General features: G+C 37.9%; 98 protein-coding genes, 3 tRNA genes and 3 rRNA genes (2 of these 104 cut by a window edge). 48 read left to right on the top strand and 56 right to left on the bottom strand.

All coding sequences use genetic code 11. From position 1 onward, the window contains the following. Window positions 1–223: the 3' portion of a F0F1 ATP synthase subunit B gene (gene atpF, locus ACSBFT_RS14145; RefSeq protein ID WP_463047789.1), read on the top strand. 272 nt of this gene lie to the left of the window's left edge; only the last 223 of its 495 coding nucleotides appear in the window; its start codon lies off the left edge, out of view; its stop codon occupies window positions 221–223. Between the two features lie 118 nt (window positions 224–341). Further along, the gene (gene atpH / locus ACSBFT_RS14140; RefSeq protein ID WP_489601112.1) at window positions 342–875 is read left to right on the top strand and encodes an ATP synthase F1 subunit delta; all 534 of its coding nucleotides are present in this window, start codon (window positions 342–344) and stop codon (window positions 873–875) included. 749 nt (window positions 876–1,624) lie between these two features. On the opposite strand, the gene ACSBFT_RS14135 is transcribed toward atpH, so the two are convergent. Continuing rightward, window positions 1,625–1,698, bottom strand: a tRNA-Asn gene (locus tag ACSBFT_RS14135). Between the two features lie 474 nt (window positions 1,699–2,172). Between ACSBFT_RS14135 and ACSBFT_RS14130 the strand changes: the two genes are divergently transcribed. Both ACSBFT_RS14130 and ACSBFT_RS14125 read left to right on the top strand, forming a co-directional pair. Continuing rightward, window positions 2,173–2,985, top strand: coding sequence for a crotonase/enoyl-CoA hydratase family protein (locus tag ACSBFT_RS14130; RefSeq protein WP_463044621.1), 813 nt, complete (start codon window positions 2,173–2,175; stop codon window positions 2,983–2,985). Between the two features lie 20 nt (window positions 2,986–3,005). Further along, window positions 3,006–3,785: an enoyl-CoA hydratase/isomerase family protein gene (locus tag ACSBFT_RS14125; RefSeq protein WP_463044622.1), complete on the top strand. Its 780-nt coding sequence runs from the start codon at window positions 3,006–3,008 to the stop codon at window positions 3,783–3,785. A 4-nt stretch (window positions 3,786–3,789) separates the two neighbouring features. On the opposite strand, the gene ACSBFT_RS14120 is transcribed toward ACSBFT_RS14125, so the two are convergent. After that, the gene (locus tag ACSBFT_RS14120) at window positions 3,790–4,233 is read right to left on the bottom strand and encodes an acyl-CoA thioesterase (protein WP_489601111.1); all 444 of its coding nucleotides are present in this window, start codon (window positions 4,231–4,233) and stop codon (window positions 3,790–3,792) included. Between the two features lie 131 nt (window positions 4,234–4,364). Next, window positions 4,365–4,751: a DUF1573 domain-containing protein gene (locus ACSBFT_RS14115; protein WP_463044624.1), complete on the bottom strand. Its 387-nt coding sequence runs from the start codon at window positions 4,749–4,751 to the stop codon at window positions 4,365–4,367. A gap of 225 nt (window positions 4,752–4,976) precedes the next feature. On the opposite strand from ACSBFT_RS14115, the gene ACSBFT_RS14110 reads away from it, so the two are divergent. Next, a complete protein-coding gene (locus tag ACSBFT_RS14110; protein WP_489601110.1) occupies window positions 4,977–7,385 on the top strand; it encodes an alpha-ketoacid dehydrogenase subunit alpha/beta in 2,409 nt (802 codons plus the stop codon). A gap of 97 nt (window positions 7,386–7,482) precedes the next feature. Here the strand turns inward: ACSBFT_RS14110 and ACSBFT_RS14105 are convergent, their stop codons facing one another. Then, window positions 7,483–8,046 (bottom strand): hypothetical protein, encoded by a 564-nt coding sequence (locus ACSBFT_RS14105; protein ID WP_489601109.1) that lies wholly within the window; start codon window positions 8,044–8,046, stop codon window positions 7,483–7,485. Between the two features lie 391 nt (window positions 8,047–8,437). On the opposite strand from ACSBFT_RS14105, the gene ACSBFT_RS14100 reads away from it, so the two are divergent. The 3 genes from ACSBFT_RS14100 to ACSBFT_RS14090 are packed head-to-tail and all read left to right on the top strand — an operon-like array spanning window position 8,438 to window position 13,100. Then, the gene (locus ACSBFT_RS14100; RefSeq protein ID WP_489601108.1) at window positions 8,438–10,018 is read left to right on the top strand and encodes a sulfatase family protein; all 1,581 of its coding nucleotides are present in this window, start codon (window positions 8,438–8,440) and stop codon (window positions 10,016–10,018) included. 27 nt (window positions 10,019–10,045) lie between these two features. Next, a complete protein-coding gene (locus ACSBFT_RS14095) occupies window positions 10,046–11,530 on the top strand; it encodes a sulfatase family protein (protein WP_489601107.1) in 1,485 nt (494 codons plus the stop codon). Between the two features lie 16 nt (window positions 11,531–11,546). Further along, window positions 11,547–13,100, top strand: a complete 1,554-nt coding sequence (locus ACSBFT_RS14090) for a sulfatase family protein (protein WP_489601106.1) — start codon at window positions 11,547–11,549, stop codon at window positions 13,098–13,100. Window positions 13,101–13,132: 32 nt separating this feature from the next. Here ACSBFT_RS14090 and tgt read toward each other — a convergent pair whose 3' ends face one another. Further along, on the bottom strand, window positions 13,133–14,263 hold the full coding sequence (tgt, locus tag ACSBFT_RS14085; RefSeq protein ID WP_489601105.1) for a tRNA guanosine(34) transglycosylase Tgt: 1,131 nt from the start codon (window positions 14,261–14,263) through the stop codon (window positions 13,133–13,135). Window positions 14,264–14,496: 233 nt separating this feature from the next. Between tgt and ACSBFT_RS14080 the strand changes: the two genes are divergently transcribed. The 3 genes from ACSBFT_RS14080 (at window position 14,497) to ACSBFT_RS14070 (ending at window position 17,128) form a co-directional block, all read left to right on the top strand. Beyond that, window positions 14,497–15,711 (top strand): glycosyltransferase, encoded by a 1,215-nt coding sequence (locus ACSBFT_RS14080; RefSeq protein ID WP_489601104.1) that lies wholly within the window; start codon window positions 14,497–14,499, stop codon window positions 15,709–15,711. Window positions 15,712–15,755: 44 nt separating this feature from the next. Then, window positions 15,756–16,379, top strand: coding sequence for a 16S rRNA (guanine(527)-N(7))-methyltransferase RsmG (gene rsmG / locus ACSBFT_RS14075; RefSeq protein ID WP_489601103.1), 624 nt, complete (start codon window positions 15,756–15,758; stop codon window positions 16,377–16,379). 179 nt (window positions 16,380–16,558) lie between these two features. Then, window positions 16,559–17,128, top strand: coding sequence for a hypothetical protein (locus tag ACSBFT_RS14070; RefSeq protein WP_489601102.1), 570 nt, complete (start codon window positions 16,559–16,561; stop codon window positions 17,126–17,128). Here ACSBFT_RS14070 and ACSBFT_RS14065 read toward each other — a convergent pair. The 3 genes from ACSBFT_RS14065 to ACSBFT_RS14055 form a co-directional block, all read right to left on the bottom strand. Then, on the bottom strand, window positions 17,125–20,124 hold the full coding sequence (locus tag ACSBFT_RS14065; protein WP_489601101.1) for a DNA polymerase III subunit alpha: 3,000 nt from the start codon (window positions 20,122–20,124) through the stop codon (window positions 17,125–17,127). The two genes, ACSBFT_RS14070 and ACSBFT_RS14065, sit on opposite strands and share 4 nt — an antisense overlap. 162 nt (window positions 20,125–20,286) lie before the next feature. After that, complete coding sequence (locus ACSBFT_RS14060; RefSeq protein ID WP_463046600.1) at window positions 20,287–20,727, bottom strand: peptidylprolyl isomerase; 441 nt, start codon at window positions 20,725–20,727, stop codon at window positions 20,287–20,289. 44 nt (window positions 20,728–20,771) lie between these two features. After that, entirely contained in the window at window positions 20,772–22,415 is a 1,644-nt protein-coding gene (locus ACSBFT_RS14055) for an OmpA family protein (RefSeq protein WP_463046599.1), read from the bottom strand. A gap of 620 nt (window positions 22,416–23,035) precedes the next feature. Here ACSBFT_RS14055 and ACSBFT_RS14050 point away from each other — a divergent pair. The 5 genes from ACSBFT_RS14050 (at window position 23,036) to rrf (ending at window position 28,236) form a co-directional block, all read left to right on the top strand. After that, window positions 23,036–24,553 (top strand): 16S ribosomal RNA (locus tag ACSBFT_RS14050). Window positions 24,554–24,766: 213 nt separating this feature from the next. Next, a tRNA-Ile gene (locus tag ACSBFT_RS14045) sits at window positions 24,767–24,840 on the top strand. A 38-nt stretch (window positions 24,841–24,878) separates the two neighbouring features. Next, window positions 24,879–24,952: transfer RNA gene (locus ACSBFT_RS14040), tRNA-Ala, on the top strand. Between the two features lie 162 nt (window positions 24,953–25,114). Beyond that, window positions 25,115–27,940 (top strand): 23S ribosomal RNA (locus ACSBFT_RS14035). 184 nt (window positions 27,941–28,124) lie between these two features. Beyond that, window positions 28,125–28,236 (top strand): 5S ribosomal RNA (rrf, locus tag ACSBFT_RS14030). The 16S, 23S and 5S rRNA genes sit together here with 2 tRNA genes alongside, the layout of an rRNA operon. Window positions 28,237–29,278: 1,042 nt before the next feature. Here the strand turns inward: rrf and ccsA are convergent. Further along, window positions 29,279–31,804: a cytochrome c biogenesis protein CcsA gene (gene ccsA / locus ACSBFT_RS14025; protein WP_489601100.1), complete on the bottom strand. Its 2,526-nt coding sequence runs from the start codon at window positions 31,802–31,804 to the stop codon at window positions 29,279–29,281. A 143-nt stretch (window positions 31,805–31,947) separates the two neighbouring features. Between ccsA and ACSBFT_RS14020 the strand changes: the two genes are divergently transcribed. Both ACSBFT_RS14020 and ACSBFT_RS14015 read left to right on the top strand, forming a co-directional pair. After that, on the top strand, window positions 31,948–33,300 hold the full coding sequence (locus ACSBFT_RS14020) for a thioredoxin family protein (protein WP_489601099.1): 1,353 nt from the start codon (window positions 31,948–31,950) through the stop codon (window positions 33,298–33,300). Beyond that, entirely contained in the window at window positions 33,297–33,713 is a 417-nt protein-coding gene (locus ACSBFT_RS14015) for a thioredoxin family protein (RefSeq protein WP_489601098.1), read from the top strand. Before ACSBFT_RS14020 ends, ACSBFT_RS14015 begins: the two co-directional genes overlap by 4 nt. Here ACSBFT_RS14015 and ACSBFT_RS14010 read toward each other — a convergent pair. Then, entirely contained in the window at window positions 33,705–34,079 is a 375-nt protein-coding gene (locus ACSBFT_RS14010) for a co-chaperone GroES (RefSeq protein ID WP_463047698.1), read from the bottom strand. The genes ACSBFT_RS14015 and ACSBFT_RS14010 overlap by 9 nt on opposite strands. A 2-nt stretch (window positions 34,080–34,081) precedes the next feature. Further along, window positions 34,082–35,188: a D-TA family PLP-dependent enzyme gene (locus tag ACSBFT_RS14005; protein WP_489601097.1), complete on the bottom strand. Its 1,107-nt coding sequence runs from the start codon at window positions 35,186–35,188 to the stop codon at window positions 34,082–34,084. Between the two features lie 121 nt (window positions 35,189–35,309). On the opposite strand from ACSBFT_RS14005, the gene ACSBFT_RS14000 reads away from it, so the two are divergent. The 11 genes from ACSBFT_RS14000 (at window position 35,310) to ACSBFT_RS13950 (ending at window position 43,225) form a co-directional block, all read left to right on the top strand. Continuing rightward, a complete protein-coding gene (locus ACSBFT_RS14000; RefSeq protein WP_489601096.1) occupies window positions 35,310–36,347 on the top strand; it encodes a VOC family protein in 1,038 nt (345 codons plus the stop codon). Between the two features lie 184 nt (window positions 36,348–36,531). Next, window positions 36,532–36,858, top strand: coding sequence for a nucleotide pyrophosphohydrolase (locus ACSBFT_RS13995; RefSeq protein WP_111374082.1), 327 nt, complete (start codon window positions 36,532–36,534; stop codon window positions 36,856–36,858). Continuing rightward, window positions 36,855–37,814, top strand: coding sequence for a hypothetical protein (locus ACSBFT_RS13990; protein ID WP_489601095.1), 960 nt, complete (start codon window positions 36,855–36,857; stop codon window positions 37,812–37,814). The genes ACSBFT_RS13995 and ACSBFT_RS13990 overlap by 4 nt, the downstream gene beginning before the upstream one ends. A gap of 3 nt (window positions 37,815–37,817) precedes the next feature. After that, window positions 37,818–38,327 (top strand): DUF2480 family protein, encoded by a 510-nt coding sequence (locus ACSBFT_RS13985; protein ID WP_463047694.1) that lies wholly within the window; start codon window positions 37,818–37,820, stop codon window positions 38,325–38,327. A 63-nt stretch (window positions 38,328–38,390) separates the two neighbouring features. Then, window positions 38,391–38,786 (top strand): hypothetical protein, encoded by a 396-nt coding sequence (locus ACSBFT_RS13980; protein ID WP_489601094.1) that lies wholly within the window; start codon window positions 38,391–38,393, stop codon window positions 38,784–38,786. Between the two features lie 95 nt (window positions 38,787–38,881). Beyond that, a complete protein-coding gene (locus tag ACSBFT_RS13975) occupies window positions 38,882–39,673 on the top strand; it encodes an MbnP family protein (RefSeq protein ID WP_489601093.1) in 792 nt (263 codons plus the stop codon). Between the two features lie 3 nt (window positions 39,674–39,676). Then, window positions 39,677–40,726, top strand: a complete 1,050-nt coding sequence (locus tag ACSBFT_RS13970) for a cytochrome-c peroxidase (protein ID WP_489601092.1) — start codon at window positions 39,677–39,679, stop codon at window positions 40,724–40,726. After that, a complete protein-coding gene (locus ACSBFT_RS13965; protein ID WP_489601091.1) occupies window positions 40,723–41,634 on the top strand; it encodes a transporter family protein in 912 nt (303 codons plus the stop codon). Before ACSBFT_RS13970 ends, ACSBFT_RS13965 begins: the two co-directional genes overlap by 4 nt. A gap of 33 nt (window positions 41,635–41,667) precedes the next feature. Then, on the top strand, window positions 41,668–42,183 hold the full coding sequence (locus ACSBFT_RS13960) for a dihydrofolate reductase (protein ID WP_489601090.1): 516 nt from the start codon (window positions 41,668–41,670) through the stop codon (window positions 42,181–42,183). A 24-nt stretch (window positions 42,184–42,207) separates the two neighbouring features. Then, window positions 42,208–42,735 carry a hypothetical protein gene (locus ACSBFT_RS13955; protein WP_489601089.1) on the top strand — a complete coding sequence of 176 codons (528 nt, stop codon included), beginning with the start codon at window positions 42,208–42,210 and terminating at the stop codon, window positions 42,733–42,735. Window positions 42,736–42,847: 112 nt separating this feature from the next. Beyond that, window positions 42,848–43,225, top strand: coding sequence for a nuclear transport factor 2 family protein (locus ACSBFT_RS13950; RefSeq protein WP_489601088.1), 378 nt, complete (start codon window positions 42,848–42,850; stop codon window positions 43,223–43,225). A 59-nt stretch (window positions 43,226–43,284) separates the two neighbouring features. Here ACSBFT_RS13950 and ACSBFT_RS13945 read toward each other — a convergent pair whose 3' ends face one another. Next, window positions 43,285–43,740, bottom strand: coding sequence for a hypothetical protein (locus ACSBFT_RS13945; RefSeq protein ID WP_489601087.1), 456 nt, complete (start codon window positions 43,738–43,740; stop codon window positions 43,285–43,287). A 643-nt stretch (window positions 43,741–44,383) separates the two neighbouring features. On the opposite strand from ACSBFT_RS13945, the gene ACSBFT_RS13940 reads away from it, so the two are divergent. From ACSBFT_RS13940 to ACSBFT_RS13930, 3 genes are all read left to right on the top strand, one after another. Beyond that, window positions 44,384–47,392, top strand: a complete 3,009-nt coding sequence (locus tag ACSBFT_RS13940; protein ID WP_489601086.1) for a SusC/RagA family TonB-linked outer membrane protein — start codon at window positions 44,384–44,386, stop codon at window positions 47,390–47,392. Between the two features lie 10 nt (window positions 47,393–47,402). After that, entirely contained in the window at window positions 47,403–48,980 is a 1,578-nt protein-coding gene (locus tag ACSBFT_RS13935) for a SusD/RagB family nutrient-binding outer membrane lipoprotein (protein WP_489601085.1), read from the top strand. Window positions 48,981–49,217: 237 nt separating this feature from the next. Further along, on the top strand, window positions 49,218–52,445 hold the full coding sequence (locus tag ACSBFT_RS13930) for a VCBS repeat-containing protein (RefSeq protein ID WP_489601084.1): 3,228 nt from the start codon (window positions 49,218–49,220) through the stop codon (window positions 52,443–52,445). Here the strand turns inward: ACSBFT_RS13930 and ACSBFT_RS13925 are convergent. Together ACSBFT_RS13925 and ACSBFT_RS13920 are read right to left on the bottom strand one after the other, a co-directional pair. Beyond that, window positions 52,442–53,704, bottom strand: a complete 1,263-nt coding sequence (locus ACSBFT_RS13925) for an RNA polymerase sigma factor (protein ID WP_489604842.1) — start codon at window positions 53,702–53,704, stop codon at window positions 52,442–52,444. The two genes, ACSBFT_RS13930 and ACSBFT_RS13925, sit on opposite strands and share 4 nt — an antisense overlap. A gap of 33 nt (window positions 53,705–53,737) precedes the next feature. Beyond that, on the bottom strand, window positions 53,738–54,088 hold the full coding sequence (locus ACSBFT_RS13920; protein WP_463047680.1) for a YciI family protein: 351 nt from the start codon (window positions 54,086–54,088) through the stop codon (window positions 53,738–53,740). 266 nt (window positions 54,089–54,354) lie between these two features. On the opposite strand from ACSBFT_RS13920, the gene ACSBFT_RS13915 reads away from it, so the two are divergent. Continuing rightward, window positions 54,355–55,092 carry a glycosyltransferase family 2 protein gene (locus ACSBFT_RS13915; protein ID WP_463047679.1) on the top strand — a complete coding sequence of 246 codons (738 nt, stop codon included), beginning with the start codon at window positions 54,355–54,357 and terminating at the stop codon, window positions 55,090–55,092. A 14-nt stretch (window positions 55,093–55,106) separates the two neighbouring features. Continuing rightward, complete coding sequence (locus ACSBFT_RS13910; protein ID WP_489601083.1) at window positions 55,107–57,185, top strand: BatA domain-containing protein; 2,079 nt, start codon at window positions 55,107–55,109, stop codon at window positions 57,183–57,185. Window positions 57,186–57,187: 2 nt separating this feature from the next. Here the strand turns inward: ACSBFT_RS13910 and ACSBFT_RS13905 are convergent, their stop codons facing one another. The 4 genes from ACSBFT_RS13905 to ACSBFT_RS13890 all read right to left on the bottom strand — a co-directional run bounded on the left by ACSBFT_RS13905 (window position 57,188) and on the right by ACSBFT_RS13890 (window position 61,338). Then, window positions 57,188–57,811 (bottom strand): methyltransferase family protein, encoded by a 624-nt coding sequence (locus ACSBFT_RS13905; protein WP_489601082.1) that lies wholly within the window; start codon window positions 57,809–57,811, stop codon window positions 57,188–57,190. Window positions 57,812–57,834: 23 nt separating this feature from the next. Beyond that, window positions 57,835–58,479 carry a head GIN domain-containing protein gene (locus tag ACSBFT_RS13900; protein ID WP_463047675.1) on the bottom strand — a complete coding sequence of 215 codons (645 nt, stop codon included), beginning with the start codon at window positions 58,477–58,479 and terminating at the stop codon, window positions 57,835–57,837. A gap of 61 nt (window positions 58,480–58,540) precedes the next feature. Next, entirely contained in the window at window positions 58,541–60,973 is a 2,433-nt protein-coding gene (locus tag ACSBFT_RS13895; protein WP_489601081.1) for a PspC domain-containing protein, read from the bottom strand. A 32-nt stretch (window positions 60,974–61,005) separates the two neighbouring features. Then, the gene (locus tag ACSBFT_RS13890) at window positions 61,006–61,338 is read right to left on the bottom strand and encodes a PadR family transcriptional regulator (RefSeq protein WP_463047673.1); all 333 of its coding nucleotides are present in this window, start codon (window positions 61,336–61,338) and stop codon (window positions 61,006–61,008) included. Between the two features lie 240 nt (window positions 61,339–61,578). Here ACSBFT_RS13890 and ACSBFT_RS13885 point away from each other — a divergent pair, with 240 nt between their 5' ends. Both ACSBFT_RS13885 and ACSBFT_RS13880 read left to right on the top strand, forming a co-directional pair. Further along, window positions 61,579–62,277 carry a 3-keto-disaccharide hydrolase gene (locus ACSBFT_RS13885; RefSeq protein WP_489601080.1) on the top strand — a complete coding sequence of 233 codons (699 nt, stop codon included), beginning with the start codon at window positions 61,579–61,581 and terminating at the stop codon, window positions 62,275–62,277. Between the two features lie 202 nt (window positions 62,278–62,479). Continuing rightward, window positions 62,480–63,241, top strand: a complete 762-nt coding sequence (locus ACSBFT_RS13880; RefSeq protein WP_489601079.1) for a hypothetical protein — start codon at window positions 62,480–62,482, stop codon at window positions 63,239–63,241. A gap of 394 nt (window positions 63,242–63,635) precedes the next feature. Here ACSBFT_RS13880 and ACSBFT_RS13875 read toward each other — a convergent pair whose 3' ends face one another. The 7 genes from ACSBFT_RS13875 to ACSBFT_RS13845 form a co-directional block, all read right to left on the bottom strand. After that, complete coding sequence (locus ACSBFT_RS13875; RefSeq protein ID WP_489601078.1) at window positions 63,636–64,214, bottom strand: Crp/Fnr family transcriptional regulator; 579 nt, start codon at window positions 64,212–64,214, stop codon at window positions 63,636–63,638. Window positions 64,215–64,461: 247 nt separating this feature from the next. Next, entirely contained in the window at window positions 64,462–64,767 is a 306-nt protein-coding gene (locus ACSBFT_RS13870; RefSeq protein ID WP_489601077.1) for a DNA-3-methyladenine glycosylase family protein, read from the bottom strand. Then, entirely contained in the window at window positions 64,733–65,335 is a 603-nt protein-coding gene (locus tag ACSBFT_RS13865; protein ID WP_489601076.1) for a DNA-3-methyladenine glycosylase family protein, read from the bottom strand. Before ACSBFT_RS13865 ends, ACSBFT_RS13870 begins: the two co-directional genes overlap by 35 nt. Then, window positions 65,332–66,300, bottom strand: coding sequence for a threonine ammonia-lyase (locus ACSBFT_RS13860; RefSeq protein WP_489601075.1), 969 nt, complete (start codon window positions 66,298–66,300; stop codon window positions 65,332–65,334). Before ACSBFT_RS13860 ends, ACSBFT_RS13865 begins: the two co-directional genes overlap by 4 nt. 367 nt (window positions 66,301–66,667) lie before the next feature. Next, window positions 66,668–68,551, bottom strand: coding sequence for a LysM peptidoglycan-binding domain-containing protein (locus ACSBFT_RS13855; RefSeq protein WP_489601074.1), 1,884 nt, complete (start codon window positions 68,549–68,551; stop codon window positions 66,668–66,670). Between the two features lie 243 nt (window positions 68,552–68,794). Next, window positions 68,795–68,995, bottom strand: coding sequence for a Sec-independent protein translocase subunit TatA/TatB (locus ACSBFT_RS13850; protein WP_463047666.1), 201 nt, complete (start codon window positions 68,993–68,995; stop codon window positions 68,795–68,797). Window positions 68,996–69,065: 70 nt separating this feature from the next. After that, on the bottom strand, window positions 69,066–69,500 hold the full coding sequence (locus tag ACSBFT_RS13845; protein ID WP_489601073.1) for a YkvA family protein: 435 nt from the start codon (window positions 69,498–69,500) through the stop codon (window positions 69,066–69,068). A 209-nt stretch (window positions 69,501–69,709) separates the two neighbouring features. Here ACSBFT_RS13845 and mdh point away from each other — a divergent pair, with 209 nt between their 5' ends. Further along, window positions 69,710–70,648 (top strand): malate dehydrogenase, encoded by a 939-nt coding sequence (gene mdh, locus ACSBFT_RS13840; protein ID WP_489601072.1) that lies wholly within the window; start codon window positions 69,710–69,712, stop codon window positions 70,646–70,648. A gap of 52 nt (window positions 70,649–70,700) precedes the next feature. On the opposite strand, the gene ACSBFT_RS13835 is transcribed toward mdh, so the two are convergent. Together ACSBFT_RS13835 and ACSBFT_RS13830 are read right to left on the bottom strand one after the other, a co-directional pair. Further along, entirely contained in the window at window positions 70,701–71,123 is a 423-nt protein-coding gene (locus ACSBFT_RS13835; RefSeq protein WP_489601071.1) for a secondary thiamine-phosphate synthase enzyme YjbQ, read from the bottom strand. Beyond that, complete coding sequence (locus ACSBFT_RS13830; protein ID WP_489601070.1) at window positions 71,120–71,878, bottom strand: alpha/beta fold hydrolase; 759 nt, start codon at window positions 71,876–71,878, stop codon at window positions 71,120–71,122. Before ACSBFT_RS13830 ends, ACSBFT_RS13835 begins: the two co-directional genes overlap by 4 nt. Before the next feature lie 198 nt (window positions 71,879–72,076). Here ACSBFT_RS13830 and ACSBFT_RS13825 point away from each other — a divergent pair, with 198 nt between their 5' ends. Then, window positions 72,077–74,875 carry a DUF7133 domain-containing protein gene (locus ACSBFT_RS13825; protein ID WP_489601069.1) on the top strand — a complete coding sequence of 933 codons (2,799 nt, stop codon included), beginning with the start codon at window positions 72,077–72,079 and terminating at the stop codon, window positions 74,873–74,875. Between the two features lie 318 nt (window positions 74,876–75,193). Continuing rightward, complete coding sequence (locus ACSBFT_RS13820; RefSeq protein WP_489601068.1) at window positions 75,194–76,591, top strand: DUF5689 domain-containing protein; 1,398 nt, start codon at window positions 75,194–75,196, stop codon at window positions 76,589–76,591. 137 nt (window positions 76,592–76,728) lie between these two features. On the opposite strand, the gene aspS is transcribed toward ACSBFT_RS13820, so the two are convergent. Then, window positions 76,729–78,474, bottom strand: coding sequence for an aspartate--tRNA ligase (gene aspS, locus ACSBFT_RS13815; RefSeq protein ID WP_489601067.1), 1,746 nt, complete (start codon window positions 78,472–78,474; stop codon window positions 76,729–76,731). Between the two features lie 91 nt (window positions 78,475–78,565). Then, window positions 78,566–79,303 (bottom strand): lysophospholipid acyltransferase family protein, encoded by a 738-nt coding sequence (locus ACSBFT_RS13810; RefSeq protein WP_489601066.1) that lies wholly within the window; start codon window positions 79,301–79,303, stop codon window positions 78,566–78,568. 190 nt (window positions 79,304–79,493) lie between these two features. On the opposite strand from ACSBFT_RS13810, the gene ACSBFT_RS13805 reads away from it, so the two are divergent. From ACSBFT_RS13805 to ACSBFT_RS13795, 3 genes are all read left to right on the top strand, one after another. After that, window positions 79,494–80,474, top strand: a complete 981-nt coding sequence (locus ACSBFT_RS13805; RefSeq protein WP_463047656.1) for an acyl-ACP desaturase — start codon at window positions 79,494–79,496, stop codon at window positions 80,472–80,474. An 83-nt stretch (window positions 80,475–80,557) separates the two neighbouring features. Next, window positions 80,558–81,682 (top strand): hypothetical protein, encoded by a 1,125-nt coding sequence (locus ACSBFT_RS13800; RefSeq protein WP_489601065.1) that lies wholly within the window; start codon window positions 80,558–80,560, stop codon window positions 81,680–81,682. Further along, window positions 81,682–82,050, top strand: coding sequence for a VanZ family protein (locus ACSBFT_RS13795; protein ID WP_489601064.1), 369 nt, complete (start codon window positions 81,682–81,684; stop codon window positions 82,048–82,050). Before ACSBFT_RS13800 ends, ACSBFT_RS13795 begins: the two co-directional genes overlap by 1 nt. 28 nt (window positions 82,051–82,078) lie before the next feature. On the opposite strand, the gene ACSBFT_RS13790 is transcribed toward ACSBFT_RS13795, so the two are convergent. The 5 genes from ACSBFT_RS13790 to ACSBFT_RS13770 form a co-directional block, all read right to left on the bottom strand. Further along, complete coding sequence (locus ACSBFT_RS13790; RefSeq protein ID WP_463047653.1) at window positions 82,079–83,272, bottom strand: redoxin family protein; 1,194 nt, start codon at window positions 83,270–83,272, stop codon at window positions 82,079–82,081. Window positions 83,273–83,542: 270 nt separating this feature from the next. Then, window positions 83,543–84,391: a pirin family protein gene (locus ACSBFT_RS13785; RefSeq protein WP_489601063.1), complete on the bottom strand. Its 849-nt coding sequence runs from the start codon at window positions 84,389–84,391 to the stop codon at window positions 83,543–83,545. Between the two features lie 52 nt (window positions 84,392–84,443). Continuing rightward, window positions 84,444–85,160, bottom strand: a complete 717-nt coding sequence (locus tag ACSBFT_RS13780; protein ID WP_489601062.1) for a pirin family protein — start codon at window positions 85,158–85,160, stop codon at window positions 84,444–84,446. Between the two features lie 56 nt (window positions 85,161–85,216). After that, window positions 85,217–87,265 (bottom strand): TonB-dependent receptor, encoded by a 2,049-nt coding sequence (locus ACSBFT_RS13775; protein WP_489601061.1) that lies wholly within the window; start codon window positions 87,263–87,265, stop codon window positions 85,217–85,219. A gap of 178 nt (window positions 87,266–87,443) precedes the next feature. Continuing rightward, complete coding sequence (locus ACSBFT_RS13770; RefSeq protein ID WP_463047649.1) at window positions 87,444–89,099, bottom strand: glutamine--tRNA ligase/YqeY domain fusion protein; 1,656 nt, start codon at window positions 89,097–89,099, stop codon at window positions 87,444–87,446. Between the two features lie 145 nt (window positions 89,100–89,244). On the opposite strand from ACSBFT_RS13770, the gene ACSBFT_RS13765 reads away from it, so the two are divergent. Together ACSBFT_RS13765 and ACSBFT_RS13760 are read left to right on the top strand one after the other, a co-directional pair. Beyond that, complete coding sequence (locus ACSBFT_RS13765; protein WP_463047648.1) at window positions 89,245–89,856, top strand: IMPACT family protein; 612 nt, start codon at window positions 89,245–89,247, stop codon at window positions 89,854–89,856. Window positions 89,857–89,933: 77 nt separating this feature from the next. Next, entirely contained in the window at window positions 89,934–90,461 is a 528-nt protein-coding gene (locus ACSBFT_RS13760; RefSeq protein WP_489601060.1) for a hypothetical protein, read from the top strand. A gap of 71 nt (window positions 90,462–90,532) precedes the next feature. Here ACSBFT_RS13760 and ACSBFT_RS13755 read toward each other — a convergent pair whose 3' ends face one another. Then, the gene (locus ACSBFT_RS13755) at window positions 90,533–92,836 is read right to left on the bottom strand and encodes an acyl-CoA dehydrogenase family protein (RefSeq protein ID WP_489601059.1); all 2,304 of its coding nucleotides are present in this window, start codon (window positions 92,834–92,836) and stop codon (window positions 90,533–90,535) included. 568 nt (window positions 92,837–93,404) lie between these two features. On the opposite strand from ACSBFT_RS13755, the gene gldD reads away from it, so the two are divergent. The 4 genes from gldD to ACSBFT_RS13735 are packed head-to-tail and all read left to right on the top strand — an operon-like array spanning window position 93,405 to window position 95,746. Then, on the top strand, window positions 93,405–93,995 hold the full coding sequence (gene gldD / locus ACSBFT_RS13750; RefSeq protein ID WP_489601058.1) for a gliding motility lipoprotein GldD: 591 nt from the start codon (window positions 93,405–93,407) through the stop codon (window positions 93,993–93,995). Then, a complete protein-coding gene (locus tag ACSBFT_RS13745) occupies window positions 93,992–94,228 on the top strand; it encodes a putative signal transducing protein (protein ID WP_463047644.1) in 237 nt (78 codons plus the stop codon). The genes gldD and ACSBFT_RS13745 overlap by 4 nt, the downstream gene beginning before the upstream one ends. Continuing rightward, window positions 94,215–95,042: a phosphatidate cytidylyltransferase gene (locus tag ACSBFT_RS13740; protein ID WP_489601057.1), complete on the top strand. Its 828-nt coding sequence runs from the start codon at window positions 94,215–94,217 to the stop codon at window positions 95,040–95,042. The genes ACSBFT_RS13745 and ACSBFT_RS13740 overlap by 14 nt, the downstream gene beginning before the upstream one ends. Then, on the top strand, window positions 95,042–95,746 hold the full coding sequence (locus ACSBFT_RS13735) for a carboxypeptidase-like regulatory domain-containing protein (RefSeq protein ID WP_463047643.1): 705 nt from the start codon (window positions 95,042–95,044) through the stop codon (window positions 95,744–95,746). The genes ACSBFT_RS13740 and ACSBFT_RS13735 overlap by 1 nt, the downstream gene beginning before the upstream one ends. Window positions 95,747–95,787: 41 nt before the next feature. Here ACSBFT_RS13735 and ACSBFT_RS13730 read toward each other — a convergent pair whose 3' ends face one another. The 21 genes from ACSBFT_RS13730 to ACSBFT_RS13630 all read right to left on the bottom strand — a co-directional run. Then, window positions 95,788–96,303, bottom strand: coding sequence for a gamma carbonic anhydrase family protein (locus ACSBFT_RS13730; RefSeq protein ID WP_463047642.1), 516 nt, complete (start codon window positions 96,301–96,303; stop codon window positions 95,788–95,790). A 1-nt stretch (window position 96,304) separates the two neighbouring features. Continuing rightward, window positions 96,305–96,799, bottom strand: coding sequence for a GNAT family N-acetyltransferase (locus ACSBFT_RS13725; protein WP_463047641.1), 495 nt, complete (start codon window positions 96,797–96,799; stop codon window positions 96,305–96,307). Further along, window positions 96,799–97,347, bottom strand: coding sequence for an NADH-quinone oxidoreductase subunit J family protein (locus ACSBFT_RS13720; protein ID WP_489601056.1), 549 nt, complete (start codon window positions 97,345–97,347; stop codon window positions 96,799–96,801). The genes ACSBFT_RS13725 and ACSBFT_RS13720 overlap by 1 nt, the downstream gene beginning before the upstream one ends. 12 nt (window positions 97,348–97,359) lie before the next feature. After that, window positions 97,360–97,926 carry a NuoI/complex I 23 kDa subunit family protein gene (locus ACSBFT_RS13715; RefSeq protein ID WP_463047639.1) on the bottom strand — a complete coding sequence of 189 codons (567 nt, stop codon included), beginning with the start codon at window positions 97,924–97,926 and terminating at the stop codon, window positions 97,360–97,362. A 1-nt stretch (window position 97,927) separates the two neighbouring features. Beyond that, window positions 97,928–99,070 (bottom strand): NADH-quinone oxidoreductase subunit NuoH, encoded by a 1,143-nt coding sequence (gene nuoH, locus ACSBFT_RS13710; protein ID WP_463047638.1) that lies wholly within the window; start codon window positions 99,068–99,070, stop codon window positions 97,928–97,930. Between the two features lie 4 nt (window positions 99,071–99,074). Continuing rightward, on the bottom strand, window positions 99,075–100,160 hold the full coding sequence (locus tag ACSBFT_RS13705; RefSeq protein ID WP_463047637.1) for an NADH-quinone oxidoreductase subunit G: 1,086 nt from the start codon (window positions 100,158–100,160) through the stop codon (window positions 99,075–99,077). Continuing rightward, a complete protein-coding gene (locus ACSBFT_RS13700; RefSeq protein WP_489601055.1) occupies window positions 100,160–101,332 on the bottom strand; it encodes an SGNH/GDSL hydrolase family protein in 1,173 nt (390 codons plus the stop codon). The genes ACSBFT_RS13705 and ACSBFT_RS13700 overlap by 1 nt, the downstream gene beginning before the upstream one ends. Before the next feature lies 1 nt (window position 101,333). Continuing rightward, window positions 101,334–102,683: an NADH-quinone oxidoreductase subunit NuoF gene (gene nuoF / locus ACSBFT_RS13695; protein WP_463047635.1), complete on the bottom strand. Its 1,350-nt coding sequence runs from the start codon at window positions 102,681–102,683 to the stop codon at window positions 101,334–101,336. Beyond that, window positions 102,683–103,186, bottom strand: a complete 504-nt coding sequence (gene nuoE / locus ACSBFT_RS13690) for an NADH-quinone oxidoreductase subunit NuoE (protein WP_463047634.1) — start codon at window positions 103,184–103,186, stop codon at window positions 102,683–102,685. The genes nuoF and nuoE overlap by 1 nt, the downstream gene beginning before the upstream one ends. Further along, the gene (locus ACSBFT_RS13685) at window positions 103,179–104,417 is read right to left on the bottom strand and encodes an NADH-quinone oxidoreductase subunit D (protein WP_463047633.1); all 1,239 of its coding nucleotides are present in this window, start codon (window positions 104,415–104,417) and stop codon (window positions 103,179–103,181) included. The genes nuoE and ACSBFT_RS13685 overlap by 8 nt, the downstream gene beginning before the upstream one ends. Before the next feature lie 3 nt (window positions 104,418–104,420). Beyond that, window positions 104,421–104,921, bottom strand: a complete 501-nt coding sequence (locus ACSBFT_RS13680; RefSeq protein WP_489601054.1) for an NADH-quinone oxidoreductase subunit C — start codon at window positions 104,919–104,921, stop codon at window positions 104,421–104,423. Between the two features lie 5 nt (window positions 104,922–104,926). Beyond that, a complete protein-coding gene (locus ACSBFT_RS13675; protein ID WP_463047631.1) occupies window positions 104,927–105,466 on the bottom strand; it encodes an NADH-quinone oxidoreductase subunit B in 540 nt (179 codons plus the stop codon). 19 nt (window positions 105,467–105,485) lie between these two features. After that, window positions 105,486–105,860, bottom strand: a complete 375-nt coding sequence (locus ACSBFT_RS13670; RefSeq protein ID WP_463047630.1) for an NADH-quinone oxidoreductase subunit A — start codon at window positions 105,858–105,860, stop codon at window positions 105,486–105,488. Window positions 105,861–106,029: 169 nt separating this feature from the next. After that, entirely contained in the window at window positions 106,030–108,741 is a 2,712-nt protein-coding gene (locus tag ACSBFT_RS13665) for a sialate O-acetylesterase (RefSeq protein ID WP_489601053.1), read from the bottom strand. A 69-nt stretch (window positions 108,742–108,810) separates the two neighbouring features. Then, window positions 108,811–109,797: a GTPase ObgE gene (obgE, locus tag ACSBFT_RS13660; RefSeq protein WP_463047628.1), complete on the bottom strand. Its 987-nt coding sequence runs from the start codon at window positions 109,795–109,797 to the stop codon at window positions 108,811–108,813. A gap of 72 nt (window positions 109,798–109,869) precedes the next feature. After that, window positions 109,870–110,442, bottom strand: coding sequence for an adenylate kinase (locus ACSBFT_RS13655; RefSeq protein ID WP_489601052.1), 573 nt, complete (start codon window positions 110,440–110,442; stop codon window positions 109,870–109,872). 116 nt (window positions 110,443–110,558) lie between these two features. Continuing rightward, on the bottom strand, window positions 110,559–112,265 hold the full coding sequence (locus tag ACSBFT_RS13650) for a tetratricopeptide repeat protein (RefSeq protein WP_489601051.1): 1,707 nt from the start codon (window positions 112,263–112,265) through the stop codon (window positions 110,559–110,561). Window positions 112,266–112,447: 182 nt separating this feature from the next. Then, window positions 112,448–113,374, bottom strand: a complete 927-nt coding sequence (locus tag ACSBFT_RS13645) for a PstS family phosphate ABC transporter substrate-binding protein (protein WP_489601050.1) — start codon at window positions 113,372–113,374, stop codon at window positions 112,448–112,450. A gap of 297 nt (window positions 113,375–113,671) precedes the next feature. Continuing rightward, a complete protein-coding gene (locus ACSBFT_RS13640; RefSeq protein ID WP_463047624.1) occupies window positions 113,672–114,517 on the bottom strand; it encodes an energy transducer TonB in 846 nt (281 codons plus the stop codon). Window positions 114,518–114,536: 19 nt separating this feature from the next. Then, window positions 114,537–115,097, bottom strand: a complete 561-nt coding sequence (locus ACSBFT_RS13635; RefSeq protein ID WP_463047623.1) for an ExbD/TolR family protein — start codon at window positions 115,095–115,097, stop codon at window positions 114,537–114,539. A 1-nt stretch (window position 115,098) separates the two neighbouring features. Next, window positions 115,099–115,343, bottom strand: the final stretch of a protein-coding gene (locus ACSBFT_RS13630) for an ExbD/TolR family protein (RefSeq protein WP_463047622.1). It continues 346 nt past the right edge of the window; 245 of the gene's 591 nt are visible here — the last part of the coding sequence; its start codon lies beyond the right edge, outside the window — the gene reads right to left on this strand; the stop codon is at window positions 115,099–115,101.

Below are 115,343 nucleotides of genomic sequence, written 5' to 3'. Positions count from 1 at the left end.
TTCTGATGCCAAAGGAACAGCTTCTGCTGAAGCGAATAAGATTCTTTCTGATTCAAGAGATACACTTGCTCAAGATAGAGCTGCCATGATAGCGGACTTAAGAAAAGAAGTTGCTACATTGTCTATCTCTATAGCAGAAAAAATAATGAAGAAAGAGTTGTCTTCTAAAGGGGCTCATTCCGAATTAGTAACGAATTTGATTGGTGAGGCCAACTTAAATTAAAAAGTGCCCTCGTTCAATAAGTTCTTCGAATAATAATAAACAAAGATTAACGATGTTTCGATCCGAGATAGTTAAATTTACGTAACTACTTTTAAATCGGGCAGGACAAATTAGTAATATGTCAAACGCGGTAGTAGCTTATAGGTACGCAAAGGCTTTAATTGACTTTGCCATTGAGCAGAATGTAGTTGAGGATGTCAATAACGACATGAAATTTTTTGCAGAGGTCTGTGACCAGAATAAAGAGTTTCAAGCTGTAATGGCCAATCCAATAGTAAGACACGATAAGAAAAAGTCAATTTTAAAAGATATTTTCGAAAGTCGCGTTAATCCTGTGACTTATTCAATTTTTGACGTCTTAACAAGGAAGAACAGGGAATCATTAATATATCCCATTTCGGAAGAGTATCAAAAGTTGTATGCTAAGCTTAATAATATTGAGAAAGTAATCGTTACATCTGTGGAGCCTTTAACTGAAACTCAAAAAGATGAGTTTATTAAAATAGTTAAAGATGCCAGTGGTAAGATTATTAAATTGGAAGAAAAAATAGATAAAGAATTAATAGGAGGATATGTTCTAAAAGTGGGAGATACACAGATAGACACTTCCATAAGAAAGAAATTAAACGACCTAAAGTTAGAACTGGCTTAAAAGGGTTATTAAGATTTAGTTTTCATGGCTATAAAGTTGAGAAAGGCCCTGGTTTTACCGGGGTTTTTTCCTTTTAAGACCATCTAAGAAATTTCTACACATAGAAAAAGCCGAACAAAAAGCATCTCCTCGCTTTTTGCTGTTGTTCGTAAAAGAACCTATCTCGGGTTCTTCATTGGTTTACACCTGATAAACCATAAAAATATACCAACCAAGTCTTTATGATGGTTCCTCATGCACCTTATGCCATGAAATAATACCATTTAATAAGCCCAATGTAGTAATCCTATGGGTTTCTTATGATATCCTTTAAACCCGGTTTATGTATTGGAGAATCGTATTGAGTTTTAAAGAGGAATAAATCAGACTTTTAAACGAGATTAGCATGGCAGTTTGCCCTGAGCTTTTTGTCGAAGGGTTCTAGTGATTGAGTTTAAATGGGTTTACGAACTGTTTTGGAGCAATTTAGCTACGGTACCGATAACTATTGGGAGATTGCCAAATGCATAAAGCGGCTTAAAAAGGGAGATGGACTCTCTTGGGATTCCTTAGCCGTATGTTTTGTTGCTGTATGTACACAATACAGTATTGTGTTTTTAGTGTAAAAGAGCCTCCTTTAAAGCCCTCAAACGGGCGTAGTGATATAGGTGGAGGTTTATCCGTAAGGGAGGGTAATGAAAGTCCACCAATTTTATAGCTGAAATGACCCAAAAGGGCACAAAAAAAAGCAGCATTTCTGCTGCTTTTTGCTCCTTCTCTTGGGCTCGAACCAAGGACCCTCTGATTAACAGTCAGATGCTCTAACCAGCTGAGCTAAGAAGGAATTCTGACTTCGTTTCCGAATTGAGATGCAAAAGTATACGCTTTTAAGGACGTGTGCAAGCCCTGACTAAAAAAAGATGGTATTTTTTTACATTTATTTTTGCCCATTGATTGTTTTTAAATGCATCTCTCTGAGATACAATAAGTTATAAATTCATTATTTTTTGTGATGTTTCAATTTATTTTTAAAAACCAATTTATGAGGTTTGCACATTTGAAAAATGTGAATGTAGAATGTATTTTGAGGACGTGTGCAGAAAGGATATATTTGTTTAATCCGGTTTATGCGTTGGAGAATCGTAATAAGTATTAAAGTGGAATAAATCAGGCATTTAAACGAGATTAGCATAGCACCGTTCTGGTGATTGAATTTAAGTGTGTTTACGAACTGATTTGAAGTAATTTAGCTACGGTACCGATAAAATCGGGAGATTTTATAATGCATAAAGCGGGTTTAAATCCTAAAATCATCAACATGAATTACGAACATTTTAAAATTGACATTGACGCTCATGTGGCTCATGTTAGGTTTAACCGACCTCAAAAGGCAAATTCTCTTCACTTACCAGCTTGGGAGGAAATGCAAGCGGTTTTTGAGGAAATGGACAGCACTCCAGAAGTTAGAGTTATTGTTTTGTCTGGTGAAGGACAAAACTTTTGTGCAGGTATTGATTTGGAAACGCTGATGGACATTCAGCGGTTTGCTTCCATCCCCTGTGAAGGTAGGAAAAGAGAAGCTCTAAGAGGTTTTATCTTTAAATTGCAACAAACCATAACATCAATAGAAAAATGCCGAAAGCCGGTTCTCGCGGCCGTTCATAAAGCATGTATAGGTGGTGGTTTGGATATTGCTACGGCTTGTGATATGAGATACTGTACAGATGATGCCTATTTCTCTATAAAAGAAATTGATTTAGGTCTTGTGGCTGATATAGGCACATTGCAGCGATTGCCAAATATCATCCATCCCGGAATAGCCGCCGAACTGGCATACACAGGTAGAGAGGTAAGTGGGAAAGAAGCAGCGGAGATAGGACTGGTCAATCAAAGTTTTACATCAAAGGAGCTCATGATAGAATACGTAGATAATATTGCCCGAATAATAGCTCTTAAATCGCCCTTAAGCGTTAGAGGTACCAAAGAAATGCTGTTGTACAAAAGGGATCATAGTGTTGCGGAATCTTTAAACTATATGACAGCTTGGAATGCTTCAATGTTATTGTCAAACGACTTGACTGAAGCCTTTACGGCTTTTATGGAAAAACGCAAACCGGTTTTTGAAAATTGAAATATAAAGAGATAGAAATAATGAGAAAATTTGAAACGATAAGTGTTAGCATTGAAGACGGGGTAGCTATTTTGGTTTTATCAAGACCAAAGGCGTTAAACGCCTTAAACCAGACATTAATGAAAGAGCTTTTAGATTTCTTTAATGAGGAGTTAAGAAGCCTTGATGTTTCGGGAGTAATAATAACTGGCGACGGAGAAAAAGCCTTTGTGGCGGGTGCCGATATTTCTGAGTTCGTTGCGGTGGAAGAAGGAGAGACCTTCAGTCCAGAGCAAGGTCACGTGGTTTTTAATGCTATTGAAAACTGCCATTTGCCGGTTATTGCCGCTGTTAATGGTTTTGCCTTGGGAGGCGGCTGTGAGTTAGCCATGGCATGTCATATAAGGGTGGCCTCAGAAAAGGCTTTGTTTGGCACTCCAGAGGTTAAATTAGGGCTAATTCCTGGTTATGGGGGTACTCAAAGACTCTGTCAATTAGTAGGAAAGGGAAAGGCTTTGGAGCTGATGATGACTGCAGACATGATTGACGGCAAGGAAGCCCATAGGCTTGGATTGGCAAATCATGTGGTTAGCCCGGGCGAAGAGGTTCCTAAAGCGATGGAGATTTTGAAAAAGATTAGTCAGAAGGCACCATTGGCTATTGCTAAGGTAATAGACAGTGTAAATGCATTTTATGATGGTAAAAGAGATGGATTTAAGTCAGAAATGGAAAACTTTGAATATCTTACCTCTACTAAAGACTTTAGAGAAGGAGCTACAGCCTTTTTAGAAAAACGAAATGCCGTATTTAAAGGGGAATAGAGGACTATTCTTTAAGAATAGCCTCTCCATAAATGTCTAACATGGTTTTTTTCCAAGGCCCAGGAATATTCGTTTTCTTTAGGTCTTTGAAATCGTAAGCCATCACGGTACTCTTAGCAATGGCTACTATTTTCTGGTTTTTATCAGAATACATTCTGCATTCACCTGTAATCCGGTCTTGCATTAAACTTATAATATCATAAGTAAGTATGATGGTGTCTGGATAGGTTACTGGGGCAATGTACTTGCAATCCTGCCAAGATAAAATGATGCTTATATTTTCAAAGTTTAGATTTACAGAACTTAGAGCTTCGTAGAAACCAATTCTGGCAGATTCGGCCCATTTAAAATAGTTTGCATTGTTCACATGGCGAGCCACATCCATATCTGACCATTGTACTTTTATTTCGGTTTTGTAAAAAGCGTTTGCTGTAAGAGAATCTATCATTAATTGGTATTGGTGATGATATGAAGAGTCAAATGAAAGCCCAAAATTACTAAGAATTAGTAGGAGACTTTAAAATAAAAAGGACTTACCCGCATCGGATAAGTCCTTTTCAATTAATTCTTGATTAAAAACTATTTGGTTTTTGACTTCGGAGTTACCGAACCATTAATAGTTAATATCACTGTAGCGTTTTCCGCATTACTAGTTACCGTAATTGTCTTTTTGAAATTACCAGGACGACCAGAAGTGTTATATCCAACTTTGATAGAACTAGATGCACCAGGCATTATAGGATCAGTACTCCACTCTGGAGTAGTACAGCCACAAGAAGCCATAGCTCTTGAAATTACTACAGGAGCAGTTCCTGTATTGGTAAGCTTGAATGAATAAAGAGCTACTGGACCTTCAGCAAGTGTGCCGAAATCATGCTTTTCTGTTTCAAATTTAAGTACACCCTGGGCGTTTGAAGCCACTGCAAAAGCCATTATAGCAACAACTGTAAATAATACTCTTTTCATTGATTTCATTTTCTTTGAGTTTGTATTTTGATATTTTATTAGACTACCTTACAAATTAACATCCAAAATGTGCTTGCTTACAAATATTTAACAGGCTATTAACAAAGAAATGCCTAGGCTTGTCAAATTGATATATTCAAGAAATGTGGTAAATTGCAAGACTTTTTGATATATACGCTTAATGCACTAGAATTTAGTGAAAACAGCTTTTAATAACCTTAAAGAATGAGCGAAAACCCAACGCAGACTTTCATTTCTTCAAAATTTATTATTGATAAAAAGGAGATTCTTGATGACTATCGCTTGGCGGTGGAAAGTAGGGAAGTTAGTCTTCTAGGAAGGAAGGAAGTGTTTATGGGCAGGGCTAAGTTCGGCATTTTTGGAGATGGAAAGGAACTCGCCCAGATAGCCATGGCTAAGGTCTTTAGAAAAGGAGATTTTAGATCTGGATATTACAGAGATCAGACTTTTGTGACTGCCGTAGGTGGAATGACCTGGACTCAGTTTTTTTCTCAATTATACGCCCATGCCGACATAAAACACGATATTTTTTCCGCTGGTCGTTCCATGAACGGTCATTTTGCCAATCCTTGGGTGGACGATAAAGGAAAATGGCTCAAGCAAACCGAACTTAACAATCAGATTATGGATGTTTCGCCAACAGCGGGACAGATTCCAAGAAGTGTTGGGATTGGCTATGCTTCAAAACTATACAGAAATAACCCTGAATTAAAAGATCTAAAGGGTTTCTCAAACAATGGGAATGAGGTTTGTTTCGCTACCATTGGAGATGCGTCGACTTCTCAAGGAATGTTTTTGGAAAGTATTAATGCGGCTGGAGTACTCCAAATACCCGTAATTTTTGCGATTTGGGACGATGGCTACGGTATTTCTGTACCCGTAGAATATCAAACCACCAAAAGTAGTATTTCAAAAGCTTTAGCGGGTTTTCAGTCCAATGAAGATGGACCAGGTTTTGAAATAATAAAAGCTCGTGGGTGGAATTATATAGAACTTATAGAGGCTTTTGAGAAAGCCGCTAGGTTTGCAAGAGATAAGCATACCCCTTGTTTACTTCATGTTTATGAGTTGACTCAGCCTCAAGGTCACTCTTCAAGCGGTTCTCATGAAAGGTATAAATCTAAAGATAGATTGAACTGGGAAAACGAGAACGATTGTAACAAGAAGTTTAGAGAGTGGATTATTGAAAATAATATTACCTCAGAAGAGGAGCTTTCAAAGATTGATAAAAAAGCTAAGGAGGTGGCAAAAAATGCCAGGCAAGAGGCTTGGTCTGCCTTAAGAAAGGATATAGACAAAGATGTAAAAGAGTGTGTTACGCTTTTAGATGGTCTTTCAAAAAATAGTCCTAAGAAAATAGCATTGAATACTTTAAAGAAAAGCTTATTGGGGAAACAAAACCCTAATAAAAGAGATGCTATTTCGGCAGCAAAGAAAGCTTTGAGGGTATTGATGAAGGAGAAAAATACCGAGGCATTGTCTAGTTATGTTAAGAGAATAACTGCGGAAAACGAAAAGAATTATAGTACGCATCTTTATAGTGAGTTTGAATCCTCTCCTTTAAATGTAAAAGAAGTAACCCCAAAATACGGAGGTGAGCAGCAGGTTTTAAGCGGACATCATATTATAAATAAGTATTTTGATGCCCTATTTGAAAAGGATAAAAGAGTTTTCGCCATTGGCGAAGATGTTGGCGGAATTGGCGATGTAAATCAAGGATTTGCAGGTCTTCAAGAAAAATATGGTAAGCTAAGGATAGATGATACTGGCATTAGAGAAAATACGATTATTGGTCAAGGTATAGGTGCCGCGATGAGGGGTTTAAGGCCAATTGTTGAAGTTCAGTATTTTGATTATGTTTATTACTGCTTGGCTACTTTAACAGATGATTTAGCAACACTAAGATATAGAACTTTTGGACGCCAGATGGCTCCTTTGATAGTAAGAACACGAGGTCATAGATTAGAAGGGATCTGGCATTCTGGCTCTCCATTAGCCGTTATGATACATTCTTTAAGAGGCATGCACATTTGCGTGCCTAGGAATTTTGTGCAATCAGCTGGTCTTTATAATACCTTGTTTGCGGGAGATGATCCTGCTTTGGTCATTGAACCATTAAATGGTTATAGACTTAAAGAAAGAGTTCCTAGTAACCTGTCAGACATTTGCGTTCCATTGGGTAAAGTTGAAGTTTTAAAAACGGGAACAGACATTACCATAGTCACTTATGGTTCTATGTGTCATATCGTTATGGCTGCCAGTGAAGAATTGGACAAAGTAGGTATTTCTATGGAAGTTATAGATGTACAAACTTTATTGCCTTTTGACAGGTCGGGTGATATACTTAAATCCTTGAAAAAGACCAACCGTATCATTTTTGCTGACGAAGATATGCCTGGCGGAACTTCTGCTTATATGATGCAACAGGTTATTGAGACGCAGGGTGGGTATAAGTTTCTAGATTCTAAAGCCATAACCATTTCTGCCAAAGAACACAGACCCGCTTATGGCTCTGACGGTGATTATTTCTCAAAACCAAATGAGGATGACATCTTTGATGTGGCTTATGCCATCATGAGAGAAGCAAAACCGAATAGCTACCCAGAGATTTGATATTTTTGTTTTATAAGAAAATCGGCTACTTCATTTTTATGAGGTAGCCGATTCTGTTTTATCCGTATGATATTTTCAAATTTATTTTTTTCTATTTCTACGGCTTTTTATAACGTTCTCCCTCTGCCACCTGTGTCATGGTTATTCTTACTTTGGTTGGGAAAAATCGCTCATGGTCAGCTCTTTTATGGGCATGACCCTGTCCGCCACTATCATCTTTTATAACGAGGTCCATTTGTTTAATACCTTCTGTCCATACAATAGACTCATTTTCCCAAAAGGAGGTCATAGGGATATCTTGCTCATAAACACCTTCTGAAGAGTAAAGCTCCGTGCCCGTGCAGCCATAATTGTTTCCTTGACCTTTGTTTGGTATATAGCAGAGCGTCCATTTAGTGGGCTCATTACCTTTAGGCTTCTCAAAAACCTCTAAGCGAATATGAACAGTACCGTTTCTATAATCAATAGGAGCGGTCCAGTCGGTAGGCCTGTCGGGGTTGATTTTTTTTCCTATAACATAGTAATGAGATTTATTGGGGGTGGCGTTGTCTGCATCAGCTTTTGTGAATTCGAAGGTTTCATCAAATAAAACAAACTGTTGTGCTAGCAGTGATTGAAAAGAAAAACAGGAAAGAAGGATAAGGAATCTTAATTTTTTCATTTAGGGTTGGGCTTATCTGTACAATGTACAAAAAGGTATTTTAATTGGTGTCTTTTAGGCAAACGTTATTGTGCTTTTATCAGACTTTTTGAGTAACGCTACTCCTATAAACTGAAGTGATAGTAATTTAGGAAATGATTGAGACAGCATTTTGTTAAGTAGCAGATGTCTTAAATAGGGTACTATTTGATTCAAATTTGGCAACTATTGGTACTTGCTGAGTATTTGAGTTTATAAAATGGTATTTCTATGGTAATTTGTTGGCTTGGTGTCTGACATGCTTAATGCTTTTTTAGTCGGAATTTAGCAGGTGAAACTTCTAAATTAACGAATCGAAGCAGATTAACTGCTTTTTTTAGATACGACCCTTTAGGTACAAACCTTATTAGAAATGAAAATAAAAAACCTTTTAGTGTTAAGCTTTTTGATATTTAATCAAGCTTATGGTCAACAGTTAAAAAAACAACCAAACATTCTTTTTGCTATAGCAGATGATGCTTCTTGGAATCATTTTAGTGCTTATGGATGTAAATGGGTGAATACACCAGCTTTTGACAAAGTGGCTAAACAAGGCGTTTTATTTAAAAATGCCTATACCCCCAATGCAAAATGTGCACCTTCCAGAGCGGTAATTCTTACGGGAAGAAATAGCTGGTTATTGGAAGAAGCGGCAAATCACTCTCCTTACTTTCCTTCAAAATTTAAAACCTATGCAGAAGCATTGGGTGAGCATGGTTATTTTACGGGAAGTGTTGCTAAAGGATGGGCTCCAGGAGATCCAGGAAGTATAAAACAAAAACCAAGAGAGCTCACTGGACCTAAGTTTGATAAATTTACCACTGTGCCACCCACTTCCGGTATCTCAAAAAACGATTACGCCAGAAACTTTGAAGCTTTTTTAGCTGAAAAACCTAAAGATAAACCCTTCTGTTTTTGGTTTGGAAGTGAGGAACCTCATCGCGGTTATGAATTTCTATCCGGCATGAAAAAAGGCAACAAATCTTTAAGTGAAATAAATGAAGTACCAGCTTTTTGGCCAGATGTAGATAGTATAAGAGCAGATATGCTAGACTATGCTTTGGAGATAGAATACTTTGATGCCCATCTTCAAAGAATGTTAAAAATCTTAGAAGAGAGAGGAGAACTGGAAAACACTATTGTGGTAGTTACCGCAGATAATGGAATGCCCTTCCCAAGAATAAAAGGTCAGGTTTATGAATATTCCAATCATTTACCGCTAGCCATAAGTTGGCCCGATGGTATAAAAAAGCCAGGAAGAGTCGTGGAGGATATAGTTAGTTTTGCAGATTTTGCTCCTACTTTTTTAGAGCTGGCAGGGCTTAGCCAAGGATCTTCTCAAATGCAAGATTTTAGCGGTATGAGTCTAAGCGATATTCTTTTTGCAGATAAGGAAGGTCAGGTAAACCCAGAGCGAAACTTTCAGTTGATGGGTAAAGAAAGGCATGACATAGGAAGACCAGACGACCAAGGTTATCCTGTTCGGGGTATTCTAAAGGCCAATTTTTTATATCTACATAATTTTGCCACAGACCGGTGGCCCGCTGGTAATCCAGAAACGGGTTATTTGAATTGTGACGGGAGTCCGACCAAAACGTATTTGTTAGATACCAGAAGGCATAAAGGAAACTGGCAATATTGGCAATGGAATTTTGGTAAAAGACCAGATGAAGAGCTATATAATATAAAGGAAGACCCGTACTGTATGAATAATTTAGCCAATGAAGCTCAATGGGCAAATCTAAAGTTAAGTATGAAAGCAGAAATGAAGGATAAATTAGTCGCCGAAGGCGACCCAAGGACTTTGGGCAATGGACAGCTCTTCGATAATTACCCTTACGCTGGCCTAGTAAATAATTATTATAATAGATATATGGGTGGAGAGAAGGTTCCAGCCGGCTGGGTCAATAAAACAGATTATGATGCTGATTTAGTGGATTTTAATAAGCAGTAAGAACAGAAATAAACAACTATTGAATAAATGAAAGCAAATTTTAAAGTGATACTGTTGGTTGCCTTTTTAGGTAGTCAGGCAGTTATGGCTCAAAAGGAGAAACCTAATATAATCTGGCTTATGGCAGAAGATATGAGTCTGGATTTGGCCTGCTATGGCATGCCGTCAGTGAAAACGCCGAACTTGGATAAGATGGCTGCACAGGGTGTTCGATTTGATAACTGTTTTGTAACCAATCCTATCTGTTCGCCAAGTCGATCTTCTATGATGGTGGGTACCCATCAGCTTAAAATAAATGCACATAATCATAGGAGTAATAGAGATGTACCGCTGGATGAAGAATTTAAACCGTTTACCTATTGGCTGAGAAAAGCTGGTTATACTACTGTTTTGGGTAATCATAGTGTACAGGGCAAAGGACGTAAAACGGATGTCAATTTTAAGCATGAGGCTATTGGAGAGTGGGATGGCAAAACCAAGTTTGGTTTGTTTGATAAATATGACAACTTTGAAAATAATGGCCAACCCTTTTTTGCTCAAATACAATTAAATGTAACCCATAGAGGGGATTGGTGGAATAGCATTCGAGAGCAATCCACCCATCCTGTAGATCCTGACAAAGTGGTCATGCCGCCTTATTTGGCCAATGACCCTGTGGTGAGATTAGACTGGGCTAAATACTTAGATCAGATAGAGTATATGGATGCCGAGGTCGGGATGATTTTCAAAGAATTGGAAGACAAAGGTCTATCTAAAAACACCATTGTGATTTTTATAGGGGATAATGGCCGATGTAATATTAAAGGCAAAGGATACTTATATGATTCTGGTCTTCGTATTCCTTTAATTGTTTTTGACCCAAGAAGCTCCAAAGCTGGAGAAGTGAAAAAGGATGTAGTTTCTTCTACAGATATTACGGCCACCATTTTAGATTATGCAGGTGTTAAAATACCTGACTATGTCACGGGTAAGCCAATATTTAGTGCGGACTTTAACAGACCATATGTTTATGCCGCTAGAGATTTATGGGACGAAATTCAGGAGCAATCAAGAGCAGTAACTTCTGGGAAATGGAAATATATAAGAAATGATAAGCCTGAAATTCCCTTAGATGCTCATCAGGCATATTTAGAGTTTTATCGTCCAGCATTGCACGTGATGCGTAGGCTGAAAGAAGAAGGAAAGCTAAATGAGGTAGAAAGTCAGTTTTTTTCAAGTACAAAAGCCAATGAAGAGCTCTATGATTTAGAAAATGACCCATATGAATTATTAAATTTGGCTTCAAATGATAAATATAAAAAACAACTTAAAACACTGAGGAAAGAGACGCTGCATTTCGACAAAGAAATGAAAGCTAAATCAGATGTTTTTATTCCCGTTACTGCCACAGCTGTAGAGTTGTTGGAGTGGGTGAAAAAGGAAAAGCCAGAACTTTACCAAGAAATGTTAAATGGAGTAGAAATTGGCTATCACACAATGTCAAAAGAAATGGAATCCAAATTGAAAGAATAAATAGAACAATTATAAAATGAATCAATCCTCAAAGTTAGTTTTTGCACTCATGGCTCTGGTAGCTCTGATGGGCAGTTGTAAATCTGCTGCCACAGAAGAAGCTTTAAATAGGAAAAAGCCAAATATCATCGTTGTTTATTTAGATGATTTGGGTTACGGAGATGTAGGTGCTTATGGAGCCGAAGCCATAAAAACCCCCAATATGGATTTCTTAGCTAATGGTGGTATCAGGTTTACGAATGGATATGCCACTTCTGCCACATGCACGCCTAGTAGATATGGACTTTTAACGGGAGAGTATCCTTGGAGAAACAAGAATGCCAAGATTTTACCGGGTTCAGCTCCATTGCTGATAGACACGGCACAAGTTACCATTCCTAAAATGTTAAAAACAGAAGGTTATAAGACCGCAATAGTAGGGAAATGGCATTTAGGATTAGGTTCTGGAGATACGGATTGGAACCAACGTATTGACATTGGACCTACAGAGGTGGGCTTTGACTACTCTTATATTTTGGCGGCTACGCAAGACCGAGTACCTACGGTTTATATCAAGGACGGTTTAGTCGAAAACCTTGACCCTAATGACCCCATTGAAGTAAGCTATGAGAAAAACTTTGAAGGCGAGCCTACTGGAATTGAAAATCCAGAAATGTTAAAAATGAAATGGCATCACGGTCATAATAACAGTATTGTGAACGGTATCCCTAGAATTGGTTTCATGAAAGGTGGAGAAGCTGCGAAATGGGTAGATGAAGATATGGCAGATAATTTCCTGAAAAAGGCTCAAGATTATATCAAGGAAAATAAAGAACATCCGTTTTTCCTTTATTACGGCTTACAGCAACCTCATGTGCCTCGTACGCCAAATCCTCGTTTTGTAGGAACCACAGATTTAGGGCCAAGAGGAGATGCCATTGCTGAAGCAGATTGGTGTATTGGACAGTTGATTGAGACTTTAAAAGCAGAGGGTTTATTAGAAAATACTCTTATTGTTTTATCGAGCGATAATGGTCCTGTGTTAAATGATGGTTATGAAGATGAAGCGGATACCAGAAATGGAAATCATAAGCCAGCTGGAAATTTAAGAGGAGGGAAATATAGTCTTTATGATGCAGGCACTCGTGTTCCTTTTATTACTTATTGGAAAGGGCAGATTCAGCCTCAAGTATCCGACTTGCTGGTTTGCCAGTTAGATTTCCTGAACTCATTTGCATCAATTGTAGGGAGTGATATTAAAACAAAGGATGGTGAAGATATGTCTCAGGTGTTACTGGGGAAAGCAGAAAAAGGTAGAGATAATATTATTTTAGAAGCCAGTTCTCGTACTTCTTTTAGAGCAGGAGACTGGGTACTGATACCGGCATACGACGGTCCTGCAATAAATAAGCAAGTCAACATTGAATTGGGAAATCTGAAGGAGGATGGTCTTTTTAATCTGAAAGAAGATCCAAGTCAATTGAATAATCTGGCTCAGGCTCAGCCAGAGAAATTAGAAGAAATGAAAACTACTTTTATGGCATTAAGAGGAGATGATTTTGAAAAAACGGAAAAGCTAGAACTGAAATAAATTATCTAAAAATAGGTCGTCGTTTTTAGGTCTTATAACCTTTGCATAAACTGCTTAATGGCTTTTGGTTTCCATGTAGCAAAATCACCTGCAATAATATGCTCTCTGGCTTTACCCACCAGCCACATATAAAAGGCCAGGTTATGAATACTACCTATTTGTGCCGCTAGCATTTCTTGGCATTTATTAAGATGCTTTAGATATGCTTTGGTATAAAAACTGGAAGCGTAGCAATCCAAATTTGGGTCTATTGGAGAGAAATCATCTTCCCACTTCTTGTTTTTGATGTTGATAATGCCTTCTGTGGTGAATAGCATACCGTTTCTGGCATTCCTTGTTGGCATAACGCAGTCAAACATATCTGTTCCTAGGGCTATTCCTTCTAGAATATTCTCAGGGGTACCCACCCCCATTAAATAACGAGGTTTTTCTAGGGGTAAAATGTCATTGACGACCTCTAGCATGGCATACATGTCTTCAGCGGGTTCGCCCACGGATAAACCACCAATAGCATTTCCTTCTCGGTTTTGCTCCGCAATAAATTCGGCAGATTGTCTTCTTAAGTCTGGGTAAACACTGCCCTGTACTATTGGGAAAAGTGTTTGAGAATGTCCATATATAGGTTCTGTTTCGTCAAACCTTTTTAGACATCTTTTTAGCCAACGGTGCGTCATATGCATAGAGTTTTGGGCATAATCGTAATCGCAAGGGTAGGGTGTGCACTCATCAAAAGCCATAATGATATCGGCACCAATAACCCGCTGGATATCCATCACATATTCTGGAGAGAACATATGTTTAGAGCCATCTATATGGGAGCTAAATTTGGCACCTTCTTCCGTTATTTTTCTCATATCTTTCAATGAAAAAACTTGGTAACCGCCACTGTCGGTCAATATAGGCTTATCCCAACCATTAAATCCATGAAGGCCACCTGCCTTTTGAATAATGTCTAAACCCGGTCTTAGATACAAATGATAAGTATTACCCAGGATTATTTGAGCTTTAATATCGTCTTTTAATTCTCGTTGGTGCACGCCTTTTACAGTACCAGCGGTACCTACCGGCATAAAAATAGGTGTGAGAATATCACCGTGGTCTGTCGTTATTTTTCCCGCCCTGGCTTTGCTACCAGGGTCGGTTTTTTGAAGCTCAAATTTCATTTGGCAAAATTAGGCTTAATTACTAGAAGGTGGAAAATATTTTACGTCAGGATTTAAATAGCTGCAACTCTAATTAAGCTCCATGCTTTTAGCATTATAACTTCAGAATAGTTGTTATCTTTGAAGCATATTTAACACTACAATTCTGAACATAATATGGAATCAGCCTTATGCTAACGTAAAAGGAGTTAGATTTATTTATGATTAGGGACACAAATACCACTATATATTAAGTGATCTGGGATTACCTTTTTTCGGCCGTTTTTGGAGCAGCTATTATTATACAGCTGTTTTACCTCCTTTTTGTTTTCACTTCGCTCTTAAGAGCGAATGTGGCTGAAGATAGATCGGAAGAGAAAACTAAACTTCTTGGTGTTTCTATTATCGTAGCAGCTTGGAACGAGTTAGATAATTTGAAAGAGTTATTACCTATTCTTGATACGCAAGATTATCCAAACTTTGAGATTGTAGTGGTAGACGATAGGTCTTCAGATGGCACTTATGATTATTTAAGAGTTAATGAAGGTGCTTTTAAGCATGTTTGTTATGTTAATGTAAAGGCTTTGCCCGAACATTTTACGGCAAAAAAATATGCGGTAACCATGGGTATTCAAAAGGCCACTAAAGAGGTTATTTTGTTGACGGATGCAGATTGCCGCCCTGTGAGTGACCAGTGGATAAGGCAAATGACTTCTAAGCTTTCAGAAGATAAAGATGTGGTTTTAGGTTTTTCTCCTTACGATAAATATCCAGGATTGCTGAATGCCTTTATAAGGTATGAAACCTTTCAAACGGCTCTTCAGTATATGTCTTTTGCCAAAGCCGGTATGCCATTTATGGGTGTAGGAAGAAATTTGATGTATAGACGTGAGAGCTTTTGGAAAAACAAGGGCTTCACGACACATATGGGACTTTTAAGCGGTGATGATGATCTTTTCGTAAATGAAATTGCCAAAGGAAATAATACTGCGATATCATTAGTCACTAATTCTTATGTGACTTCGGAGCCTAAAATGAGCTTTGAGGCATGGGTGACTCAGAAAAAGAGGCACCTTTCTGTAGGAAAGAAATATAAAAAGAGAGATAAATTCAGCATAGGACTCCTATGGATGAGCTTTTTGGCTTGTTGGTTTTTTGTATTGCCAACTTTTATTTCTGAGCCATTTTGGTTTGTTTTACCAGATTGGATGAGGGTGTCTGAGCAATGGTTAGATGAAATAGGATGGCAGCAATACCTCCCTTACACCAACTGGATGCGGGTGATAACTGGTGTCTTTATTGTTTGGTTACTGATACGTTGGCTTATACTTTCGCTTACCAATAAAAAGCTTGGAAGAACCGTTTCTTGGGGTAAGATTCTAGCCTTAGATTTTTTATACTTTATTTATTTAGTCGTTTTTGGAGTATACACATTGCTGTCTAACCCTAAAAAAATAAAATGGAGGTAGGTCTTAAAAACCACTATTGTTTTTCCATTATCTAATATACTGTCATGGATATTATTCTTAAGTACTTTCCCAATATTACCGAAAAGCAGAAATCTGAGTTTGCTCAGCTGCAGGAACTTTATACGTTGTGGAATGCTCAAATTAATGTAGTTTCTAGAAAGGATATTGATGCTCTTTATGAGAAACATGTTTTACATTCTTTAGGAATTGCGAAAGTTCATGAATTTGCTCCAGGCTCAAAAGTGCTAGACGTGGGTACTGGTGGTGGTTTTCCTGGAATTCCATTGGCAATAATGTTTCCAGAAGTGCATTTCCATTTGGTTGATTCTATAGGTAAAAAAATCAAAGTGGTCACAGAAGTGTCGGATGCTTTGGGTTTAACTAACCTTACTGCCCAGCATGAAAGAGCAGAGAATGTGAAGGGTACTTATGACTTTGTGGTGAGTAGGGCAGTTACCAGAATGAAACCTTTCATAGAATGGATTCATCAGAAATTTGAAACACGTTCTATCAATAGCATTGACAATGGTATTCTCTATTTGAAAGGTGGAGATTTAGAAGAAGAATTAAACGAAGCCAAAAGACCTTATCAAGAACATAACCTTTCTGAGCTTTTTGAAGAAGTATTCTTCGAAACCAAAAAGGTGATTTATGTGCCTATGAGATAGTAAGGCTTGAATATTTTAGCATTTAAATATTTAGTTTGATCTTGCGTCAGTCGCTTTTTGTAACAATCCCCTTTTATGTCTGCAGTAGCAAACGTCCTTCACGACTCCAAAGAAATCTTAGTTTCTGCTAGCTTTTCTTATATGGAAATGAAGCCACTGTGGAGCTAGGTGAGAAAATAGTGGATGAAATTAATAGCATGTGGAATAGCCACACTATTTATCTGCCAGTTCATACGCTGCCGTATCACGTTCGTTTTCAAACTTCGTTTGTGGTTGTTTCACTAAATGACATTTCTATTTTGGCTGCAAATAACGGAGACTATAGAAATAATTTTGTTAGGATAGAAAACGGTAACCATATCACCCGCTCTATGATGGGTTCTGTGATTGGTGATAACTCTGGGCATTGGATTACCACAGACCATTTAGGTGTTAGTACCACAGCTTCACATGAGTTTGGTCACGCTTTAGGACTCCCACACCCTAAGAAATTGAATTATATTGGTGAGGGTATTCCACCTTTGATGGCACCTAGAGGCACTTTTGTAGATTCAGCGTATCAGTGGATTCCCACAGTAAAGGCTGGTGAATACGGAGGTACCATGAACCCTAAGCATAGGAAATTGAGTGAGCAGGAAGTGAGGATGGTTTTAGTTCCATTTGATTTAAACAGTGGACATAGTTTCAATATCGGTAAACTGACCAATTCCGTTTACGACCAAATGGCCAATAGATTGTACCTATCCTAAGCTACTTTTCTTTTGCTAGCCTCTTCATCCGTAATGTATCTCGGGTCAAGTATATAAGGTAGACGATTCATTGAAGTGATTTCTAAGGTTAGAAAATCAAATTCATTCACCACTTTTCCTGTGAGTTCGTAGATACCTTTGCCACGAAAAGGATACTTTTTCGCCACCGGCGGAAAGTGAACAGTATCTATCCATTGCCCGCTTTTGTCTAAAAAAGTACCAAAAAACATTCTGTCACCTTTAGAGGTAGCGGTGTTTTTAGTGGTGACCAAATACCCATAGAGTGTGATGGTCTTATTGACAAACTTGGGCATGTCTTTAACTAATAAGCCATTCTCGGGTTGTGTAAGCAATAGGTCAAACGGGTCGCAGAGCGGAAAGCCTAGTAATTCTATCTGGTCAAAAACATTCTCCAACTCCGATGAGGTAAGTGTAGGCAAAGAAAACTGTTTGACTTGTGTTTTAAAAAGCTCTTTTTGAACACTCTTTTTTGGTTCTTTATTGCACCTATAATAGGCTTTCCATAATAATGTTCGCTTGTTAATTCCAGTAAAATCAAAAGACCCCATCCTTAGCAAGGTGTCAATCTGGTCTATACCTAATGGTATGCGGTCCATAAAATCTTCTAAGCTCTGGAACTTGCCAGATGTATTTCTTTCTGAAACTATGTTTTCTGCTATTTGACCCTCGATCCCAGACAGGTGCTGGAAACCTAAATAAATGTTTTTACCATGGATGGTGGTTTCGTATACACTAATATTTATATGTGGAGCATGCACGGTGGCTCCCTGCATTCTGGCTTCATGGATATAAGCCTCCGCCCTGTAAAATCCTCCACCATTATTTAATACCGCCACCATATATTCCAGTGGGAAATAAGTTTTGAGGTAAAGGCTTTGGTAGCTTTCTATAGCATAGGAAGCCGAGTGCCCTTTGGCAAAAGCGTAGCCAGCAAAACTCTCCGTTTGAGCCCAAACTTCTTGGATAATTTTGTCGGAATAGCCTTTTTCTTTGCAATTAAATATGAATTTACGTTTCACTTTGTCAAATTCTTCTCTGGACCTAAACTTTCCACTCATACCTCTGCGGAGCACGTCAGCTTCACCCAAATCTAATCCTGCAAAGTGGTGAGCTACCTTTATAACATCTTCTTGGTATACCATCACGCCATAAGTGTCTTCCATCAGTTGCCACATAATAGGATGAGCCAATTTCCTGCGTTCTGGGTCTTTATGTCTGAGAATATATTCTCGCATCATGCCACTTTTTGCCACGCCAGGTCTAATGATAGAGCTGGCCGCCACTAGCCCTAGATAGGTGTTGGTGCCTAATTTTTTGAGAAGCATTCGCATGGCAGGAGATTCTACATAAAAACAACCAATACATTCTGCCTGACTTACTTTGTGATTAATATTGGGGTCCTTCAGAAAAGGTTTGACATTATGGATGTCTATATCTCCCGCTTCAGGTCTATTCTGCTTTATAATACTTAGTGTGTCTTTGATTTTACCCAAACCCCGTTGCCCTAAAATATCATATTTAAAAAGCCCCACGTCTTCAGATATCACCATATCAAACTGCGTGGTGGGGAAGCCCTTAGGGGGCAAATTTGTTGCGGAAAAATAGGTAATGGGTTTTTCGGAAATCAATATACCGCCAGAGTGTACACTTAAATGGTTGGGCATACCTAGTATAGATCTAGCGTATTTGAGAACCAGCTGCTGTAGCCTGTCTAACTCGTCAAAGACAAACTTGCCATCACTTAAAATATCAATTTCACTTTTAGGTAAACCAAAAACTTTACCGAGTTCCCTTACAGCACCGCTATGCTGAAAGGTACTATAAGTGGCTAAAAGTGCTACTTGTCCCTTTTTACCAAAGCGTTCGAAGATATATCGGGTCACGTCTTCTCTATCTCGCCAAGAAAAATCTAGATCAAAATCCGGTGGATTAGCCCTATAAAGATTCATGAAGCGTTCAAAATACAAATCCAGTTCTATAGGATCCACGTCTGTAATACCTAATAAGTAGGCCACTATACTATTGGCTCCGCTACCTCTACCAATATGAAAATAGCCTTTTCTGCGGCAGTATTGCACAATATCCCAGTTGACCAAAAAAAACGGAACGTAGTGCAGTTCATTAATCATCTTGAGCTCTTTAGCAATTCTGGCTTTTATGTCATCCGTGATGACTTCATACCGATATTTTAAACCTTCATGAGTCAGTTTTTCCAGTATTTGAAAATCTTCCTCAAAACTATTGGTGTAGAGAAGCAGGTTTTGATGTAGCCGTTTTGGGCTAAAGTCAAAATAAATTTGGCATTGCTCTAGGAGTTTGTCTGTGTTTTGAATGATAGCGGGGTATTCTTTAAAACCTTGGGTTAATGCTTCCTGGGGTATGAATTTCTCGTCAATATCTGCTTGCTCACTAAGGGAGAGTTTGCTCAGTAGCTCATTATTGTCAATGGCCCTCAGAAGACGATGTACATTATAGTCTATCTTGTTTCTAAAAGTGATGGGCTGTAAAACCACCATTCGGTCTTGGAGGCTGTGCCATTTTGACCTGTGGAGGTAAGTTAAATCTTTAAGATTTATGCCTATATATTCATTTGCTTCAAATCGGGTTTTGTTTAAAGCTTGAACCTGTATATAAGGATATATTACTTTTACATTTATGAAAGCAGGTGCTTCTGCTGGAATAGTCGTTTTTTGATGCGAATGCAGAGAAAGGTATTCGTTGAGTTCTTGAAATCCGTCATTGTTGGTAGCCAACCCGATGAATAATTGTTTAGCACCATCTCTAAAATCAATTCCCAGTATGGGTCTAATGTTATATTGAGGTGCTAACCGCACAAAGTTTAAGCAAGCGGAGGTATTATTGATATCTGTCAATGGTAATACCGTTTGCCCATTGTCTTGAGCTAATCGCAACAGCTCCTTCTCGGAGAAAGTGCCGTATCGGAGACTATAGTATGTATGGTTGTTGAGGTACATTACTTTATTGAGGACTAATCAAAGGTAATGTATTAGAATGCTTGGCTAATATATGGAGCTGTTTATGCTAAATATGTTAGCTGCCTTGTGGGCTCTTTATAAAAAGAAACACCCTAAATCGGCAATACCAATTTAGGGTGTTAAAACGAGAAGTAATAAAATTTACGCTTCGTCTAAAATGACAATTTTCTCAATCTTGTCACCTTGTTTGATGTCATCTATGGTATCCACACCTTCAATCACCTTACCGAAACAAGTATGGTTTCTATCTAAGTGAGCAGTGTTAGTTCTGCTGTGGCAGATAAAAAATTGGGATCCGCCGGTGTTTCTTCCTGCATGTGCCATAGATAATACCCCTCTGTCGTGATATTGAAGCTCGCCATCTAGTTCGCATGGGATTTTATATCCTGGGCCACCATTGCCAACTCCATTAGGACAGCCACCCTGTACCATGAAATTTGGAATAACTCTATGGAAAGTTAAACCGTCATAAAAGCCCTCTGAGGCTAGTTTCTTAAAGTTCTCTACTGCTTTAGGGGCGTCGTTATCATAAAATTCAATAACCATCGTGCCTTTTTCAGTTATCATCTGTGCTTTGCTCATCCTTCTCTTATTAGTTTTAAATGAAGCCGCAAAGGTAGAAAGATTTAGTTTTTAGTTATAATAAATTCTACACGACGGTTTTTAGCTTGCCCCTCTGTGGTTGCATTAGATGCAATTGGCTTTGCCATACCCATACCCACACTGGCAACTTTCTCGATCGGTACGTTTTTAGTAAGTAGATAATCACGTACAGAATTAGCTCTAGCCTGCGAAAGTTTAAGGTTAACTTCAGGTGAACCCACATTATCTGTATGCCCTTGTACTTCAATAGTCATATTTTTGTTGGTTAATAAGACTCCTGCCAACCTATCTAGCTCAGGAAAGGATTCCTTTTCTAGATTTGCCGAGGCAAATTCAAAGAAGATATTGCTCATAGCTACAGTAACACCAGCTAGTATAGGAGCTAATTCCAAGTTTTCACCTTTCAGTTCTTTAAATTCGCCTATTTGAGTAAGGTCAATGTTTTTACCAATTGCAATGAAGTCATTCGCTTCTGCACGCACGGTGTACATTTTACCATAGGGAAGCACTATTTTATATTCACCAGTTGTGGGGTTAGTGTTTGCTACGCCAATTTCCTCTCCTTCAGGAAATGTCTCATATATAACTCTGGCTTCAATTGGTCGCTGCGTTTTAGTATCAATAACCTTTCCGCTTAACATCACCACTGGGTTAGGAGAGGTAAGGGCATCTAGTTTTTCTTTTTCTATTTCTTCCTTTGTTTTTTTTGCGGGAGTGTTTGACTGATTTTGTTGGTTGTTGGAAGATTGAAGAGCCGCCACTACATCATCGTCAGAAGAGTTATCTCTTAATTTGAATCTTACAATATCGCCTTTTCCTATGCTTTCGTTTTTAGTGGCCATGTAAGCATATTCTCCAGTGGCCGTTATAGAATAGTAGTAATCGTCTTCTTCCGAATTGATCTTTGCTCCTAGATTGATGGGCTCAGACCATTTTTTCCAAGTTCTGTCTGTTCTTTTACTTACCCAAATGTCAAATCCCCCTTGTCCGCCTTTCCGATCAGAGGCAAAATATAAGGTATAGTCATCCGACGCCATAAATGGAGTGGTTTCGCTATTTCCTGTATTGATGTCGGCACCTAAACTTTCAGGCTTAGTCCATTTTCCATCCTTTCCAAGACTACTTATATATAGGTCATCATTTTTACTATTCTTTTTTTCTGCAAAGCCTAGTATTAAAACTTTACCATTATTGGTCAAGAAAGCAGAAAGGAATTGTCCTTTACACATCAAGTCTAGTTTTGGGATGTCGAGCTGCTCTGGTTGCGTCCATCCTGTCTTTGTTTTTTTACATTGAGATATCCCTACTTCGTTTTGTTTTCGTCCATTCCTATATACACCTCTTATTAAGATAGTATTTCCGTCAGGTGTGATACTAAAGAGATCATTGTATTTATCCTTATTAATGGTATTAGGCATTTTTCTGGCAATGGACCACCTACCATCAGATCTGTGTTCAGAATACCAGACATCATTACTGCCGTTTTTTCCATGGTTATTTGATGGGTGGCTTACCCTTACAAAATATAAAGACTCACCGTCTGGTGAAATCACCGGATGTATTTCATTGTACTCCGTATTAATAGAAGAACCGAGCTTTTGAAGTTCTTGGGAGAAAACAAAGGTTGAATTAAGAAGAAGCGAGAATAATATAAAGATGTATTTCATTCAATAAATATGATTATCATCAAAACGATGACCTTACCGATAAAGTATTTTAAAAGTAGTTCTACTACTTGTATGTACAAATGAACAATTTTTTTGCCAATCATGAGATTTGAAGAATTGTTTTAATAATAATACAGAAGGTACTTTTTCTATAATATCATGCTTGAATTGCTTCTCAATATACTTCTACTGTAGGACTATTTCAAGGATAAGTTTTAATGTTATCATTGATGTATTATAAGTACTTCTGATTAAGAGTTAGTTAGGTAATTGACAAGAATAAACTTCAAATAAATGTTTGGTGAACTCAAAAGTATTGCCGTATCTTTGCAATCCCAAAACGGAGAATCGTTACGGGTTTAGTTCTAAGCGAAGATGGTGATTGAGGGAGGGAAAAAGAAAAGTAAAAAAAATATCAAATTTATTTTGGTGTTTAAAATTTAATCCTTCATCTTTGCACCCCGTTACGAAAGGAACGGAAAAAAATAAAGAAAAGGAAGGGCGTTAAGAAGCTCATCTAGCTTACAAAAACGGAGACGTTAAGTAGGATAAAGTTCATTAACTTATTGATATATATATAGACGGACCTTGAGTCAAGGAACTTTTTAAAATAGTAATTTACTATGGAGAGTTTGATCCTGGCTCAGGATGAACGCTAGCGGCAGGCTTAATACATGCAAGTCGAGGGGTAGGGAAGTACTTGTATTTCCTGAGACCGGCGAACGGGTGCGTAACGCGTATGCAACCTACCTTTATCAGGGGAATAGCCCAGAGAAATTTGGATTAATACCGCATAATAATTGAGATGGCATCATTTTAATTTGAAAGATTTATTGGATAGAGATGGGCATGCGTAAGATTAGCTAGTAGGCGAGGTAACGGCTCACCTAGGCTACGATCTTTAGGGGCTCTGAGAGGAGTAACCCCCACACTGGTACTGAGATACGGACCAGACTCCTACGGGAGGCAGCAGTAGGGAATATTGGTCAATGGACGAGAGTCTGAACCAGCCATGCCGCGTGCAGGAAGACTGCCCTCTGGGTTGTAAACTGCTTTTATATGGGAAGAAAAGGGCCTTGCGAGGCACATTGACGGTACCATAGGAATAAGCCACGGCTAACTACGTGCCAGCAGCCGCGGTAATACGTAGGTGGCGAGCGTTATCCGGATTTATTGGGTTTAAAGGGTGCGTAGGCGGCTTTTTAAGTTGGTGGTTAAAGGTAGCAGCTCAACTGTTTTACATGCCATCAAAACTGAAGAGCTTGAGTTATCAGGAGGCAGGCGGAATTTCTGGTGTAGCGGTGAAATGCATAGATACCAGAAGGAACACCTATTGCGAAGGCAGCTTGCTGTAGATACACTGACGCTGATGCACGAAAGCGTGGGGAGCGAACAGGATTAGATACCCTGGTAGTCCACGCCGTAAACGATGATTACTAGTTGTTGGAGATATACATTCAGTGACCAAGGGAAACCGATAAGTAATCCACCTGGGGAGTACGCCGGCAACGGTGAAACTCAAAGGAATTGACGGGGGTCCGCACAAGCGGTGGAGCATGTGGTTTAATTCGATGATACGCGAGGAACCTTACCTAGGCTAGAATGTGAGCGAATGTTCTAGAGATAGATCAGTCAGCAATGACGCGAAACAAGGTGCTGCATGGCCGTCGTCAGTTCGTGCCGTGAGGTGTTGGGTTAAGTCCCGCAACGAACGCAACCCCTATTAACTGTTGCCAGCATTTCGGATGGGGACTCAGTTAAGACTGCCTACGCAAGTAGAGAGGAAGGAGGGGACGACGTCAGGTCATCATGGCCCTTACGCCTAGGGCGACACACGTGCTACAATGGTTGGTACAGAGTGCAGCGAGCTAGCAATAGTCAGCCAATCACAAAAAGCCAATCACAGTTCGGATTGGGGTCTGCAACTCGACCCTATGAAGCTGGAATCGCTAGTAATCGCATATCAGCCATGATGCGGTGAATACGTTCCCGGACCTTGTACACACCGCCCGTCAAGCCATGGAAGTTGGGTATACCTGAAGCGGAAGGTTAAAGACTTCGTTAGGGTAGAATCAGTAACTAGGGCTAAGTCGTAACAAGGTAGCCGTACCGGAAGGTGTGGCTGGAACACCTCCTTTTTAGAGATATTCTGTTTTAATTTATTAGAACGGAAGAAATAAACAAGAGAAAGTTCAACGACAAAGTATTGTTAGCAATAACAATGCGACTACTTGTAGAAATACGAGTAACTATCGCGAGATAGAAAGAGGTTTCGTCTATATATATATTCAATAGGTTGACATTAAAGAGAGAATTGAGTGAGCGACCTTTAGGTAGCGACTCAAAGCAACGGGCCTGTAGCTCAGGTGGTTAGAGCGTTACACTGATAATGTAAAGGTCCGTGGTTCGAGTCCACGCAGGCCCACTTTAGTAAGCGAGGATATGATTATCTAAGCGAAAAGAGGGGGATTAGCTCAGCTGGCTAGAGCACCTGCTTTGCAAGCAGGGGGTCATCGGTTCGACTCCGATATTCTCCACGAGGCATAATTGCCTATAAAAAATTAAGGTATAGCGTTAAGTAGCTATACTTCAGATTTAACGAAGTATTACAATCACTTCCAATAAGGGTTGTAATCGATAAGTAGTTAGATAAGAGTTCATTGACATGATGAGAAAGACTGAGAAGAAAGAATTATTTAAGAGAACTATGTAAGAGCGTATGGAGGATGTCTAGGGTCTCAGAGGCGAAGAAGGACGTGATAAGCTGCGATAAGCTACGGGGAACAGCACATTTGTATTGATCCGTAGATTTCCGAATGGGGCAACCCTCTCTAATGAAGTTAGAGAATTCTATCTAATAGAAAGCGAACGTGGGGAACTGAAACATCTAAGTACCCATAGGAGAAGAAAACAAGAGTGATTCCGCAAGTAGTGGCGAGCGAACGCGGAGAAGCCCAAACCGAGATTGTTACGGCAATGTCGGGGTTATAGGACTGCATTTAGGAAGATTTTTCAATTTGAATCACTTGGGAAAGTGAGCCGTAGAGCGTGAGAGCCGCGTAAAAGTAAATGAAATCGGACGAGCAGTATCCTGAGTAGGTGGGGGCCGGTGAAACCCCCTCTGAATTCAGCTGCACCATCAGCTAAGGCTAAATACTCCTGAGACACCGATAGTGAACTAGTACTGTGAAGGAAAGATGAAAAGCACGGGGAATACCCGGGTGAAATAGAACCTGAAACCGTACGCTTACAAGCGGTCGGAGCTCTTTTATAGAGTGACGGCGTGCCTTTTGCATAATGATCCTACGAGTTACGGTATGTGGCAAGGTTAAGGTATGAAGTACCGAAGCCGAAGCGAAAGCGAGTATTAACAGTGCGTTTAGTCGCATGCTGTAGACGCGAAACCTAGTGATCTACCCATGGTCAGGTTGAAGTTCCGGTAACACGGAATGGAGGACCGAACCAGTATACGTTGAAAAGTGTTTGGATGAACTGTGGGTAGGGGTGAAAGGCTAATCAAACTAGGAAATAGCTCGTACTCCCCGAAATGTTTTTAGGAACAGCGTCGGTGTTGAGTCTTGTCGAGGTAGAGCTACCAATTGGATGCGGGGGAGTCACATCCTACCAAATTCAGATGAACTCCGAATGCGACAAGATATAACCGGCAGTGAGGGCTTGGGTGCTAAGGTCCAAGTCCAAGAGGGAAAGAACCCAGATCTACAGCTAAGGTCTCTAAATCTATACTAAGTTGAACTAAGGAAGTCTGACTGCAGAGACAGCCAGGATGTTTGCTTGGAAGCAGCAATCATTTAAAGAGTGCGTAACAGCTCACTGGTCGAGCGGGGCGGGCATCGATAATAAACGGGCATAAAGTATAGTACCGAAGCTTAGAATTTGTAATTTATTACAAGTGGTAGGGGAGCATTCTGTATGCAGTGAATGTGTCTGGTAATGGATGCTGGAGCGTACAGAAAAGCAAATGTAGGAATAAGTAGCGATAATGCATGTGAGAAACATGCACACCGAAAGACTAAGGTTTCCTCCGCTATGCTAATCAACGGAGGGTTAGTCGGATCCTAAGGATAATGCGAGAGCAGAAGCCGATGGGAATCAGTTTAATATTACTGAACCTGTTATAAATGCGACACGGGGACGGATTTTGAAGCTTTGTACGTACTGACGGAATAGTGCGTTGAGGGGAGGTTTAGGCCAAACCGAACAGGGGGACAAGGTTCCAAGAAAAGCCGTTAAGCTCTAGTTTATAACAGACCGTACCGCAAACCGACACAGGTAGTCGAGGCGAGAAGCCTAAGGTGCTCGAGTGATTCACGGCTAAGGAATTAGGCAAATTAACCCTGTAACTTCGGGATAAGGGGAGCCTCCATAATAAAATGGAGGCCGCAGAGAAATGGCCCAGGCGACTGTTTAGCAAAAACACATGGCTATGCGAAGATTAATGTCGACGTATATGGCCTGACACCTGCCCGGTGCTGGAAGGTTAAAAGGGGGGCTTAGCAGCAATGCGAAGGTCTGAATTGAAGCCCCAGTAAACGGCGGCCGTAACTATAACGGTCCTAAGGTAGCGAAATTCCTTGTCGGGTAAGTTCCGACCTGCACGAATGGTGTAACGATCTGGGCACTGTCTCAGCCGTGAGCTCGGCGAAATTGTAGTGACGGTGAAGATGCCGTCTACCCGCCACGGGACGGAAAGACCCCGTGAACCTTTACTATAGCTTAGCATTGGGACTGGGTAAATAATGTGTAGGATAGGTGGGAGGCTGTGATCCGGCGTCGCTAGGCGTCGGTTAGCCGTTGTTGAAATACCACCCTTTATTTATCTGTTTCCTAACTCCCAGCGGGAGGACATTGCTTGGTGGGTAGTTTGACTGGGGTGGTCGCCTCCAAAAGAGTAACGGAGGCTTTCAAAGGTTCCCTCAGTACGGTTGGTAACCGTGCGTTGAGTGCAATAGCAAAAGGGAGCTTGACAGAGAGACCAACAAGTCGATCTGGGTCGAAAGACGGATATAGTGATCCGGTGGTTCTGTATGGAAGGGCCATCGCTCAAAGGATAAAAGGTACTCCGGGGATAACAGGCTGATCTCCCCCAAGAGCTCATATCGACGGGGAGGTTTGGCACCTCGATGTCGGCTCGTCACATCCTGGGGCTGGAGAAGGTCCCAAGGGTTGGGCTGTTCGCCCATTAAAGTGGCACGCGAGCTGGGTTCAGAACGTCGTGAGACAGTTCGGTCCCTATCTGTGGTGGGCGTAGGAAGTTTGAGAGGCTCTGATTTTAGTACGAGAGGACCGAATTGGACATACCGCTGGTGTATCTGTTGTCTTGCCAAGGGCACGGCAGAGTAGCTACGTATGGACGGGATAAACACTGAAAGCATCTAAGTGTGAAACCCACCTCAAGATGAGACTTCCATAGAGGAACGTTGGAGATTACGACGTAGATAGGCTATAGGTGTAAGTGCAGCAATGTATGTAGCCGAGTAGTACTAATGAACCGATAAGCTCTCTTTTTTATAATAATTTATTCTACTCAGTCTTTCATCATCACAATGGAATTTAGTTTTTGAGGCTTAAGGTATCAAAGATGAAATTCATTAATGTCAAATTGTTGATTTAGATATAAACTAAATTCATCAAAAGAAATTAAGGCTAATTGCCCAAAGCAGATTGCTGAAGGCTAGTCTTTGAAGATTTGATGGTGTTTATAGGACGGGTGTCCACCTCTTCCCATTTCGAACAGAGAAGTTAAGCCCCGAACCGCCGATGGTACTTGGATCAAACCTGGGAGAGTAGGTAGACGCCGCATTTTTATTAAAAAGTCGTTAGAGAAATCTAGCGACTTTTTTGCGTTTAAGAAATGCTCGAGCAGATAGGGGAACTACGGGGTCAAGTACAAAAGTTGGGGGATGAGTTCTTTAAGCATAAATTTGACATAATCTAAAAAGGAAGAATTCAATACTTCTGACTAATCTAAGTCTGCTTCTAAAAGCTTTTATCTTGGCAAGGTTGATCAACTTGAACCCGCTTTATTTATTATAAAATCTCCCGATTTTATCGGGGCCGTAGCTAAACTACTTCAAATCAGTTCGTAAACCCATTTAAACTCAATTACTAGAACCCTTCGACATTAGCTGAGGGTAAACCGCTATGATAATCTTGTTTAAATGTCTGATTTATTCCACTTTAAAACTCATTACGATTCTGCAATGCATAAACTGGGTTGAAGGAATCTGATGATGTCTTTGACCTTCAAGGGTCAAAGGGTTTTGTAATAATGCCCGGGAAAGTGTTGTAATCCAATGAAAGGCTTTTAAGCCAGTTTTTCTTACAGTTTAGTAGCCAATGAAAATCGATTACTCCTTAATTATGGTTGGGTTCTAAAGTTAAATCCCCCGCCACAGAAACGCAGAAACTGTGTTAGTTAGTTTCTCAAATGAAAGAACTCATGTAGAGGTGTATGATTCTTAAATCGGGGAAATTTATTGCTTTTGAGACTTCTGCTAGCAACTAAAAAAGCTATTGCGTAGTTCAGGACCCATTCTTACTTATCACTTTCGTTTATCAACGAATAAGTTATGTTTTAGAATAGGCATTACTTATTGATAATTGAAGAAGTCCACATAATGACAGACTAAATCTTAGAGAATGCTCTATTTGGTCATAACTAAAAACAGGATTTAGCATAACTAAAAAAGGAAAGTACGAGGTAAAGCTGCTGGAATTGCTTGAAGGTAAGAAGCTATCCAATGCGATATTCTGGGGAGTGTTTATGCGTTTAAAGAGCATAAAAAATGTGTTAATGCAATCTCTTTTGAGGAGAAAACATTAACACAATTAGTAAGGATAAATTATTCTTTTCTTAAGGCTATTCTGAATCTTCTGTATGATGAGAATGCAATGCCAATAATAAGGAGAATGATACCAAGCCATAGTAGATTTATCAATGGCTTTTCAATGGCTTTTAACACAATATATTCTCTTTCGCTTCTGGAGATACCGAATGTAAAATTGCCAGTCACCGGGTCAATTTGGTTCAATTGAACTTTAAGACCCAATTCATTGCTTACCACAGGTTTGCTCCAAACTTGATTGTCTTTAATAACGAAAGTGGGTCTTAATAGTTTTTCACCATCCCTTTCTAATATTCTCAGGCTGGCCATGGCGGCGGCATCCCCTTCTTTTAAGACCATGCCATCTACTTCTCTTACACCAATAACATCATCCAAAATGGCAACATAATCATTTAAGAAGAATGTATCTCTTAAAGCCACTTGATAATCCATAGGAATAGTCCATTCACGTTCTTGTTCGTTTTGAACGTAGTTCACATGAGAATAGATGTCTTTATTCCAGAAGCGTTTGATATCTGGCGAGGCGACATTACCCATTTTCTCATTAATTTGATATCTAGGATACAAATTGAATTTATCGCCATTTTTAAGCTCGTAGCTTATTTGATAATAAGTATTCTCCGCCTCATACTTGACCGTGTCCGAACGATATTTAAGTGTGTCTGAGCCATCTACAATGTCTGCTCTTGCAATTCCTTTATAACCTGAACCAATTACGGGTTGTATAAATCTTTTTTCAATATAGCCAGGTACTTCTCTAACGTCAACAAATTGACCTTTATAGGTTAATGAAAAATCCGGTAATTCATAGGGTCTGTTAAGCCATAATAATACATTTTCTCTACTCTCCTTTTCGGAGTCCGAGAAAAGTTCTGTGGCTGTAGTGTTAATGGATACAGTTTTTTCATAGGCAGATGAAAACATAATACCTAGTAACATTAAGGCAACACCAATATGGCTTATGGCTCCGCCGGCTACTTTTATTTTACCACTGAAAAGGTCAATTAAGATAGAAGCATTGACCACAATAGAAAATATGGAACCTGATACTAAAATTACATATTTCCAATCATCTACTTTTGTCAGCAGTATGACTAACATAGATAAGACCATTGATATTAGCAGTGGGGTGCTTAAAGCTTTGAAACTCTCACCTTTAATTTTTTTCCACCAGAAATATTGAGCAATTCCCATTAAAATGACAGCCACAATGAAGAGCCACATTTGGAATGTTGTGTAATGTTCTATCTGATTGGATGGCAAGGCCATATTTAAATCAAATCCTAAAGATTCCGCCAAACTATTATAAACAGGAATGGAAGTGGTAATGATAACCTGAAATGCTGCCAATCCGAGTGTTAAAACACCCATGAAGAGCCAAAATTCTGAAGAGTATAAAGAGGCTTCCTTATCATCTCTAGGCAGTTCTTTCCATCTTAAAGCGGCCAAAATAATGGCTCCGAAGAGGAAGGTTAAAAGGTAGAGTAATAACTGACCTGATAAGCCTAAATCTGTAAAGGAATGCACTGAAGCATTACCTAAGATTCCAGATCTTGTTAAGAACGTGGAATATAGAATTAATATAAACTGGGCAATAATAAGGATATAGGAGTACTTTAAAGCAGAGCTGCTTTTACGTGCAAAAAAGAGTGTGTGAAAAGAGGCGACTAATATTATCCAAGGTACATAAACGGCGTTTTCCACAGGATCCCAGTTCCAATATCCACCAAAATTCAAGGTTTCGTAAGCCCAAACACCTCCCATTATAATCCCCGTTCCTAAAACTACCGATGCTAATAAAGTCCATGGAAGCGTTATCGAAAGCCAACCTGTGTAGTCTTTTTTCCAAAGGGAGGCTAGAGCCAGTGAGAAGGGTACCATGGTGAGTGCAAAACCTAAAAACAGTGTAGGCGGGTGAATAACCATCCAATAATTCTGAAGTAGAGGATTTAATCCATTACCATCTTTAGGAATAAAATCTGGGTCTAGAGCCCATATTGGAGCTGTAGGGTTAACTTCCTGGAGTGTAAGAAATGGGGAGCTTCCTATTTTATATTCTGTAAAGAAAACCACGCCTAAAATCATGGAAGTTAAGAAGGCTTGAATCCCGGAAACTATCATCATGCTCGGAGAACCTAAAGTTAGGTGCTTGGATTTACTTCTGAATTGAAGGATTAGAATGCAACCGATAATGGAATTCCAGAAAATCCAGAGCAGAAAACTGCCTTCCTGGTCTTGCCAAAAGCATGAAATAGCATAGCCCAAAGGCAAACTCCAGGAAGTATTATCCCATGCGTAATGGTATTCGAAATAATGATTAAAAATTATCGTAAAAAGAGCTAGGCAGATACCTACCACAAAAACGGTATGACCTAGGAATATGCCATTGCCATATTTTTTCCAAAACGTCTTTGATTCCGTTTCTTTAGAGGCTTGCCAGTAGGCATAAGTGGCCATTAAAGAACTAATAAATGCCAAAATAGTAAGTATATGGCCAATGTTTCCTAAATAAGGTCGTAGCATGAAGTGATATCTCTTAAATTTACATCAAAGGTACTATGAAATGGACAATATGCTGCGTGGAAATGGATTGAATTCCACCTTTTTGTCTTCTAAATATCTCATGGCAATGGGCTGAATCTGAACTTTAACGGATCTGACTAATTTTGAATTATATATTTCGTTTTGTAAGTATGAGAAAGCAGGCTTTAAATCTTTTTGTTTTTTATTTCTTTGCGTTTTCCGTGAACGCACAGGGACTAAACTTTGGCCATAGTGATTTTGGTATGGCAAGTTTGGAGGCTAAGAATAATAACAAACTTATCTTTTTGGATTTTTATGCGGAATGGTGCGGACCATGCAGGGCCATGGAAAATTCTGTGTTTGTAAAACAAGATGTCGGAAGCGAGTTTAACGAGAGTTTTGTTAATCTCAAAATCAATACAGACTCAATAGAAGGGAAGGATTTGGTTGAAAAGTATGGGATAGAAGAGTATCCAAGCTATTTATTTCTTAATCATCAAGGAGAAATCGTTTCAAAACTTGTTGGATTTCAGTCTTCACATAAATTGTTGATTGAGGCCGTTAAGGCTAAGAGAGCTTTTGAGCACTTTATCCCGATAAGTACTTTAGACCAAACATATGAAAAAGGCTCCTCCGACCCTGATTTCTTGTATAAATACTTAAAGCGGAAAAGCTATGAAGAAGGTTCTCAGCCTACTATCTTAGACAGGTATTTAGAAGTTGTTCCCGAGAGCGAACTTCAAACAGAAAAGGTACTTTCTTTAATTTCAGATAATGTAACATCGGTGTCTTCTAAGGGTTTTTATGTGTTATCGGAGAGTCTTTCTAGATTCATGATGATGACCGAATCCCAGCAGAAAGCTATCATGAAAGGTATTTCTAATTCAAAGAAATTTACTTTTAGAAAAGCTGTTCAAAACAAAGACGATCAACTTTTCGATGTGCTTATTGACGCGGTACATGCCACCTCATACAGTATGGAAGCTGCTTTTGCGGAAGAAAGGCAGTTTAGGTATGATTATGCCAAGCTAACTAAAAACTTTCCACACTTTCAACTAATTGCACAAGAAGAAGCAACACAAATATTGAGTAAAAGTTTGGATGACTTTAATAAGGAGTCGGAGTTTACTATTTCTGAATTTAAAAGGATGGCTAAGGAGAGAGGTATTCCAGAATCCACCGAAAGATTTAAGTCTATGTTGGCCGGTTTAGAAAACGGTGCTGCTAAAGCTGCTTCTTTTCAATTGAATGATTTTGCTAGAGGTTACTATGAAATGGCATCAGACGACATGGATTTTAAAAATGCGATTAAATGGTCTGCTTATGCTATTAAATTAGATCCGACACCGGCTAACTGGGAGACGTACGCCTTTCTTTTGAAAAAATCAGGAAGAAATAAAGATGCTAGAAAAGCGATGAAACAAGCCCTGAAAATAGCTCAAAAAGCGGATTTAGAAACAAGCTCGTTCAAACAAGCATTTCAAAAAATAAAATGAAAGGAGTAATAGTTTTTTGTTTACTGACTTTAATTGGAGTTTTTGCTTCGGAGGGAATAGACTTTAAATTGGGAGAGACCTATGACTTTGAATCTATAAAGAAAGAGGCCGAAAGTCAGCATAAAATTATTTTTGTAGACCTTTTCGCTACTTGGTGTGGACCATGCAAAAAAATGGAGGCAGAGGTATTTAATAAAGAAGCCGTTGGCCTAAAATACAATGCCTCATTTGTGAATTATAAGGTAAACATTCAGAGTCCAGAAGGGGCTAAAATAGCAAGGCTTTATAATATAAATGCATACCCCACTTACCTTTTCTTAAAGCCAAATGGGGAAGTACTATATCGCCTTGAAGGCGTGTTTACGCCAGATGGGATGATAGAAGAGGCAGATTTTGCTTTAAGCTTAAAATAGGTCTTCTGAGCGTTCTAGCATTAAAATAGAGCTTTGTGGTACTATAACATATTTCTCTCCTTCGTATTGGATTTCTATAGCGTGTCTTTGCAAATAAATAGCCACATCGCCTTCTTCTGCCTGTAATGGCATATATTTTACTTTTTCTTCTGTTCCTTTCCATGGCTCGTCTTCCACAGGATTTGGCAATGGATACCCAGGACCTACTTTTACCACATAACCACTACGCACTTCTTCTTTTTCTGTAACCGTGGGTGGTAAGAATAAACCTGAATTGGTTTTTCCAGAGTGATTTTTAGGTTTAATTAATATTTTATCCCCTACTACTTCTAGTCGTTTCAACTTATTATCTGGTGTGATTTCCATTTCTAAACATTAATTTTTCTCCTTCTGGCAGTTATTTGCCAGGTATCAACTTTGCGATTGTCTTTTATAACAGAAAGATCGTCGTGCAAGTTTACTGTAGGGCAAATATGATAAGGAATTCCATAAAAAACGTCTCCTACTTTTATTGACTCCCAGTTTTTAACTTTCAATACACCATGTTCTTCACTTTGCGAAAGCAACTTATAATCGGTCAAATTTAACAATTTCACTCTTTTGTCAATCGTGTTTTCTGCGGCTACAGATTTGTGACCAAGGTCAATGGTGACAATGTCTTCGGTAGGTTTTGAAATAACTCTGGTAACTAGCAAGACCGCCGCATCAAAACTTTGTTCTTCAATGTTTTCTTCATAACCCCAATCCCAAAATACGCAGGTTCCAGGGCTGGCTATTCGGTGAGAGTTTTTCAAATGAGAAGTGAAAGATGGCGTACCACCCGAAATTAATTTAATACCATTAAACTTTGTTTCTAGCCTAGCAAAGAGTTTTTCTACTTCCACAAAACCTGCTTCTACTTTGGTGTTTCTTTCGTCAAAAGATTTTTGATGAAGATGGCCATCATAAACATGGAGTCCTTTGAAACGCATGTTTTTGAAACTAGGGATTTGGGCTATTAGCTCATCTAAAACAGCTCCTAATTTAATACCAGACCTGTCCATACCATTATTGATGTCTATATAGAAATCAATGGTGATATTTTGGGCGAAAGCTAAAGAATTTAATTTATCTAAAGAATCAAAATTATCAATGATGGCGGATATAATGGTTGCTGGATAAGCCATTATAAGTTTTACCAGTCGGTTTATTTTGGGGCCAACCAATTGATGAGCTATCAGCACTTCACAAGCACTATGCTCTGCTGCTATTTCGGCCTCTGAGATGGTTGAGGCTTTAAAATTGACAATTCCCGCATCTATCATCCTTTTAATAACCTCAGGTGTTTTATTGGTTTTGACATGTGGCATAAGGTTTTCGACTTTGCCATTCACCATGGAAATCATTTTTTGGATGTTGGCATCCATACGTGATTCATATAAAACAAGGGATGGAGAATCTACTTCGTCAATGTTTTCAATGTCGTACCAATTCATGTATTCGAGGGTGTTTTGATATTCAAAAGTAATATCAAATAGAAGGATAATAATTGATTGACTTCATTTTAATCAGAATAGTGATTTAATTGCCATTCGAATTTAAAAATGAATTTCATAGATGGCGAATTTATTGACAGGTATTCAGCAAATAGGGATTGGTGTACCAGATGCTGGTGCGGCTTTTTCATGGTACAATAAGCATTTAGGCTTAAATGTGCCAGTTTTTGACGACGTGGCGAGAGCGGAATTAATGACACCACATACCAACGGAATAGTAAGAGAAAGACGTGCTATTTTGGCGGTCAACATAGCAGGAGGTGGTGGTGCAGAAATTTGGGAATCAAAAGATCCATTACCAATAGCTCCAGTGGAGCAACCAGCTATAGGCGATTTAGGCATTTTTGCGGCTAAGATAAAGTCTTCAAATGTCTCTCAACTGGCCATGGAGTTGGGTCTGGAAACGGTAGAATCTCCTGAAGGAGCACCTTATGCTTGGATAAAAGACCCTTACGGAAATCAACTTCAAATAGTTTCTGATAACTCTTGGTTTAAAAAGAAACCGAATAATACAGGAGGTGTTTTGGGTGCTATCATAGGTGTAAGTGATATGGAGAAAGCTTTAACACTATATAAAGATACCTTGGGGATTTCTGAAGTGGTTTATGATAAAACCGGCGTATTCTCAGATTTGAAAGGCCTTAAGGGTGGTGAAAGAAAAGTGAGAAGAGTATTATTAAAGAAAACGGAAACGGCAGACGGAGCCTTCTATAAACTTTTCGGCAACATAGAAATTGAATTGATACAAGCGATAGATGGTGCTGTCAATACGATAATGAAAGATAGAAGTTGGGGAGATTTAGGCTTCATCCATCTTTGTTTTGATTGTTTAGATATGGATGCTTTTAAAAAGAAGGCGTCTGATAGTGGTTTCCCTTTTACGGTAGATAGTGGAGGGTATTTTGGAATGAGTGATGCCGGCGGAAGATTTTCTTACATTGCCGATCCAGATGGCACACTTTTGGAGTTTGTAGAAACACATAAAGTTCCTGTTTTTAAGAAATTTAATATTTCTATTGACCTAAAAAAGAGAGGTATGCGTAAGCCATTACCAAACTGGATGATTGGAACGCTAGGTTGGGGTAAGGTGAAACCGTAAATGTCAGTTCTCTGCTCGTCCGTTAGACGAGGAACGAAGTCCCTGCCTGTCGGCAGGCTGGGAGGACAGACTAACCTCTTCAAATATTAAAGCACACGGATTCCACGCCTGCCTGTCGGCCGACAGGGATTTCGGGCAAAAAAGTCTATCGTCTAACATCTATTGTCTTAAATCTAGATAAAGAATGACCATAAAAGAATCTCAAGAAATAGTAGACGAGTGGATCAACACCATAGGCGTGCGTTATTTTAACGAGCTAACCAACACGGCGATTCTTACCGAAGAGGTAGGGGAGTTGGCCAGTATTATGGCTCGCCGATATGGGGAACAGTCAGAAAAGGAATCAGATAAAGATAAAGACCTTGCGGATGAAATGGCGGATGTGCTTTTTGTGTTGATTTGTTTGGCAAACCAAACTGGAATAGACCTGACAGACGCATTGAAAAAGAATCTGGAGAAAAAGACCAAACGTGACTTAAACCGTCATAAAGAGAATAAGAAGTTACAATGAAATCAACGCTAGGCACATCTTTTGAAGTCATTAAGAAAAAATGGCGGGTACACCTTTATATGTACTTCATAGGTCTTTTTATTACGGCTTTACCTTTAGTTCTGTTTTACCAAATATTGGAAAAGGAAGCCGCTCATAGTATGATATTAAGTGAGTTGGTACCAGACTTTAGCTTCATGATTTTTGGTGACTTTATGGAAGCTTCAGGCAAAGCCTTTAAACCTGTTTTTAGATATGGTTTATTGGCTGGTTTTGTGGGTTCTATCATCTATACTTTCTTTTCGGGAGGGGTAATTGACCAGTTGGCTAATCCAAAAAAGCATTTTTCTTTCGGACGCTTCTTTAAGAAATCAGCTTCGCTTTTTCCTAAATACTTTGGGCTACTGTGTCTAATCGGTCTCTTGCTTTTTGTGTTCTTTTTAGTAGGTGGCTTGGTCTTTTTTATATTCGCTTCTATAGCGGATGGTAGTACAGAAAGAGGTTATGTTTTATGGTTTATCCCGCCCAGTATTTTTCTTTTTGTGTTAATGTCTTATGGACTTTGCGTAGGGTTTTATGCTAAGGTATTCATTTATAAAGAAGGGCGAATAGGTTTTGTGAAGCCTTTTTGGGAAGCTTTTTATTATGTTTTTAGGCAGAAAAAGCCATTGTTTTACTTCTGGTTGACTATTGGCTTAGGTCTTGGTTTTCTATTGATTTATATGTTGATAGATAAATATATAGGTATGACTTCGGCTTTTACCATCGTTTTAATGGCAGTTTTTCAGCAGCTTTTTGTCTTCAGCAAGTTTGTTTTAAAGCATTGGAATTATGCTTTGGCTTTAGAGTATTTTGAGCAAGCACCTGTTAATTTAGCTCCCCCAGTAATAGTAGAAGAGGTCTTTGAAGCAGAAGCTTTCAAAAACGATGAAGAATCGGACGAAACCAAACTTTCTGACGAAGAAGAAGGTTCTTAATATATGGCAGAAGAAATCATTAATAGAGTAGCCACTAGTGGGCTGGTTAGTTTGGATTTAGAGGAGTATTATCATGCAGGTGAGCGTGTGGTGTATGACTTGAAAGACAACCTTTTTATGGACATGATTCTGAAAGAGAAAGACTTTAGGACTTTTCTGAAAGAATATGATTGGAGTCAGTACGAAGGTAAGAATGTGGCCATCACTTGTTCTGAAGACGTCATCATTCCTACGTGGGCGTACATGCTTTTGACTTTAAAGTTAGAACCAGTGGCAAATTGTGTGGTAAAAGGCTCTTTGAAAGATTTAGAAGTGAAATTATATCAAGAAGCACTTCTGAATATGGATTTTGAACAATACCGAGATGCTAGAGTGGTGGTAAAAGGCTGCAGCAAAGTAGATGTACCAGCCGAAATATATGTAGAAGTCTCTCGGAAACTTCAGCCTATAGTGAAGAGCCTAATGTTTGGTGAGCCATGCAGTACGGTGCCGCTCTACAAAAAGCCAAGATAATATGACCAACCGCAATATTTTTTTAAAAGATTACGTCCTACCTTTGTGAAGTAATTCAAAAGGATGCAGAATTTAAGAAAAATAGGGGCACTTAGCTTGCTGACTTTACTTCTGGTAAAGGCAATGGTGGTACCTGCTATCTTCTTTAATTATGAGCTTCGCAAAGATTTCATCATTGAAAACTTTTGTGTCAATAAAGAGCGTCCAGAGTTAAATTGTGATGGTCAATGTTATTTGGCTAAACAATTAAAGGCCACTCAAGAGCACGACGAAAATGAAGCAACTGCCACTTTTGTGGATATGCTATTAGGTTTTGAGTGTGTATCCGATAATTCAAAATGGCATTTTTCTCAATTTTTTGTTAGTACAGCATTACAAGGACTTATTGCTGGTCATCAGCATTTAAGTGGAAGCGAACTGGCTTTCTCTATTTTTCATCCTCCGCGGCTTATTTCTTAATTATTTATTGTATTGACCTTTTGGCACTTCATGTATTGAAGCTGCTACGTACGTCTATTCAACTATTTACTAAATTTTTAAGAATAACAATTAAAATGAAGATTGCTAACAAATTATATATTGGCCTTTTAGGCCTGTCTTTTTTCGCTTTTTCGTGTGATGATAAAATGGATGTAGAAGATCCAAACGCTACGAATACCGTTCAACTAGAATTTGATAACAGATTTGGCTCTACGGACTTAGTCTTAGGAACTACTAAGACTACTAATGCTAGCGGAGAAGAGTACACGGTAAGCACTTTAAACTATTTTATTTCTAACGTGAGCCTGATGTCAGACATGGGAGAAATGATTTCTTTTCCAGACCAATATTTCTTGGTAAAAGAGTCAGATACAGGTTCTCAATTCATCGATTTACCAGAAGTACCAAGCGGAAATTATGATCATTTAACCTTCACAGTAGGTGTAGATAGTGCCAAAAGCGTTGCAGATGCTAGCGTTCGAACGGGAGTTTTAGATGTGGCATCTTATGGAGACGACAATATGTGGTGGAGCTGGAGTATGGGCTATATTTTCTTCAAAATAGAAGGAAATTCAGATGTTGTGGATGCTAAGGGAAGTAACAAGTTTGCCTTCCATATTGGTGGTTTTGGTGGTTACGAAACACCTGCTCAAAATAACATCAAGGAGGTTGAACTGCATTTGGATAACGTAAAAGTAAGTGCTTCTAAGTCTTCACAAATACATGTGATTTTTGATGTTTCTAAAGTAATGGATGGTACGAATACCATCTCTTTTGCAGAAACTGCGGCTATTCATGGCCCAGTTCCAGGAGCACGAGTGGCAGCAAATTATGTATCTGCTTTTGCGGTAGATCACGTACACTAAAATATGAAAAAGCTAATCTGTTTAGCTGCTTTGGGTTCACTGTTGATGGCTTGTAATGGGTCATCAACAGTGCCAAACCCTGTGGATGAAACTGGAGAAAAGCTGTTTTATCAGCCTGAGAATTTCCCTCAACCTACCTATGATTTTTCTAAGAATCCGGTAACGAACGAGGGGTTTGAATTAGGTCGTAAGCTATTTTATGATGGTAAGCTTTCGCGAGACGGAACCATCAGTTGTGCCGAATGCCATAGCCAGACCTACGCTTTTACACATCATGGACATTCAATCAGTCATGGTATTGATGATAAAATAGGCACTAGAAATGCTCCTGCTGTTCAAAACACGGCTTTTATGAAATTGTTCTTTTGGGACGGAGGCGTTTTTGACTTAGATTTCTTTTCGGTGGCTCCTATTACTAATCCTGTAGAGATGGATGAGCAGCTAGGCAATGTCCTTGACAAATTAAGGGCAACAGAAGATTATCCTAAGATGTTTAAAGCAGCCTATGGCTCCGAAGAAATAACAACCGATAGGTTTCTTAAGGCTCTTAGTCAGTTTATGAACAGCTTAGTTTCGGCAAATTCTAAGTATGATAAATTTGTGAGGAATGAGCCAGGAGGAGACTTTACAGATTCGGAAATAGCTGGACTTTCTATTTTCAAAACTAAGTGTGCGTCATGCCACGGGACAGAGCTTTTTACTGATGGTAGTTTTAGAAATAATGGTTTACAGATTTATGCCAGAGACCCAGATTTAGGACGGGCTATAATTACCGAAAATGCAAACGATAATTACAAATTTAAAGTGCCAAGCTTAAGAAATGTGGGGTATACGGCTCCATACATGCACGATGGGCAGTTTCTTACTTTAAAACAGGTATTAGAACATTACGATAACGGGGTTTACGATTCTAAAACACTAGACCCTGAATTAAAAAAAGATGGAAAATTGGGGATACCACTTTCTGAAAGCGAAAAGACTGACTTACTGGCTTTCTTAAAAACTTTAGACGACCCCACTTTCATTAAAAATACAGCATTTGGATTACCATGAGAAAATTAATATTACTTTTTATACTTCTAGCCTCCGTTAAGGTAAGCATGGCCTGCGATATTTGCGGCTGTGCCAATGGAGGCTCTTTTATGGGCATTATGCCCAATATGAATCAACAACTAATTGGGATTAGGTACTTTTCAAAGACTTATCAATCGCATATTAGTAGTAAGTTTTTAGGTAGTGAAGAAAACTTTCAAACTGCAGAGCTAAGACTAAGAACATATCCAGCAAAGGACCTTCAATTGATGGCGTTTTTGCCTTATCAGTTTAATGAGCAGGTATTAACGTATGATGGCGTAAAGAAGAGTGACCAAGGTTTTGGCGATGCCCGTGTGTTGTTACATTATAATGTTATAAACACCTCTATGGATTCGGCGTGGACCTTAGATTTTAATCATCAATTGCTATTAGGAGGAGGCGTAAAAGCCCCTTTGGGAAAGTTTAGTTTTGATACCTATGATGCCACGCAGGTGGCCAATGCCAATTTCCAATTAGGTACCGGTAGCTGGGATTTTCCTTTGCAGGCTATTTATACGCTACAGCATAAGAAAATGGGGTTCAATATGAATGCTACGTATCAAATTAACGGTACCAATAAAGATGGTTATCGTTTTGCTAATAGGTCGGTGATAGCAGGTACTTTTTTTAGAACGATGTATACGCAAAACTATACCATACTTCCGCTACTCGGTATTTATGCAGAGCAATCAGGCATGAACCAAGAAAATGGTATCAAAAATGAATTGACTGGTGGTTGGCTTGCTGCAGCCAATGTGGGGGTAGAAATTTATACACCACGTTTCAATTTTAGCATCAATGGACAGTTGCCGGTGGCACAAAACCTTTCTGACGGCGAATTAGAATTTAAATCCATGTTTTCTATCGGTATTTTAAGAGCATTTTAAAAACCACGATTTCAATTTTAGTAAATTGGCACCGTGGAAAATCAAGAAAGAAACATCTCCCTTATCATTGCGGTAGCAGAAAACAATGTTATTGGGAAAGATAATACGCTTATTTGGCGACTATCAGAAGATTTAAAAAACTTCAAAAGGCTAACTTCTGGGCATAGCATTATCATGGGAAGGAAAACCTATGATTCTATAGGGAAACCATTGCCAAAACGCCATAACATCATTGTCTCTAGAAACAAGGACCTCAAAATAGAAGGCTGCTACGTGGTACATTCTTTAGAAGATGCCTATTCGCTAGCGATGGAACTCGATGGTAACGAAGAGATTTTTGTAATTGGCGGAGCCAATATTTATACCCAAGCTTTGGCAGATGCCAATAGAATTCACCTAACCACAGTACACGCCGAACCAGAAGGAGACGCCTTTTTTGACTTAAACTTACTAGAAGGTTGGGAAACCGTAGATTCTCGTTTCTTCGCCAAAGACGAAAAAAATCAATACAACTTCGTGATATCGCTGCTTTTGAGGGAGGAGAGTTGAAAAGAGTAAATAAATGACGTTTTAATGAGAAATGTTTTCAGGAAATCCTTACCAATATTTAGGGCAATATTATTTTGTATCGTAATTGTTTCTATAACTCTCTCTTTGGTTTTGCTCACAATTATTCTGATAGAAAGTTCAAAATTGAAATGGGAGTTTAGTTTGAACGGGTGGCTTTATCTCATTAATTCCTTTGAACCAGCCTATACGTTATTGACTGGAACTATTATAATTATCCCTGTTTATATTGGTCTTGAAACATTAATTTCAAATATTAATAACCTGGAGGGTAAAGCACTTTTAGAGCTAAGAGCTCTGTTGAGCCAAGGTGAGAATTTGGAAGTCCATAAGAATTTTAGAGGTGATTCTGGTATTTGGGTTAATGAAATTCCAGAAAGTCAAAATAATAGCGATACATCGAGAAAAATAGATAATTATTTAGGTACACTCGAGTTAATGAACATTCTGTTAGAAAGAGGAGTAATTACTCGTGAAAAATTTGATAATCAATTTGGTTATCGAATAGATAATGTGCGAATAGTAAAGTTATAAGGGAATATATTAAAAGTTATGGTGATGAGGAATTTTGGAGCGATTTGAAGTCTCTTTTTGAGAAAAGAGAATCCAAGGGTAATTGTGAGTGATTCGTTAATGTTATAAAGACATGAACCTAAAACAAAACAAGAAAAACGCCATCGCATTTTATAGAACCGCTTATGAGGGGAAGCCTAAAGAAGCCATTGAAAAATATGTGGGAGATGAGTACATTCAACATAACCCAGATGTGGCAACTGGCAAACAAGGTTTTATAGACTATTTCAATAGAATGCAGGAAGAGTATCCTGAGAAGTCTATTGCCTTTGTGAGGTGTATTGCCGAAGGCGATTTAGTTTCGCTGCATACGCATCAGACATGGCCTGGGAACGACCAATACGTAACCATGGATTTTTTCAGGTTTGATGAGAACGGTAAAATCTGTGAACACTGGGATGCTATTCAGCAAATTCCAGAGAAATCTGCCAACCCGAATACCATGTATTAAAGTTAGAGCCACAAAGAATCCTCATGGCTCTAAAAGGTTCTAATTCAAATTATGCTGGCTTAGTCAATTATTTCGATTTTAGAGAATTCTAAAGTGGGTGGGTTAAAGCTCACGTTTGCAGTGGCTTCTTCTGTGTATAAAGCTGGGTCAAATGCCCTAGTGGAGTCCGAATTCACTTTTCCCCAAACTTTAATATACATTCCCGACTCTAGAAAATCTGGTGCTTCACAAGTTCTAAAACTAGGAGGGAAAAGTTCTCTGGCTCCTTTTACATAATACTTTAGTGTCGTCTTATTCTCTAAATAATCATCACCTTCAGCATAGTATATATTGACATAGGTTTCTCTATTTTCAAGAAGACCTTTCTGCACTTTATATCTCGCACCTTCTACTGCTATAAATGTCTTTGCATTGCGTACATAACATTTTGATACTTCTTCCGCTGATACGGAATCCTTATCTCCACATGATACTAGAAATGATGAAAGTGCTAAGATTGGGATTAGTTTTTTCATTGGCATGAAATAGTTAAATGGATTGAGGCAAAATTATTAAAGCCATTTTTAAAGTTATAAAAAAGGTATGTATCATATAAAAATGATTCTTTTAAACTTATTATATGGTATGGTTTTTACGATAGAATATTATTAGTAGACAATATTCAGTTGCTCCATTTTTCCTCCTCGGAGTCTGTTAATTTCATAATCTATTGGGAAGGTGCTAGTGGCATTTTTAGTCTTTTGTCGCTTCCATAAGATATGAACTGATGTTAGAACTCAGGCTTACTTGGCATATTATAATTTATGAACATCGAGCTTAATCAACCTACAGCTTTTTGTTTTGTTATTTGAGCAAAATGATGTTGCCCTAAGGGCTAAATCTTCTCTTTTCTCTAGTGGTGCGAAAACACATCAAATGCCGGTCTTTAAAACTAAGTTTGAAGTATCATTCTAATTCCTTTGACATCCTGAAAGCTTATTAAAATGCTTGTAAAATTTGTTCTGAGAATATGAATAAATATTAGTTATGGAGGCTAGATTTAGATGATTGAAGTTTTATCTATGGCAAAGATAGGATTTTGTAAAATTTAGTGGAATATTGTATAGAAATGTTCACTCATCTAAATTTCGATTCCTTAACCTATTTAACAAACTTATTATGATTAAAAAACTACTAATTATTGTGCTGATAATGGGAGTTCTCCCGGTCATGGCACAGAAGAGAACGGTTTCCGGCACCGTTACTGATTCGGATGACGGCTCCACTTTATCTGGTGTAAGTGTTGTGATACAAGGTACCACTGTCGGATCACTTACAGATTCTGACGGAAAATACACTATAAGTGCTGCCAACGATGACGTATTGATTTTCTCTTTTATTGGCATGCAAAGCAAAAATGTTAAGGTGGCTAATAACAGTACACTTGATGTTACTTTACTTACTGATGCAAACCAATTAGACGCTATAGTTGTAACGGCATTAGGGATAAAAAGAGCGGAAAAAACGCTGACTTATGCACAGCAAACAGTAAGCTCAGAAGAGCTAGTTCGAACCAGAGACCCTAACTTCATGAATAGCCTTGCAGGTAAAGCTGCGGGTGTTGAAATAAAGAAAAGTAGCTCAGGGGCAGGTGGTTCTACAAAGGTTGTTTTAAGAGGCAATAAATCTCTAAGTGGTGACAGCTCTCCTTTATTTGTAATAGATGGTATACCAATGGCAAACAACCGAGGTAGCCAGCCAGGAATGTGGGGAGGAACTGATGGAGGAGACGGGCTTTCTGCTATTAACCCAGAGGATATTGAAAGTATCAGCGTTTTAAGAGGTTCTAATGCAGCTGTTCTTTATGGAAGTCAAGGAGCCAACGGTGTGGTTTTGATAACTACAAAATCAGGGGCTTCAGGAAAAGCATCGGTTACCTTAAATTCTGGATTTACAAATGAGCAAATTATAGAATTACCTGAGCTACAATATAAATATGGAGCAATAGGTAATGCAAAAGAAAGTTGGTCTACCACGGCAGGTAATTACGACGATACTTTTGTTAAAGACTTTTTTCAAACTGGGCATAACATGTACAACGCACTGACCATAAGTGGTGGTACAGATAAAACGAAAGCCTATTTTTCTTATGCCAATACCAAAGCGAGTGGTATTACACCAAATAACAACTACGCTAAGAATAACTTTTCATTCAAACAATCGACCAAGTTACTGAATGATAAAATTACTGTGAGTTCAAATGTTATACTTGCTTTAGAAGAAACGGAAAATAGATTGCCAGCGGGTTATTATTTAAATCCACTTACAGGGTTATACATGTTTCCAAGAGAAAGGAATTTCGATGATTATAAGGATAATTACCAGATATTTAATGAGAATCGTAATTTGAACCAACAAAACTGGTTTGTTTCTGATCATCATCAATCTAACCCTTATTGGATTCTAAATAACGAGCCCAAAACAAATGATTCTAAAAGGGTGATTGCCAGTATGAGCGTTGCTTATAATATTCTTGAGAATTTGACATTTCAAGTCAGAGGAAATTTCGATTATGCTAATAAGTTATTAGAACAGCAGCACGCAGCAACTTCCAACTCTACCAATGTTCATCCAAATGGTGCTTGGGATTATAACAAATATGACGACCAGCTGGCATACGCAGATGCAATTTTGACCTACAATACTGACCTAACAAAAGAATTAAGTCTAAATGCGGTTGTAGGTAGTAGTTATCAAAAAACTGATTATGGTGTAGGAGTTAATGTAGCCACAGGGACTGTTGGACTTTTATACCCAAATGAATTCTACTTTCAAAACCTACCAACCAATGTTCAGGTAAGTTCTAACACCAATGGAAGTGTTGTAAAGCAAGGCCTATTTGGTAACCTTCAGTTTGGTTTGAAAGAATTTTTGTTCCTAGATCTTTCTGGAAGAAATGACTGGGCGTCAACTTTGGCATTAACAGGAAATGATTCATATTTCTATCCATCTGTTGGACTTACGGGTATTGTGAGTGAAATGTTTCAAATGCCTTCTTTTGTTACATTTGGTAAACTGAGAGCATCTTATACGCAAGTGGGTAATGAGGTGCCGTTTAATAGAATATTCCCTCAAAATACCATAAATGCCGGTGGTGGGGTTGTAAGAAATACGGTAAAACCATTTTTTGATGCGAAACCTGAAATTATTACAAGTTTAGAGTTTGGTGCCGATTGGAGGTTTTTCCATAACCGTTTAGGCTTAGACTTTACTTATTATGATATAACAAGTAAAGATCAATTTATCCCAGTTCCTACTATTTCTGGAGAAGGTGGATACACCACTGAGTATATTAATGCTGGGGAGATTTCTAATAAGGGTATAGAACTTACCATAAGTGCAACGCCATATAGAACAAATGATTTTGAGTGGGTAACAGCATTTAACTTTACAAGAAACGTCAACAAAATAGTCGATATAGGACCAGATGATGACAAGTTTATTCAATTGGGCAGCTCAGAAGGTTTCGATTCTAAGTTAGTTGAAGGTGGTAGATTCAATGATATATACGTATTGAAATTTCAAAGAGATGATCAAGGTAGAATAATCTTCGATGGAGGAAAACCACTTAGAACAGCTACAACAGAACTCATAGGCAATTTAGACCCAAAGTGGTCTCTGGGTTGGAATAACAATTTCACCTACAAGAGACTTAATGTGGGTATTCTTGTTAATGGTAAGTTTGGCGGGAAGGTTTTCAGCCAAACTGAGTCTATGCTGGATGGTGCCGGAGTTTCATTAAGGACTGCAGAAGCACGAGATGCAGGTGGGGTTGTTGTAAATGGCGTAGATAAATCTACAGATGCTGCGATAACCTCTGTTGATCCTGAGACATGGTATAGAGCAATTGGCGATAGAAATGGAATTGGCGAAGCTTATATCTTCGATCGCACAAATATTAGAGTAGGACAGCTAAATATTGGATATGATTTAAACTTGGCTAAAATTAAGCTTCCAATTAAAGCCGCTAACCTTTCTTTCATAGGTAACAATTTACTTTTCTTATATAAGGTTGCACCATTCGATCCTGAACTAGCAATGAGTACTAATCAAAATGCTCAAGGTCTGGATAACTTTAATCTGCCCTCAACAAGAACTTACGGTCTAAACCTAAAATTAACTTTCTAAATAAGAAAACATGAAGAAGTTTATATATCTAATTGCGTCAGCTTTTGCGTTTGCAAGCTGTACGGACAGTTTTGAAGAGATCAATACCAACCCCTACCAGATCTCGACAGAATCATTAAAACAAGACTTTAATCACGTAGGATCATTTTATCCTTCTATGCTTGGTCAGATTTTCGGGAATCAAATTGACCATAACCTAACCAATGTGACTTATTCTCAACATTTGGCGACACCAACACCTTTTGTGGGTGGAGTTAATAATACGACCTATTACATACGTTGGAATGGGTATTGGGGTAGAGAGTACAATAATGTAATGGCACCAGCCAAACAAGTAATTGAGCTGGCTGAAAAAGATGGATATTCTGTATTTGTGGAGTGGGCGAATCTGATAAAAATTATTTCAATGTCTAGAGTTACCCTATACCAAGGCCCTATTATTTATACAAATTATGGTAAAACGGGTGCTGTAAAGTACGATAGTGAAGAGGTTCTTTACAAGGCTTTCTTTAGTGATTTGGACAGAATCATAGCCGAATTTAGCAAAAATAGTGCTTATGTAGGCCTTAATAATTTTGATGCCAGCTATGGCGGAAATGTGAGGCAATGGGCTAAATATGCGAACTCGTTAAGACTACAATTGGCCATGCGAGTGTCGAAGGTAGATCCAGCTCTGGCTAAAAAGGAAGGAGAAAAAGCTCTTGCTGATCCTGTTGGATTAATACTATCCAATGCAGACAACTTCAATATTTCTGGATATGGTGCTAAATTTCACCCTGCTCAGATTTGTTTCGAATGGGGAGATACACGTATGAGTGCATCTATGGAGTCTATTTTAATTGGTTATAAAGACAACAGAATAGAGAAGTATTTCGATCCAGTTTCAGACTTGTCATTAGTGCAGGATCATCCAGGATGGCCATATAAAGGAATTAGAAATGGAGCAACACTAGTAGCCAAAGATGATAGATTAAGTTTCTCAACGCTTGATATTACTTTTAATGACCCAGCTAAAGTAACCAAGAGAAAAGTGTTAAGTGCGGATGAGGTTTATTTCTTAAAAGCGGAAGCTGCATTAAGAGGATGGGTTGGTGCAGGTGATGCAAAATCAAATTATGAGTCTGGAGTAAGAGCTTCCTTTGAGTTATGGGGTGCAGGCGGCGTAGATGCCTATTTAGCCGATAGTAAGAGCCTTCCAATTGATTATGTTGATCCCAAAGCTCCTGCTGGAGTGAATGCCTTTAAAAATGCCATTACCAATACGGTGGCTTGGGACGAAGCGGCATCTAAAGAGGTTAAATTAGAGAAAATAATTACTCAAAAATGGATTGCTTGTTATACCAATGAAATGGAATCTTGGATGGATCATAGAAGAACGGGTTATCCAAAATTACCGCCGGTTTATCAAAATAGTAGTAACGCCGATTGGGGAACAATTCCTAAAGGAGAAATTTTAAGAAGGATGCCTTTCGTAATTGCAGAAAGAAATGGTAATCCGGAGGGTGTTGCTGATGCCACAGCCAAATTAAAAGGACCAGATGAAATTGGTACACATTTATGGTGGGATACTGGTGGAGCCAATTTCTAAATTGAAGAAGTGAGTCTAAAAAAGGCATGTGTTTTTATAACACATGCTTTTTTTGTCTTTGTCCTAGCCCATAAAGAAGAGCATATTGAAAGCTTATTTCAATCGTAAATATTATTTTAGGTTCAATTGAACAAATCTTTGATTTAAGTGAAAAACTACCTAAGCAAAACGGCTATATACTTTTTAGTCTTATTCAATTTCTTATTCATTTCTTGTAATAGGGTGGATGACTCAAAAATGTTTTCACTACTCCCTAGTAGCCAGACGGGTATCAAGTTTAAAAATTTAATTCAAGAAACTCCCGAGTTTAATATCCTCACCTATGGCTATCTCTATAATGGCGGTGGGGTTTCTGTGGGTGATATAAACAATGACGGCTTGCAAGATATCTATTTCACAGGGAGCATGGTGGGTAGCAGGTTATATTTGAATAAGGGGAACTTTGAATTTGAAGAAATAGCTGAAAAGGCTGGCGTTTTTGCTGCGGGATTTTGGAATACTGGAACAACTATGGCGGATGTAAACGGTGATGGACTTCTTGATATTTATGTCTGTAGATCAGCAGCTAAAGACAGTCATAAAAGGAAAAACCTACTCTTTATAAATAATGGAAATCTTACGTTTACAGAAAAAGCGGAAGAATATGGGATAGCAGATGATGGTTATTCTACGCAAGGAGCCTTTTTTGATTATGATAAAGATGGAGATTTAGACCTTTATGTGCTCAATCACTCAATTCAAGAATTTGCCAGTTTTAGATCTGTAACCAATGGTTTAAAATCAAGAAGGGAGCCATTCTTTGAGGATAAATTATATAAAAATGAAAACGGAAAATTTATTGAAGTAGGACAAGAGGCAGGACTTACGGCTAATGTTTTGGGCTTTGGTTTAGGCATTTCAATATCGGATATTAATAATGATGGATGGTTAGATATTTACGTCTCAAATGATTTTAACGAGCAGGATTACCTATATCTGAATAATAAAAATGGAACATTTACCGAAAGTTTAGAAAACTATATTGGTCATACTTCCCATTTCTCTATGGGATCTGATATTGCCGATATAAATAATGACGGATATACTGATATTATGACGCTAGATATGTGGCCTGAAGGTAATATGCGTCAAAAGATGGTTTCTGGTCCAGACAATTATGATAAATACCAAATGCTCGTTAAAAATGGCTTTTACGAACAGAGTATGAGAAATATGCTCCATTTAAATAATGATGGATTGTCTTTTTCCGAGATTGGTCAATTTGCTGGAGTAGAAGGAACTGATTGGAGTTGGTCGACTTTATTTTGTGATTTGGATAATGATGGTTTAAAGGATATTTATATCACCAACGGGGTGAAAAAGGACTACACAAATATGGATTTCATGAATTTTGCGGTCCAAGAAAAATTGAATGAGAACAAGACCGGAATTCCGATGTCAATTGACAAACTACTGGAAAATATACCTTCATCCATTGAAGAAAATTATACCTATCGCAATAATGGTGATCTTACTTTTTCTAAAGTAAATAAGGATTGGGGTTTAAACCAGAAATCACTTTCAAACGGAGCCGCATACGCAGATTTGGACAATGATGGTGATTTGGACTTAATAGTAAACAATACAGATTCTGAAGCTTTTATTTACCGAAACAATAGCGAGAAACTGACAGCGAATAATTATTTGAGAATTAAACTCATAGGGGAGGGAAAAAACACCTTTGGTGTTGGCTCTAGAGTGGAGCTAAATTTAGAAGACAAAACGCTTTCTCAGGAACTTATGCCAACAAGGGGCTTTCAATCTTCGGTTTCTTACGATTTAGTATTTGGCCTTGGGACTCAAAAAACAATTAAGCACCTAACTGTTATTTGGCCCGATGGGCGTAGGCAAAAATTAAGTAGCCAAAAGCCTAATCAAACCATAACTCTCAATCAATCTAATGCTTTAATTGACGGAGACGAATCCCCTAATTCAGGAAAGCCTTTGTTTAAAGAAATGACAAAGTCTCTTTTTGGTTCTTTCATTCATCAAGAGAATGAATATATCGACTTTAATAGAGAGGTCTTGTTACCCCACAAGCTTTCAACTCAAGGTCCTAGAATGGCCGTAGCTGATGTGAATAATGATAACCTAGCCGATGTGTTTATTGGTGGAGCTAAAGGGTATAGTGGAACACTTTTCTATCAAACCAGCAGCGGAAGTTTCGTAAAGCAATCCAATTTATCTTTTATGGAAGATAGTGATTGCGAAGATGTTGGCGTATTGTTTTTTGATACGGACGGAGATGGCGATCAAGATTTGTATGTGGTAAGCGGAGGTAATGAGGTGGCGGTTAATTCTCCTGAATTACAAGATCGATTGTATATAAATGACGGGAAAGGTGGCTTTAAGAAAAAAGCTTTACCTCAAATGTTCATAAGTGGTTCTTGCGTAAAAGCCGGAGATTATGATTCAGATGGCGATTTGGATCTTTTTGTTGGCGGTCGTTTGGAGCCTGGTAAATACCCTAATGCTCCAGGTAGTTATATGCTACAAAATGATGGAAAAGGTAACTTTAAAGACATTACGTCTGACGTAGTGGGTAGTGGGTTTCAATCGTTTGGTATGGTTACGGATGCTATATGGAGCGATTTTAATGGAGATAGCAAGGTGGATTTGATTGTTATCGGAGAGTTTATGGCTATAAGAGCTTTTAAGAACAATGGTGGAAAAATGAAAGAAATCCCATTGGGTTCCGGCTTAGGAGATTCAGAGGGTTGGTGGAATACCATTAAAGAAGGAGACTTTGATGGTGATGGAGATATGGATTACATTTTAGGGAATTTTGGACTAAACTCCCAACTCAAAGCTAGTATAGAAGAGCCTGTAACTTTATATGCCAAGGACTTCGATGGGAATGGTTCTATTGATCCAATTTTGTCCAATTATTATTTGGGGAAAAACTATCCAGTATTTTCCAAAGATGATCTCAGCAAACAACTTGATTTTGTGAAATCGAAATACGTGAATTATTCTGCTTATGCCGATAAAGGAATAACGGATATTTTCACTTCGAAAGCGTTAAAAGAAGCCATGACTTTAAAAGCTAAAACTTTCGCTACGTCCTATCTTGAAAATTTAGGAAATAATAGATTTAAATTATCAAGTTTACCTTCCGCAGCACAGTTAGCTCCTATCCATGCCATTAGCGTTTTAGATGTCAATAAGGATAATAAATTGGATCTTATTTTAGCAGGAAACTTTTATGGAACTAGAGTTAAGTACGGTAGATATGACGCGAATAAAGGACTTGTTCTTATAGGAAAAGGTGATGGCCAATTTGTTCCGCTTAAACTTGAAGAAAGTGGTTTGAATATTTCAGGAGAAGTAAGAGATGTTCATTGTGTCAAATCTTCCAATAATAGCCTAATCTTACTTTTTGCTAGGAATGGTTTACCAATTACAACTTACATCACTGCAAATTAAGCACTTTGCTCTTTCTCGTAATTGACTATTCTCTGGATAATCATATCCTGTTCAGCTTCTGAGTCTGTTAATTTAAGTGCTATGTGGTAGGCACTAATGGCTTTTTTAGTATCTCCAGTTTCTTTAAGGAGTTGTGCTCTAAAGCTGTGATAGAGGTAGTAACTATCTAACTCTTTAATTTTATCCAGTTCTTTGAGGGCTTTTTTTGCACCATGAATTTGGTGAAAAGGCACCAAACGATTGAAAGCCACTATAGGCGATTTGTTACTTTGATAGAGGAGGTTGTAAAGCGTCAAAATGTGCTTCCAGTTCGTTTCTTCAATACTTGTTGCTTTGCAATGCTCAAAAGCAATAGCGGCCTCTATATGATAAGAACTAAGGTTTTCACCAGCACTTGCCCTATTCAAATATTGAATGCCAAGGTTTATGAGTTCTTTATTCCAAAGTGTTCTGTTTTGATGTTCTAGTAAAATGATATTGCCCTCTGGGCTTAACCTGCTATCTTCTCTTGCCGCGTGAAAACACATTAGTGCCACTAGAGCCATGCCTTCTTGATTGACGGTAACTGGGCTGTCGGTAATTAATTTGCCCAGCATGAGGGCATTATGAATGAGGTCTTTTCTAATCAGGTTTTTATTACTGCTAGAGTTATAACCTTCGTTAAAAAGTAAGTAGATGGCATTTAGGACCTTTGATGTTCGCTCTTGAAGTTTTTCTTTTTCGGGCAGTTCAAACTTTGTTTTATGCTCTCGGAAAAAGGTCTTAGCTCTATAAAGTCGTTTAGAAATGGTGTCTTCTGAGGTCAGAAATGCCTTGGCTATTTCTGGGGTGCTAAAACCGCAAAGCGTTTTCAAAATCAAAGCTATCTGACTTTCTGGGCTAATTTCGGGTGAACAGCAGATATACATCATTTTGAGCTGCTGGTCTTCAATAAGTTCCTCTTTCCAGTAATTTTCTAGGCTGCTATTTATGGTGTATTCTGAATTTAGAAGTTGCCTTTCGTTTTCTGTGAAGTCAAAGCTTTCGCTGTGTTTGTTCTTTCTAATCTGGTCAATGGCCTTATTCTTTGCCACCCTAAAAAGCCAAGCTTCGGGTTTGTCGGGTACTCCTTTAATTTTCCAAGTGTTTAAAGCTTGAATTAGGGTGTCTTGCACCACATCTTCTGCCAGTTCTAGATTGGCTAGGCCAAATATATTGGTCAGAACAGCAACCATCTTTCCAGCTTCTTGCCTGAAAAGATGGTCTGTTAACTGTTCAATATTTGTGCTTGACGTAGAGATACTATTCCGGTATTACATATTCATTACCTGAATTTCTCTTACTTCTACATTGCCTTCTTCAAATTCTAGAACAGGGCAATCGTTGGCAATTTTCACTGCAGCATCATAATTAGCTGCTTTGCAGATAAGGTAGCCACCTACCATTTCTTTGCCTTCCATAAATGGGCCGTCAGAAACTACTTTGTCTTTTCCTGCTATAGTTTTACCCGTTTGGTGTAAGGGTTCAGCTCCTAACATTAAACCCTTTTCTGATAAGCCGCCCATCCAGGTAAACCATTTTTGCATGTGAGCCTGTTGCTCTTCTGGAGATTGTGTTGCCATTTGACCGTCTCCGCCTCTAAATAATAATAAGTAAGTGTTCATGATTGTTGTAATTTTTTGTTAAACATCGTTTTCAGGTTTAAGACGAATTCAGATGCTTTATTTGGACAGTGAAATAAGATTTATTTTTGAAGTTTATATAATATACCTATTATTCAGTAGGTTAAGGTATGCTTTTTTGATTTGCTAGATAGTTTTCTAAAATTTGAGGCCATATCTCGTGTTTAAAATTAAAGAGATTTAAATACCTGCTTCCAAAACTCCCAAACTAAATTGTCATAATCAGCTTTTCTAAGCATTTTTGCTAGATGAAATTAAGCGTTGTAATTCCTGCTTATAATGAAGCGGAATCTATTCCTGAAACCCTGAGGTCTTTGCACAGTTGTTTGTCGAAGCATAATATTGACCATGAAATATGGGTGACCAATGATAATTCGAAAGATAATACGATAGAAGTTTTAACAGAGCTTCAGAAAGAAATACCAACACTGGTTTTTGAGACCAACGAAGGACCAAACGGTTTCGGCTACGCTGTAAGATATGGTTTGGAAAGGTTTACTGGTGATTGCGTAGCAGTTTTTATGGCTGATATGTCAGACGATCCTGAGGATTTGGTCAAGTATTATAGAACCATGCAGCTAAAAGACGTCGATTGTGTTTTTGGTAGCAGATGGATTAAAGGTGGTAAGGTGATAGATTATCCAAAGCACAAGAGGGTAATCAATAGGATGGCCAATTTTATTGTTAAAATGTTGATGAGAATTGACTACAATGATACCACCAATGCCTTTAAACTGTATAAAAGAGAAACCATGGATGGTCTTAAGCCATTTATGTCGCCGCATTTTAATCTGACTATTGAGCTACCGCTCAAAGCGATGGTAAGGGGTTATTCTTACGCTGTAGTTCCAAACAGTTGGACTAATAGAAAGTACGGCGAGTCGAAACTGAAAATAAAAGAAATGGGTAGCCGTTATTTCTTCATTTTGATGTACTGTTTTATTGAAAAATATTTCTCTCGAGGTGACTACATGAAAAAATCCTAAATCTACAATAGTATATGCAGTTTTTAAATCCAGGGCTTTTATGGGGTTTGTTGGTGCTAGCGGTACCAGTGGTTATCCATTTGTTTAATTTCCGTAGAACCAAGAAAGTGTATTTTACTAATGTAGCTTTTCTAAAGAAAGTAGAAACCGAAACTTCCTCTTTCAGAAAGCTCAAGCAATGGCTCATTATGGCAGCCAGAATGCTCTTTTTAGCGGCCTTAGTTTTAGCTTTTGCTCAGCCTTTTTTACCTGCTCAAAATGGGTCGAGTTCGAATTCGAGTGCTTTGGGAATAAACGGATTGTATCTGGATAATTCCTTGAGTATGCAGAATACCACAGATAATAAGCGTTTCATTGATTTAGCGGTAGTTAAAATTGACGAACTTCTTTCGCTTTTTAAAAATCAACAGAATATTCAGTTAACAACGAATGACTTCTCTGGTGAAGACCAGTTTGCCAATAGTGCCACCAAAGTAAAGGATAGATTAACGGCTGTGAAGTTTTCTCCGGAAGCAAGAAGCTTAGCAGCCATTTACAGAAGGCAAGTGAGCATGGCAGAGAAAGAAAGTTCGGGTTCAGAAAATAATTTCTTTTGGTTTTCCGACTTTCAAAAAAGTACTTCAGGAGATTTAGCTCAGCTAAAGACGGATAGCCTGAACAAGATCTATCTAGTACCAGTGCAGGGAGAGGTTTCCAGGAATGTTTTTGTGGACTCCGTTTGGTTGTCTACACCTTTCATAAGAGAGATGCAAAACTCTTCTGTTAATGTAAAGGTGTATAATTCGGGTAGTGAGACAGTAGAGAAAATGCCTATCAAACTGATGATTGATGGTGTGCAGACTTCCACGTCTTCTGTGACGGTAGGGCCAGAGAGTTATGCTACGGCCAGCTTTAATTTTACGGTTAGAACTAAAGGTCAGCACAAAGGCTCTGTCAGTTTTGATGATCAGCCTATTACTTTTGATAATGAGCAGTATTTTGTCATTGACGTTTCTCCGGCCATTAATATCTTACATCTGTTTCAAGAAAAAAGCCCCTCTGATTATGTGGCTAAACTTTATGACGATGATAGCCTTTTTAACTTTGAGCAATTCAGCATTAGAAATGTCAATCTTTCTAGGGTTTCTTCCGCAGACTTGGTGTTGTTAGAAGGAGCTTCAGTAATAGATGAAAACTTGAGGAATGCACTTCAGACTTTCGTGAAAAGTGGCGGTAGTTTGATAGTTATTCCTAACACTCGTCCAGATATTTTATCTTATCAAGGATTGGTTTCCGGATTAGGTATAAATACACTTACAGGTATCATGGACAGTATTTCCGTGGATAACAGGGTGGAGCTGGAAGTCCCAGACAAAAACCAGTCTTTCTTTTCTGATGTGTTTGAGTATTCTTCCTCTTCTGTGGTTTTAAACTTGCCATCCACGCAGCCGGTTATTCAGTGGACAGGCTTGGGAGAACGATTATTAAATCTAAAGAGTGGAAAGTCGTTTTTAAGTAAAACAGACTTTGGTAAAGGTTCTTTGTATTTATTATCATCCCCATTACTCAGCAATTACGGGAATTTTGCAGAGCATGCTCTTTTTGTGCCTACGCTTTTTAAAATAGCGGCCTTAAGTATTAAACCTCAAAAGTTGGCCTATAATTTCAATGAGGGTACATTGGTGATTCCGTTTCCTAATGCCCCCAAAAATGCCATTTATACTCTAAAGAAAGGCGATTTTGAGATATTACCTATACAGAGAGTAAGAGGAAATAACCTTTTATTGGAATTGCCTTCTTCTGCAGATTTATCGGATAACCAGGAATTAGAATCGGGCTTTTATGAATTAAAAGTAGACGGTGTAACCAAAACCGTTTTAGGGCTAAATCACGACTCCAAAGAGTCTAGAATGGGAAACTATACGCCAGATGAACTAAGAGAAGCATTTAAGGGAATGTCCAATATAACCGTGTTTGACAATGTTCAGGATGGCGATTTTATCAGCACTTTTGCGGAGCAAAACTTCGGGAAACAGCTGTGGAAATATTTCTTATATGCTGCATTGGTGTTTCTTCTTATGGAAGTCTTAATGGTTAGGTTTATGAAGGGCTAATGCTAGGATTTTCTGAACTTAGGAATTAACATAGGCGTCTCAGATTTATATTTAAGGTATTGGTCTCCATATAGTTTAATGAGCTTTTTCTCTTCCCATTTTATGCCAATCAATATGTAAATGGTATTTGCCATGCAAAAAGCCAAGTTCAAATATGTATTACTAAAAAGAAACCAACCCCAGAAAATCATTAATGTGGCCGTGTAAAGTGGGTGTCTTACTTTACTTAAAATGCCATTCGTTTTGAAAGGTTCGGTATCTGTAGCGGAAGAAGTAAGACCAAAGAACATTTTAGTGTCATAGACCTTAAAGGCCTTTCTGAGTATGGCTAAGCCTAATCCAGCCATAACACCTCCGGCTAATCTTATTTCTCGGTAGTTTTCCCATACATTTTCCGAGTCTGTTATAAAATGAAAGTATAGTAATGGAAGCGGTGTAATCACGGCAGACAAAACAAAGAAAAGTCTATATTTTCTAAATAATGAAGGTAAATGTTGAGCTACAAGACCCTTAGCCTGAGTACTAGCCAATAAACTATGGAATAAACCATAAGCTAGCCAGCCAAAGAAAATCAATAAAGTAGGAAGTGCCAATTTCAAATCTTTTTTTTGACTTGAAATTAGCACTTTTAAATGGAAGATGATATCTTTTAATCTCTGCTTACATGACTAGCACCACTGGTGTCGGAATCCAAGTCTTTAACTTTTCCGAAGGAAGCATGGCTAGCACCACTGGCTTCTACATTAGCTCTGCCTACAATGGCTTCTTTTGCTTTGAGGTGGCTAGCACCAGATAAATCCACGTTCATTTTTTCTATTCTTCCTTTTATTTCTATATGAGAAGCTCCAGAAGCATCTACATTTAACTCCTCAGTTTCGACGGCTATTTTTGCTTTGGCTGCACCAGAAACATCCACATTTAAGTCATGCAGACCCTTAAAGGGATATAAGCTGAGCTGGCTGGCACCAGAAAGATCTAAAGACTCAATGTCTGGCATAGTGATGTATATTTTCACTTTTCCTCTGCTACCGGTGATATTGTCCCAGAAGTTCCAGTTGTTATTAAAACCAATGTTTAATTCTCCATGGCTTACGCTCACTTCTAGATCTTCTAAGTCTTTTTTCTTTTCTGCTAAAACTTTTACGCTGTATTCGCTAGCTTGTTTTACCCTTACTTCAAAAGACCCACCTACGTCAATCGCATTAAAATTGCTGAGTTTGTAACTTCTTTTGAACCCGTCTTGGGCATAAAGATGTGAGCAAATTAAGGTAAGGAGTAAAATTAGCTTTTTCATAATAATAGTTTTGTTGCAGGTTAGATGCAACACCTCTTATAATGGTTGCAGTTTATTTAAATTAATCTCTATTTACAGAGCTGGCTCCACTTGTGTTTGAACGCAAAGATTCTACCTTGCCAAAATCTGCATGACTGGCTCCACTGGCATCCACATATGCTCTTTCTATTTCAGCACGCTTTCCGTTAAATCTGCTAGCCCCAGAAAGGTCAAGTTCAATGTCTTCGGCTGTGCCTCTTATTTCTAAAGTGGAAGCCCCAGAGGCATCTACTCTCACTTTTTTGGCTTCTATATCTAGTTTGGCATTAGATGCTCCGGAAAGGTCTATGTCTAAATTATTTACATTTTCAAAGGATAGAACTTTGATTTTCGATGCTCCTGATATATCAAGAGATTCAATGTTTGGCATGGTAATGTATGCCAATACTCTGCCTCTGTTCTCGAAAAATCTATCTTTGAAATCAATATCTAGCTCACGGCCATTGAGTTTGATATTTAGATCTTCAATATCCCTTTCTCTTTCTGCCATAAACTCCACATTGAAAGTGTCCCCTTGCATAATTAAAACATGAAAAGATCCTCCCACTTCTATTCCATCGAAGTTTTTTATGTCAAAAATACGGTTAGGACCATCTCCCATACGTTCGAAATCTCTGTCATTGTCGTTATAATCATAATGGCTTCTGTTATTAAACGCCTTTTGAGCATCTTCGTCTAAAACCTCGCAGCCCTCGCATTCTAATTCACCATTGCTATTAATCTTAAAAATAAGGGCATCAAAGTCGTTTCCATCTAAACCATATTTTCTTTTTAAATTCCAGTTGTCCTTTAATAGATTACTGGCGAATTCATTGCTCATGTGTACTCTTTGGCCAACCGGAAGCTTGATTTCTACATAGACTTTTTGATTTCTAAAGCCTGTGTTTTGGTCTAGTCTAGCCCTTTCATCGAAAATTAATACAGAATCTTTTTGAACGATGTTATAAGTGAGACTTTTGGCATTCTCTTTGGCTATTTCTCTCGTTCTTCCAGATGCAGAATATTTTCTTTCAACACTTACGTCATTATTATCAGATTCTAATATTCTCACTTGGGTGTTAAAGTCGAAATCGTTATCTAAGTAGTTGTTATTGGCATCTAAATAAATAATATCACTAGTGAAGCTATAGGTTTCATTCTGGGTTACAAATGCATTTTTAGCATAGTTCATAGAGTATTTTCCACCATAAATAGCCAAACCTACTAAACCTAGTAACCAAAGCCCAAGTCCAGTCAACCAGAAGTTTCTATTTCCGAGCCTGTTGTTGGTGATAAGAAAAATGCCTGAAATTAATATTCCAATAGCTGGCAAGGCCGTAGCTAGGAATAAAAAGATACCAGCTGAAGGATCTAAATCTCTGGTGAATAACGCAATGCTATCATTTTGAGAAAACCAGGAGTGCTCGGTCATGAGTCCGAAAAAGGCTCCTGTAGCTACTACCGCAGAAACGGTTAATCCCAATCCTAAAACACTTAAGCCAATGCCTATAAAAACTCTAAAGACGGGGCCTAGCTTAGAAAGCAAATGACCAATTCCTTGAAATAGCTTTCCTAATATTCTGAAAGGCAACAGTAATAGTGTTGTGAGGGTACTTTCGTTACTAACGTTTGGGCTAGAAGAATCAGAAAGGTTTTGTTTAATATTACTATCAATGTTTTCAATAGTAACAGGTTCGCCTTTCATTTCCATTTTCTGGGTTAAGCTTTGAGCTATTGGTGAAGCCACCCAAAGTACCAGGTATGCTATTATACCAACGCCAAAGAACGCTACACCTACTACAAAAACGACCCTGATAAGTGCCACATCCAAGGAAAAGTAAGACGCAAGACCACTGGCCACACCGGCGACTACTTTGTTTTCGCCATTTCTATAAAACTTCTTAATGTTCTCTTGTTCCTCGAGATTTTCGCTTGCTGGGAAGGCTATCCAGCAAATGATATAGGCAAGTACAAAGAATCCTCCAATGCCCGACTCAATTAAGCCTAAGGCTGCTACTAAAAAGATAACTCTAAACCAGACGACGTCCACATTGAAGTGATTTGCCAAGCCAGCCAGTACGCCACCAAGAGCCTTTCTTTTGGTGTCTCTATATAATTTTTTAGAGGCTTTTCTTTCTGATTGTTGCTCAGATTTATTTTCAGTTTTTGTGTTGGTTTCCGCAGAGAAGGCTTCTTCTTCCTCCTCTTCAATAGCTTGGAAATCGGCTACGGTCCCCATGCTGGCCATGACCTTTGCCACATCTTCCGCTCCAATGACAGGAAGCTCCTCGGGTTTGTTTTTGCCGATGAACTTCTCAGCAACTCTGGCTTCAATATCTGCTACTATTTCATCGCTACTTTCATAATTGGAAAAGTATTTTTGAATGGAGCTGAGATAGCCGTTTAGGATTTCGTAAGCATCTTCTTCAATGTTGAAGACCACTCCCGATATATTTATTTGTATTGTCTTTTTCATAACTAATTAATTGATAACCAGTATTATGGTGCTTATTTCTTCTTAGATGTAATAGTTTTTACAGATGCAGATAAACCTGCCCAAGTGCCTTCTAAGGCTTGTAGAGAAGTTTCTCCACCTTCTGTTAATATATAGTATTTCCTCGGTGGCCCTGAGACTGATTCTACCCATTTATAGTCAAGGAGACCTGCGTTTTTTAATCGAGTAAGTAGGGGGTAAAGTGTGCCTTCCACCACCATCATTTTGGCTTCAATGAGCTCATCTAAAATTTCGGAAGCGTAAATCTCGCCTCTCGAAATAATATGCAGAATGCAGTATTCTAAAATACCTTTTCGCATCTGCACTTTGGCATTCTCTATTTTCATTCGTTTTTGATTTTTAGAAGATGAGACACGGTGGTCTCACCTTCTATTATTGTTTCTAGCTTTTTCATAATTGTGATACAAACATAATGGAAGGTACTTGGTTATGCAAGATACTATATGAATTATTTTGCGTATTTCGGGATAATAGGTTTTAAAGGGAGTTTTAGTGGTAGATTTTAGGACTTTGGAAGCTGAGGTTTTACGTTTTGGCCTTATATTTATAAAAACAACCCAACAAACATGAAGCTTTTAAGTACTGCTTTTATTTTCGTAATTATTATTTCTTCTTACTGTAATGCCCAAGAATCTCAAACTGTAGTTCCACTTTTTAATGGTAAGTCTCTAGACGGCTGGCATATAGATGTTCCTGAGATAGATAAAAATCCAGAAGCTGTTAATCCATTTTTTGTACGTGATGGGAAGCTAGTCACTCTGGGTACTCCGGGTGGCCATCTTATTACAGATGAATCTTTTAAAAATTATCGTATAAATTTAGAATACAGGTTTGTTGGTACGCCAGGAAACTGCGGTGCATTGGTACATGTATCCAAGCCTAGAAGGCTTTACGACATGTTTCCGCAGTCTGTGGAGGTTCAGCTAAAACATACCAACGCTGGAGACTTCTGGTGTATCGGTGAAAATATTGAGGTGCCCAATATGGAGTTAAGAAGAGGTCCAAAGGAAGACTGGGGAATAGATGGTAAGAAAAATAGAAGAATTCCAAATTTGACTGGTAACGTGGAGAATGAACCAGGTGAGTGGAATAGCATGCAGATTGAGTGTTTTAAGGACAAAGTAAAAGTTTGGTTGAATGGCAGTCTTGTTAATTATGGTTATCATGCCACAGCACAAAGCGGGAGATTTGCATTGCAATCCGAAGGTTCTGAGGTAGAATTTAGAAAAGTAGATTATCAGCCAATAAAAAAATTGAGCAAATAAGGTTGTATATGTAAATGGCGGAAGGTTTGTTGTAATGGTCTTATGGGATGTGATTTATAGCGGTATTTCTTCTTTTTAATATCTAGAGTTAATGCTAAAGGATTAAAAACGACTGCTATTTGGCAGTCTATTTAATAAAAAAATATTCTTAGTTATGCGACTAGCCGCTTGTCGGTATGGTTTTTGTCAATTTTAATTATAAATGAAAGCCTGTACAAGGCTTTCTCTAACTAATATTTTTGAGATGATGAAAATAGTGAGTCGCTATTTATTGCCAATAACTGTATTGTGTTTCACCTTTATTACTTCCAAAGGACAGGACGTGTCTATGGTTGTACCTAATTATGAATTCAAGGGTGAATTAGACCATATGCAGCTAGTTTCTGGCAAAAGTGCACCTAAGGGAGCTTTGGAGAGCTTTAAGGTGGCGGATGTTTCTGTTTTATGTAATAACGGAGATTTTAGAATTACGAATATTACGAATATCAGAAATGAACTCTATATGGGTGGTCTTTGTAATGGAGGGTTGGTTGGAAACAAAGAAGATTTAGTGGTTTACGTTTTGAAAATTGAAAATGAAGGGATTAAACATAAAGGAAAAGTTTTGGCTTCATTTCCATTAAATTTTAAAGAGAATCAGATGCAAAGTGGAGAATGGCTTCCTTGGAATTTTGATACTGATAAAAGACAACCTGTGCTGTTGTTTATATATTTTGACCAAATGGAAAATCTTGTAATGGGTGTTTCCGACAGACAATGGACTAAGCGTATAGCAGAGGAAGATAATGACGAAATCGGGGATTTTACTTCCACAGAACTCGACGGAATTGATGTGGTATATTGGGAACCCAATACTAAGTTAGGTAGGCTTGCTAATGCTTGGGAGAAATCTAAAAGTATAAAAGAGTTTATGGGTAAAAATGAATTGAAAATCCTTGAAAAGGGTAGTAGTTTAAATAGGTAGAAACAGAAATCCTTTAAATAGGATGGCAGATATACTCAAAAAAAGAGGAAGTATCATAAGTAAAACGTAAGTTTTGAGAATTACTTATTCAAAATATTCTCAGATAGGAGTTTAAATAAAAATAGGCTGTCTCACACTTTTGAGACAGCCTATTTTTTGGTCTAATTTCGACCCGTTTTATGCATTGGAGAATCGTAATGAGTGGTTTAAGTGGAATAAATCAGGCATTTAAACGAGATTAGCATAGCGGTTTACCCTGAGCTAAAGTTGAAGGGTTCTGATGATTGAATTTAAGTGTATTTACGAACTGATTTGAAGCAATTTAGCTACAGTCCCGATAACGATCGGGAGATTTTCTAATACATAAGCGGGTTTAATATACCTTAATTATGTTTTAGGCCTTAAGCCGCCTTATTCGGCTTAAAGTTGACGAGTTCATTTGTAAATAAGAGGCAATATACTTGTCGCTTACTCTATGGCTTAAATTAGGGAAGGATTCTAAAAAAAGCTTATACCTGTCTGCACCTTTTCTATGCCTCATGTAAATGTCCGTTCTTTTTTCTTGACGAATTACAGTTTCTTTTAGAATCAAAAAAGCAAGTCTGTTTATAAAAGGTAATTCGTAGCTAAACGCTTTAAGTTTTTCTTTGCTTAAAACAAGGGCTTTTATGGGTTCTATGGTCTGCGTGAAACACTTTGACTTTTGAACTTCTAAAAGACTATTATTAGAAAAGTAGAATTCGCCCTCCTTAATAAACTGTATGGTATTGTCTTCGTCTTTATTAGCATCAAAAGTGAAAAACTCTCTTGCTAAGCCTTTTGTAATATAAAATATGTTTTCAGAAAGTTCTTCTTGCTGGACTAAAAAAGCGTGTTTTGGGTAATTAACGGGCTTAAATAGTTTCAGAATCTCTGATGCTTCGGCATTTTTGAAATGAAAAAGTTCTTGTAGTGTAGTTTCCAATGTAATCATCGTGGCATGAATGAAAGGTGTGAACTTATACTGAAAATTCTGGTATCCAGAATTCTTTGGAAGTTGTTAGTGTGTAATACTTTTTTGGCTATAAAATGTATATAAATGTCAATAAAATTGATTGAAAATAAGCAAGAAAATGGACATCTGGCTTGTTTGTCGATACGAATGATAGGAATATTTAGGTATTTACTATAAGAAATCTTAGTGTCATTTTTTGTGAGATGACGATTTAAAACAAGTAGAACTAAAGTAGGCTTTGCCAAAGGTAAAAGGTGGCATAGGCCTGCCACCCTTCCCATTTTTTAGAAAGGTCTTCAAGTTCTTTTAAATTAGGTTTTTCTGGGAGACATAAATGTTTTTTAATGGCATTATGGATGCCCACATCTTCTATCGGAAAAGCCTCCTTAAAGTTTAGGCATCTCATAAGCGTGTAGTTGGCAGACCAATTACCAATACCCTTAATTTTAGTAAGTCGTTTCTTAGCATCTTCAAAATTCAAAATACTTAAGAGCTCCTTAGACAAAGAGCCATCTATTATTTCTAAAGCCACACCACGAATGTATTTGACTTGAAAACTTCATTTGTCTAAAGGATTCATCGGGTATTTCTAGTATGTCTGAAGGGCTCGGGAAAGTATAAAAGCTTTTACCTTCAAAATCTAAAGTTCTTCCAGCACTTTCTACTAAAGCCTTTTTACAGCTGTAAGCAAATGATAAGTTTATTTGCTGTCCTATGATACTCCAGGAAAGTGCCTCAAAAAGTTCAGGGGCTTTGACAATCCTTAAACCCTTAAATTCTTGAATAAACCCTCCTAGTATTTTGTCATTTTCTACAAGCTTATAAAATGCAGTAAGATCTGTTTCTATGTCAAACCATTCTTTAATATAGTATGTGATTTTTGAGGCTTGATGTTCTTTGGGTATTTTGTCAGGGAAACTTAAGGTAATATGCGTAGAAGAGAAGGTGATTTTGGTTAAAATTAAGGTTTTATCGAAAGGGAAAACCTTCCAAATAACATCATTACTATCTATCGTAAAAGTTATTTCATGAATAGATCTTTTGAGGTATTGAAAAAGTGCCTTCTGGTTAAATGGATTTGGTAATGGTATGGCTATCATAACTTGCTTAGGTATTTTGGGATTAGTTTCTCATCTAGGTTTCCACCCGTAAGTATAACCGCCACCTTCTTGCCTTTAAATTTTTCTTTGTGCTTTATTAATGCCGCAAAAGAGACTGCGGCAGAAGGTTCAACTATAATATTGAGATGTTTGTATATCAAATTCAAAGCGTTCAAGATCTCATCTTCACTCACTAAAAGAATGCCTTTTACGTGATTCCGGATAATACCTAACGTTCTTTCACTTAAATGTGTTTGTAGTCCGTCTGCAATAGTATCAACGTATTTTGCATGCTCTACTTTTCCAGATTTAAATGAAAAAATGGCATCCGCGGCACCTTCCGGTTCTGCCCCATAAACCTCGCAATTGTTTGACCAATAACGCACAGATAATCCTGTTCCGCTTAAGAGTCCACCGCCACCTACGGGAGGAATAATGATTTCTATTTCTGGAATATCCTCAATGATCTCTTTGGCCACTGTGGCCTGACCAGTAATCACATGATGATTGTCGAATGGATGAATGAAAATAGCTCCATATTTTAGAACTATTTTATTGGCAGTATTTTGCCTTGCTTCCGGTGTATTTTTACAAAATATAACTTCCGCTCCGAGTTCTTTTACTTTATTTACTTTAATGTCTGGAGCCGTCTCTGGCATAACTATCCAGCTTTTAGCATTTCTGATGTTACCAGCATACACTAAGGCTTGTGCATGATTGCCAGAGGAGTGTGTTACCAAGCCGCGGTCGATCTCAGGGTGGGTGAGCTGTAAAACAGCATTCAAACCTCCTCTTGCTTTGAAAGCTCCTATCTTTTGTTCGTTTTCACATTTAAAATACAGTGCTAGATTTAAATCATTGTTTAAATCTCTATTTGTAACTAGTGAAGTTCTATTGATATAGGGTTTTATTCTCTCATGACAGTCAATGATTTCTTGTTTAGTGGGTTCTAAATGACTTTCCATCTCCTTTATTTTATGATAGGGAAATTAACTCTTTTTGTATTATGGTACCTATAGATAGGGAAAAGAAGTAGCAACAAACGGTTGAAAACGGATTTAGTAATTTTATGTACGTGGATCTATTGTCATATTCAGGGACTTATAATGAAGGAGCGGTTTGTCTTGAATTTAACTCGGAATTAGTGTTTTATTTTATTTCTGCAGTCACCCAGTTTGGAAATTACGGAAAGCCTAGTATGGCCTTATAAGTGTTCATCAAGTAAAGATTAGTTACTCGTAAACTCTCTTTGGATAGGTCGACATACTCGCGGTAAAAAGAAAAGCCCGAGATGTGTAACATCTCGGGCTTAAAGAACTTGAAAAGTAGGCCTTATGCTTTTACTTTTATTTTCTGACCAACTTTAACTGTATTGTCAGACATACCGTTTAGTTGCTTAATTTGCTCTATAGAGTAACCATATCTTTGAGAAATAGCCCATAGGGTATCACCTGCCTGTACAGTGTAAATCACAATATTGGTGTCGTCTGTTGATTTTACTTTGTCGTATACTCTTTCTGTAACAGTAGTGAAATAAACCAAACGCTGTCCTTTTTGGATTTCGTTTGATTTTAAGTTATTCCATTGTTTTAAATCAGAAATGGATGTACCATAGTCTCTAGCCAAATGTGTTAGATTATCACCTCTTCCAACTGTATGATATTTTTTTACTGTTCTTGTTTCATTTCTATATGAAGGCGTACTAGGAGCTGCTTTGGCTACTACCTTAGGCTGTTCTACTTTAGAATTTTCTTTTGCCTCATGGCTTACTACTTTTACATTACTTCTTTCCTCGTTGGTATTTTCAGCAATGAGTGTTTTGTTCTCAACCTTAGCTGTCTTGGAAGGAGTTAATTCATCATAAACTTTAGTGGATTCCGTAGTGTAATAAACTAACCTTTGTCCTTTTTGTATGGTACTTGAGTTCAGGTTATTCCATTTTTTCAGCTCCGATACTCCAACACCGTTAGATGATGCTATTTTTCCTAGATAGTCGCCACTTCCTACTCTATGGTATTTTTTTACAGTTTTTGTTTCATAATGAAAACTGCCTTTTGCGTCCGTAATGGAAACAATGTCGTCTGTAGGGGAAACTGTAGATAGATTTGACGCTAATTCCATGATACAGTCTTGGTTATCTCTAAAATAAGCATAGGTTTCTAATGGGATTTTTATGTCCAGACCTTTTGCATAAGATGGGATATCCGTGGTAATGATATGAGGATTTAACCTTTGGAAGGTGGCTAAGTCCAAATAATTTAATTCAGCAAATGAAGCCAAATTTAATGGGCCATCCAGAATCAAATCTTTAGAAGCAATAGGGTAGAAGGTCTTTTCGATGTCAGGGAAAATACCGTGCTCAGCAGAATAGTTCATTAAGTAATTCAATGCTGCCCACTGAGGAACATAAGCCCTTGTATCTCTATGAATATAATCATGTAATTCCCAATAGTCCGTTTTGCCAGACTTTCTGATGGCTCTTCTAATGTTTCCTGGTCCTGTGTTGTAAGAGGCCAGAGCCAATTCCCAATCGTGGAAGTAATTGTGTAACCAAGTAAGGTATTTAAAAGATGCTTCGGTAGATTTTTCTATGTGCATTCTTTCATCCACATAATTATTGATTTTCAAACCATATTCTCTTCCAGTAGGAGACATGAATTGCCATAGTCCTACCGCTTTTGCATGAGACACAACCGTTGGGTTAAGCCCAGACTCTAAAAGAGCTAGATATTTCATCTCATCAGGAATGCCAGCCTTGGCTAAGTATTTTTCAAATACTGGAAAGTAAAATTCTTTCCTTTCTAGCATTTGCTTTACAAAGTTAGGACGCCTGTATAAGAAATAATCAATGTATTTTTTAACGTGCTCATTGTAAGGCATGGGCATAATGTTTTCTAGACCTTGCACTCGAGCTGCTAAAACGTCATCATCTGCCGGAATAATCTGAAATTCTACTTTATCCCTTTCGTCCATTACGGTAATAGAACCCGGAAACGTAGCTTTCGGATTGACCGCATTTTTTTTAGAAATAGAATCTTTAGAAGCGGGTTCTGAAGAAACTTGATTCGTTTTAATTTCTTTATTGGGCTTGTTGCCAATAACAATTTGTTTCACCGGAACAATGGCATTCGTTATCGAGTCTGCCTGTGCAAAGCTGAAATTTATTGCAAGAAATGAAAGAACTGCACACAGTGCAGCAGATTTAGAGTTGACCATAAATTTTAGTAATTATATCCGAATGAAACACGTTATTATTAGGAAGTTGTTCAAATGTATGTTGGTAAATCCAAAAAATCAATATTATTTTAACTTTTAACGTCTATGAATAGATGTTTAGTCAAACTTCTAAGCTGTTTTTGTTTTTTTATTGAAAAAGCTTTCTGAGAAAGCCACAAAACAAAATGCAACAGCACCCTAAATGTGCTGTTGCATTTTACTCAAATGAAGAAAATGAAAGTATCAATCTTCTCCCTTCGTTGCTTTTTCGATGTTTTCTTTAACATCCTTAGTGGCGTCTTTAAATTCTTTGATTCCTTTACCTAAGCCTTTGGCTAATTCAGGTAATTTCTTAGCACCAAAAAATAATAATATTACAAAGACGATAACGAAAATTTCCGTTCCACCTAAATTTCCCAAGAATAATAATGTAGCTAATTCCATGATATTTTCAGATATATAATTAAACAAAGATAAGTAAAAGATATGTAAGGAACAGGAAACTACGCTTTAATCAGTTGATATTTTTGTTAATTAACCAAAGTTCAAACTTTTCTAGCTCTTCCCCCATGTTTCCTAAAACAAATGTAAGTAAGGCAATGTCATCAGCATAACCTAAAAAGGGTAAGAAATCAGGCAATAGGTCAATAGGAGAAATAAAATAGACAAGGCTAGCAATCATGATGACCAAATTCTTTAATTCTATATCACGATATTCTCCAGATGCATAAGCTTTCAGTAAACTACCAATGGTTACTAGTTTGGTCCGTATAGAATCGAATACACCACCCACACCTAAATTCTTAGACTTGTTAAGTGCATTTTTTAACAAGGCCAAAAGGCTTTTAGAGTTTTTGGAAATCCTATTGGCTTTTCCAAGGGAACTCTTGAAGAAAATAGAATTTAGAACCCTGGAAATTAAGTCTTCTGTATTTTGATTAGAACTCATTAAGAATGCTTTTTGATACTAAAACAACGGTATCTTAAAAAAAATTACTTTTTACATCATTTTTCTCAAAAATAGCTCAGATAGTTTTGGTTTAAGGCCTTTCGAGCAATATTTTTGTCAAACAATTAGGGACTAACCCAGTTGAGATTAATATTATAATCCTGTGGTTCTCCATATAACGGGAATTGCTAAGAAAATACAAAAAGATAATGAAAGTAACTGTTATAGGTGCTGGTGCAGTAGGTTCAACGGCCGCTGATGTGATTGCTCGCAGAGAAGTAGCTGACGAGGTAGTATTATTGGATATTAAAGAGGGCATAGCGGAAGGTAAGGCTATGGACTTAATGCAAACGGCTTCTATTGAAGGGTTTGACAGTACTATCGTTGGATCTACAAATGATTACGGCAAGACTGCTAAATCTGATGTCATTGTGGTAACTTCTGGTATTCCTAGAAAACCAGGTATGAGCCGTGAGGATTTAATTGGAATCAATGCGGGTATTGTAAAAACGGTGGTTACCAATGCCTTGGAAGTATCTCCAAAAGCGGTCATTCTTATCGTTTCTAACCCGATGGATACCATGACTTATTTGACGTATCAAATAGCTCAAGAAATGGGTATCAACAAAAAACGTGTTATCGGAATGGGCGGAGCACTTGATTCGGCTCGTTTTCGTTACAGATTGGGCGAAGCAATGAATACTTCAACCAACGATATCAACGGTATGGTAATCGGTGGTCATGGAGATGCCACTATGATTCCTTTAACCCGTTTGGCTACTTGGAATGGTCTTCCAGTTAGTAGATTTATCAACTCTGATGATTTAGCCGAGGTAGCTGCTAAAACGAAAGTTGGTGGAGCTACCCTAACAAGTCTTTTAGGTACTTCTGCTTGGTACGCTCCAGGAGCTGCTATTTGTCAAGTGGTGGAAGCTATTGTAAGAGATGAGCAAAGAATTATACCTTCTTGTGTTTACCTAAATGGTGAGTACGGTCAGAAAGATATTTGTATAGGTGTGCCAGTAGTAATAGGAAAAGGTGGATGGCAAAAAATCATCAATGTAAGATTAAGCAACGAAGAGAAAGCTGCTTTTGAAGCTTCTGCGGATGCCGTAAGAAATATGAACGAAGCCCTTAAAGGTCTTTAAGTTTCCTTCTTGAATTTACGTTAAAGCACGAATCCGAAAGGGTTCGTGCTTTTTATATACCCCAAGCCGTCAATACCAAACTTCTTCCAGAATCGGCGTTTCGGTGTTCGCAGAGATATATACCCTGCCAAGTACCTGTATTTAAACGGCCTTTGGTAATGGGTATCTGTACAGAGTTGCCCAATAAAGAAGCTTTTATGTGTGCAGGCATGTCGTCGGCTCCTTCGTAATTATGCTCGTAATAGGGGGCATTCTCTGGAACCATGACATTTATATGTCTTTCAAAATCCCTTCTCACAGAAGGATCCCAATTTTCGTTTAATGTCAAAGATGCAGATGTATGCTTTATGAAAACTTGAAGAATACCTGCGTCAATTTCCTTTATTTCTGGGATGCCTCTTACGATGGAATCTGTAATTAAATGAAAACCCCTGCTATAGGGTTTCAATGTTATTTCTTTTTGAAATGTTTTCATTTAGAGAAATTAAGAACAACTTCAATAAACTCTTTTGGCTTAGTGGCATGCACCCAATGGTTGGCACCCGCTATCTCTATCATTTGGGCATTGACGTATGTCTCTCTAATTTTTTCAATGTCTCCATCTTTGATATAGTTAGATTCTAACCCTTTGATGAAAAGAACCGGCTTTAAGATTTTTCTATCTGGCATTATTTCTTCTCCTACGTTGTCAACCTCTTTGCTTAAAATAGAAACGTTTATTCTCCACGCAAAACCGTCATCTGTTCTATAAATGTTTTTTAGAATAAATTGTCTTTCACCTGGGTCGGTTACGTATTTCGAGAAAATCTCCTCCGCTTCTTTTCTGCTATTTAAGCTTTCAATTGGAATGGCATTTAAACCTTCCATGATAAGATCGTGATGGGTGGGGTAAAACTTAGGGCCAATGTCAACAATAATTAACTTCTCATAATTATCATATTTTTGAGCATACCTTAATGCTGTTTTTCCGCCCATAGAATGGCCCAAAATGATAGGATTTTCTATGCTCTCGGAAGTTATAAACTCCGCTAGGTCATCCGCCATGGCGTCGTAAGTATGTATATCAGAAGAGGGAGACTGGCCATGATTTCTGGCATCTAAGATATACACAGAAAGGTTGTTTTCTGCCAATACCTTGCTAACTGTGAAAAGATTATCAGAAGAACCTAAAAAGCCATGAAGAATTATAAGAGGTTTGCCCTCGCCTAATTTTCTAAAAAATAGTTTCATAAAATATTGTTGTCTAGCTAAAGGGTGCAATTTAGTTCTTCATTGAATATTGTGCCAGATAAAGCTCGTGGGATTTGAATTAAACACATTCTTTAACCCTTAAAATGGCGAATTGGACTACTCATATCATTTAGCGTTTGATGTTTTCAGAGTTTTACTCCTAAATTGTTGTCATTCAAACCTATTGAGCCTTAACAAATGAAGTTTAAAAATGAAAAATTGCCCAAACTGGGCATATGGATGGCATTGCTTGCCGCTGGATTATTAACAGATTGTAAGAAGCCTTCTTCCTCCACTTTTGGAGGTTTAGACAAAGTCACAGACCAATTAGAGCTTTCAGACCAACCCAAGTTTACTGCAGAGGGTTACCTCATTGTTGAGCTGCCTAATGAGGTAGATACCACAAGTCTATATTGGAAAGGTGTCAATTTGACTCCGCAGCCACCGGTCTTACCATTAAGTGTAGCCGAAGAGCAGTCGCGATTTATTTTAATGGATGGTTATAAAATGACCCCGGTTTTAACAGAACCTCAAATAGAACAACCTGGAGCTATCTCTTTTGACGGTAACGGGAGAATGTATGTTTTAGAATTGCGAAGCTACATGCTGACAGCAGATTCAGAAGGTACGCTAGAACCAACTAGCGGTATATCTAGATGGGAAGACAAAGACAACGATGGCGTTTATGAAACAGGCGGTATGTTTGTTGATAAACTTGTTTTTCCACGTTTTGTGTTGCCTTTTGGGCCTGATGCTGTGCTAACCATGGAATCCAATCAAGATGTGATTTATAAATTCACGGACACAGACGGTGACGGGAAGGCCGACAAGAAGGAAGCTTTTACAGACAATTTTGGAAGGTCTGGAAATGTGGAACATCAGCAGGCTTTTTTGTACTGGGGAATGGATAATTGGCTTTACAGCACCGTCAATGCTTTTAGAATTAGATGGACACCTGATGGTGTAATTAGAGAAACCACAGGAAATAATAATGGACAATGGGGGGTTACCCATGACGACGACGGCAAGATGTGGTTTCAGGGTGGTGCAAGTGGCATTCCGTCACATTTTCAGTATCCGATTCATTTAGGCGATTACGACGTGAAGCGAAGTATAAGTCTGCAAGAGGGCTTTGATATACCTTATGGGTCACCTGTGTATATTGCTGATATGCAGGGAGGTATGGCAGCTGTCCGCCAGCCAGATGGCTCACTAAATAGAGTTACGGGAGCGGCAGGGAATGATGTTTACAGGGGAGATAGGTTACCCCGAAATCTATATGGTCAGTATTTCTATGGCGAGCCAGTAGCCAGAATAGTAAGGCAAGTAAATGAGGTTAGAAAAGGTGGATTAGGCGAGCTTCAAAATGCTTATCAAAATCAGGAATCTGAATTCATTCGATCTACAGACCCGCTCTTTAGACCAGTGGATATGACGACCGCACCAGATGGCAGCATGTATATTACAGATATGTATCATGGCATTATTCAAGAAGGACAATGGACTCCAAAAGGCTCTTATTTAAGGGCTAAAATAGAACAGTATCAGTTGGACAAAGTGATAGGTTTAGGACGAATCTGGAGATTGTCACATGAGGGGATAGAGCGTGACAAAACGCAACCTAGAATGTTTGATGAAAGTTCTGCGGAATTGGTGAAACACTTGTCGCACCCAAATGGATGGTGGAGAGACAAAGCTCAGCAGCTTTTGGTTTTAAGACAAGACCAGTCTGTGGTGCCGGCTTTGGAAAATATAGCAAGAAGTAGTTTTAAGTTGGAGCCTCGTTTTCATGCTTTGTGGGTTTTGGAAGGTATAGGAGCTTTGAAACCTGAGCTAGTAAGAGAAATGATGGCTGATCCACATTATAGAATGAGAAATATGGCTCTTTATGTGTCGGAGTCTCTCTATAAAAAAGGTGATAAAAGCTTTGCGGCTGATTATATCAGAATGACAAATGATGAAAGTGTGGAGGTGAAAATGAGGGCTTTAATGGTTGCAAAGCTTTTTGAAATCCCTGGAATTTTGGAAGCGGCTAAAAAAACTTTATCGTCAGATTCCTCTCCAGGAATAGAATTGGTGGTAGAAAGTATTATCAATCCTCCACAAACACAGTACTCTTATTTCGGTAAAAAGGATCCCAATCATTCGGACGAAGAGAAAGTAAGGATAGGCCAAGGTCAAAAAATATATAAAGAGTTATGTTCACAATGTCATGGGTCGGAAGGACGTGGAACACCGGTGGGTGATGGCCTTATGGCACCCTCTTTTGTAAGTAACCCTAATTTAAAAGGTCACTCAGACTATGTGGTCAAAACTATACTTAGAGGATTAACAGGAGAGATAGAAAACAAATCTTACGAAGGTGTCATTATGGTGCCAATGGCAGAAAATTCAGATGAATGGGTGGCTTCAGTAGCTTCTTTTATTCGTTTCTCTTTTGACAATAATGCTTCGCTAGTTACTACGGAAGATGTAGCTAAGGTTAGAAAAACTACAGCGAGTCAGAAGAGTGCTTATCAATATGCGGCCCTAAAAGCATCTGTTCCGGCGGAACTTAAGTTGGATTCCGATTGGAAAGTAACTGCGAGCCATGCCGTGGAAGTACGTAAAGGAGGAACCGGCAAACCAGTGGGTGCTTTGACTTTTGAAGGTTGGTCTACGGGCGTTTCGCAAAAGCCAGATATGTGGTTTCAAATTGAATTTCCAGAAGTTGTTTTTCTGTCTGAAGTACAATTTAGTTCCCAAAGTATTCGTCAAGGGACTAGGGAAGAACGCCTTCCTTCCATAAAAACACATCCCCGGCAATTAGTGATAGAGACTTCTAAAGACGGTAAAAAATGGACAGAAGTATTCAAAGGAGCAGGCTCTGACAGCCCAAACATGATTCGCTTAAAAGAATCTGAAGGGAAGTTTTTAAGAATGAGACAAATAGGTAGCGATGAAAAAGGTACTTGGGCTATGAGCGAAATGAGGCTATTTGGGAAGAGGAGGGTGTAAGGAAATCATTCTCAGATTGTTTAGGTCCTTAGAAGTGGTAGGATGTATTAATGCACTGGATTATCCATATTTTGAAGTCAAAGAATGTGGTTTAAAGCTACTTGCAGTAAATATATTCCGCCATGCGGGTTTCTTATTTCAATAAGGTTTCGTAATTCTTTAATATTTCTCTTTAGCAATCAATGTAAAATTCTAACTATAAGTGTATACAGCTTAAATTTTGCCATAAAATAAAACAATTTTTGGATAAATAATTTGAGAAAAAAACTGACGTTAAATCTGTCAAAATTATCTCATTTTATATTTTAAAATTGAATTATGAAAATTACTTATTTAAGCTATGCATTGTTATTAGTCGGTTTATTAACCCAATGTTCAAAAAGTGAATTAAGTCCAGGGAATGAACATCAGGAACCTTTAGAAGTCAGCTTCCTGGGTGAAAGCCTCCAGTCTAGCAATGATTCTATTTCTGTTTCGGTTCATATTAGTCAGGTGGCTGCTAATCATGGGAGCATTTATGTTTCCTTAAGGGGCGATGTTGTTTATGAGGAAGATTTTATTACCATTCCTGCTATGATAGATGGATTTATGAAGATTGAATTACTTTCTGGTACCAAAACCTCAGAAATGAAGATTGTTCGACTTAAAAACCATGAATCTACTAAGAGTATACAATTAGAACTTTCAAACCCGAGTACGGGATTTAAACTTGGTGAAATCGCAGTTTCCAATCTGAAGATACATCATGCTGTAACGACCAAAAATCAGGTCAATTTCGAAAGAGCCGAGACTCAGCTATTCGATAACCAGTCTGAGGGTGTTGATGTCGAATTGGATCTGGTTCATAAAACCAGTAAAACGGAGCATATGTCTATAGCGATTGTTAACTCAGAGGATTTTAAGTACGGGACGCATTTTTTAACATCACCGGCTGCTGTTTTAAACGAACTAAGTCTTGTTATTGACCCAGGTGTTAATAAAATTTCGTTCAAAATAATTCCAATGGTAGGCAAAGTTGCGGTAGGCACCAAGGAAATTAGATTTAATATAAATGCAGTAAGCGACTTGGAAAAAGGTATTCTTTCTGAGACTGTTGTGAAAATTTTTGATGGAGATTTTCAGCCCGCTACATTTGGATTAGTTTCAGATTTAAGGTCAAGCTTTTCCACCCATGAAGGGGAGTGGTGGGTTTCAGATGACTATTATATTCAGGGTGTAGTATCTTCAGCAGGAAATACCTTTAATAATAAATCATATTATATTCAAGACGGTACTGGTGGCGTACTCTTTCAGTTTTCTACTCCACAAAAGTTAGTTTTAGGTGATAAAGTAAGAGTCAATTTAAAAGGTAGTACTGGATTAATAATAAACGGACAGAAAGCTTTTAAAGATGTTCTTGGTATACTGGGTAAAAAGCAGGCTGAAAATCAATTTGTAGCTCCTGAAGTAATTACCCTAGAACAATTAAAAACTGGAGCATTTGAAGGAAGACGTGTACGGATAAATAATGTTAAATTTCCGTTAGGCAATGGGGTCAGAACTTTTGCTGGAAATCAGGCCATTACATCAGGTTCTGTTAATGGCATAGTTACCACACATGCGGGGGCTTCCTTTAATAATGTAAAACTACCGGAAGGTACCGTGTCCATCATTGGAATTGTTGGTGACAATGGCCATATTCTTCCGCAGGATATTCAGAGCGACATTATACTGTAAAGAACTGTTGAGTGCGTTATTCGACATAAAAAGAGGCTATCTCCAAAGTTATGGGATAGCCTCTTTTTGCTTGGACTCCTGCCTGCAAAAGATATGAAATTTCAAAGCTTGTGTTAGGCTTATGTCTTAGTCCTTTTTTACTTTACTGAAATAGCTAGTTCTTTTAGCTGAATTTCTGAAATTGCCGACGGAGAATCAATCATGACGTCTCTACCGCTATTATTTTTAGGGAACGCTATGAAATCTCTGATAGAATCTACACCGCCGAAAAGCGAACAAAGTCTGTCAAAACCAAAGGCTATTCCAGCATGTGGAGGTGCTCCGTATTCAAAGGCACTCATTAAGAAACCAAATTGGTTTTCTGCTTCCTCTGGAGTGAAACCTAGCAGGTCAAACATCCTTTGCTGAAGTGGTTTCTCAAATATTCTAACTGAACCACCACCTACTTCTGTGCCGTTTATAACCATGTCATATGCATTAGCACGTACAGCACCAGGGTCAGAGTTTATTAAATCCATGTCCTCAGGTTTTGGACTGGTAAACGGATGGTGCATGGCATGCCATCTGTTAGACTCCTCATCAAATTCCAATAATGGGAAATCTAAAACCCATAGTACAGAGAATTTACTAGGGTCGCGTAGTCCCAGTCTTTCACCCATTTCTAAACGAAGATCGTTCAATTGCTTTCTTACGGTATTAGTGTCTCCAGAAAGCATTAAAATCATATCACCAGGTTTGGCGTCAAATTTCTCTAAAATGGCTTTCTTGTCGTCCTCAGAATAGAATTTATCTGCAGAAGATTTCATAGTACCGTCTGCATTATATTTTAAGTAAACTAAACCTTTAGCACCTACTTGAGGTCTTTTTACCCATTCTGTTAATTGGTCAATCTCCTTTCTGGTATATTCTGCACATCCTGCTGCATTAATTCCAACTACTAATTCAGCGGCATCGAAAATTCCGAAACCTTTGTTTTGAACGAGGTCGTTTAGTTCTACAAACTTCATTTCAAAACGCGTATCTGGTTTATCCGAACCATAGTATTTCATGGCGTCTGCATAATCCATGCGTGGCACTTCTGCCAAATCTATATCCTTAACTATTTTGAAAAGGTGACGAATCAAACCTTCGAACATATTCAAGATATCTTCTTGCTCCACAAAAGACATTTCGCAGTCTATTTGTGTAAACTCAGGCTGCCTGTCGGCTCTTAAGTCTTCGTCTCTAAAACATTTAACTATTTGATAGTAACGGTCAAAGCCCGAAACCATCAGAAGCTGTTTGAAGGTTTGAGGAGACTGTGGCAAAGCGTAAAACTCGCCTTGGTTCATTCTACTTGGTACCACAAAATCGCGAGCACCCTCAGGCGTTGATTTTATTAAAACAGGCGTTTCCACCTCTATAAAGTCTTTATTGTCGAGGAAACTACGTGTAGCACTTCCTATTTTATGACGCAGTCTAAGTTTTTCTCTTACCGGATTTCTTCTTAAATCTAGGTAACGGTATTTCATTCTTAGCTCGTCACCGCCGTCAGTCTTGTCTTCAATTAAAAATGGAGGAAGTTTAGCAGGGTTTAAAACCTTGAAGTCTTCTACCAACAGTTCAATTTCGCCTGTAGGGATATTGTCGTTTTTAGACTCTCTCTCCTTTACCGATCCTGTTATTTGTAAAACATACTCTCTTCCTACACCGCGGATACTATCTAAAATGGTTTGAGGGGTTACACCTTCCTCCACTATAAGTTGTGTAATGCCGTATCTGTCTCTTAAATCTACCCACATCATGCCACCTTTATCTCTGGTTTTTTGTACCCAGCCACAAAGCGTAACTTTTTCGTTGACATTTGAGATTCTTAACTCACCACAAGTATGCGTTCTTAACATTAGTCTGATATAAAATTTAGGGTTGCAAAATTAAGGAATTGAGCATAGAGGGACTATCAATTTTATACAAATTGTAAAATTGTAATCTTATTTAAGAGGATAGAAGACTCATTTCTATTTGGCTTTTGGCATCTGCCAATATTTCTTCGGCCGTAAGTTCATCAGGTTCAATAGGCCTTAAAGACGTATATGAAATAGGGGTAAAGGAAGTTAGAGGAAATACACCCGTCGGGTTGAAAACTCCTGTACCTTTTACCGCTATCGGAACAACTAAGGCGTTTGGGCATCTTTTCAATAAAACGGCCACACCGCCAACTTGAAAATCTTTGGGCTTGCCAGTTTTGGAGCGAGTACCTTCTGGGAAAATAGCCGCCGATAAATTATTTTCATGTATATATTTACCCAGCTTCGCAATTTCAATAACTGCTCTTTTGCCATCTTTACGGTCGATTAAAGCGGCTTTACCCACCCTTAAATTATAGGAAATGCTTGGAATACCTTTGGCCAATTCTTTTTTGGAAACAAAAAGTGGAGTATGCTGACGCCAAAACCAAATAATTCCAGGAATGTCAAACATGCTTTGATGATTAGCAATGAAAATGATAGGTCTATCTGTAGGTAGCGGATGGCTTTTGTGTGCTTTAGCTATGGAGCCCGTTAAAAACCAACCCTTTACAATAAAGAAGTTAAGCCAGTTAACCGATTTTTGATGAGCTTTAGCTCCAAAAACGTTGAAACAGAACCATTGTATGCCATGGAAAATAATGAGTATTATGGCGAAATAGGCCATGTAAACAACGCTCAAAATGTAATCCAGTACTTTTTTCATAGACATTTAGAATTGAAAGCAAAGATAATTCTTTGACCTGATTTATATCATGATACGACTCATCTATTATTACGTATCTTTGTATGATAATTGGATATAGCTGTTTAAAGCTTTTTTTAGGGCTATAACAATCATTTGAAGAATTTTCATTAACTTATTAATGTTAATTATATAACAAAAGACAAAATTTATGAAATTACCTGCTTCACGTATTGAAGTAATGAATTTTATAGGTCAGAAAATGGACGATATTATTGGTCAATTTCTGAAGCCTATTGATTCAAACTGGCAACCTTCAGATTTTTTACCAGAATCTGACTCGGAGGACTTTTTGACAGATATCAAACTTTTACAAGAAGAATGCAAAGAGCTCCCGTATGATTACATGGCTGTTCTAATAGGAGATACCATCACAGAAGAAGCCTTACCTACATATGAAGCGTGGCTTATGGGTTTAGACGGAGTAGATTCTGTAAACGACCCTCAGGGCTGGGCCAAATGGGTGAGATGGTGGACTGCCGAAGAGAATAGACACGGAGATTTGCTAAATAAGTATTTGTATCTCTCTGGAAGGGTGAACATGAAACAAATGGAAACCTCAACGCAGTATTTGATAGCCGATGGTTATGATATTGGCACGGGTGCAGACCCTTATAAGAACTTTATTTATACATCTTTTCAGGAATTAGCAACCAATATTTCTCATAGAAGAACAGCCTCTCTTTCTAAGCAATATGGCAACAAGACACTTTCTAAAATGTGTGGTGTAATAGCCGCGGATGAGTTGCGTCATTATAGAGCTTATAAATCTTTTGTTGGAAAAATATTTGAAATTGACCCGTCAGAAATGATGATTGCTTTTGAAGATATGATGCGTAAGAAAATAGTTATGCCTGCTCATTTTCTTAGAGAATCTGGTGTGAAAATGGGAGACACTTTTGCTCACTTTTCTGATGCGGCTCAGCGTTTAGGCGTTTATACTACAATGGACTATATTGAGATTATGGAAGGTTTGATAGAGGACTGGAAAATTGAGAATATTACCAATATCTCTGAGCAAGCTGAGAGAGCTAGAGACTATATAGTTAAGCTGCCAGTTAGGTTAAGACGTTTGGCGGAAAGAAGTAAAGTACCTGAACTAGAGTACGAGTTTAGCTGGATAAGCAGATAAGCATTGTTTAGAGATTATTTTGAAAGTAGCGTTTAACGACGCTACTTTTTTTATGCCTTATATTTACATACTAAATTACCACTATGAACAAATTATTCTTTGTAGCTCTATTAGTACTAACAGGTTTAAAGTCTTTTAGTCAAAATTGGAATAAGGTGGATAGTCCTACACCAAATGCTAATGTGACCGATACGGTTTGGAGAAGTGGCTCTGTCCTTGTTTCGGATTATTATAAAAACCCAGCCAATAATAAGTTTGGTGTGGTGGTGAAATATGACAGCACAAATAACAGAGGTGCTTTTATATCTTTAAATGAGCCTGATGATTACTTTAATGAAGATGGCGATAGTACACGCGTAGGTTTAGTTCTTGCTACAGGTGGAAATCATGCTGCTTTAGTAGCAAATAATTATGCAAACTTCCATGGGTCTGTGGCAAATACCGATGTGCATAACAGTACTTCTGAGTTTAATTACTTCAGAGGCTTTCGTGAAGCTTATGGTTTCAGAGACGGTGGAGCTATGGCGAGGGCGGCCACGCTAAGACTTTCTGGATCGTTTGGAAACAATGGTAGAGCTTATTCTAATGATCAGTATGACCTTTTAAATCTTCGTTTCTTTACCGCTAATACACCAGGAAATTTGGCAAGTATCTCTAATTTCTATGCGGTCAGAATGGAAGACTTTAGAGGGGTTAATGTAGGTATGATAGAGAAAGGGTGGGGTATTTATATGAAACCGAAAGTGCTGAATAATTATTTTGGTGGTAAAGTGGGGATTGGTACGGATATGCCAACGACTGCATTAAGTGTGGTGGCAGACACTTTGGATCCCATTAGTCTCTCAGGACTTAAGGCAGATACTGCTAGGAGTGATATTGCTTTACTCAGTATTAACGCTGCTGGTGTGGTACATTCTAAGTCCTTACAGTCTTTAAATGAAAGTTTTGTTCAAGTGACGTCTGATACCACGCTTTCTGCTGGAACTTTCTTATACATTCATAAAGGCGGAAACGCGACTTACACGCTTCCATTGGCGAGCAGTAGGGTAGGTAAAACTTGGAAAATTGTGAATATAGGTAGCGGTATTATTACTTTTACATCGTCATTTTTTGAAGGAAGTGAAATGCGAAATACCCTGACAAATAAGGCTGGATTTTATAGTATTGAATTATTCTCTGACGGTGAAAATTATATAGCGATAAAGTAATGAATAGATTTTTAGGATTTTTGAATAAGCCCTATTTGGCACTCCTTTACACTTTGTTTATTCTTTTTCTTTGTGTTTTACCTAGTGAGGATCTACCAGGGGGAGATGTGGACGACAAGCTGGCCCACTTTTTGGCATTTGCTGGCATCTCTTTTTTGTGGCTATGGGTGTATGAACGTTATGTTTTGGTTATACTACTCTCTGCTTTTTTTGGATTGGTCATTGAGTTTATTCAGGGTGCTTTACCAGAAACCTTCCACAGGTCATACGATCTTTTAGACGCCAGAGCAGATGCTTTTGGCGTTGTAATTGGAGCACTATTATATTTTTTATTGCATAAAATATTGGACATAAAAAAAGGGAGCTAGGCTCCCTTTTAAAACTTCTATTTTGGTTTTATTTGCCTTCTACCCATTCCACCATTTCATTGTAAACGGCGTCTGAAGAACCTAAGTAACCTGTGCTTTTATGTTTTATTTTGCCTTCTCCATCTATACAGAATTTAGCAGGAATACCTTCTACACCATAAGCTAATGCGGTGTTATTGCCAATGTCTAAAGTTGGATTCAGGTATTGATACCCTCTTTTGTCCACAAAGTTTTGGACGTGTCCTTTCCATTGTTCTTCTGCCACTCTTTCGAAAGTATTGATAAACAAGAATTCTACATTGGGATTAGTGGCGAACTTCTCTTTAGCTCGTTTCATTCCAGGGAAAGAGCTAATGCAAGGCCCACACCATGTAGCCCAAAAGTCAATTATGACAGTTTTACCTCTCATTTCTGATAATTTCACTTTCTCACCTTTTAGATTTACTAAATCAAAATCTGGAGCAGGAGAACCTTCAATTCCAGCAGACTGCCTATCCATGGTTTGAACAAAAAGGTCTGCGAAATAATGTGTTTTGCCTTCCGTCTTTATCTTTTCTTTTAGCTCGTTTAGAAATTGCCCATCAAGCTCTGGAGTTAAAAAGTTATTGGCAGCTATAATTCCGCTAAGCGATGTTCCGAGTGCTGCTATCATAGGTTTAATAGTCTCCCTGTTATTATTAAGAGCCATTTGGAATTGGCCTCTTAAAGCTTCTTGCTCTTTAGCGTTCTTAGCATTTTGAAAATCGGTTTCTAAGGATTGACGTAGTTTTCCGAAATTCTGAACCTCGGTCATTATTTTATTGAAAGTTTCAATATTTGGAGACCCTGTTACAGTGTATTCAGGCATTTTGTCTGGTGATGCCATGCCATCTGCCGTTATTTCTAAGGTTTCTCCACCGTCAAGAATTAAACCTATTACTTGCTGCCCTTCCATATTTATCTGGTAGATGCCGGGTTCAGGAATAGTGGTGTTAAAACTAAATTTTAAATCTGGGCTAATGCTAGATGAATCTACTTTAGTAGGAATATTTCTTTCATTCATTCTTTCCAGATATACCTTGTCTACCAAATTACTTTTTATAGTACCGTTGATTATCAAAGGGAGGGATTCACTCTTTTTTGTCTCATTCGCATTATTTTGAGAATTACAAGAAAGGCTAACGAAGGCTAGAAAGAAAAAGGTGCCCGAAAAGAACTTAAGATGATGCTTTTTTATGGTCATTGTTTGCAAAGATCGTTGAGAATAAATAACGTATAATTTATGGATACGTTCCAAAGGTAATATTTTCAATTTAATAAAAATGTGACTATAATGTTAAACGCCAACTTGAAATTTAGATTTTAAATTTTTCGATAAATATTTTACGTCTGTAGTTGATGGAGTGGCACTCTTAAAACTAGGAAGCAGGATTTCTGTAAAAATTACCATTTATAAAAGTTGGTCATTGATTTATTAAAAAAATAACCAGTTTCAACTTAAATAAAATAGGTATTACATGATTCCCATCTTGCCCATTTGATAATCCCGCATAGCTTGAAGTATTTCGGTAGTGCTGTTCATTACAAAAGGTCCTTGGCTCACCACGGGTTCTTTAAGGGGTTGTCCTAAGCCTATAATAAAACGGCTGCTTTCTTGAGTTTCCACTTCAATGGAACCGGCTTCATTTCCAAATTCTATCAATTGATGGCCAATGGCCAACTTCCCATTGACAATAAGCTCTCCATCTAATACGTAGAAAAGGATATTACTTCCTTCTGGAATATCATAAGTGGTTTTACCCCCTTTCTCCGCAGTGATATTCATAATGGTTAAATCGGTTATGCTTTTGGCTATTCCAGATACTCCAGAGATTTCTCCAGAAATGATTTGAGTACTTACTTTTCCATCTTTGGAGTTTAACACAGGAATGTTCTCTTTTTGAAACCCTTGATAGTTTGGAGCAATCATCTTCAGTTTACTCGGAAGGTTCATCCAAAGCTGTATGATTTCCATTTTCCCACCCTCCTCTCGCATTTTAGCGGGAATGTTTTCTGAATGAACAATTCCTCTTCCAGCGGTCATCCATTGTATTCCACCAGGATTAATTTCAGAATTGAAACCTTGGCTATCGGCATGTTCTATAGAGCCTTCGTAAATAATAGTCAAAGTCTCAAAACCTCTATGCGGATGAGGTCCAAACGGCAAGCCTTGGTTGAATGCTTCGAAATTATGCGGACCATGATGATGTACCAATAAAAATGGGTCAATATCTGCAAACTCATTATTTGGCAGTGGCTGATACATATAATGTTCGCCGATTTTTTGACGCCCTGTGCTTACGATTCTTTTTATTTCTTTCATTGCAAAACACCGTTACCTTAATTTAAAAAATGAGTAAACAGTGTGTTAAATTTTAAAACTTCATTGGAACTTCTATAGCCAAAATTTTACTGTCTGTATGGGCTTTTATCTGAGATGTTTCAAACTCCCAGACACCTAAAGCGTCTCTTTTTTCAAGATTTTGATTCACTATATTGACAGAGCCTTCCAAGAGAAAGAAGTAGGTACCGTTTCCTTTATGATTAATGGAATAGGGAATTGTTTCTCCCGCCTTTATTTCGGCTAAAGAAAACCAAGCATCTTGATTTATTTTAACGCCAGAGTCATCCGTATTTGATGGAGATACAACTTTCTGGAATTTATTTTGTCTGTCTTCTAAATTGAAGAATTGTTGATCATAATTGGGCTTTATACCTTGCTCTTTGGGAAATACCCATATCTGAAGAAACTTGACAGGCTCATGACTGTTCTTGTTTTTTTCAGAATGTTCCACACCTGCACCAGCAGACATTATTTGGACTTCTCCTGTTTTTATAACCGCTTTATTGCCAATACTATCCTGATGCTCAAGTTCTCCCTCTAATGGAATAGAAACTATCTCCATATTATTATGTGGGTGTTTTGAGAATCCCATACCACCAGAAACATTATCATCATTTAGGACTCTTAATGCCCCAAAATGCATCCTTTCTGGGTTATGGTAGCCACCAAAACTAAAACTGTGATAAGAGTTTAACCAACCATGATTGGCTTGACCTCTACTTTCTGAAGAATGATATATGCTTTTCATTATTTATATTTAAATGTATTTAATGTTATAACATATATATCTAAATTTAGTTCACTTTAGAAACTAAAACCTATGGAGACTCCTCCATTCCAATTTCTTTTTGGTGATGGATTGAAATATCTGCTTCCAAAAGCATTAATGTCGTTTCCTAGACTGTAATCTTGGTTGAGTAGGTTTTCTCCTCCTGCATACACTTTAACTAGAAAGGCATTCAAGTTTTTCTTCCAACCGATTCTACTATTCAATAAGTAATAGGACTCAGAGAAAACGGTGTTTGCATTATTGAGTGGTATTTCATCTGTGAAGTTTAGATTGTTATTCCAGAAAATACCATTTGAAAGAACATAGTCAATGGAAATGTTAAAGGTCTTCTTAGGAACTGATGGGATAAGATTTCCATCAAAAACATCTTCTTGGTCTGTAAATTCTAGATACTCATAATTTTTAAGATCGGCAGATACTAAAAAGTTGAGCTTAGAAGCATTTGTAAAGGTCTTATGATATTGAACCAAAAATTCTAAACCTCTTTGGCTGGCCTTGCCAGCATTACTAAAAATATCTTCGTCGTCAATACTTCCTCTTACTATGGCGTCATTCATTAATAAAGTATAGGCATTGGCTTCATAGGAAAAACCAGCTCTTTGTCCCTTAAACCCTATTTCGTAATTGGTGCCAGACTCTGCGTTTAGTCTTGCGATATTAGCCAATGGGTGAAATATTGTAACGAATTCTTGAACGGTAGGAGGAGAGAAACCTCTACTGATGCTCCCGAAAACTGATAATGCTGGGTTAAATGATTTCAGAAGAGAAAGTCTTGGCATTATCGGTACGCCAGAAGATTCACTTTTAACTGTTAGACCACCTTCTCTTTCATAATTATAAGTTTGTTTGTTCAGGCTTAAACCTGCGGTAATGAAAATATTAGAAGGTAGTATTGTTTCAATTTGAGCAAATATGGAACTTTGGAATGCACCTACCTTTTCTTTGAACTGAACATTTCCTGTTACACCGCCTTCGTTATCGTAAACATCAAAATCTGAATCTGTTTTTTGATATTCAAAACCAACAACAGCTTTGGCCTTTACCGAGTTTTCTGAAAGGATAATGACATTCTTATTTCTAGCCCCTATAGATTTTTGTTTTCTTTTTTCAAAGTTGGTGATGAAAGGATTCTGTAGGTTGGTGCCGTTACCATATAAGGAAATAGTGGAGGTAAATCGCTCGGTAAATTTCATTTCCTGAGATAGTCCAATGGAGAATAGCTTCTGATAAATAGCTGCTTTTTGTTCTTGAGAGCTTGGTGTAAACTTGGTGGCAAGTCTAGCTGATTTTGGATTATCATTTTGTTGGTTTAAAGTAAGGCCACCAGGTGTCTGATAATATAGGTCTGCGTAAAAGCTATTTAGATGGACGGTGTATTTATCGGTAAGGAAAAGGCTGGTACGATAATTAAATACATCTCTCCTCATTTTGGAATGGTCTCTGTAACCATCTGTACCTGCGTGAGAGTATCCTAAATAGGTGTTGGCTTTTTCAGAAGCCGATGTAAAAGCCAGAGAACGGTTTTGTGTATTATAAGAACCAAAATGAGTGTTTAACTCTAGAGTATTTCTTTTCTTTTCTGTGGCTTTTGCCGATTTACCATCTAATAAAATAACGCCACCCATACCTGCTCCATAAATACTGGCTGAGGGTCCTTTAAGGATTTCCATACTGCCAAGAGCGTTTATATCTAAAAGGTTAAAATAGGAAACGCCATTGGCGTCGGTGAATGGAATTTCATTCCAATAAACTTTCACGTTTCTGACACCAAAAGGAGAGCGAACAGAGCTGCCACGAATAGAAATTCTATAACTGCCAGGCGAACGTTCTTCCATCTTGATACCCGGATAAAGGTTCATGATTGGCAAAATGCCATTATTGTCAAACCTTTCAATGTCTTTAGCAGCTATAACATGAACTGGAGCAGCTACTTCCGAAATATTTCTATGAGACTCAAAAGCATTGACAGTAACGGGAGAAAGGCTTTGGGTACTGTCTGCCTTGTCTTGGGCTATTGAAGCATTAAAAATTAGAAGTAAAAAACTTGATATGATAATTCTCATTAATGAAAGACTAAATAAGCGATGATTGAATGTTGTAAAACTAATGAAATTGATAAGGTGATGTTCTAAAGGACTTAACAAATGGCCATATTAAGAGATGTTCATTTGGTTTGAGAAGATAGCAAAAGAAAAGGCGTGCCGCTGGCACGCCTTTTAAAGAGAGAAATATATTTATTTTCTATTTCTTCCAGCTATCTCTCAAGCCTACCGTCTGATTAAAAACAAGTTTGTTGGAGCTGCTATCTTTATCTAGAACATAATAGCCTTTTCTAATAAACTGAAATTTATCTTCGAGAGTAGCTTCTGAAAGGCTAGGTTCACCATAGGCAGAAAGGACTTCTAAAGAATTTTCATTCAATAAATCCATAAAGTCGCCATCATAGGCATTTACATCCTCTTCTTTAAAAAGCCTATCATAAACTCGAAGTTCTAATGGAACGTTTTGGTTTTGACCAACCCACTGAATCACACCTTTGGTTTTTACGCCGGAAGTGTCTTCGCCACTTTTACTATTTTCTATCAGACTGCACTTTAATTCAATAACTTCTCCATGATGGTCTTTCACAAAATCATCACACTGAATAATGTAAGCACCTTTAAGTCTGACTACGCCACCTGGCTTAAGTCTGAAATATTTTTTAGGTGCATCTTCCATAAAATCATCTTTTTCAATAAAAATCTCTCTTTCAAACGGTACAATACGAGTGCCTCCGTTTTCGTCTTCTGGGTTATTTTCAACAACGCAATCTTCTATTTTACCTTCAGGGAAATTAGTGATGGTTACCTTAAGTGCCTCTGTTACCACCATTACTCTAGAAGAAATCTTATTTAAATGGTCTTTGACAAAGAACTCTAAAAGGCTGGCATCAATAAGATTGTCGCGTTTCGCAATTCCGATTCTGTCGCAAAAATCTCTAATCGATTTTGGCGTGTAACCTCTTCTTCTTAATCCAGAAATTGTTGGCATTCTTGGGTCATCCCAGCCGTTTACATGCTTTTCTTCTACCAGTTGCTTAAGCTTACGCTTACTCATAATGGCATATCCAAGATTCAAACGGGCAAACTCATATTGTTTTGAAGGAAATATTTCAAGTTTATCAATGAACCAATTATATAACTCTCTGTGTGGGACAAACTCTAGAGTACACACAGAATGTGTGATGTTCTCAATAGAATCTGATTGCCCATGAGCAAAATCGTACATAGGATAAATACACCATTTATCACCAGTTCTATGATGGTTGGCAAATTTGATGCGATAAATAACTGGGTCACGCATGAGCATGTTGGTGCTTGCCATGTCAACTTTAGCCCTAAGAGCTTTTGACCCTTCTTTATGTTTTCCCTGACGCATTTCACGGAAAAGCATCAAGTTTTCTTCTACACTTCTTTCTCTGTAAGGGCTATTTGTTCCAGGAACTGTTGGTGTACCTTTCTGAGTAGCCATTTCTTCAGAAGTGCTGTCGTCAACATAGGCAAGACCATTTTCAATGAGGCTTTCCGCGAATTCATAGAGCTTGTCAAAGTAATCTGAAGCATAAAATTCATTGGCCCAATTAAAGCCCAACCATTTTACGTCTTCTTTTATAGAATCTACGTATTCCGTATCTTCTGTAACGGGATTTGTATCGTCAAATCTTAGATTGGTTTGCCCTCCGTAACTCTCTGCTAAACCAAAATTTAAACAAATGGATTTGGCGTGACCTATGTGTAAGTAACCGTTAGGCTCTGGAGGAAATCTGGTTAAGATAGCCTCATGTTTGCCAGAGGACAAATCGTTTCCAACAATTTCCTCAATAAAGTTTAAGCTTTTTTCTTTTTCTTCGTTTGCCATTGTGATGTTCTCTCTTCTCGTGCTTTTCTACCTCTTTTTCTATGTCAGACAATGGAAAAGTTAAACGAGCTTATGTATCTCCTTAATTTTAAAACCTAAATTTGGCTTTGTAAGGCGGCAAAATTACTTAAGATTTCCTTAAACAATGTCTATTTCGGATACCTATTTTACGATTTCTAAACCATCGGCAAGTTTATTTAAAGATAAGGGTAGCAAGTTCTTTGCTTTTGCCTTTCCTATAAACGACGAAGACGATGTTAAAAGGTGTCTGGAGGAAACCAAAAAGGCTCATCCAAAGGCTCGCCACCATTGTTTTGCTTATAGAATAGGTACGGACGACGACAATTTTAGATCATTTGACGATGGCGAACCTTCTGGCTCTGCTGGAAAACCCATATTAAATGTTTTACTTTCTCAGAATTTAAGAAACGTTTTGATAGTTGTGGTTAGGTATTTTGGTGGAACACTTTTGGGTGTTCCCGGACTTATCAATGCCTATAAAATGTCCAGCTTGGAATCTCTTCAAGAAACGGAACTGGAAGAAAGAACCATTAACGAAAACTTGATCATCTCTTTCCAAATTCAAAACATGAATGATGTGATGAGAATTATCAAGAAATATGATCTGACTATAATTTCTCAAGACTATACCGATAAATACATTTTAACCTTGGAAGTCAGATTAGGTTTATTAGAAGATGTAAAAGAGGCTGTTTTGGATTTAAGGTTTGTAGAATTGGAGTCTTCCGAGGATTAAGCTTAAAGTTTTGATTCGGGTACGATTATTGAACGGATTGAAGAAGGTTTCATCAAAACGCTTTAACCATATCTTCAATGAAAAATCTGCTTTTCTCCTTTCTAATAATTTTCACTTTCTCATGTTCAAAAGATACGGCTTCAGAAATAATACCTGAGAAAGAAGCAGGTCTAAATATTGTTGGGACATGGGAGTCGGATATTGTTTTTTCTGTTACGCAGAAACCAGGGAATGCGGTATTGAATTCTACACTCAATTCTCCAGATGGAAGTTTGGTAGTTTTTGATGCTGATGGGAATTTCACGATGACCAAGTTTTCAATAAGAGAATATGGTTTTGATTCCTTTAAGGCTGGAACCATTAAAGGAGTTTATGAGATTGAAGGAGACAAAGTAAAGTTAACCAGTAGTGCATCCGTGATAAATTACTTTACGGCCAAGATAACTAATGTAACCGTACTGGAGCTTGGACTAAGCAAAGAGCTGCTTTTACAAGCTTTAGAAGAAACTAAGGATAAGATTACGGCTGAAAGCTATAAAAAACAAAGTGATTTTATTTCCGTATATGCGTCTTATAAGCAAGAAGCAACATTCACTAAAAAATAAATAGGGTAGTCAAAAACTACCTGTTAGCATATAAGGTAACTTTTTAGTAATGTTTTTTGAGTTTAGGCTCCTCAATCGCTCACAATCTCTGCTCTCCTAAGTGCTTTAGGAATGCCAAAAGCGGCCACGTATTGCCCAGCCATGGGTCTTATCTTTCTGTATAGGCTGTTAAGGACTTTTCTTATGGCCTTTGATTTATCGCCGCTTAAGAAATCATTTTCCAGAAACCAGCCCTTATCTCTCGAAATGGCATCCAGGCTATAGGTTTTTAGCATAAGTTCTAAAGCTTCCTTTTCGCGGGAATCTTCCAATCTATCCAGCTTGTTTTTAAATTCTTTATACATGAAGTGCTCCACCTGAGCGGTAGCCAGCGAAACCATGTGCGTTTGTACCCTTAAGAAGACTTCTGATGGGTGGAGTTTCTTTTTTAGGAATTTTCTCATTCGATCTGAGAGACTAAAAAGCAATTTTTGTGCTCTAAATTCGAAAGCCGAATCTAAGAATTCATAACTTAGGATATGCTCAGAGTTGGTATTCCTTACCGTCAAAGGATTTAAATCGCTTACGGTGGTACTTACTCTTTTTAAGACATGTCTGGCCACGGCCATAAAACCTCCATCGTTAAATTCCTGCTTTAGTTCGGTTAACATGCCTTTGGCTACAAGTTGAAGAAGTACATGGTTATCTCCTTCAAAAGTTGTGAATATGTCTGTATCTGCCTTTAAGTCGGCAAATTCATTTTCGGTTAAATAGCCTTTTCCGCCACATGCTTCTCGGCACTCTTGAATGGTATCTGTGGCATGCCAGGATGCGTAACTTTTTAAGCCCGCTGCTAGGGATTCTACTTCTCTTTTGTCGGTGTTCTCATATTCTTCCACAAATTTGTCTCTAAGTGTGTCTAAAGCAAAACTGAGTGCATAGGACTTGGCTATTAAAGGAAATAAGCGTTTCTGATGGGTTGGGTAATCAAGAATTAGCGTTTCATTTGATTCATTGGAAGAATCAAATTGTCGCCGTTTTAGTGCATATTTTATAGCAATGTCCAATGATTTTTTTGCTGCTGTATTAGATGCTAATGCAACAGAAACTCTTCCGCCAACCAGTGCTCCAAGCATGGTGAAGAATCTCTTTGACTCTTTTTTGATGCTGCTTTTATAATGACCTTCTGAGTCAATTCCTCCGTATTTGTCTAAAAGGTTTTCAACAGGAACTTTAACGTTATCAAACCAAATCCTTCCATTGTCCACACCATTGAGCCCCATTTTATAACCATTGTCTTTTACCGTTATTCCTGGTAATTCATGATGATTCTGGTCTCTCAGTGGAACTATAATGGAATGGATACCTTGATTTACCCCGTTGACTAATAATTGGGCAAAAACCGTGGCTACTTTAGAATGCATGGCGTTACCAATATATTCTTTACCTGCCGAATGCGTAGGAGAGTGTATGGTAATGGTTTTGCTGTCATGGTTATATGTAGCTGTGGTTTCTAGATCTCTCACATTGCTTCCGTGTCCAGTTTCTGTCATGGCAAAACAGCCTGTTAGTTCTAAAGAACCTGTTTTTTGAAGGTACTTATCATGATGTTTTTTTGTGCCTAATTGAAGAACAGCCCCACCAAAGAGCCCGAACTGCACTCCAAATTTTATCAGTAAGCTGATATTTCCTAAAGCCATGGTTTCAAAAACGGCAGTGTTTGCTCCAGGCGAGTTCTCTCCACCGTATTCCGTCGGATAAGCAGAAGCACCAAAACCCTGACGGGCTAATTCTTTGCATTGCTCGAGAATGAGATTCCTGAGTTCATCCTTTTCTCTTAAAGCATAAGGAACCTCAAAGAAAGGATCCATGAGTAGCTTCTTTGTTTTGTTTTTATGTTCAGCGTACTTTCCATCTAATATCTCTTGGAGCTTGTTCACTTCAAAGTCGCCAAAATCATCAACAGGATAATTGCTTTCAGGCTGAATGGTATTATAAAAGGCTATTTGTGATAGCTGATTGTCGATGCCAAGTTCTTTTTCAAGCCTGACAATAGATTCTTTAACCTTGGGGGAATCCCAAATTAGTTCATCCTTAGCGTTGGATGCGTTTTTTGCTAAATTAATTCCTAATTGAACCAATGATATTTTATGATCGAGATCGGAGTTGGCAGCGTTCTCATGTATATCTGAAAGCCATTTTTTGAAAGTGTCTTCTGATGGTGGATTTTTTTGGTCTGTCCACAGAATTAGTTGTTCTTTATCTTCAGAGCTAAGGAAGTCCATACCATTAACAGTCTTCTTAATGATTTTCATTTCTGAAGGACTTAAAATGGAGTCTGACCAACCTACATAAAATAGTGGTAGAAGGCTGTTAATTCCTGGAGAGTAATTCATAGGATTGAGAATTGTTTCCTAAAGATAACGGGGCTATTTAGAAAACAATTATGACGCTGATGAAATCCTTTAATTCTTTATTTTCGAATTGTTTTCCTTTGTAGATCTCACATAACTCTGTATCAATAAGAAATTGTTCCGAGATAGAAATGGGTAAGGTCGTGAAATTTGGATGCATTTTTGACTTATATAGTCTCGAATTATTATGGGTTGTTTTGCTTATTATAGCAAAGTTTCCATGGCTTTGGAGTAAGGTATTTAGATCTTTAATGAAGACTTAGAGTATTTGTTTTTGATCCAGGGCATTATAACTTGGGGATGATTAATTCCGGTTTCAAGGTGTGTGACATTAGCGGAGAAAGGGCGATTTTTTGACACCAAAGGCGGGGCTTTGTTTTATTTTCCATGAATGGTTGTTTATAGAAGTATATATAAGTCGATTAGCTTTTTTAATTCTTAAGAAGCTTTATGTTTCCTCGTCCTATGAATTTGGAAAGCGTTTTTAAGTTGAAATGTCTATTATGCTACTTGAGTTTCGCTATCTTTGTAAATTCTAATAATGAGCTCAATGCCAAGAAATATTAAGATTATACCTTTTTTTGTGCTGATTATAGCGGTTATGGGCTGTGGTGGTACTTCTGACTATTTTCCGAAACCGAGGGGGTTTAATAGGCTTGATTTACCAAAACATGAGTATCAAGAACTAGCCGAAGAGCATCCATATTCTTTTGAGTATTCTAAAAGTGCCATTGTACAACCAGATACTTTTGGGCAGGCTGAACCACATTGGATAATTTTATATTATCCAGAATTAGAGACGAGAATACAATTGACGTATAAACCTTTAGGAGGAAACTTGAATAAGTTGTCCAAATTAATTGATGATGCTTATAAGTTGGCTGGCAAACATCATGTGAAGGCTGATTCTCAAGTAGAAAAGATATTAACTTTAGATTCTGGGAAAAAGGCCGTAATCATCGAATTGGAAGGTGAAGTACCGAGTCATTTTCAGTTTTATGTTTCCGACACTTCTCAGCATTATCTAAGAGGAGCTTTATATTTGATGGAGCCTACTTTAAACGATTCTTTAAGACCTTTGGTAGATTATTTAAAAGAAGATTGTATTCATCTTTTACAAACATTAAAATGGACTAAATGATACTTTCTACAGAATCGGCTAATTGGCAAATAGTTCATAAGACAAAGAATGCCATGCAGGCGGAATTGCTTAAGAATGAACTTGAAAATAATGAAATCAAGTGTTTTATTGTAAATAAGAAGGATACGATGTATCCTGTTTTTGGTGCTAATATTTTGTATACCCAATCTAAAGTAGCCGAAGTGGCTAAAGTAATAATTGACGTTTTTTTAAATAAGAATGAATCTGAGTAAATATTCTAACCTTACCCAACGCATCATTGCAGCACTAGTTGGGGTTACCCTTATTATCAGCGGAATATTTTATTCTGAATACAGTTTTTGGTTGGTGTTTCTGTTTTTATCAATCATGACACAGTATGAGTTTTATAAACTGGTGGGTTTAAATGGAAACATACCGCTGTCTATTTATGGAACTATTTGTGGTACCGTACTAAATACTTTAACCTTTTTTGTGGAGAAGGGAGACTGGCCGTTTAAATTTTATTATACCATTATACCATTATTGGCTATTACGTTTTTTATAAAATTATATAAACGTAAGGATCCTAAGCCATTTGAGAATTTAGGTTATACTTTTTTAGGGATAATTTATGTGGCGGTACCTTTTGCTCTGGTTAATGAGCTGGCCATGGAAGCACACCATTATAAGCCTCTTTTAGTTTTAGGAGTTTTAGTTATCCTTTGGGTCAACGATAGTGGTGCTTATTTCGTAGGTACTATGATGGGTAAGCGTAAATTGTTTGAAAGAATTTCTCCGAAAAAGACCTGGGAAGGGCTTTTTGGTGGGGCAATAAGCTCTTTGATTGTGGCGTTAATTTTTTCAAGGTATTACACTTCCCTAGAGCCTTGGCAATGGATGGTAGTGGCAGCAATTATTGTGATAACTGGCACCTTAGGAGATTTGGTAGAGTCGCTCTTTAAAAGAAGTATAGCTATCAAAGATTCTGGAAGCCTTATTCCAGGTCATGGAGGGTTTTTAGACCGGTTTGATGGTCTTTTGCTTTCCATGCCTTTTATTCTTACTTTTCTCAAAATATTCGCTTAATGCGTCAAAAGAAGATACTTTTTGTAATGTGTTTAATGGCTTTTCTGGCCGTTGGTAAAACTTATGCCCAAGGTGAAAAGAAGTTTGTCACCTTTAGTGGTTTTGTGATTGATGGAGATAACGACGAGCCGCTTCCAGGGGCTTATATCATCAATGAGAGGGCTGGTAGGGGTACTTTGACAAACGATAAGGGTTACTTCCTGTTGAACGTATTTCCTGGGGATAGTATCATTTTTAGTTACCTAGGTTTTAAGAAACAATATCATATAATTCCTTCCGATGTGAGTTTGTCTTATTCGGCAGTTGTGGAGCTAAGACAGGATGCCACTATGTTAAAAGAAGTTAAAGTTTATCCATTTAGCACAGAAGAGGAGTTTAAATTAGCCCTGATAGAAATGGAATTACCAAATTCTCGTGAGCGAGCTAATATGGAAGAGAACTTAAGTAGAGAAAACTTAGATAGGGCTTTTGCGATGCAAGGAATGAGTGCCGATGCCAATTATAGATATGCGATGAATCAACAGCTTATGCATATTCAAAGTAGAGGTACTATCACTACAAATCCTTTGACCAGTCCGTTTGCTTGGGCTAGTTTTATTAAGTCTATTAAAGACGGAACGTTTACCAATAAAGCTTGGAAAAAGGGTGATTATATTCCGAAATCGGAAGGATCACGAGATGCCATTATGCGTAGCAGCAATTAGTGGCGTATTAGAAATGATTTTGAGAGGTCACTAGCGAGTTTTTATTTCTTTCCGAACCAGCCTGCATAAGTGAGGTAGTTGTCTGCTGTTCGCATAAATACTTCTCCTGCTTTGTCCGAAACATCTTTAAGGTATTTGGCAGGGTTTCCAACCCAAATTTGACCCGAAGGAACTTTTGTATTTGAGGTAACCACTGCTCCAGCACCAATGATGGAGTTTTTGCCTATTACAGCTCCGTCCATGACGATAGCACCCATGCCTATTAAAACCTCTTCTTCTACTACGCATCCATGCAGTATGGCGTTATGTCCAATGCTTACATTGTCACCAACGATGGTTTTGGTTTTCTCATAGGTGCAGTGAATCACTACACCATCTTGTATATTAACTCTGTTTCCTATTCTAATGCTATTTACATCGCCTCTAAGCACAGCATTAAACCAAACTGTACAATCTTCACCCATTTGGGTATCGCCTACCACAGTGGCATTAGGGGCTAACCATGAAGAAGCTGGAACTGTAGGAGATATGCCTTTTACGGGAAGTAGTAGAGCCATTTTAATTTATTGCTTTAATGTAATGAGCTATTTTTTTGCCATCTTTTATTATTTCTTTGTGAAAGATAAAGCCTTGTTTTGTTAAAACATGAATAGATGGCGTATTTTCCAAATCAACAATGGCTAAAAGCGTTTTAAAACTGCTTAGAGAGGAAGCATAGTTTATTATGGCTTTTAACATTTCTGTTCCGAAACCTTTTTGCCAATAGATAGGAAAAATGGCGTATCCTACTTCCAAGATACCTTCTTGAACTGCAGTGATTTTTACATACCCAATAAAGGTATTATCTTCTCTAAGTTCAGCCTTTATAAACCCAATTTTTGGGTTCTCCTTATTAACGAGAAGTTGATATTCAAATCTCTCTTTAGCATCAGATAGGGATAGTCTTGTTGAAGTAATGTATGTCATTACCTCATCGCTTTGCGACATCTCTAAAGATTCCTTTTCATCTGAAGAGGTAATTTGAGAGAATATTAACCTATCTGAAGAAAACACTAGAAATGTCTTTCGCCCTTTTCTCTTTTACCTAACATGACAGCACCTGTCATAGCCACAAGAAATAGTATAGATACTAATTCGAAAGGTAATAGATACTTACTGTATAAAAGTGTCCCTAAAGTCTCTATGAAGCCTGTTTTAGCCTGATAAGTAGCAGGATTAGTTCTAGGAATGTCGGTCATTCTTATGGCCGCAATAAGAATAAGAGCAATGGTACCTCCAACTATAGTGGCAGCTATCATCACTTTATTATTATGAAGTGCTGGGGCGGTATCTTCCTTAATATTTAGAAACATAACCACAAAGAGGAAAAGCACCATAATGGCTCCAGCGTAAACAATGATGTTTACAACGGCAATGAACTGAGCATTAAGAAGGATATAATGAGCAGACAGGGAAAAGAAAGTAAGTATTAAATAAATAATACTATGAATTGGGTTTTTAGACATTATGGTACCCAAAGCACCAAATAAGGTAACTACCGAAATGACATAAAAAAGCCATTGGGTCGAAGTCATGTTTTGTAAATTATTGATAAAGTCCATTTGACGTCGATATTAGTAATTAACTGGTTTTTGTTGTTCCCAAAGTTTTTGCATTTCCTCTTTGGTCCATGCGTCTCTTTCGTATCTTTCATTCATGTCTTCTACAAGTTGGTCTTTGCCATAAATAACTTGGTCACGACTGGTGAAAACAGGTACAAATTTATCATGTCTTAGATAGACAGCTTCTTTAGGGCACGCTTCTTCACATAAACCGCAAAAAATACAGCGAAGCATGTTTACTTCATACGAAGCGGCATATTTTTCTTCTCTGTAAAGAGATTCTTCTCCTTTCACTCTTTCAGCAGCAACCATGGAAATGGCTTCTGCTGGGCAAGCAACGGCACAAAGACCGCATGCCGTACATCTTTCTCTGCCCTCTTCATCTCTTTTTAAGATATGATGCCCTCTAAATATAGGCCCTAAATATCTTTTTTGTTCGGGATATCTTATGGTTACTTTTTTGGAAAAAAAGTGTTTTAAGGTTATTCCCATTCCTTTCGCAATACCTGGAAGATATGTTTTCTCCGCCAGCGTTAAAGGTGTTTTATCTGTCTTTTTAGCTCTATTGGTTAATTGCATATCAGAGTGTTGCTTTTTTTGTTGAAAACAGAAATGAATAAGCGTAAACAAGAGCAATAAATACAGCTAAGCCTATCCAGTTTACCAAAAATGGTTGACCTGAAAGCTCTGCTGCCGCCGTAATAATAAGATTGACAACGGCCAAAGGTAAAAGTCCTTTCCATCCTAAATCCATGAGTTGGTCATATCTAAATCGCGGCAATGTCCATCTTACCCACATAAATAAGAATATAAAGAAGAAGATTTTCCCGAAGAAAGCCATTGTACCTATTAAAGTTGTAAGATTATGACCTATCGTTTCTCCAAATTGACTTATTAATTGAACAGATACCCAATCCATGCCTGGAAAATTAAAACCACCAAAATAAAGTGTGGCAATAACCGCAGAAGTAATAAACATATTGACGTATTCAGAGAATAGGTAAAGGCCTAATTTCATAGAACCATATTCTGTATGGTAACCTGCAACCAGTTCATTCTCAGATTCTGGAAGGTCAAATGGTGTTCTGTTACATTCTGCAAAGGCACAAACCAAGAAGATAAGAAAACCTAAAGGTTGGTAGAATACATTCCAACTACCACCATGCTGACCTTCTACAATGGTTCTTAGAGACAAAGAGCTAGACATCATAACAATGGCGATAATGGATAAACCCATTGCTAATTCGTAAGAGATGTTTTGCGATGCAGCTCTAATAGCCCCATAAAGTGAGTATTTGTTATTGGAAGCCCAGCCGCCAATAAGAATGCCATAAACACCCAATGATACCACACCAAAAACCCATAAGATACCAATATTTACCTCAATAACCTGAACTAAGATCTTTTGACCTTCATAGATGATACTATTTCCAAAAGGTATTACAGAACTGGTCATTAAAGCGGTTAACATCGCTAGAGCGGGTCCAAAGATAAATAACCATTTGTCTGCTAGGGTAGGGACAAAGTCTTCTTTAAAAAAAAGTTTTCCAGCATCCGCTAGTGGTTGTAAAAGTCCAAAAGGTCCCGCTCTATCTGGTCCAACTCTATCTTGTATATATGCTGCTATAACTCTTTCGAAATAGGTTTCGTATGCAGCTATTGTAAGAGATAGGGCAAAAATGCCGAAAACAATTAAACCTTTTATGATTATAACTCCTTCCATAAAATTAATCTTCTAACAATTTAAAGTCTTCGTTTTTTTCCATTAATGCCTTATAGTCATCAGATTGTTTAATCTCTTCTAGATTTTTGTCATAAGGCCTGCTGTCATCTATATTCTTAAAGTTATGCTGAGCATATTCTAATGCAAAAGCAGGCTTCTTAACCAAGTCAGCTCTATATTTATTGGCAGACATAACAGAATGGCGATCCATTTGGGCTGGACCTTCAATGGTCCAATCTTTTGTTTCTTTTTTCTCAAATCTACAGGTGTTGCAGATGAATTCCTCCACTTCTCCCCATTGATTTTTTTTGCCCGTAACTCTTATAATTTCGTCACCTTTATACCATAGATGTACTTTACCACAGCATTTGTCACAATCTCTATGAGCATCCATTGGTTTCGTAAACCAAACTCTGTTTTTAAAGCGGTATGTTTTATCCGTTAAAGCTCCTACTGGACAAACGTCAATCATATTTCCAGAGAAATCATTATCAATCGCTTGACCGATATAAGTGCTAATTTCTGCATGATCTCCTCTGTTCATAACGCCATGGCATCTACCGTCCGTAATTTGGTCTGCCGTATGCACACATCGGTAGCATAATATACAGCGATTCATATGAAGCTGAATTTTATCGCCTACGTCTTCTCTTTCAAAAGTTCTTCTTTCTTCTTCAAAACGCTGCGTTTCCGTTCCATGTTTAAAAGAGAAATCTTGTAAATGACATTCACCTGCCTGATCACAAACTGGGCAATCCAAAGGATGATTGATTAAAAGAAATTCCACTATACCTTTTCTGGTGTCTACGACCTCTTCGTTGGTATAGTTTTCTACAACCATTCCATCTTGGGCTGGCGTAATGCACGATGCCACAAGTTTTGGCATAGGCCTTGGATCTTTTTCCGAACCCTGAACTACTTTAACAAGACAGGCTCTGCATTTTCCTCCTGATTTTTCCAGAGGTTTGTAATAACACATAGCCGGAGGAGCCACTTCTGGTCCAATTTGCCTTGCAGCTTGCAGAATGGTTGTTCCTTGCGGAACCACTGTTTCCACACCGTCTATTGTTACTTTTATAGTGTTTTCCATTATTTAATGGTCATTATTTTATTATCAGAAATGAAACTAGCCACTGCATCTCCCGTAAAAACAGATCCTTTAGGGGTGAAATGGCAGTCGTCATAGAAATATTCTCCGTTATTCGGTATAATTTTATCAAGTCTTAAAACAGGGGCGTCAAGCTTTATAGCGGCCTTTTCCATGTCGCTATTCATTTTGTCCATAGATTTTTGCATAAAATCTTTAGAGAATTTGAAATCTTTGTTCTTGTTCATCCAGTGATATTTTTGAAGCGTTTTGTCTTCAGAAAGCCAAGTTGTAGGCTGAGTCATAAGGATAACTGGAATATCGTTGGCTTTGCATATACCTATGAACGAGGTCACCATTTTCTCATAATAGTCAAAATTGACATTTGGATTACTTCCTAAGGGCAATTCTTGCGTTTGTATCGGAGGTATTAAATGGTCAGAGAAATGAATATCTGTTCCTGAGGGTATAGGTCTATGTTTTCTCTCTTTTAGGTGATCAATTTTTGTAGACTTGGCATTAAATCTATTTTTAGCATTTATGCCCAATCTAAAAATGGTAGATTTACCTAGTAGCAATTTTGGCCAGCGAATAAGTTCGCTTGAAACGGGAATGTCATTAAACCTTAAAAGGTTATTATCTCCCATCAACACATTTAAATCATTAACCCCCGCGAACAAAATAACCATATCCGGTTTCAAATGTATAACGCGGTTTTGGAGCAAAGAAATATGATCAAACATGGCCGATCCTGCCGTGCCGCCGTTATAGACATTGATAGGCTGTTTCAATGATTCCTCTAAATGTCTCTCGAGTATTTGACACCAGCTTTTTTCGTAAGGGTAGTCATAACCTTGAGTGGTGCTTCCGCCTATGGCATAAATACTAAATTCATCTTTAGTAGTATCTATATCATCATTGTGCCTAAATCCGAAGTTGTTGATATGAATATCGTTTACCAAAGATTCTGTTTCCGGAAAAAGCTCGTTTGGTCTGAAAAGAAATGCAAAATCTGAGTTTCTACGGTTTTGTAATCTAATAACCTCGCCTGTAGTGTACGATTTCACTCTTAAGTGGGCATAGGGATCTGGTAGTTTTATGAAAAAAGATAAAACTACCTCCGCTATCAGGAGGGTAAAAAGAAATACAATTATACTATAGAATAGACCTTTCATTTTAAGCCAAAGTCATTGCTAATTTTGAAAAATATACGCCTTTTGTTGTGGCTTGCTCTGGGTGTCTAATATGCCACTCAAACTCATCTCTGAAATGACGAATAGCACTTGCTACTGGCCAAGCTGCCGCATCGCCTAGGGGGCAAATGGTATTTCCTTCTATTCTTTTGGCAACGTCTACAAGCAAGTCTATGTCTTTTTCGTTTCCTTTTCCATGCTCTAGTCTGTAAAGAACCTTCTCCATCCAGCCTGTACCCTCACGGCATGGAGAACACTGTCCGCAAGATTCATGGCGATAGAATCTTGTAAAGTTCCAAGTGTTTCTTACAATACAAGTGGTTTCATCCATGGCTATAAATCCACCAGAACCCAGCATTGTACCAGATTGAAAGCCACCGTCTGAAAGAGATTCGTATGTCATAAGTCTTGACTCTCCTGCAGCTGTTTTTAAAATAAGGTGAGCAGGTAAAATTGGTACGGAAGAACCACCAGCTACTACAGCTTTTAATTCATGACCATCTCTAATTCCACCTAAATACTCATCTGAGTAAATAAATTCTTCAACAGGTAGCCCTAATTGAATTTCATAAACCCCAGGGTTTTTAATATGACCAGATGCCGAAATTAATTTTGTTCCTGTACTTCTGCCTATGCCCATTTCGGCATAAGCTTCACCCCCGTTTTGAATAATCCAAGGTGTATTTGCAATGGATTCTACATTGTTTACGACGGTAGGGCATTGATAAAGACCTTTTACTGCAGGGAAAGGGGGTTTGTTTCTAGGATTCCCTCTTTTACCTTCAAGAGATTCTAATAAGGCCGTTTCTTCACCACATATATATGCTCCACCTCCTGGCTGAACAATTAACTCTAAATCAAAACCGCTTCCTAATATATTTTTGCCTAGATAGCCAGCAGCTTTAGCCTCTGCAATAGCCTTTTCTAGAATATGAATAACGTACATTAACTCGCCCCTTACGTAAATAAAGGATTTGTTTGCACCTAAGGCAAAACTTGAAATGATCATTCCCTCAATGAGTAAATGAGGATTTTTCATCATCAAGTAATGATCTTTAAATGTACCAGGTTCAGATTCATCGGCGTTGCATACAAGATATCTCGGTACACCCTCAGGTTTGGCTAGGAAACCCCATTTCATTCCCATCGGGAAACCTGCACCACCTCGGCCTCTTACACCTGCTTTTTTAACCTCTTCTACCACCTCATCAGGAGACATCGTTTTTAACGATTTTTCCACTCCCAAATAACCGCCTAGTTTTTTATAGACAGCAATCTGTTCAAGACCTTCTGTACCTATATCTTTGGTTAATATTTTGATATTGTCTGCCATTAGTTTTTACTCCTTAGGTCATCGATAATCTCGTCAACTTTATTGTTGTCAAGGTGTAAATAGAACTTTTCTCTAATTTGAAAACAAGGCCCCCAGCCACATGCGGCCAAGCATTCTACTTCTTTAAGGGTTATTAAACCATCTTCTGTAGTTTGACCAGTTTCAATATTTAGTTTGTCTTTTAAATGACCATAGACCTCTTCGCCTCCCATGACACAGCAAGGGCCCGTTCTACAGTATTCAATGACATGTTTTCCCACCGGTTCCAAATGAAACATGGTGTAAAAAGTAGCTACTTCATAGACTTCCACCGGCTGAATAGATAGTATTCCGGCTACGTAGTCCATGGTTTCTGAACTTACCCAGCCAAATTGCTCTTGAGCCAAATGTAAGATTGGCAATAAGGCGGACTTCTGCTTTCCTTCGGGATAGCGGGCTATTATTTCTTCAACTTTCTGAAGTCTTTCAGGAGTGAAAGTGATATTTTCTTTTATGTCAGGCATCTAATTCCCCAGCGATTACATTTAAACTACTCATTATGGCTACGGCATCAGAAATGGTTAGACCTTGTACCATTTCAGAATAAGCCTGATAATATATAAAACTTGGTCTTCTAAAGTGAAGTCTGTAAGGTGTTCTTCCTCCATCACTTACCAAGTAGTATCCTAATTCTCCATTTCCTCCTTCTACAGCGTGGTAAACCTCGCCTATGGGTGCTTCTATCTCTCCCATAATTATTTTGAAATGGTAAATAAGTGCTTCCATACTTCTATAAACTTCCTTCTTAGGAGGAAGGTAATAGTGGTCTTCATTAGCAAAATATGGTCCGACTGGAAGGTTTTCTAAGGCTTGTCTGATAATTTTCAAGCTTTCCCACATCTCCGCATTTCTGACCATATATCTATCGTAGGTATCACCATTGTGACCCACAGGAATCTCAAAATCAAAATCCTCATAAGAGGAATATGGCTCCATTGCTCTTACATCATAATCTACACCAGCCGCTCTTAGGTTTGGCCCTGTAAAGCCATATTCCATGGCTCTCTCCGCCGTAATACCGCCCACATTAACAGTACGATCCATGAAAATCCTATTTCTATTCATAAGATTTTCAAACTCAGCCAGTACTTTAGGGAAAGAGTTATAAACAAGGTCTTTAATTTTGGCTAAAGCGGTAGGAGAGAGGTCTCTTTCCATGCCACCCACACGACCCATATTTGTAGTAAGCCTTGCTCCGCATATCTCCTCGTATATTTCGTAAATCTTTTCTCTCTCTTGGAATAGATATAAGAAGCCAGAGTAAGCTCCAGTGTCTACACCTAAGATAGAATTACAAATAAGATGATCGGATATACGAGCCAATTCCATCAATATCACACGAATATATTGAGCTCTTTTTGGCACTTCCACACTAAGAAGCTTCTCAACCGTCATGTGCCATCCAAAATTGTTAATTGGAGAGGAACAATAGTTGAGTCTATCGGTTAATGTAGTTATTTGATAAAATGGTCTTCGTTCCGCAATCTTTTCAAAAGCCCTATGAATATAGCCGACGGTCTGAACGCCAGAGATAATTTTATCTCCGTCCATTTTGAGTACATTCTGAAAAATACCATGCGTGGCAGGGTGTGTAGGACCAAGATTTAAAGTAGTTAGTTCTCTTTCTTCTTGAATAGGAAGATTGAGAGCTAAAGCTTCAGAAGTCAGTTTCGGTATGTTTATTTCTTCTGCCATATATTATCTTCCAAAAAGGGCGTCTATTTTATCTTCGCGGGTTGCATCTTCTAATGGATATTCCTTTCTCATAGGATGATAATCCATTTCGTCCATATTCAGTATTCTAGTCATATTTGGATGTCCAGTGAAGTTGATTCCGTAGAAATCAAAAGTTTCACGCTCCATCCAGTTTGCTCCGGCATAAAGACTTATGGCAGTAGGAATATTAATGTCATCTTTAGGTAAGTATACTTTGATTCTTACCCTAACGGCATTTTCAAAACTATGAAGATGATAAATAACTCCAAACTCTTTTCCTTTGGCATCAGGGAAATGGATTCCAGTGATGTCGGTTAAAAATTTAAACTTTAACGTATCACTTTGGTTAAGATACTTTAGAATATTTATAATATTATCTGGCGTAGTAGAAAATGTTAAGAGGCCATAAGGCTCTTCAAATTCGGTTACAGCTCCACCAAAGTGACTGACCAAATCTTCTACTATTTCTTGATTACTGATCATTCTTTTTAGATGTTATATGATTCTAAAAGAGCTTTGTATTCTTCAGACTCGCGTCTTCTTAATGGTTCATTTTTTGCCAATTCTTGAATTTGCATTAAACCATCTAAAATTTGTTCTGGCCTTGGAGGACAACCAGGCACGTAGACGTCTACAGGAATTATCCTATCAATTCCTTGTAATACGGAATAGGTGTCAAAAATACCTCCTGACGACGCACAGGCACCTACGGCAATAACCCATCTAGGTTCTGCCATTTGAAGATAAACCTGTTTAACTACTGGAGCCATTTTTTTGGCTATGGTTCCCATCACCATTAAGAGGTCTGCCTGCCTTGGAGAGAAACTTGGTCTTTCTGAACCAAATCTTGATATATCGTAGTGAGAACCCATGGAAGCCATGAATTCGATGCCGCAACAAGACGTAGCGAATGGTAAAGGCCACAAAGAGTGGCTTCTTGCTAGACCAATAACTTGGTCTAAAGAAGTGGCGAAAAATCCAGAACCTTCATAACCATCTGGTGCATCTACTGTTTTTACTGTACTCATGAGATTTCTTTAGATGTTTTTAGTCCTTTTCCCAATTTAAAACGCCCTTGCGAATGATATAGTAAAATCCAGCCATAAGGAAAGTTACAAAAAGTAACATCTCCATAAAACCAAACCAACCGAGACTTTTGAAGTTCACTGCCCAAGGGTACATGAATATGATTTCAACATCAAATAAAACGAATAGGATAGCGATAAGAAAATACCTTACTGATAATGGAGCTCTTGCGTCACCTTCAGATTCAATGCCACATTCAAAAGGAGCCTCCTTTTTCTTGCTTTTTAATCTTGGCCCAATTAAATGGGTAATAACTATTGTAAATCCAACAAATCCAATTGCTAAAGCGAATTGAAATAATATTGGTAAATAATCTTGCGGTAAATTGCTATTCATTTGGTCTTGAAATCAAGCTGCAAAATTACCATTCATTGCAGTGTTTTACAAATTGATTGGAGTGTAATTCTGCTTAAAAATAATACTCAGAAGTGTACTTTTTTATAAATAGAACATTTAGAAGAAAGTCTTTGATAATAAAGGAGTCTTTCAGCGTAGATTGAAGTTTTTATTCAATCATTAACTTTCCAGTAAACTTGTCTCGGTTGTTTTTGACTTTCAAAATATATTTACCTTGTGGTAATTTATCCAAGTCGATTGTAATTGGACGATTAAAAATTTCAACATATTCTGAGTAGCGAGGTTTGCCACTTAAATCAAAAATTGTTACTGTCGCCCTATCCACATCTTCCAGGGTTTCAATGGTTATTTTCTTGTCAGGTGTTGGGTTTGGATAGAAGCTGAAACCGTTTCTACGCTCATCCAAATAATATTGGAAAGGCTGAGAGGTGTCAGACTCACAAGTTTTGATAGAGCCATTTTTTAAGATATAAGTCTTAATGCCTTTTAGTAGATAATCACCAGTTTTTGTTGCTTTTATAAAAGCTGTGTTTTGATTAATTTTTGTGTCATTCACGACCCAGAGATATTGCATGTTAGAGGTGTCGGAAGTGAATAAGGAATTAAGTGTAAAAGTTCCGGTTTGGAGTATTGTGGGATTCTTTGGTTTTTCTAGGACCACGATTTCTTTAGAATCAGACGCGGGGGACATACAGCCGAACTTATTACTTGTTCTTAAATATACTTCCCTGGTGTTTTTTAGCTCTATTTGTTCGGTAGTATGACCAGTACTCCAGTTATAACCGTAAGCAGGAGTTGATTTTAAAATGACCGTTTCGTCATCACATACCTCTAAACTACCTTCTGCCACAATGTTTGGCTTCTCTGGGCTTGGGTTAACTATAATGTTAATACTATTAGAAGAAGAAGTACAGCCAAACTCATTCTTGTTTATGGCATAATATGCCCCTGTTGTTCTTACAGTGAGCTCTCTTAAAGAGCTACCAGAGTTCCAAAGCATGTTTTGTTGATTCTCAACACGTAATATGGTTGAGTCGGAATCGCAAAATTCATTAGGGCCAAGGTTTTGGATACTCGGCTTTAATGCGGCGGGTTTAATGGTAACGGTGACAGGATTTGACTGTCCTTCACATCCAAATTCATTTTTTGCTTTTACGGTGAATGAGCCTGAAGAATTTATTCTGACGTCTTGCGTGTTTTCGCCCGTACTCCATTGGATACCGGTGTTTAAATTTGAGCTTAGAATTAGTTCTTCATCCGAGCAAATATCGAGAGGGCCAGAAGCTATTATTTGTGGAACGGGAGTAGGTAAATTTTTAACTTGTACTTTGTCACTTTCAGCTCCGCAAAGGTAAATGTTGACGTGCGTTAAAAAATAGGCTCCAGGCTGACTGGCTCTTATGGTATTTGCTTGCTCGCCAGTGTTCCAATAATTCCAAAAGTTGCTATTGGTCTTTATTTCTACAGATTGCCCCTGGCAAAATTCTGTTGAGCCGAGGGCTTCAATATTGGGTTTAACAGGAAATAAGGAATTGTCAAATAGAATAGGAGCGGAATAATAGATATTGCCGTATAGATCTTTTGCTTGACCTTGATGATATCCCGTGCCTACCGTGGTACGAATATCATTTTCACCGTTATTCCATTTATAAGAGGAATAACCTACAGGGGCAGCTAGGTGCATAGGCTTCGCTGGGTTCTCATTTTTGCAGTTATATTCAATTTGCATAGGCGGGTTGCCAAATTGCGGATTTGAGTATGCAAAGAAATCTGATGACATGTAATTATTCCATTGATTGGCCACTTTGGTGAATCCTGTGGTAGAGAAATGAACTCCGTCAACTCTATCTAATATTTCATCTGTATTTGGTCCCGCAAAAACATTCCCATTATTACCAATAACAGCATTTTGAGCATCAATGATAGGTTGGTGAAATCTTTCGGAAGTTTTTGAGACTCTAGCGACCATCCAAGAAATGTTTTTGCCAGTTCTGTTATTGGCTTCTTGGATCATTCTTGTCAAGTCTGCATAGTAAGTGTCGAACGGTGTGTTGAGAAAGTTATCGCTTTCTCCTTGATGCCATAATACAGCTCTAAGTCCGGTTAAATTGGTATAATAATGCAAGGCATCTGTAATGCTGGAAAATGGATATCCAGCAGGGGCTTGATTATAGGAGTAAGGGTTGGTGCCTTTTTCACCATTTGAAGATTTTACAAATTCCGTAACGGGAAAACCTTCCCATGCGGCATTCATGAAAAGTATAGGGACATTAAGTTTGTTAGCTAGTAAATCACCGAGTTCTCCCCAATACCATGAGCCTTTACCCGTTGGAGCTATTGAAGATCCAGCATCTAAATGACCAAAAGAGGGGTAAATCGGTTGGTTATAACCTTCGCTGAAAAAATTGGATACTACGTTTACTCTATCGTCATAAGCAGGTTTCTGGCCTCGACCATAATAGCCTTGTGCATTTGATTGGCCAGAGATTAAAAATACTTCTCCTACGCCAAATTTACTAACCACACTTTCTGCAACTACGCGTCCATCCTGTATTCCACGAACTCGTAACTCATACCAACCTCCTTGTACTACTAAAGAGCCACGATAGGTTCCGAAGAAGGGTGGAGCCACTATGGTGGTCCAGTCTATAGGCGTTCCGCCTTGAATTGGTGTGAGTTTGGCTTCAATTTTGTCCATTCTCGCCCTAAAATTTCCAGCTATGTAGACAATGGTTGCGTTACCATTATTTCTTTGAAAAACAGCTCTTTCAGACGGAAATGTTATATCAATGTCCTGTGCAAAAGAGTTACCACTAAAGCATATAAATAGATAAAGTACTACTTTTCTTAAAGTTCCCATGTAACCAAAATGGTTTTTTTCTTATACTAAAATCAGTTTTTAAAAAGCACATTTTTTCATGGGTAATTTTTAAGATAAATGAGCCCAGAGGACATCTTTTAACTCTTGAATTCCGTTTAGGTTTAGGGAAGAAAACATTACTGTAGGAATATCCTTGGGTAATTTTTTACTTATTTTTTCAAGGTCTTTTTTAGTTTGAGTATCCGTTTTAGAGATTCCCAAAATCCTGTGTTTGTCTAGTAGTTCAGGATTATATTTTTTTAATTCGTTTAACAATGTTTGGTATTCGGCTTCAATATCTTCACTTTCAGCTGAAACCAAAAAAAGTAATATTGAATTGCGTTCAATATGTCTTAAAAATCTTATACCAAGTCCCTTACCTTCGGCAGCACCCTCTATAATTCCAGGTATATCAGCCATAATAAAGGACTGATAATCATGATATTGAACTACCCCAAGATTGGGAGTCAACGTGGTAAAGGCATAATTTGCTATCTCAGGCTTTGCAGCAGAAACAACAGATAATAAAGTTGACTTTCCGGCATTGGGGAAACCTACTAAACCTACATCCGCCAAAACTTTTAACTCACAAATGACCCAACCTTCTTGCCCGTCTTTACCGGTTTGAGCGTATTGAGGAGTTTGTTTGGTAGCTGATTTGAAATGAGTGTTCCCTAAACCGCCTAAGCCACCTGAATAAAGTATAGTCTCCTGTTGATCTTCGGTGATTTCTGCTAGAATTTCTCCAGTTTCAGAATTTTTAACTACCGTTCCAATGGGTACTTCAATAAACACATCTTGCCCTTGTGCACCAGAACTCTTGCTTCCACTTCCTCTAACACCGTTTCCGGCTTTGATGTGTTTCTGGTATCTCAGATGTATCAGGGTCCATAGATTCCGATTACCTCTTAGAATCACATGGCCACCTCTGCCGCCATCGCCGCCATCTGGTCCACCTTTGTCCACCATCTTTTCCCTTCTAAAATGAACTGAACCCGCACCACCGCTTCCGGAGGTACAGTGTATTTTTACGTAATCAATGAAATTTGACGTCATTTTAGATTGAATTTTAAAGCTATAAAGGATTAATTAAAAATTAAAGATTGATTCCTGAAATTGATTATACGGTCACCTATTTTTATCAATTGCATTGGAAATGTTAGCGAAGATGCTATCTATGGCTCCAATACCTTCAATTTTTATAAGTTTTCCTTGGCTTTCATAATATGGAAGTACATGAATAGTTTTTTGAAAATACTCATCTATCCTTTTAATCAGTTTTATTTCGTCATCATCTGCTCTACCGCTTACCTTTTTTCTTTCAGCAATTCGTTTTTTTATTTCGTCTTGATTTACGTCTAATTGTATTACAAGCGTAATTGTCTCGTCTTTGGTCTTTAAGAAATTGTCTAAAGACTCGGCTTGTGCTACTGTACGTGGGAAACCATCAAAAATGAAGCCAGAAACATTTGGATTGGCTTCTACTTCCTCTTCCAACATATTAATTGTGATGGAATCTGGAACTAGAATTCCTTCTGAAAGCAATTCTTTTACCTTTTGTCCTAGAGGAGTATTATTCGTGATATGCATTCGAAACATATCACCAGTTGAAATATGAGCCAAATTATATTTTTCAATGATTTTGGCTGATTGAGTGCCCTTCCCTGCTCCGGGAGGTCCAAAGATTACAAGATTAAACATGAATAGAATTTTAGATTAACGAACAACAAATTTAGGACTATTTGTTAAACGAGGAATACAAACTTGTGAAACAAAAAAAGCCTGGCATTAGCCAGGCTTTTTTTTATCTGGAAAATTTATTTTCCAGATTGTGTTTTTTGCTTACCAGGAGTTGCCTTTTTGGTACTATCAGTAGGCATTACTTCTACTTCTGGGGTAATGCCCAATATAGAATTTTTTAGGTCTATTGCTCTTTGATATGTCGGGTCATATTTCAATAACTCATCAATGAAAACCATAGCCTTATCAGCGTCTTTATTTATAAGCCATTCTTTAGCAGCCAAATAGCTATATGCTTCAGAAAGACTGGCGGCATTAGCAGGTTTTTGGTCATCTGGAATTAAAGAGACATATTTCTGATATCTATCAGCAGCAATGAAGGTCGTATCTTCTGAGTTTTTATATGCTTTAGACCTTGCACTCATTAAATATGGCGGAGCCCAAGTGTCTTTATACAAAAGAACAACTTTATCAAATGTAGAATCTGCAGCGGCGTAATCTCTTACGATGTACTGTAGGTAGCCTAAGCTCCAAAAATCTTGACCATTTGGTGCTTTCTTGTTTTTTATGGCTTTTGAAACATAAGTAAGTGCTGATGGATAGTTCTGCTTCTCTTGGAAATATCTACCTAATTCACTGTAGTAGTCAAAAGTGGTATCTTTTAAAGATATAGCTTTCTCTATGTTTTCAATCGCTAACTTATCATTCGCTTCCATGTTTGCCTCATCAGTTTTAGCTAAATAAGCTCTACCAATAAAACCATAGTCTAGACCAAAAATTTCTGCTTTCTCTGCTACACTAAGGTATTTTTTCAAATCTGCTATGGCAGCGTCATAGTTACCCAATTCAAATTTAGAAATACCAGAAAGTCTATGAACAATTGGATCTTGATTACAAGATTCAATTTCTTTAATCTTCTTAAGAACGTTGTCAAAGTCTTTTGCTGTAAAAGCTAACTTCGTGTATCTAAGTTTAGCAGAGCAATCAGCATCTCCGTATTCTAAGTATTTCTGTGCGGCATCAGCAGCTTTTTCCCATCTTTGGTATGTTTGCTCTAAAGAAGATAGGTAGTAGTACGCAGGAGCATGTTCGATATCAGCAGCAATGGAGTTAGCAATGGCCGTCTGAGCTTCAGGATAGTTTTTACCTTGTAACCATATTTTAGCCATGAAGGAATAGATATAGGCCTTGTCTTTAGGATCAAGTCTTTCTGCATTCCTAAGGGCATTCATTAAATCACCACCTTCGTTTTTAATGTCGTAGGCTTTAGCCTTTACAACATAGTACTGAGGGTTATCAATTTTCTTAACTTCTAATGCTTTGTCAATAAGCATAATGGCTTCAGCAGGGTCGTTAGACCAATCAAAAAGCGTATATGCTTCAGCTGCTCTATAGATTAATTCAGAATCTTTAGAACCTCTTCCTTTTCCTATAACATCATCAATAGTAACTTTAGCTCCGGCTAAATCACCTTTACCAATTTGTACCATAGCCAAACCAAGTGTATTTAGATCATCACCTTTTTTTTCTAGTGAATTTCCCTTAGTAAAAGCCTCTTGAGCTTTGCCCAAATTTTCTTTGGCATTTGGGGTTAGAAGATAAAATCTTCCAAGTTCAAAATAATTTTCTGGTACAGGGTTTGTACTCACTAATTTGTTAAATACCTCTTCGGCTTTAATGTATCTTTCTGCATTCAAATGTCTTAGCCCTTCATCTATCGATTGAGCATTGCCATTAAGAGCAGTAAGAACTAAAACTGAAAAACTTAATAACAGTGTTTTCATAATCGTCTTCATCTTCACTTCCAGTTAAGGTTTGTTTTGTCTGTTAAATTAAAGTTCGCAAAATTAAAAAAATGGTGCTTATTAAAAGCCTTTTAGACCGTAAAATAATGTTTTTTTTATGTTTTACTTAGACTTTTTAGAGAATAAAAGGTTTGTAAATGATATGTTAATACAAAATATTCTTATTCTACAACCACTATCGGATTTCCGGAAGTAAGTTGATAATTTTTAGGAATCAGATAATAGGGCTGTAAACCCATTTTTTCCACCACTAATTGCCCCACTTGCGTACAGGCAAATCGAATGAAACCCATTGCAACCCCCCAACCATTTTGAGTGGTATGTAAATAAATAATTTTGATAAAGGGATATTGATTTTCTTTGAGATTATTTACGGAAGGAAAAATGCTTGCAGAATTTTCTGTTGTTTTAATACCCAATATCTTAATTCTTTCTTTTAATGCCATTGAGGTTTTATCATCCACATCACTTATCCAGTTTAGACCAACTAGCCCTATGACATTTTGACTTTTTTCCACACGGTCAAAAACGTCCTCAGTGCCGTCGGCTGCAAAGATGTTTGCTTTATTAATGTTTTTGATGTCGAATTTTTCCAACATGAGATTTAGATTACTGGAACTGCTATTATCAAAAATAAATTTGATGTCGCTTTTTTCTCCTTTAAGTATGGTTGAAATTTCATCCATGGTAAGGCTCTCTAGATTACTTTCCTTATTAGTGATGAGTACTACAGCGTCCAATGCCATTCTGGCTGGATGGTATTCTCTATCTCTTTGAACGTAATACTTTTGTTCTTCTGTTGTCAATTCTCTTGAAACAATCGCTAAATCAGACGAGTCGCTTAGGAGAGCGTTGATGGCTTTTTGTTCTGGCGTATATATAATATTAAACTTGGTGTCTGGATAGTGGGCTTGATAGGCTGTAATTTGAGCCCGTGCCACCGGTTTGAAAGATTCATCTACAGTTACGGTTATCTCTCCTTTACTCACAGACAGCCTATCACTATCTCTAGGATGCTGGCAAGCATTTTGGGCAAGAAGTACCCCAGAGAAAAGAAGGAAGGGCAAATATTTAAGAAACTTATTCATAATGATAAATACGTCTTTTTAAGAAAAAAGTTTGCTGATTTTAAAAAGTTGCTGGCCAATTAACTAAAAAACAGGCCACTTAAAGTGACCTGTTTTTCAATATGCGATAGATTCGGAATATGCCGTAGACTATTAAAAGACCACCTAATGAGTAGCTTACACTCTGTGGGAGGCTCGACATAAACCATTGCTTCTTAATGATAAAGAATCCAATGAATATGTAAAGTAATCCCATGGTGACATTTAAGACAAGTTTTGTAATTGTCCATAGTCTATTAGGGTCCATACGGCCAGACATTACTCTAATTGATAGAATACTGGCATGGTAAAGAATACACGAACATTTTTACCATTCTGACGTCCTGGATTCCATTTTGGCATCGATTTGATAACGCGAATTGCTTCTTCGTCACAACCAAAACCAATCCCCTTTAGAACGTCAATTTTACCAATTGAACCATCTTTTTCAACAACGAACTTAACGAATACACGACCTGAAATATTGGCTCTTTGAGCTGCAGGTGGGTATTTGATTTTAGAGTTGATGTATTTGTACATCTCCGAAGTTCCTCCAGGAAACTCTGGGTTCTGCTCTACTGCTGTGAAAATCTCCTCTTCTTTAGGTTTACCAAGTCCTGCTGGTTTTGTTACAGCTGGAGGAGGTGGGGGTGGGGGCGTAAATACATCCGTCACCTTATCTCCTTCTACATTTTTAGTAGAAACAATGGCATCTTCCAAATCTTTATCTTCGGGAGGAGGCGTTTCAATAATTACCTTATCATCAGCTTTAGGCTCAGGAGGTAAGAATTGAACTTGCTTTAACTCGGGAGGTGGAGGTGGTGGCTCCTCCTCTTCTGGAGGCGGAATGTCAATTTCCTCTTCTTCGTCAAGTTCTTCTTCCAAGGCAGATAAATCTATCTCTACAGAAGTGATCTCATCAGGGGCCAAGTTGGGTACCACAAATTTTTGATAGCCCCATGCTCCGCCTATCAGTAGCAAACATGAGCTAATGCCATATATTGCTGCCTTCGTCAGAAATTTGGAATAATTCTTTCTCAAGAAATAAGCTCCGTAGGTCTTATTTCTGTGTTCGAAAATTATATCATCCAAACTCGGCGGATTGCTATTTTTATTATTATCCATTTTCTTAGGAATTTAAAAATTAATTAGTAGGGACAGGCTTACCAATTTTGGCATAGTAAGCTTCTTTCTCTACGTCTTGTAATTCCACAACGGCCTTTTTATTACTATCCGTAATGGCCATTTCATCCAGGATATCGACTGAATTCTTCCAAGTAGATTCATCACTTGGTTTAATAATTACAGTCCAGTTCTCTGGGCTCAACGCTCCCTTCTTTTTCAAGAGAATTGCATTTCTAATACCTGTGTCAGAATAGTCGGTTTCAACTAAATCGTCTACTGTTACCTCTTTTAGAGGTTTTTGATACCAGAATACTCTATCATCTCCACCTAAGATTATAGTGATAGTATTAGATACTTTAATATCCAATTCTTGTTCTATTCTATCCTCTGGTGGCAACTCCTTTGGTGTGTTGTAAACCATTGTATTTGGTTTACTGAAGGTGGTTGTGTAAATAAAGAATGTTATCAATAAGAAACCTAAATCCACCATGGGTGTCATATCTGGTTTCCCTGCACCTTTCTTTACTCTTGGTTTACCACCTTTACCTCCACCGGATTCTTTTACTTGTACTTCAGCCATTTTATTTCTCGGTTTTGGTTATCAATTTAAACTTGTTCAAATCGGCCGCACCAAACTCTTTAAAAAGGTTTCTTAAAGAAGGATAAGGTGTGGCACCATCTCCTCTTACCGTAATACTAGAGCCTGAGAATGTTTCTCCAAAAGTCTTTACCCAGTCTACCAATTCGTTGTCTGTAGAGTCTAAAGGTATACCTGTTAATGGGTATGCCGCTCTTTCAACTTCAGTTAAATTGATGTAAGCTTTTA

The organism is Arcticibacterium sp. SM2516 (assembly GCF_057914865.1).
The sequence above is the reverse complement of the archived record's forward strand: the minus strand, read 5'-3'. Positions and strand labels throughout refer to the sequence as shown.

Coding starts and splice junctions, on each gene's coding strand:
- ACSBFT_RS13715 (WP_463047639.1), bottom strand. CDS start 97,926: ATGCAATTAACCAATAGAGCTAAAAAGACAGATAAAACACCTTTAACG.
- ACSBFT_RS13670 (WP_463047630.1), bottom strand. CDS start 105,860: ATGAATAGCAATTTACCGCAAGATTATTTACCAATATTATTTCAATTC.
- ACSBFT_RS13745 (WP_463047644.1), top strand. CDS start 93,992: ATGATACTTTCTACAGAATCGGCTAATTGGCAAATAGTTCATAAGACA.
- ACSBFT_RS13920 (WP_463047680.1), bottom strand. CDS start 54,088: ATGAACACTTACTTATTATTATTTAGAGGCGGAGACGGTCAAATGGCA.
- ACSBFT_RS13835 (WP_489601071.1), bottom strand. CDS start 71,123: ATGAAAACATTTCAAAAAGAAATAACATTGAAACCCTATAGCAGGGGT.
- ACSBFT_RS13780 (WP_489601062.1), bottom strand. CDS start 85,160: ATGAAAAGCATATATCATTCTTCAGAAAGTAGAGGTCAAGCCAATCAT.
- ACSBFT_RS13775 (WP_489601061.1), bottom strand. CDS start 87,265: ATGAGAATTATCATATCAAGTTTTTTACTTCTAATTTTTAATGCTTCA.
- ACSBFT_RS13945 (WP_489601087.1), bottom strand. CDS start 43,740: ATGAAAAAACTAATCCCAATCTTAGCACTTTCATCATTTCTAGTATCA.
- ACSBFT_RS13980 (WP_489601094.1), top strand. CDS start 38,391: ATGCAGAATTTAAGAAAAATAGGGGCACTTAGCTTGCTGACTTTACTT.
- ACSBFT_RS13720 (WP_489601056.1), bottom strand. CDS start 97,347: ATGGACTTTATCAATAATTTACAAAACATGACTTCGACCCAATGGCTT.
- ACSBFT_RS13700 (WP_489601055.1), bottom strand. CDS start 101,332: ATGAAAGGTCTATTCTATAGTATAATTGTATTTCTTTTTACCCTCCTG.
- ACSBFT_RS13800 (WP_489601065.1), top strand. CDS start 80,558: ATGAACAAATTATTCTTTGTAGCTCTATTAGTACTAACAGGTTTAAAG.
- ACSBFT_RS13685 (WP_463047633.1), bottom strand. CDS start 104,417: ATGGCAGAAGAAATAAACATACCGAAACTGACTTCTGAAGCTTTAGCT.
- ACSBFT_RS13740 (WP_489601057.1), top strand. CDS start 94,215: ATGAATCTGAGTAAATATTCTAACCTTACCCAACGCATCATTGCAGCA.
- tgt (WP_489601105.1), bottom strand. CDS start 14,263: ATGAAATTTGAGCTTCAAAAAACCGACCCTGGTAGCAAAGCCAGGGCG.
- ACSBFT_RS14010 (WP_463047698.1), bottom strand. CDS start 34,079: ATGGAAATCACACCAGATAATAAGTTGAAACGACTAGAAGTAGTAGGG.
- ACSBFT_RS13930 (WP_489601084.1), top strand. CDS start 49,218: ATGTTTTCACTACTCCCTAGTAGCCAGACGGGTATCAAGTTTAAAAAT.
- ccsA (WP_489601100.1), bottom strand. CDS start 31,804: ATGCTACGACCTTATTTAGGAAACATTGGCCATATACTTACTATTTTG.
- nuoE (WP_463047634.1), bottom strand. CDS start 103,186: ATGCCTGACATAAAAGAAAATATCACTTTCACTCCTGAAAGACTTCAG.
- ACSBFT_RS13655 (WP_489601052.1), bottom strand. CDS start 110,442: ATGTTTAATCTTGTAATCTTTGGACCTCCCGGAGCAGGGAAGGGCACT.
- ACSBFT_RS13900 (WP_463047675.1), bottom strand. CDS start 58,479: ATGAAAAAGCTAATTTTACTCCTTACCTTAATTTGCTCACATCTTTAT.
- ACSBFT_RS13860 (WP_489601075.1), bottom strand. CDS start 66,300: ATGGAAAGTCATTTAGAACCCACTAAACAAGAAATCATTGACTGTCAT.
- ACSBFT_RS14095 (WP_489601107.1), top strand. CDS start 10,046: ATGAAAGCAAATTTTAAAGTGATACTGTTGGTTGCCTTTTTAGGTAGT.
- ACSBFT_RS14100 (WP_489601108.1), top strand. CDS start 8,438: ATGAAAATAAAAAACCTTTTAGTGTTAAGCTTTTTGATATTTAATCAA.
- ACSBFT_RS13770 (WP_463047649.1), bottom strand. CDS start 89,099: ATGGCAAACGAAGAAAAAGAAAAAAGCTTAAACTTTATTGAGGAAATT.
- ACSBFT_RS13765 (WP_463047648.1), top strand. CDS start 89,245: ATGTCTATTTCGGATACCTATTTTACGATTTCTAAACCATCGGCAAGT.
- ACSBFT_RS13950 (WP_489601088.1), top strand. CDS start 42,848: ATGAACCTAAAACAAAACAAGAAAAACGCCATCGCATTTTATAGAACC.
- ACSBFT_RS13875 (WP_489601078.1), bottom strand. CDS start 64,214: ATGATTACATTGGAAACTACACTACAAGAACTTTTTCATTTCAAAAAT.
- ACSBFT_RS13805 (WP_463047656.1), top strand. CDS start 79,494: ATGAAATTACCTGCTTCACGTATTGAAGTAATGAATTTTATAGGTCAG.
- ACSBFT_RS13705 (WP_463047637.1), bottom strand. CDS start 100,160: ATGGAAAACACTATAAAAGTAACAATAGACGGTGTGGAAACAGTGGTT.
- ACSBFT_RS14060 (WP_463046600.1), bottom strand. CDS start 20,727: ATGAGCAAAGCACAGATGATAACTGAAAAAGGCACGATGGTTATTGAA.
- ACSBFT_RS13650 (WP_489601051.1), bottom strand. CDS start 112,265: ATGAAAACACTGTTATTAAGTTTTTCAGTTTTAGTTCTTACTGCTCTT.
- ACSBFT_RS13795 (WP_489601064.1), top strand. CDS start 81,682: ATGAATAGATTTTTAGGATTTTTGAATAAGCCCTATTTGGCACTCCTT.
- ACSBFT_RS14130 (WP_463044621.1), top strand. CDS start 2,173: ATGAATTACGAACATTTTAAAATTGACATTGACGCTCATGTGGCTCAT.
- ACSBFT_RS13910 (WP_489601083.1), top strand. CDS start 55,107: ATGCAGTTTTTAAATCCAGGGCTTTTATGGGGTTTGTTGGTGCTAGCG.
- ACSBFT_RS14110 (WP_489601110.1), top strand. CDS start 4,977: ATGAGCGAAAACCCAACGCAGACTTTCATTTCTTCAAAATTTATTATT.
- ACSBFT_RS13680 (WP_489601054.1), bottom strand. CDS start 104,921: ATGATCAGTAATCAAGAAATAGTAGAAGATTTGGTCAGTCACTTTGGT.
- ACSBFT_RS13895 (WP_489601081.1), bottom strand. CDS start 60,973: ATGAAAAAGACAATACAAATAAATATATCGGGAGTGGTCTTCAACATT.
- ACSBFT_RS13865 (WP_489601076.1), bottom strand. CDS start 65,335: ATGATAGCCATACCATTACCAAATCCATTTAACCAGAAGGCACTTTTT.
- atpH (WP_489601112.1), top strand. CDS start 342: ATGTCAAACGCGGTAGTAGCTTATAGGTACGCAAAGGCTTTAATTGAC.
- gldD (WP_489601058.1), top strand. CDS start 93,405: ATGCCAAGAAATATTAAGATTATACCTTTTTTTGTGCTGATTATAGCG.
- ACSBFT_RS14090 (WP_489601106.1), top strand. CDS start 11,547: ATGAATCAATCCTCAAAGTTAGTTTTTGCACTCATGGCTCTGGTAGCT.
- ACSBFT_RS13890 (WP_463047673.1), bottom strand. CDS start 61,338: ATGAAAATAGAGAATGCCAAAGTGCAGATGCGAAAAGGTATTTTAGAA.
- ACSBFT_RS13935 (WP_489601085.1), top strand. CDS start 47,403: ATGAAGAAGTTTATATATCTAATTGCGTCAGCTTTTGCGTTTGCAAGC.
- rsmG (WP_489601103.1), top strand. CDS start 15,756: ATGGATATTATTCTTAAGTACTTTCCCAATATTACCGAAAAGCAGAAA.
- nuoH (WP_463047638.1), bottom strand. CDS start 99,070: ATGGAAGGAGTTATAATCATAAAAGGTTTAATTGTTTTCGGCATTTTT.
- ACSBFT_RS13955 (WP_489601089.1), top strand. CDS start 42,208: ATGAGAAATGTTTTCAGGAAATCCTTACCAATATTTAGGGCAATATTA.
- ACSBFT_RS14125 (WP_463044622.1), top strand. CDS start 3,006: ATGAGAAAATTTGAAACGATAAGTGTTAGCATTGAAGACGGGGTAGCT.
- ACSBFT_RS13640 (WP_463047624.1), bottom strand. CDS start 114,517: ATGGATAATAATAAAAATAGCAATCCGCCGAGTTTGGATGATATAATT.
- ACSBFT_RS13675 (WP_463047631.1), bottom strand. CDS start 105,466: ATGAGTACAGTAAAAACAGTAGATGCACCAGATGGTTATGAAGGTTCT.
- ACSBFT_RS14115 (WP_463044624.1), bottom strand. CDS start 4,751: ATGAAAAGAGTATTATTTACAGTTGTTGCTATAATGGCTTTTGCAGTG.
- ACSBFT_RS13645 (WP_489601050.1), bottom strand. CDS start 113,374: ATGAATAAGTTTCTTAAATATTTGCCCTTCCTTCTTTTCTCTGGGGTA.
- ACSBFT_RS13755 (WP_489601059.1), bottom strand. CDS start 92,836: ATGAATTACTCTCCAGGAATTAACAGCCTTCTACCACTATTTTATGTA.
- ACSBFT_RS13855 (WP_489601074.1), bottom strand. CDS start 68,551: ATGGTCAACTCTAAATCTGCTGCACTGTGTGCAGTTCTTTCATTTCTT.
- ACSBFT_RS14015 (WP_489601098.1), top strand. CDS start 33,297: ATGAAAGGAGTAATAGTTTTTTGTTTACTGACTTTAATTGGAGTTTTT.
- aspS (WP_489601067.1), bottom strand. CDS start 78,474: ATGTTAAGAACGCATACTTGTGGTGAGTTAAGAATCTCAAATGTCAAC.
- ACSBFT_RS13985 (WP_463047694.1), top strand. CDS start 37,818: ATGGCAGAAGAAATCATTAATAGAGTAGCCACTAGTGGGCTGGTTAGT.
- ACSBFT_RS13990 (WP_489601095.1), top strand. CDS start 36,855: ATGAAATCAACGCTAGGCACATCTTTTGAAGTCATTAAGAAAAAATGG.
- ACSBFT_RS13845 (WP_489601073.1), bottom strand. CDS start 69,500: ATGAGTTCTAATCAAAATACAGAAGACTTAATTTCCAGGGTTCTAAAT.
- ACSBFT_RS13915 (WP_463047679.1), top strand. CDS start 54,355: ATGAAATTAAGCGTTGTAATTCCTGCTTATAATGAAGCGGAATCTATT.
- ACSBFT_RS13665 (WP_489601053.1), bottom strand. CDS start 108,741: ATGGGAACTTTAAGAAAAGTAGTACTTTATCTATTTATATGCTTTAGT.
- ACSBFT_RS14105 (WP_489601109.1), bottom strand. CDS start 8,046: ATGAAAAAATTAAGATTCCTTATCCTTCTTTCCTGTTTTTCTTTTCAA.
- ACSBFT_RS13790 (WP_463047653.1), bottom strand. CDS start 83,272: ATGACCATAAAAAAGCATCATCTTAAGTTCTTTTCGGGCACCTTTTTC.
- ACSBFT_RS14005 (WP_489601097.1), bottom strand. CDS start 35,188: ATGAATTGGTACGACATTGAAAACATTGACGAAGTAGATTCTCCATCC.
- obgE (WP_463047628.1), bottom strand. CDS start 109,797: ATGACGTCAAATTTCATTGATTACGTAAAAATACACTGTACCTCCGGA.
- ACSBFT_RS13785 (WP_489601063.1), bottom strand. CDS start 84,391: ATGAAAGAAATAAAAAGAATCGTAAGCACAGGGCGTCAAAAAATCGGC.
- ACSBFT_RS13760 (WP_489601060.1), top strand. CDS start 89,934: ATGAAAAATCTGCTTTTCTCCTTTCTAATAATTTTCACTTTCTCATGT.
- ACSBFT_RS13820 (WP_489601068.1), top strand. CDS start 75,194: ATGAAAATTACTTATTTAAGCTATGCATTGTTATTAGTCGGTTTATTA.
- ACSBFT_RS14065 (WP_489601101.1), bottom strand. CDS start 20,124: ATGTACCTCAACAACCATACATACTATAGTCTCCGATACGGCACTTTC.
- ACSBFT_RS13810 (WP_489601066.1), bottom strand. CDS start 79,303: ATGAAAAAAGTACTGGATTACATTTTGAGCGTTGTTTACATGGCCTAT.
- nuoF (WP_463047635.1), bottom strand. CDS start 102,683: ATGGCAGACAATATCAAAATATTAACCAAAGATATAGGTACAGAAGGT.
- ACSBFT_RS13880 (WP_489601079.1), top strand. CDS start 62,480: ATGAAAGCCTGTACAAGGCTTTCTCTAACTAATATTTTTGAGATGATG.
- ACSBFT_RS13730 (WP_463047642.1), bottom strand. CDS start 96,303: ATGGCTCTACTACTTCCCGTAAAAGGCATATCTCCTACAGTTCCAGCT.
- ACSBFT_RS13885 (WP_489601080.1), top strand. CDS start 61,579: ATGAAGCTTTTAAGTACTGCTTTTATTTTCGTAATTATTATTTCTTCT.
- ACSBFT_RS14120 (WP_489601111.1), bottom strand. CDS start 4,233: ATGATAGATTCTCTTACAGCAAACGCTTTTTACAAAACCGAAATAAAA.
- ACSBFT_RS13965 (WP_489601091.1), top strand. CDS start 40,723: ATGAGAAAATTAATATTACTTTTTATACTTCTAGCCTCCGTTAAGGTA.
- ACSBFT_RS13735 (WP_463047643.1), top strand. CDS start 95,042: ATGCGTCAAAAGAAGATACTTTTTGTAATGTGTTTAATGGCTTTTCTG.
- ACSBFT_RS13975 (WP_489601093.1), top strand. CDS start 38,882: ATGAAGATTGCTAACAAATTATATATTGGCCTTTTAGGCCTGTCTTTT.
- ACSBFT_RS13850 (WP_463047666.1), bottom strand. CDS start 68,995: ATGGAATTAGCTACATTATTATTCTTGGGAAATTTAGGTGGAACGGAA.
- ACSBFT_RS14055 (WP_463046599.1), bottom strand. CDS start 22,415: ATGAAATACATCTTTATATTATTCTCGCTTCTTCTTAATTCAACCTTT.
- ACSBFT_RS13635 (WP_463047623.1), bottom strand. CDS start 115,097: ATGGCTGAAGTACAAGTAAAAGAATCCGGTGGAGGTAAAGGTGGTAAA.
- ACSBFT_RS14000 (WP_489601096.1), top strand. CDS start 35,310: ATGGCGAATTTATTGACAGGTATTCAGCAAATAGGGATTGGTGTACCA.
- ACSBFT_RS13995 (WP_111374082.1), top strand. CDS start 36,532: ATGACCATAAAAGAATCTCAAGAAATAGTAGACGAGTGGATCAACACC.
- ACSBFT_RS13830 (WP_489601070.1), bottom strand. CDS start 71,878: ATGAAACTATTTTTTAGAAAATTAGGCGAGGGCAAACCTCTTATAATT.
- ACSBFT_RS13940 (WP_489601086.1), top strand. CDS start 44,384: ATGATTAAAAAACTACTAATTATTGTGCTGATAATGGGAGTTCTCCCG.
- ACSBFT_RS13825 (WP_489601069.1), top strand. CDS start 72,077: ATGAAGTTTAAAAATGAAAAATTGCCCAAACTGGGCATATGGATGGCA.
- ACSBFT_RS13970 (WP_489601092.1), top strand. CDS start 39,677: ATGAAAAAGCTAATCTGTTTAGCTGCTTTGGGTTCACTGTTGATGGCT.
- mdh (WP_489601072.1), top strand. CDS start 69,710: ATGAAAGTAACTGTTATAGGTGCTGGTGCAGTAGGTTCAACGGCCGCT.